110 protein-coding genes and 3 tRNA genes (2 of these 113 running past the window's edge) are annotated in these 112,974 nt (G+C 65.0%); 47 read left to right on the plus strand and 66 right to left on the minus strand.

Features of this window, described 5'->3' with window-relative positions; translation table 11 throughout:
* The 5 genes in view from ACWIKC_RS06105 to ACWIKC_RS06125 are tightly spaced (at most 56 nt apart) and all read left to right on the plus strand, a layout consistent with a single transcriptional unit that may run on beyond the window.
* Positions 1–294, plus strand: partial view of a TIGR03013 family XrtA/PEP-CTERM system glycosyltransferase gene (locus ACWIKC_RS06105; protein WP_454599225.1) — the end only. The gene continues 1,092 nt to the left of window position 1, outside the view; only the last 294 of its 1,386 coding nucleotides appear in the window; its start codon lies beyond the left edge, outside the window; it ends in the stop codon at positions 292–294.
* Between the two features lie 4 nt (positions 295–298).
* Positions 299–2,440 (plus strand): XrtA/PEP-CTERM system histidine kinase PrsK, encoded by a 2,142-nt coding sequence (gene prsK, locus ACWIKC_RS06110; protein ID WP_454599226.1) that lies wholly within the window; start codon positions 299–301, stop codon positions 2,438–2,440.
* Entirely contained in the window at positions 2,440–3,807 is a 1,368-nt protein-coding gene (gene prsR, locus ACWIKC_RS06115) for a PEP-CTERM-box response regulator transcription factor (RefSeq protein ID WP_454599451.1), read from the plus strand. Before prsK ends, prsR begins: the two co-directional genes overlap by 1 nt.
* Entirely contained in the window at positions 3,791–5,557 is a 1,767-nt protein-coding gene (locus ACWIKC_RS06120) for a tetratricopeptide repeat protein (protein WP_454599227.1), read from the plus strand. Before prsR ends, ACWIKC_RS06120 begins: the two co-directional genes overlap by 17 nt.
* A gap of 56 nt (positions 5,558–5,613) precedes the next feature.
* On the plus strand, positions 5,614–6,576 hold the full coding sequence (locus ACWIKC_RS06125; RefSeq protein ID WP_454599228.1) for a bile acid:sodium symporter family protein: 963 nt from the start codon (positions 5,614–5,616) through the stop codon (positions 6,574–6,576).
* Here the strand turns inward: ACWIKC_RS06125 and ACWIKC_RS06130 are convergent.
* Together ACWIKC_RS06130 and panB are read right to left on the minus strand one after the other, a co-directional pair.
* Positions 6,573–7,634 (minus strand): DUF475 domain-containing protein, encoded by a 1,062-nt coding sequence (locus tag ACWIKC_RS06130; RefSeq protein WP_454599229.1) that lies wholly within the window; start codon positions 7,632–7,634, stop codon positions 6,573–6,575. The genes ACWIKC_RS06125 and ACWIKC_RS06130 overlap by 4 nt on opposite strands.
* Positions 7,635–7,648: 14 nt before the next feature.
* On the minus strand, positions 7,649–8,521 hold the full coding sequence (gene panB / locus ACWIKC_RS06135) for a 3-methyl-2-oxobutanoate hydroxymethyltransferase (protein ID WP_454599230.1): 873 nt from the start codon (positions 8,519–8,521) through the stop codon (positions 7,649–7,651).
* 169 nt (positions 8,522–8,690) lie between these two features.
* On the opposite strand from panB, the gene ACWIKC_RS06140 reads away from it, so the two are divergent.
* Together ACWIKC_RS06140 and ACWIKC_RS06145 are read left to right on the plus strand one after the other, a co-directional pair.
* Complete coding sequence (locus tag ACWIKC_RS06140; RefSeq protein ID WP_454599231.1) at positions 8,691–10,121, plus strand: sodium-dependent transporter; 1,431 nt, start codon at positions 8,691–8,693, stop codon at positions 10,119–10,121.
* A 97-nt stretch (positions 10,122–10,218) separates the two neighbouring features.
* A complete protein-coding gene (locus tag ACWIKC_RS06145) occupies positions 10,219–11,805 on the plus strand; it encodes an amino acid permease (RefSeq protein ID WP_454599232.1) in 1,587 nt (528 codons plus the stop codon).
* Between the two features lie 60 nt (positions 11,806–11,865).
* Here ACWIKC_RS06145 and ACWIKC_RS06150 read toward each other — a convergent pair whose 3' ends face one another.
* Complete coding sequence (locus tag ACWIKC_RS06150) at positions 11,866–12,351, minus strand: pyridoxamine 5'-phosphate oxidase family protein (protein WP_454599233.1); 486 nt, start codon at positions 12,349–12,351, stop codon at positions 11,866–11,868.
* Positions 12,352–12,495: 144 nt separating this feature from the next.
* Here ACWIKC_RS06150 and ACWIKC_RS06155 point away from each other — a divergent pair, with 144 nt between their 5' ends.
* The 6 genes from ACWIKC_RS06155 (at position 12,496) to ACWIKC_RS06180 (ending at position 21,983) form a co-directional block, all read left to right on the plus strand.
* Entirely contained in the window at positions 12,496–13,287 is a 792-nt protein-coding gene (locus tag ACWIKC_RS06155; protein ID WP_454599234.1) for a hypothetical protein, read from the plus strand.
* 68 nt (positions 13,288–13,355) lie between these two features.
* A complete protein-coding gene (locus ACWIKC_RS06160) occupies positions 13,356–14,861 on the plus strand; it encodes a Y-family DNA polymerase (RefSeq protein ID WP_454599452.1) in 1,506 nt (501 codons plus the stop codon).
* A 49-nt stretch (positions 14,862–14,910) separates the two neighbouring features.
* Positions 14,911–16,155: a putative DNA modification/repair radical SAM protein gene (locus ACWIKC_RS06165; RefSeq protein ID WP_454599235.1), complete on the plus strand. Its 1,245-nt coding sequence runs from the start codon at positions 14,911–14,913 to the stop codon at positions 16,153–16,155.
* A complete protein-coding gene (locus ACWIKC_RS06170; protein ID WP_454599236.1) occupies positions 16,152–17,603 on the plus strand; it encodes a UdgX family uracil-DNA binding protein in 1,452 nt (483 codons plus the stop codon). Before ACWIKC_RS06165 ends, ACWIKC_RS06170 begins: the two co-directional genes overlap by 4 nt.
* A 10-nt stretch (positions 17,604–17,613) precedes the next feature.
* Entirely contained in the window at positions 17,614–21,246 is a 3,633-nt protein-coding gene (locus ACWIKC_RS06175) for an error-prone DNA polymerase (RefSeq protein ID WP_454599237.1), read from the plus strand.
* Positions 21,247–21,248: 2 nt separating this feature from the next.
* Positions 21,249–21,983, plus strand: a complete 735-nt coding sequence (locus ACWIKC_RS06180) for an extensin-like domain-containing protein (protein WP_454599238.1) — start codon at positions 21,249–21,251, stop codon at positions 21,981–21,983.
* 15 nt (positions 21,984–21,998) lie between these two features.
* Here the strand turns inward: ACWIKC_RS06180 and phoB are convergent, their stop codons facing one another.
* The 10 genes from phoB to recJ all read right to left on the minus strand — a co-directional run bounded on the left by phoB (position 21,999) and on the right by recJ (position 31,466).
* Positions 21,999–22,688 carry a phosphate regulon transcriptional regulator PhoB gene (phoB, locus tag ACWIKC_RS06185; RefSeq protein WP_454599239.1) on the minus strand — a complete coding sequence of 230 codons (690 nt, stop codon included), beginning with the start codon at positions 22,686–22,688 and terminating at the stop codon, positions 21,999–22,001.
* A 67-nt stretch (positions 22,689–22,755) separates the two neighbouring features.
* The gene (gene phoU / locus ACWIKC_RS06190) at positions 22,756–23,430 is read right to left on the minus strand and encodes a phosphate signaling complex protein PhoU (protein WP_454599240.1); all 675 of its coding nucleotides are present in this window, start codon (positions 23,428–23,430) and stop codon (positions 22,756–22,758) included.
* Positions 23,431–23,438: 8 nt separating this feature from the next.
* On the minus strand, positions 23,439–24,185 hold the full coding sequence (pstB, locus tag ACWIKC_RS06195) for a phosphate ABC transporter ATP-binding protein PstB (RefSeq protein ID WP_454599453.1): 747 nt from the start codon (positions 24,183–24,185) through the stop codon (positions 23,439–23,441).
* A 38-nt stretch (positions 24,186–24,223) separates the two neighbouring features.
* Positions 24,224–25,474: a phosphate ABC transporter permease PstA gene (gene pstA, locus ACWIKC_RS06200; protein ID WP_454599241.1), complete on the minus strand. Its 1,251-nt coding sequence runs from the start codon at positions 25,472–25,474 to the stop codon at positions 24,224–24,226.
* Positions 25,467–26,852 (minus strand): phosphate ABC transporter permease subunit PstC, encoded by a 1,386-nt coding sequence (pstC, locus tag ACWIKC_RS06205; RefSeq protein ID WP_454599242.1) that lies wholly within the window; start codon positions 26,850–26,852, stop codon positions 25,467–25,469. The genes pstA and pstC overlap by 8 nt, the downstream gene beginning before the upstream one ends.
* Positions 26,853–26,869: 17 nt before the next feature.
* Positions 26,870–27,907, minus strand: coding sequence for a substrate-binding domain-containing protein (locus tag ACWIKC_RS06210; RefSeq protein ID WP_454599243.1), 1,038 nt, complete (start codon positions 27,905–27,907; stop codon positions 26,870–26,872).
* Positions 27,908–28,072: 165 nt separating this feature from the next.
* Positions 28,073–29,263 carry a sensor histidine kinase gene (locus ACWIKC_RS06215; RefSeq protein ID WP_454599244.1) on the minus strand — a complete coding sequence of 397 codons (1,191 nt, stop codon included), beginning with the start codon at positions 29,261–29,263 and terminating at the stop codon, positions 28,073–28,075.
* 79 nt (positions 29,264–29,342) lie between these two features.
* Positions 29,343–29,417, minus strand: a tRNA-Glu gene (locus tag ACWIKC_RS06220).
* 56 nt (positions 29,418–29,473) lie between these two features.
* Positions 29,474–29,548, minus strand: a tRNA-Glu gene (locus tag ACWIKC_RS06225).
* Positions 29,549–29,663: 115 nt separating this feature from the next.
* Positions 29,664–31,466, minus strand: coding sequence for a single-stranded-DNA-specific exonuclease RecJ (gene recJ, locus ACWIKC_RS06230; RefSeq protein ID WP_454599245.1), 1,803 nt, complete (start codon positions 31,464–31,466; stop codon positions 29,664–29,666).
* Positions 31,467–31,546: 80 nt separating this feature from the next.
* On the opposite strand from recJ, the gene ACWIKC_RS06235 reads away from it, so the two are divergent.
* A complete protein-coding gene (locus ACWIKC_RS06235; RefSeq protein ID WP_454599246.1) occupies positions 31,547–32,032 on the plus strand; it encodes a flavodoxin family protein in 486 nt (161 codons plus the stop codon).
* On the opposite strand, the gene ACWIKC_RS06240 is transcribed toward ACWIKC_RS06235, so the two are convergent.
* The 3 genes from ACWIKC_RS06240 to leuA form a co-directional block, all read right to left on the minus strand.
* On the minus strand, positions 32,029–32,997 hold the full coding sequence (locus ACWIKC_RS06240; RefSeq protein WP_454599247.1) for an NAD(P)H-dependent flavin oxidoreductase: 969 nt from the start codon (positions 32,995–32,997) through the stop codon (positions 32,029–32,031). The two genes, ACWIKC_RS06235 and ACWIKC_RS06240, sit on opposite strands and share 4 nt — an antisense overlap.
* A gap of 86 nt (positions 32,998–33,083) precedes the next feature.
* Positions 33,084–34,133, minus strand: coding sequence for an amidohydrolase family protein (locus ACWIKC_RS06245; RefSeq protein ID WP_454599248.1), 1,050 nt, complete (start codon positions 34,131–34,133; stop codon positions 33,084–33,086).
* 72 nt (positions 34,134–34,205) lie between these two features.
* Positions 34,206–35,885: a 2-isopropylmalate synthase gene (gene leuA / locus ACWIKC_RS06250; RefSeq protein ID WP_454599249.1), complete on the minus strand. Its 1,680-nt coding sequence runs from the start codon at positions 35,883–35,885 to the stop codon at positions 34,206–34,208.
* Positions 35,886–36,138: 253 nt separating this feature from the next.
* On the opposite strand from leuA, the gene ACWIKC_RS06255 reads away from it, so the two are divergent.
* Entirely contained in the window at positions 36,139–36,561 is a 423-nt protein-coding gene (locus tag ACWIKC_RS06255; RefSeq protein ID WP_454599250.1) for a PaaI family thioesterase, read from the plus strand.
* A gap of 6 nt (positions 36,562–36,567) precedes the next feature.
* Here ACWIKC_RS06255 and ACWIKC_RS06260 read toward each other — a convergent pair whose 3' ends face one another.
* The 7 genes from ACWIKC_RS06260 to miaA all read right to left on the minus strand — a co-directional run bounded on the left by ACWIKC_RS06260 (position 36,568) and on the right by miaA (position 43,614).
* Positions 36,568–37,716 (minus strand): alpha-hydroxy acid oxidase, encoded by a 1,149-nt coding sequence (locus ACWIKC_RS06260; protein ID WP_454599251.1) that lies wholly within the window; start codon positions 37,714–37,716, stop codon positions 36,568–36,570.
* A 39-nt stretch (positions 37,717–37,755) separates the two neighbouring features.
* Positions 37,756–38,400 (minus strand): YceI family protein, encoded by a 645-nt coding sequence (locus tag ACWIKC_RS06265; RefSeq protein WP_454599252.1) that lies wholly within the window; start codon positions 38,398–38,400, stop codon positions 37,756–37,758.
* Positions 38,401–38,659: 259 nt separating this feature from the next.
* Positions 38,660–39,037 (minus strand): hypothetical protein, encoded by a 378-nt coding sequence (locus ACWIKC_RS06270; protein ID WP_454599253.1) that lies wholly within the window; start codon positions 39,035–39,037, stop codon positions 38,660–38,662.
* A gap of 147 nt (positions 39,038–39,184) precedes the next feature.
* Entirely contained in the window at positions 39,185–40,219 is a 1,035-nt protein-coding gene (gene ilvC, locus ACWIKC_RS06275) for a ketol-acid reductoisomerase (RefSeq protein ID WP_454599254.1), read from the minus strand.
* Positions 40,220–40,259: 40 nt separating this feature from the next.
* A complete protein-coding gene (gene ilvN / locus ACWIKC_RS06280) occupies positions 40,260–40,778 on the minus strand; it encodes an acetolactate synthase small subunit (protein ID WP_454599454.1) in 519 nt (172 codons plus the stop codon).
* Positions 40,778–42,538: a biosynthetic-type acetolactate synthase large subunit gene (gene ilvB, locus ACWIKC_RS06285; RefSeq protein ID WP_454599255.1), complete on the minus strand. Its 1,761-nt coding sequence runs from the start codon at positions 42,536–42,538 to the stop codon at positions 40,778–40,780. Before ilvB ends, ilvN begins: the two co-directional genes overlap by 1 nt.
* A gap of 110 nt (positions 42,539–42,648) precedes the next feature.
* On the minus strand, positions 42,649–43,614 hold the full coding sequence (gene miaA, locus ACWIKC_RS06290; RefSeq protein ID WP_454599256.1) for a tRNA (adenosine(37)-N6)-dimethylallyltransferase MiaA: 966 nt from the start codon (positions 43,612–43,614) through the stop codon (positions 42,649–42,651).
* A 7-nt stretch (positions 43,615–43,621) separates the two neighbouring features.
* On the opposite strand from miaA, the gene serB reads away from it, so the two are divergent.
* Together serB and ACWIKC_RS06300 are read left to right on the plus strand one after the other, a co-directional pair.
* Positions 43,622–44,491, plus strand: coding sequence for a phosphoserine phosphatase SerB (serB, locus tag ACWIKC_RS06295; protein WP_454599257.1), 870 nt, complete (start codon positions 43,622–43,624; stop codon positions 44,489–44,491).
* Positions 44,492–44,548: 57 nt separating this feature from the next.
* Positions 44,549–45,385: a Coq4 family protein gene (locus tag ACWIKC_RS06300; protein WP_454599258.1), complete on the plus strand. Its 837-nt coding sequence runs from the start codon at positions 44,549–44,551 to the stop codon at positions 45,383–45,385.
* A 31-nt stretch (positions 45,386–45,416) separates the two neighbouring features.
* On the opposite strand, the gene ACWIKC_RS06305 is transcribed toward ACWIKC_RS06300, so the two are convergent.
* From ACWIKC_RS06305 to ACWIKC_RS06315, 3 genes are all read right to left on the minus strand, one after another.
* Positions 45,417–45,824 carry a DUF3052 family protein gene (locus ACWIKC_RS06305; protein ID WP_454599259.1) on the minus strand — a complete coding sequence of 136 codons (408 nt, stop codon included), beginning with the start codon at positions 45,822–45,824 and terminating at the stop codon, positions 45,417–45,419.
* Between the two features lie 141 nt (positions 45,825–45,965).
* Positions 45,966–48,155, minus strand: a complete 2,190-nt coding sequence (purL, locus tag ACWIKC_RS06310; protein WP_454599260.1) for a phosphoribosylformylglycinamidine synthase subunit PurL — start codon at positions 48,153–48,155, stop codon at positions 45,966–45,968.
* Positions 48,156–48,165: 10 nt separating this feature from the next.
* Positions 48,166–48,846, minus strand: coding sequence for a hypothetical protein (locus ACWIKC_RS06315; RefSeq protein ID WP_454599261.1), 681 nt, complete (start codon positions 48,844–48,846; stop codon positions 48,166–48,168).
* 148 nt (positions 48,847–48,994) lie between these two features.
* Here ACWIKC_RS06315 and ACWIKC_RS06320 point away from each other — a divergent pair, with 148 nt between their 5' ends.
* From ACWIKC_RS06320 to ACWIKC_RS06365, 10 genes are all read left to right on the plus strand, one after another.
* Complete coding sequence (locus ACWIKC_RS06320) at positions 48,995–49,261, plus strand: exodeoxyribonuclease VII small subunit (RefSeq protein WP_454599262.1); 267 nt, start codon at positions 48,995–48,997, stop codon at positions 49,259–49,261.
* A complete protein-coding gene (locus ACWIKC_RS06325) occupies positions 49,258–50,172 on the plus strand; it encodes a polyprenyl synthetase family protein (RefSeq protein ID WP_454599263.1) in 915 nt (304 codons plus the stop codon). The genes ACWIKC_RS06320 and ACWIKC_RS06325 overlap by 4 nt, the downstream gene beginning before the upstream one ends.
* Positions 50,173–50,179: 7 nt before the next feature.
* The gene (gene coaD / locus ACWIKC_RS06330; protein ID WP_454599264.1) at positions 50,180–50,692 is read left to right on the plus strand and encodes a pantetheine-phosphate adenylyltransferase; all 513 of its coding nucleotides are present in this window, start codon (positions 50,180–50,182) and stop codon (positions 50,690–50,692) included.
* A gap of 91 nt (positions 50,693–50,783) precedes the next feature.
* Positions 50,784–51,485: a peptidylprolyl isomerase gene (locus tag ACWIKC_RS06335; protein ID WP_454599265.1), complete on the plus strand. Its 702-nt coding sequence runs from the start codon at positions 50,784–50,786 to the stop codon at positions 51,483–51,485.
* Positions 51,486–51,528: 43 nt separating this feature from the next.
* Entirely contained in the window at positions 51,529–52,557 is a 1,029-nt protein-coding gene (queA, locus tag ACWIKC_RS06340) for a tRNA preQ1(34) S-adenosylmethionine ribosyltransferase-isomerase QueA (protein ID WP_454599266.1), read from the plus strand.
* Between the two features lie 58 nt (positions 52,558–52,615).
* The gene (locus ACWIKC_RS06345) at positions 52,616–53,587 is read left to right on the plus strand and encodes an ABC transporter ATP-binding protein (protein WP_454599267.1); all 972 of its coding nucleotides are present in this window, start codon (positions 52,616–52,618) and stop codon (positions 53,585–53,587) included.
* The gene (locus ACWIKC_RS06350; RefSeq protein WP_454599268.1) at positions 53,587–54,354 is read left to right on the plus strand and encodes an ABC transporter permease; all 768 of its coding nucleotides are present in this window, start codon (positions 53,587–53,589) and stop codon (positions 54,352–54,354) included. The genes ACWIKC_RS06345 and ACWIKC_RS06350 overlap by 1 nt, the downstream gene beginning before the upstream one ends.
* Positions 54,355–54,373: 19 nt before the next feature.
* A complete protein-coding gene (locus ACWIKC_RS06355; protein ID WP_454599269.1) occupies positions 54,374–55,330 on the plus strand; it encodes a DUF481 domain-containing protein in 957 nt (318 codons plus the stop codon).
* A 2-nt stretch (positions 55,331–55,332) separates the two neighbouring features.
* On the plus strand, positions 55,333–56,460 hold the full coding sequence (tgt, locus tag ACWIKC_RS06360) for a tRNA guanosine(34) transglycosylase Tgt (protein ID WP_454599270.1): 1,128 nt from the start codon (positions 55,333–55,335) through the stop codon (positions 56,458–56,460).
* 66 nt (positions 56,461–56,526) lie between these two features.
* A complete protein-coding gene (locus ACWIKC_RS06365; RefSeq protein WP_454599271.1) occupies positions 56,527–58,524 on the plus strand; it encodes an alpha/beta hydrolase family protein in 1,998 nt (665 codons plus the stop codon).
* 114 nt (positions 58,525–58,638) lie between these two features.
* Here the strand turns inward: ACWIKC_RS06365 and rpsD are convergent, their stop codons facing one another.
* Entirely contained in the window at positions 58,639–59,253 is a 615-nt protein-coding gene (rpsD, locus tag ACWIKC_RS06370; RefSeq protein ID WP_454599272.1) for a 30S ribosomal protein S4, read from the minus strand.
* A gap of 207 nt (positions 59,254–59,460) precedes the next feature.
* On the opposite strand from rpsD, the gene ACWIKC_RS06375 reads away from it, so the two are divergent.
* On the plus strand, positions 59,461–59,778 hold the full coding sequence (locus tag ACWIKC_RS06375; protein ID WP_454599273.1) for a chorismate mutase: 318 nt from the start codon (positions 59,461–59,463) through the stop codon (positions 59,776–59,778).
* Between the two features lie 16 nt (positions 59,779–59,794).
* Here the strand turns inward: ACWIKC_RS06375 and ACWIKC_RS06380 are convergent, their stop codons facing one another.
* The 12 genes from ACWIKC_RS06380 to ACWIKC_RS06435 form a co-directional block, all read right to left on the minus strand.
* Positions 59,795–60,031, minus strand: coding sequence for a hypothetical protein (locus ACWIKC_RS06380; RefSeq protein WP_454599274.1), 237 nt, complete (start codon positions 60,029–60,031; stop codon positions 59,795–59,797).
* A 91-nt stretch (positions 60,032–60,122) separates the two neighbouring features.
* A complete protein-coding gene (locus tag ACWIKC_RS06385) occupies positions 60,123–60,839 on the minus strand; it encodes an RNA methyltransferase (protein WP_454599275.1) in 717 nt (238 codons plus the stop codon).
* The gene (gene nrdR / locus ACWIKC_RS06390) at positions 60,832–61,335 is read right to left on the minus strand and encodes a transcriptional regulator NrdR (RefSeq protein WP_454599276.1); all 504 of its coding nucleotides are present in this window, start codon (positions 61,333–61,335) and stop codon (positions 60,832–60,834) included. The genes ACWIKC_RS06385 and nrdR overlap by 8 nt, the downstream gene beginning before the upstream one ends.
* Positions 61,336–61,343: 8 nt before the next feature.
* On the minus strand, positions 61,344–61,562 hold the full coding sequence (locus tag ACWIKC_RS06395; protein WP_454599277.1) for a hypothetical protein: 219 nt from the start codon (positions 61,560–61,562) through the stop codon (positions 61,344–61,346).
* A 4-nt stretch (positions 61,563–61,566) separates the two neighbouring features.
* Complete coding sequence (gene glyA / locus ACWIKC_RS06400; RefSeq protein WP_454599278.1) at positions 61,567–62,877, minus strand: serine hydroxymethyltransferase; 1,311 nt, start codon at positions 62,875–62,877, stop codon at positions 61,567–61,569.
* Positions 62,874–63,323, minus strand: a complete 450-nt coding sequence (rpiB, locus tag ACWIKC_RS06405; protein WP_454599279.1) for a ribose 5-phosphate isomerase B — start codon at positions 63,321–63,323, stop codon at positions 62,874–62,876. Before rpiB ends, glyA begins: the two co-directional genes overlap by 4 nt.
* Before the next feature lie 66 nt (positions 63,324–63,389).
* A complete protein-coding gene (locus tag ACWIKC_RS06410; protein ID WP_454599280.1) occupies positions 63,390–63,767 on the minus strand; it encodes a response regulator in 378 nt (125 codons plus the stop codon).
* A complete protein-coding gene (locus tag ACWIKC_RS06415; RefSeq protein ID WP_454599281.1) occupies positions 63,764–65,182 on the minus strand; it encodes a sensor histidine kinase in 1,419 nt (472 codons plus the stop codon). The genes ACWIKC_RS06410 and ACWIKC_RS06415 overlap by 4 nt, the downstream gene beginning before the upstream one ends.
* 222 nt (positions 65,183–65,404) lie before the next feature.
* The gene (gene rpoD, locus ACWIKC_RS06420) at positions 65,405–67,432 is read right to left on the minus strand and encodes an RNA polymerase sigma factor RpoD (RefSeq protein WP_454599282.1); all 2,028 of its coding nucleotides are present in this window, start codon (positions 67,430–67,432) and stop codon (positions 65,405–65,407) included.
* Positions 67,433–67,442: 10 nt separating this feature from the next.
* A complete protein-coding gene (gene dnaG / locus ACWIKC_RS06425) occupies positions 67,443–69,332 on the minus strand; it encodes a DNA primase (RefSeq protein WP_454599283.1) in 1,890 nt (629 codons plus the stop codon).
* Between the two features lie 33 nt (positions 69,333–69,365).
* Positions 69,366–70,076: a hypothetical protein gene (locus ACWIKC_RS06430; RefSeq protein WP_454599284.1), complete on the minus strand. Its 711-nt coding sequence runs from the start codon at positions 70,074–70,076 to the stop codon at positions 69,366–69,368.
* The gene (locus ACWIKC_RS06435) at positions 70,073–70,525 is read right to left on the minus strand and encodes a GatB/YqeY domain-containing protein (protein ID WP_454599285.1); all 453 of its coding nucleotides are present in this window, start codon (positions 70,523–70,525) and stop codon (positions 70,073–70,075) included. Before ACWIKC_RS06435 ends, ACWIKC_RS06430 begins: the two co-directional genes overlap by 4 nt.
* A 151-nt stretch (positions 70,526–70,676) precedes the next feature.
* On the opposite strand from ACWIKC_RS06435, the gene carA reads away from it, so the two are divergent.
* The 4 genes from carA (at position 70,677) to greA (ending at position 76,257) form a co-directional block, all read left to right on the plus strand.
* Positions 70,677–71,855, plus strand: a complete 1,179-nt coding sequence (gene carA, locus ACWIKC_RS06440; protein WP_454599286.1) for a glutamine-hydrolyzing carbamoyl-phosphate synthase small subunit — start codon at positions 70,677–70,679, stop codon at positions 71,853–71,855.
* Entirely contained in the window at positions 71,852–72,349 is a 498-nt protein-coding gene (locus tag ACWIKC_RS06445) for a hypothetical protein (RefSeq protein WP_454599287.1), read from the plus strand. The genes carA and ACWIKC_RS06445 overlap by 4 nt, the downstream gene beginning before the upstream one ends.
* Entirely contained in the window at positions 72,350–75,685 is a 3,336-nt protein-coding gene (gene carB / locus ACWIKC_RS06450; protein ID WP_454599288.1) for a carbamoyl-phosphate synthase large subunit, read from the plus strand.
* Positions 75,686–75,789: 104 nt separating this feature from the next.
* Positions 75,790–76,257 carry a transcription elongation factor GreA gene (gene greA, locus ACWIKC_RS06455; RefSeq protein WP_454599289.1) on the plus strand — a complete coding sequence of 156 codons (468 nt, stop codon included), beginning with the start codon at positions 75,790–75,792 and terminating at the stop codon, positions 76,255–76,257.
* A 76-nt stretch (positions 76,258–76,333) separates the two neighbouring features.
* Here greA and ACWIKC_RS06460 read toward each other — a convergent pair whose 3' ends face one another.
* The 5 genes from ACWIKC_RS06460 to ACWIKC_RS06480 all read right to left on the minus strand — a co-directional run bounded on the left by ACWIKC_RS06460 (position 76,334) and on the right by ACWIKC_RS06480 (position 78,610).
* The gene (locus ACWIKC_RS06460) at positions 76,334–76,570 is read right to left on the minus strand and encodes a DUF4170 domain-containing protein (RefSeq protein WP_454599290.1); all 237 of its coding nucleotides are present in this window, start codon (positions 76,568–76,570) and stop codon (positions 76,334–76,336) included.
* A gap of 133 nt (positions 76,571–76,703) precedes the next feature.
* A complete protein-coding gene (locus tag ACWIKC_RS06465; RefSeq protein ID WP_454599291.1) occupies positions 76,704–77,222 on the minus strand; it encodes a hypothetical protein in 519 nt (172 codons plus the stop codon).
* Positions 77,223–77,251: 29 nt separating this feature from the next.
* The gene (locus ACWIKC_RS06470) at positions 77,252–77,608 is read right to left on the minus strand and encodes a hypothetical protein (protein WP_454599292.1); all 357 of its coding nucleotides are present in this window, start codon (positions 77,606–77,608) and stop codon (positions 77,252–77,254) included.
* The gene (locus ACWIKC_RS06475; RefSeq protein WP_454599293.1) at positions 77,605–78,039 is read right to left on the minus strand and encodes a phage holin family protein; all 435 of its coding nucleotides are present in this window, start codon (positions 78,037–78,039) and stop codon (positions 77,605–77,607) included. The genes ACWIKC_RS06470 and ACWIKC_RS06475 overlap by 4 nt, the downstream gene beginning before the upstream one ends.
* Before the next feature lie 19 nt (positions 78,040–78,058).
* Positions 78,059–78,610: a hypothetical protein gene (locus ACWIKC_RS06480; RefSeq protein ID WP_454599294.1), complete on the minus strand. Its 552-nt coding sequence runs from the start codon at positions 78,608–78,610 to the stop codon at positions 78,059–78,061.
* Here ACWIKC_RS06480 and ACWIKC_RS06485 point away from each other — a divergent pair.
* Both ACWIKC_RS06485 and eno read left to right on the plus strand, forming a co-directional pair.
* Complete coding sequence (locus ACWIKC_RS06485; protein WP_454599295.1) at positions 78,609–78,866, plus strand: hypothetical protein; 258 nt, start codon at positions 78,609–78,611, stop codon at positions 78,864–78,866. The genes ACWIKC_RS06480 and ACWIKC_RS06485 overlap by 2 nt on opposite strands.
* Before the next feature lie 32 nt (positions 78,867–78,898).
* Positions 78,899–80,185 carry a phosphopyruvate hydratase gene (eno, locus tag ACWIKC_RS06490; protein WP_454599296.1) on the plus strand — a complete coding sequence of 429 codons (1,287 nt, stop codon included), beginning with the start codon at positions 78,899–78,901 and terminating at the stop codon, positions 80,183–80,185.
* A 13-nt stretch (positions 80,186–80,198) separates the two neighbouring features.
* Here the strand turns inward: eno and ACWIKC_RS06495 are convergent, their stop codons facing one another.
* Entirely contained in the window at positions 80,199–80,450 is a 252-nt protein-coding gene (locus ACWIKC_RS06495; RefSeq protein WP_454599297.1) for a hypothetical protein, read from the minus strand.
* A 119-nt stretch (positions 80,451–80,569) separates the two neighbouring features.
* Between ACWIKC_RS06495 and ACWIKC_RS06500 the strand changes: the two genes are divergently transcribed.
* The gene (locus ACWIKC_RS06500; protein WP_454599298.1) at positions 80,570–81,625 is read left to right on the plus strand and encodes a phosphotransferase family protein; all 1,056 of its coding nucleotides are present in this window, start codon (positions 80,570–80,572) and stop codon (positions 81,623–81,625) included.
* Positions 81,625–82,713 carry a hypothetical protein gene (locus tag ACWIKC_RS06505; protein WP_454599299.1) on the plus strand — a complete coding sequence of 363 codons (1,089 nt, stop codon included), beginning with the start codon at positions 81,625–81,627 and terminating at the stop codon, positions 82,711–82,713. The genes ACWIKC_RS06500 and ACWIKC_RS06505 overlap by 1 nt, the downstream gene beginning before the upstream one ends.
* On the opposite strand, the gene ribH is transcribed toward ACWIKC_RS06505, so the two are convergent.
* Together ribH and ribB are read right to left on the minus strand one after the other, a co-directional pair.
* Positions 82,710–83,132 (minus strand): 6,7-dimethyl-8-ribityllumazine synthase, encoded by a 423-nt coding sequence (ribH, locus tag ACWIKC_RS06510; protein WP_454599300.1) that lies wholly within the window; start codon positions 83,130–83,132, stop codon positions 82,710–82,712. The two genes, ACWIKC_RS06505 and ribH, sit on opposite strands and share 4 nt — an antisense overlap.
* A gap of 14 nt (positions 83,133–83,146) precedes the next feature.
* The gene (ribB, locus tag ACWIKC_RS06515) at positions 83,147–84,412 is read right to left on the minus strand and encodes a 3,4-dihydroxy-2-butanone-4-phosphate synthase (protein WP_454599301.1); all 1,266 of its coding nucleotides are present in this window, start codon (positions 84,410–84,412) and stop codon (positions 83,147–83,149) included.
* A 210-nt stretch (positions 84,413–84,622) separates the two neighbouring features.
* On the opposite strand from ribB, the gene ACWIKC_RS06520 reads away from it, so the two are divergent.
* A complete protein-coding gene (locus ACWIKC_RS06520) occupies positions 84,623–84,961 on the plus strand; it encodes a hypothetical protein (RefSeq protein WP_454599455.1) in 339 nt (112 codons plus the stop codon).
* A 99-nt stretch (positions 84,962–85,060) separates the two neighbouring features.
* Here the strand turns inward: ACWIKC_RS06520 and ACWIKC_RS06525 are convergent.
* Positions 85,061–85,136, minus strand: a tRNA-Lys gene (locus ACWIKC_RS06525).
* A gap of 84 nt (positions 85,137–85,220) precedes the next feature.
* Positions 85,221–85,553, minus strand: a complete 333-nt coding sequence (locus ACWIKC_RS06530; protein WP_454599302.1) for a hypothetical protein — start codon at positions 85,551–85,553, stop codon at positions 85,221–85,223.
* A 205-nt stretch (positions 85,554–85,758) separates the two neighbouring features.
* Between ACWIKC_RS06530 and ACWIKC_RS06535 the strand changes: the two genes are divergently transcribed.
* On the plus strand, positions 85,759–86,472 hold the full coding sequence (locus ACWIKC_RS06535; RefSeq protein WP_454599303.1) for an autoinducer binding domain-containing protein: 714 nt from the start codon (positions 85,759–85,761) through the stop codon (positions 86,470–86,472).
* Positions 86,473–86,496: 24 nt separating this feature from the next.
* On the opposite strand, the gene rodA is transcribed toward ACWIKC_RS06535, so the two are convergent.
* The 5 genes from rodA to ACWIKC_RS06560 are packed head-to-tail and all read right to left on the minus strand — an operon-like array spanning position 86,497 to position 92,255.
* Positions 86,497–87,612 (minus strand): rod shape-determining protein RodA, encoded by a 1,116-nt coding sequence (gene rodA / locus ACWIKC_RS06540; protein ID WP_454599304.1) that lies wholly within the window; start codon positions 87,610–87,612, stop codon positions 86,497–86,499.
* A 10-nt stretch (positions 87,613–87,622) separates the two neighbouring features.
* Positions 87,623–89,746 carry a penicillin-binding protein 2 gene (gene mrdA / locus ACWIKC_RS06545; protein ID WP_454599305.1) on the minus strand — a complete coding sequence of 708 codons (2,124 nt, stop codon included), beginning with the start codon at positions 89,744–89,746 and terminating at the stop codon, positions 87,623–87,625.
* Complete coding sequence (gene mreD / locus ACWIKC_RS06550; protein WP_454599306.1) at positions 89,743–90,297, minus strand: rod shape-determining protein MreD; 555 nt, start codon at positions 90,295–90,297, stop codon at positions 89,743–89,745. Before mreD ends, mrdA begins: the two co-directional genes overlap by 4 nt.
* A gap of 2 nt (positions 90,298–90,299) precedes the next feature.
* Positions 90,300–91,190, minus strand: coding sequence for a rod shape-determining protein MreC (gene mreC / locus ACWIKC_RS06555; protein WP_454599307.1), 891 nt, complete (start codon positions 91,188–91,190; stop codon positions 90,300–90,302).
* A 21-nt stretch (positions 91,191–91,211) separates the two neighbouring features.
* Positions 91,212–92,255, minus strand: a complete 1,044-nt coding sequence (locus ACWIKC_RS06560) for a rod shape-determining protein (RefSeq protein WP_067607478.1) — start codon at positions 92,253–92,255, stop codon at positions 91,212–91,214.
* 196 nt (positions 92,256–92,451) lie between these two features.
* Between ACWIKC_RS06560 and mutL the strand changes: the two genes are divergently transcribed.
* A complete protein-coding gene (gene mutL / locus ACWIKC_RS06565; protein WP_454599308.1) occupies positions 92,452–94,284 on the plus strand; it encodes a DNA mismatch repair endonuclease MutL in 1,833 nt (610 codons plus the stop codon).
* Positions 94,285–94,731: 447 nt separating this feature from the next.
* Here mutL and ACWIKC_RS06570 read toward each other — a convergent pair whose 3' ends face one another.
* Positions 94,732–95,445, minus strand: coding sequence for a hypothetical protein (locus tag ACWIKC_RS06570; protein ID WP_454599309.1), 714 nt, complete (start codon positions 95,443–95,445; stop codon positions 94,732–94,734).
* 262 nt (positions 95,446–95,707) lie between these two features.
* Here ACWIKC_RS06570 and ACWIKC_RS06575 point away from each other — a divergent pair, with 262 nt between their 5' ends.
* Entirely contained in the window at positions 95,708–96,205 is a 498-nt protein-coding gene (locus ACWIKC_RS06575; protein ID WP_454599310.1) for a hypothetical protein, read from the plus strand.
* A 7-nt stretch (positions 96,206–96,212) separates the two neighbouring features.
* Here the strand turns inward: ACWIKC_RS06575 and ACWIKC_RS06580 are convergent, their stop codons facing one another.
* From ACWIKC_RS06580 to ACWIKC_RS06625, 10 genes are all read right to left on the minus strand, one after another.
* Positions 96,213–96,677 (minus strand): MaoC family dehydratase, encoded by a 465-nt coding sequence (locus ACWIKC_RS06580; protein ID WP_454599311.1) that lies wholly within the window; start codon positions 96,675–96,677, stop codon positions 96,213–96,215.
* A gap of 83 nt (positions 96,678–96,760) precedes the next feature.
* Positions 96,761–97,558 carry a DUF1206 domain-containing protein gene (locus ACWIKC_RS06585; protein ID WP_454599312.1) on the minus strand — a complete coding sequence of 266 codons (798 nt, stop codon included), beginning with the start codon at positions 97,556–97,558 and terminating at the stop codon, positions 96,761–96,763.
* A gap of 55 nt (positions 97,559–97,613) precedes the next feature.
* On the minus strand, positions 97,614–98,714 hold the full coding sequence (gene ychF, locus ACWIKC_RS06590) for a redox-regulated ATPase YchF (protein ID WP_454599313.1): 1,101 nt from the start codon (positions 98,712–98,714) through the stop codon (positions 97,614–97,616).
* A gap of 95 nt (positions 98,715–98,809) precedes the next feature.
* Positions 98,810–99,808 (minus strand): SDR family oxidoreductase, encoded by a 999-nt coding sequence (locus ACWIKC_RS06595; protein WP_454599314.1) that lies wholly within the window; start codon positions 99,806–99,808, stop codon positions 98,810–98,812.
* A 49-nt stretch (positions 99,809–99,857) separates the two neighbouring features.
* Positions 99,858–100,430, minus strand: coding sequence for an aminoacyl-tRNA hydrolase (gene pth, locus ACWIKC_RS06600; RefSeq protein WP_454599315.1), 573 nt, complete (start codon positions 100,428–100,430; stop codon positions 99,858–99,860).
* Positions 100,431–100,560: 130 nt separating this feature from the next.
* Positions 100,561–101,262, minus strand: coding sequence for a 50S ribosomal protein L25/general stress protein Ctc (locus ACWIKC_RS06605; protein ID WP_454599316.1), 702 nt, complete (start codon positions 101,260–101,262; stop codon positions 100,561–100,563).
* 158 nt (positions 101,263–101,420) lie between these two features.
* Entirely contained in the window at positions 101,421–102,320 is a 900-nt protein-coding gene (locus tag ACWIKC_RS06610; RefSeq protein WP_454599317.1) for a TraB/GumN family protein, read from the minus strand.
* Positions 102,317–103,252 carry a TraB/GumN family protein gene (locus ACWIKC_RS06615; RefSeq protein ID WP_454599318.1) on the minus strand — a complete coding sequence of 312 codons (936 nt, stop codon included), beginning with the start codon at positions 103,250–103,252 and terminating at the stop codon, positions 102,317–102,319. Before ACWIKC_RS06615 ends, ACWIKC_RS06610 begins: the two co-directional genes overlap by 4 nt.
* A gap of 61 nt (positions 103,253–103,313) precedes the next feature.
* A complete protein-coding gene (locus ACWIKC_RS06620; protein ID WP_454599319.1) occupies positions 103,314–103,535 on the minus strand; it encodes a helix-turn-helix transcriptional regulator in 222 nt (73 codons plus the stop codon).
* The gene (locus tag ACWIKC_RS06625; RefSeq protein WP_454599320.1) at positions 103,532–103,915 is read right to left on the minus strand and encodes a hypothetical protein; all 384 of its coding nucleotides are present in this window, start codon (positions 103,913–103,915) and stop codon (positions 103,532–103,534) included. Before ACWIKC_RS06625 ends, ACWIKC_RS06620 begins: the two co-directional genes overlap by 4 nt.
* Positions 103,916–104,072: 157 nt before the next feature.
* Here ACWIKC_RS06625 and ACWIKC_RS06630 point away from each other — a divergent pair, with 157 nt between their 5' ends.
* The 3 genes from ACWIKC_RS06630 (at position 104,073) to ppdK (ending at position 110,114) form a co-directional block, all read left to right on the plus strand.
* Entirely contained in the window at positions 104,073–104,972 is a 900-nt protein-coding gene (locus tag ACWIKC_RS06630; protein ID WP_454599321.1) for a glycine--tRNA ligase subunit alpha, read from the plus strand.
* Positions 104,969–107,290, plus strand: a complete 2,322-nt coding sequence (gene glyS, locus ACWIKC_RS06635) for a glycine--tRNA ligase subunit beta (protein WP_454599322.1) — start codon at positions 104,969–104,971, stop codon at positions 107,288–107,290. The genes ACWIKC_RS06630 and glyS overlap by 4 nt, the downstream gene beginning before the upstream one ends.
* Positions 107,291–107,450: 160 nt before the next feature.
* Complete coding sequence (gene ppdK, locus ACWIKC_RS06640; RefSeq protein ID WP_454599323.1) at positions 107,451–110,114, plus strand: pyruvate, phosphate dikinase; 2,664 nt, start codon at positions 107,451–107,453, stop codon at positions 110,112–110,114.
* Here ppdK and ACWIKC_RS06645 read toward each other — a convergent pair.
* Positions 110,111–110,854, minus strand: coding sequence for a methyltransferase domain-containing protein (locus ACWIKC_RS06645; protein ID WP_454599324.1), 744 nt, complete (start codon positions 110,852–110,854; stop codon positions 110,111–110,113). The genes ppdK and ACWIKC_RS06645 overlap by 4 nt on opposite strands.
* Before the next feature lie 55 nt (positions 110,855–110,909).
* Here ACWIKC_RS06645 and ACWIKC_RS06650 point away from each other — a divergent pair, with 55 nt between their 5' ends.
* The 4 genes from ACWIKC_RS06650 to ACWIKC_RS06665 all read left to right on the plus strand — a co-directional run.
* Entirely contained in the window at positions 110,910–111,740 is an 831-nt protein-coding gene (locus tag ACWIKC_RS06650) for a double zinc ribbon domain-containing protein (protein ID WP_454599325.1), read from the plus strand.
* A 294-nt stretch (positions 111,741–112,034) separates the two neighbouring features.
* Positions 112,035–112,409 (plus strand): phosphoribosyl-AMP cyclohydrolase, encoded by a 375-nt coding sequence (gene hisI / locus ACWIKC_RS06655; protein ID WP_454599326.1) that lies wholly within the window; start codon positions 112,035–112,037, stop codon positions 112,407–112,409.
* Between the two features lie 32 nt (positions 112,410–112,441).
* Positions 112,442–112,909, plus strand: coding sequence for a MerR family transcriptional regulator (locus tag ACWIKC_RS06660; RefSeq protein WP_454599327.1), 468 nt, complete (start codon positions 112,442–112,444; stop codon positions 112,907–112,909).
* A gap of 51 nt (positions 112,910–112,960) precedes the next feature.
* Positions 112,961–112,974 carry the 5' end (the start) of an acyl-CoA dehydrogenase C-terminal domain-containing protein gene (locus ACWIKC_RS06665; protein ID WP_454599328.1) on the plus strand. The gene runs 1,792 nt beyond the window's last position, so only the first 14 of its 1,806 coding nucleotides appear in the window; the start codon lies at positions 112,961–112,963; its stop codon lies off the right edge, out of view.

The raw sequence follows: 112,974 nt of genomic DNA on the forward strand, positions 1-112,974 counted from the left end.
CAGCTCTGGACCGTGCTGAAGGGCGAAATGAGCTTTGTCGGGCCTCGCCCCGAGGTGCCGCAATTCGTCGCCGATCTGGAAGAACACCTGCCCTATTATGCCGAGCGGCACATGGTAAAGCCGGGCATCACCGGCTGGGCGCAGATCAACTATCCCTATGGCGCCTCGATCGAGGATTCACGCCACAAGCTCGAATACGATCTCTATTACGCCAAGAATTACACCCCTTTCCTCGATATCCTGATCTTGCTGCAGACCTTCCGGGTTATCCTCTGGCCCGAGGGCGCGCGCTAGGACCATGGAGGGAATCCTGGCCTTCATCGCCTTCGGCATTGCCGCTCTGGCCTGCGTCTTCGCTGCGGCGTGGATCGCCCGCAACGGACGGCGCGATCGCTCGGATCGGGTAGCGACGCTCGCGGCGCTGTCCGTTACCGCGCTGTGGTGCCTGGCAATCGCGGCGATCGGAGCCGACCGCGCGATAGCGCATTTTGCGGAGACGGCGCGCGACCTCGCCTGGACCATTGTGCTGTTCCGCCTGTTCGCCAATGATGGCCGCGATGCGAGCTTGCGCGTGGTGCGGCCGGTCATCGGCTCGCTTGTCTTCGTCCAGCTGCTGCAGGTGTTCGTGATCTTCGTCGGCATGGGCGGCGTTCTGGATCGCGACGGCGCGCGGGTAGCGTTCGAGACCCTCGCACTGTTGCACATCCTCGTGGCAGTGGGCGCGCTGGTATTGCTGCACAATCTCTACGCAGGCGCCGCCGACATGTCGCGCAGACTGCTGGCCTGGAGCGCGGGTGCGCTGGCGCTGTTCTGGGGCTTCGAGCTCAATTTTCACACCGTTGCCTATCTCGGTGGCGGGACGCTCGCCGAACTCAACGGAATGCGCGGGCTGGTCACGGCCGGAGTGGCCTGTGGCATCGCGGTCGGTTTTTCCCGTTCGGGGGGCGGGCTGACCTTCCGGCCTTCGCGCGCGGTGACTTTCCAATTGCTCTCGCTGGTGCTGATCGGTGGCTATTTCGCCGCCATGGTGCTCTTGTCGGGCTGGGCGGCGCGTTTCTCCGGGGATCTCGGGCGGATCACCCAGGTTGGATTTCTGCTGGCCGCAGCCGCGTTCACCGTTCTGTGGCTGCCATCGCAGCGCGTTCGCGATTGGCTGCGGGTCATGGCGACCAAACATCTGTTCAAGCACCGTTACGACTACCGCTCGGAATGGATCCGCTTCACCCACACTATCGGTCGTCCCTCCGGAGAACAGGACAGCCTTTCCGAACGCGCGATCCAGTCCCTCGCGGACATCACCGACAGTCCCTGCGGATTGCTCCTGGTCCCCGACGAGGATGGGACCCTGGTTCTGGGTGCTCGCTGGCGCTGGTCGCAAATCGAAGTACCCGCTCCGGCCATGCCGCTGGAACTCGCGCGACTACTGGAGCGCGAAGGCCTGATCGTCGATCTCGACGAAAGCCGGAGAGGTATCTCCCATCATGGCGAGGCGGAGATGGTGCCTGCCTGGCTGCTCGACGAAACGCATGGTTGGGCGGCGGTCCCCCTGAACCACCATGATCGCCTGATCGGGGTCATCATACTCGGTCGCCCCCCGGTCCATCGCGGGCTAGACTGGGAGGATTTCGATCTGCTCGGCGTGGCCGGTCAGCAGGTAGCGAGCTATCTGGCCGAACAGGCCGGGCAGGAAGCGCTCGAGGAGGCGCGCCGTTTCGACGAATTCAACCGGCGGATGGCCTTCGTGCTGCACGACATCAAGAACCTGTCGAGCCAGATGTCACTGCTGCTGACCAATGCCGAAAAGCACGCCGACAATCCGGAATTCCGCAAGGACATGCTGATCACGCTGCGCAACAGTTCGGACAAGCTCAACGCCCTGCTCGCGCGGCTAGGGAGATATGGCGGCGCGGACACCGGGCGGCGCGAGCGGGTCGACCTGGCCGAACTGGGACGAACGCTCGCGAACCGTTTCTCTCGCAACCATCCGGTCCACTTTTCCGGTCGGGGTCGCTCCCCCGTGCTGGCTGATCGGGAATGTCTCGAACAGGCCGTGGTCCATCTCGTCCAGAACGCCATCGATGCCAGCGCAACGGATGCCCCCGTCCAGATCGAAGTCCGCAACGAGGGTCTGCGCGGCACTATGGCGGTTGTGGATGCGGGCCGCGGGATGAGCGCGCAATTCGTCCGCAACGAGCTGTTCAAGCCGTTCGTTTCGACCAAGGATGGCGGTTTCGGGATTGGCGCACATGAAGCGCGGGTGATGATCCGGGCGATGGGCGGTCGGCTCGATGTCGAATCGCGCGAAGGCTTCGGCAGTCGCTTTTCTATCAGTCTGCCGACCGATGCGGCGGAAAAGCTGCTCGCGGCGCGGAGCGACATACAGCCGACCGGCGAGACCGGGCCCGACGAGGCGCAAGCCAGAAAGAACGAGGTCGCATGATGGCGAAAGCCAAGCCGAAACTGCTGGTGGTGGAAGACGACGAGGGTCTGCAGGCGCAGCTCAAATGGGCCTATGACGGCTTCGACGTGATGATCGCCGGCGATCGCGAATCGGCACTGACCGCGCTGCGCTCCGAAGCGCCCGCTGTGGTCACGCTCGATCTCGGCCTGCCGCCCGACCCCGACGGGACCAGCGAGGGTTTCGCGGTGCTCGACGCGATCATGGCCTTGAAGCCCGACACCAAGGTGATCGTCGCTTCGGGCCATGGCGCGCGCGACAGCGCGCTCCAGGCGATCCAGCGCGGGGCCTATGACTTCTACCAGAAGCCGATCGATATCGAGGCGCTCGGGCTGATCGTCGATCGCGCGCTGCGGCTGCATGAGATCGAGCACGAGAACCGGCGCCTGGCCGACCGGGTCGGCGAGGATCGCACCGTTCTGGGGACCATGATCACCGCCGCGCCCGAGATGCTCAAGGTCTCGCGGACGATAGAACGCGTGGCGCAGACCAGCGTCTCGGTGATGCTGCTCGGCGCCAGCGGGACCGGTAAGGAATTGCTCGCGCGCGGGTTGCACGATGCCAGCGACCGCCGCGATGCGCCCTTCGTGGCGATCAATTGCGCGGCGATCCCCGAGAACCTGCTCGAAAGCGAGCTGTTCGGGCACGAGAAGGGCGCCTTCACCGGGGCGGTCAAGACCACCGAGGGCAAGATCGAGCTGGCGCATGGCGGGACGCTGTTCCTCGACGAGGTGGGCGATATCCCGCTGCAATTGCAGGTCAAGCTGCTGCGCTTCCTTCAGGAACGCACGATCGAGCGGATCGGAGGGCGCAAGCCGATTCCGGTCGACACGCGGATCGTCTGCGCGACGCATCAGGATCTGGAAACCATGATCGGCGAGGCGACCTTCCGCGAGGATCTGTTCTATCGCCTGGCCGAGATCGTGGTGAAAATTCCGACCCTTACCGAACGCGCCGGGGATTCGGTCCTGCTTGCAAAGGCCTTCCTGACCCGCCACGCAAAGGAGATGAATCCGCAGGTGCAGGGCTTCACCCCCGACGCTCTGGCGGCGATCGATGGCTGGGGTTGGCCGGGCAACGTCCGCGAGCTCGAAAACCGTGTCAAGCGCTCGGTCATCATGGCCGATGGCAAGCTGGTGACGCCCGAAGACCTCGACCTGTCGACTGCGCAAGACGGGGAGGGCGAGTTGCCGCTCAACCTCAAGAGCGCGCGCGAACAGTCGGATCGCAAGGTGATCCGGCAGGCATTGGCGCGCAGCGAGGGGAATATATCCAGCACCGCCAAGCTGCTCGGCATCAGCCGGCCCACGCTCTACGATCTGCTCAAGCAATATGATCTGCAGAGCTGACCTTCGGCGATTGGTGCTGCTGCTGGGGCTGTCCGCGCTGCTGGCTTCCTGCGGGGGGGGCGAGGAGCGGGCCTCGCCCTTCGAGACCGCGCAATCGGCGCTGGCGCGCGGTGACGGCCAGACCGCAGAAAGCCGCTTGCGCGCCATGCTCGAGCAGGACCATTCGGAGCCCGACCTTGCCGCCTATCTGGGCCAGGCTTCCCTGCAGCAGGACGACTTGGTCAAGGCGCGACGATGGCTTGGAAACGGTGCTTTTTCGCCCGAGACGGCCGGATTGGGCTTTCGCATGCTCGGTCAACTCGAAATGCGCGAGGGCCGTCTCGCCCAAGCCGGGGCTGCCTATGACCGGGCCCTGAAGTCCGATCCGGACAATGCCGAATTGTGGACCGATATCGGCCGCCTGCGCTATCGCGGCGGCGAGCAATTGCAGGCGATCGAAGCCGCCGACCGCGCGCTTGCGATCGATCCCGACAATCCGGTCGCCTTGCGCTTTCGTGCGCAACTGGTCCGAGATTCGCATGGACCGCGTCCTGCTTTGGAATGGTTCGAAACGGCGCTGGAGGCGACGCCCGACGATGCCGCACTGTTGACCGAATACGCCGCGACGCTGGGCGATGCGGGAGAAGCCGGAGAGGCATTGGCCGCCTTACGTCGGGCGAGCGAGCTGTCGTCGAGCGCGCCGCGGATCGTCTATCTCAATGCCGTCCTCGCTGCGCGCGGGGGCGAATTCGACCTCGCCCGATCACTGCTGCTGCGCGCGCCCAAGACGCAGAGGGAGTCCCCCTCGGGTTTACTGCTAAGCGGCATTCTCGACCTCGAACTGGGTCATTATGCCAGTGCCGCGCTGACCTTTGATCGGCTTTCGCAGATCCAACCCGACAATCAACGGGTGATCCACCTGCTGGCGCGTTCGTTGATACTGAGTGGGGGTGAGCGCGAACTGGTGGCACGCCTGTCCGAGCGAGCCTCGGCGCGGCGCGCGTCTCCCTACCTCAAGACCTTGGTAGGCCGAGCGCTCGAAACGCTCGACCGGCGCGAGGACGCGGCGGTGTTCCTCGACGCAGCCGCGCGCCCTGCTGTCCTCGCGATTACGCCCCTGCCAAGCCGTACCCTGCCCGAAGCGCTACGCTTCGATCAACTCGACAGCGGTCCCGATCTGCGAGATTTCGTGCGGGAATACCTCCGCACGGGTCAGACCGAAAGAGCGGTGACCGAAGCCGGAAAATTCGCGCGTGAGCATGCCGGATCGGGTGACGCCCAGAGCCTGTTCGGCGATGCCTTGCTCGCCCATGGCGAGATCGACCGGGCCATCCAGGCCTATTCGCGGGCGGCGCAGGTGCGGCGGGACTGGCCGCTGACCCAGCGGTTGACGGCCGCCTACACGATGATGGACGACTCCGCAGCAATTGGCGAGGTCCTCGAAAGCTACCTCTCGGGTGGCGGGAACGACGCGTCGGCTGCTGGCCTTTACGGCGGATGGCTGGCCTCGCGCGGGCAATTCGCATCGGCAGCGGCAATGCTCGACAGCGCCATCGCCCACGGCGCGCGCAACGATCCGGCGGTCTTGGCCCTGCGCAGCGAGGTGGCGGCGCAGCTTGGCGATCGCGCCGGGGCCCGGGAGTTCGCGTGGCGCGCCTACAAATTGCAACCGCTCTACCCCCCGGCGATTCGCGCCCTTGCGCAGGTGAGCGAGGACGAGGCGCTGGCGAACCAGCTGGAACGCAAGCTCGCCAAGGTCACGGCCCGCTAGGGCAGCGAGTCCCTCTACACTCGACAGCGGCGAGTTGGCGGGGCAGGGCGCGGATGATGGCGCTGCGCACCGTAATTTCCGATCCGATGCTGCGCATGCTTGCCGCCGCAGTGCTGCTGGCGGCGATCCTCCCGGTAAGCGGCGATGCCCGACCCGTTGCCGATCTTCTCGTCAGCGCAGGAGTCTTCGTGCTGTTCCTGCTCAACGGCATGCGCATCGCCCGCAGCGAAATCCGCGCCGGCCTGCGCAACTGGCGCTTCCTGCTCCCCCTGCTGCTGTGGGTCTTCGGCGCGATGGCGCTGGCCGGGTTGGCGCTGGCGAGCGTCGGGCAGGGGCTCGTTCCCCCGCTGATCGCGGTGGGCTTCCTCTATCTCGGTTCGCTGCCCTCTACGGTTCAGTCGGCGACCTCCTACAGCGCGTTGGCCGGCGGCAATCTCGGGCTCTCGGTGATCAGCGCGGCGCTGCTCAATATCGCCGGCATCTTCGTGACCGTACCGGTGTTCTTCCTCCTCGGCGGGACGGGGAGCGACGCGCAGATCGGGTGGGAGACCGCCCAGCGGATCATGCTGATCCTGCTGCTGCCCTTCGTTCTCGGCCAGATCGTCCAGGGGTGGACGCAAGGTTTCATCGCCCGGCATGGCAGACATGTCGTCTGGATCGACCGGAGCGTCATCGCGCTGGCGGTCTATGTTGCCTTCTCGGGCGCTGTCGAACAAGGCATCTGGCAAAAAGTCGATACCGGCGCCTGGGCCTGGTTAGGCGGGATGGTCGCGCTGTTCCTGCTGTTCGGCCATGCCGGTTCCTGGCTCGTCGGAGGAGCCCTTGGCCTGCCGCGCCGCGAGCGGATCTCGTTCCTGTTCGCGGGCACGCAGAAGAGCACGGCGGTGGGCGTGCCGCTCGCCGCGATCCTTTTTGCCCCCGAAGTCGCGGGATTCCTGGTGGTGCCGCTGATGCTCTACCACCTGTTCCAGCTAGTGGTGGCGGCGCCGGTCGCCGGAGCGCTCAGACGGTCGGGTTAGGCCGTCGCCTCAAGCGTTCCGTGGCGCTTGTTCCAGCGGACGGACCACCACAACGAGATTCCGATCAGCGTTGCCCCGATCAGCCCGGTAATGGCCTCGGGAATATGCACCACCACCGAAGCGAGCATGATGCCCCCCAGTGCGATGATCGCCCAGAAGGCGCCGTGCTCGAGGAAGCGATAGGCCGCCAGTGTCCCCTTCCTGACGAGATGGATCGTCATCGAGCGGACGAACATTGCGCCGATCGACAGCCCCAGCGCGATGACCACCATGTTGTTCGACAAGGCGAAGGCGCCGATCACCCCGTCGAAGCTGAAGGAGGCGTCGAGCACTTCGAGGTAGAGAAATCCCCCGAGCCCCGAGCGCATCACCACGCCGCTGGCGCGCTTGGCCTGCTCGCGCATGTCGAGAAAGGTACCGAGCGCATCGACCGCGATAAAGGTGACGACCCCGAGCAGGCCCGCGGTGAGGAAGGTCAGCGCTTCTTCAGCGGGCAGCAGCGTGGAAATCCCCCACATCACCAGCAGCAGCATTGCGATCTCGACCGCGGGCAGCGCGGAGACGCGGGTGAGCTTTTCTTCGACCACCGCGATCCAGTGCACTTCCTTGTCGGCGTCGAAAAAGAACTTCAGCCCAACCATCGTGAGAAAGGCGCCGCCGAAACCCGCGATGCCGACATGCGCACCCGAGACGATCCGCTCGTATTCCTGCGGGTTGTTCAACGACAGGTCGATCGCGGCGAGCGGCCCCAGCCCCGCGGCGATCGCCACGATGGCGAGCGGGAAGATGATCCGCGTGCCGAACACCGCGATGGCGATGCCCCAGACGAGGAAGCGCTGCTGCCAGACTTCGCTCATGTCCTTCAAGACCGTGGCGTTGACCACGGCATTGTCGAAACTGAGCGAAACCTCGAGAATCGAGAGGATTATTACGATCCACAGCAGCCCGAGCGTCCCCACCAGCGTGCCGGTGCTAGCGGCCCCGTACCACACGGCCAGCCCCAGACAGATCAGGGTGAAGACAAGCGAGAATTTGTAGAATTGCAGGAGCGTGGACACGCGGGGGTGATCCTTCAGGATTTGGGCTGGTAAGTCTGGTCTTCGCTCGGGAAGCTGCGGTTGCGCACTTCCTCGGCGTAGGTCGCGGCGGTCCGCTCGATCAGCGCGGCGATATCCTCGTATTTCTTCACGAAGCGCGGCACGCGCTCGAACATGCCGAGCATGTCTTCGGTAACCAGCACCTGCCCGTCGCATCGCGCCGAGGCGCCAATCCCGATGGTGGGAGCGGAGACCGCTTCGGTGGCGGCGATGGCGATGCTTTCGACGACGCCTTCGATGACGATGGCGAAGGCCCCGGCCGCGTCGAGCGCCCTGGCATCGCCGACGATCTTGTCGGCTTCGGCATCGCTGCGGCCGCGCGCGGCGTAGCCGCCCAGCACATTAACCGCCTGCGGGGTTAGTCCGACATGGCCCATCACCGGAATGCCGCGCTGCGACAGGAAGGCCACGGTCTCGGCCATCGCCTCGCCGCCTTCGAGCTTCACCGCCGCAGCGCCGCTTTGCTTGAGCAGCTGCGCGGCGCTGTCGAAGGCCTGTTCGGGCGAACGCTCATAGCTGCCGAAGGGCATATCGACCACGACCACCGCGTGATAGCTTCCGCGCACCACCGCAGCGGCATGGTTCGCCATCATCTCCATCGTCACCGGAATGGTGGAGGGCAGGCCGTAAATCACCTGGCCCAGCGAATCGCCCACCAGCAGCAGGTCGCAATGCGCATCGAGCAATTGCGCCTGGCGCGCGGTGTAGGCGGTGAGCATCACCAGCGGTTCGCCGGTCGCGCCATCGGTCTTGCGCGCACGAATCTTGGGAACGGTCAGCCGTTTCATCGGCGCCGGCGTGGGATTGGCCCTGCTGGTCGCAGTATCGATCTGAAAGGTCGTGGACATGGCCGCAACGCCTAGCGCCCTGTGAACGCAAAGGCAAAGCACCCTCGACGCAGGCGGCAAAACATTGCAGGTAGGGAGCCCCACACACGAAAGGGTGCCCCGCCTCGGATGGGTCGCCGGACAAAACACGCGTTGCATCGGTACGACGCGCGATGGAGAGCAAGACACAATGGTCGCGACAACGACAAGCACGAGCGAAGGTTGGTCCTCGCGTTGGGCATTTATTCTGGCTGCGATCGGTGCGGCGGTCGGGCTGGGCAATATCTGGCGCTTCCCGACGCTGGCGGGCGAGAGCGGCGGCGGTGCCTTCGTGATCTTCTACATCGGCTGCGTGTTCCTGATCGGCCTGCCGCTGATCCTCTCCGAAATCTTCATCGGCCGCGCCGGGCAGACCGACGCGGTCGGATCGATCAAGCGCGTCGCGGCGCAATCGAACGCCTCGACCAATTGGTCGATCTTCGGCGCGATCGGCGCGATTGCGGCCTTCCTGATCCTGTCCTTCTATTCGGTGGTTGCGGGCTGGGTGCTCTACTACGCCGGGGTGATGGGTGCCGACCTGCTGCAGGCGATCGGCGCGGGCGAGCCTTTCCGCGGCGCTCTGGCGGGCGAGAACGAGGCGCAGGTGCAGCAACGCCTCACCGACATGTTCGCCAATCCCGGGCTGCTGCTGGCGATGCACTTCCTCTTCATGGGTGCCACGCTCTTTATCGTCGCACGCGGTGTCCATTCGGGCATCGAGAAGGCGGCAATGTACCTCATGCCGATGTTCTTCGCGCTTCTGATCGGGCTGGTGCTCTACGGCGCGATCGAAGGCGACATGGGCGATGCCTTCACCTTCCTGTTCACCCCCGACTGGTCCAAGCTGACCCCGCAGGTGATGAACGCCGCGCTGGGCCAGGCGCTGTTCTCGCTCTCGCTGGGCGTGGCCGGGTTGATCACCTATGGCTCCTACATCAAGGAAGGCAGCGGCCTCGGCTCGACTTCGGCGCTGATCGCTTTCGCCGATATCGGCGTGGCGCTGCTGGCGGGCCTGATGATCTTTCCGATCGTCTTCGCCGTCGGGCTCGACCCCGCTGCGGGGCCGACGCTGGTGTTCCAGACGCTACCCTTCGCATTCCAGACCATGCCCGCGGGCGCGCTGTTCGGCTTCCTGTTCTTCGTGCTCATCCTCGTCGCGGCGGTGACCAGCTCGATCTCGCTGCTCGAGGTTCCGACCGCCTGGGGCATCGGCGAGCGGGGCTGGAGTCGTGCGAAATCGGCCTCGATCTTCGGGGGCGGTGCCTTGGTCATCGGCATATTCTGCCTGCTTGGCTACAATGTCTGGTCCGACGTCCGTCCGTTGGGGTTCTGGCCGCTGTTCGAGAACACCGACATCCTCGATACGATCGACGGTTTCACCGGCAAGGTGATGTTGCCGCTGGGCGCCTTGCTTACCTCGCTGTTCGTGGGCTGGAAGGCTGATCGCACGCTGGTTCGCAGCGTAACCGGCCTCTCGCCACTGGCGTTTGGCGTGTGGCGGTTCCTGATCGCATGGCTGTGCCCGATCGCGGTCGCCGTCATCCTGATAACAGGGCTTTTCCCCGGCCTGCTGGGCGCCTGATCTTTTCTGTTGCCGGTCCCGGAAAAGGGATTAGATCACGGCGTTGCAGGCTGGCAGGGCGGAAGCGTTCCGCTGCGGGCCTGGGGGTCTCCGGCCAATGCTTCTCGACAGGGTAAAGCCGCTCGACGCGATTCTCGCGACGGCGAAGAAGAAATCTCTCAAACGCACCCTTGGGCCCATACAATTGATGCTGTTCGGGATCGGCTGCATCATCGGCACGGGCATTTTCGTCCTGACCGCCGCCGGAGCCCAGAAGGCTGGTCCCGGCTTGATGCTCGCCTTCGTGATCGCCGGGCTCGTCTGCATCGTCGCGGCGCTCTGCTATTCCGAGATCGCGTCGATGATCCCGGTTGCAGGATCCGCCTATACCTATTCCTACGCCACCATGGGCGAGTTGCTCGCCTGGACGGTGGGCTGGGCGCTGATCCTCGAATACGCGATCGCCGCTTCGGCGGTCTCGGTCGGGTGGTCGGGCTATTTCTCCGGTACGATCCTCAACGAATTCCTCGGGGTCGAGCTGCCGCTGTGGCTGGCCGCCGGGCCGCTGGCGCTGGGCGGTGAACCGGGCGGCTTCATAAATCTGCCGGCTATGGTGATCGCGCTGCTGGTCACCTGGCTGTTGATGATCGGCACCAATGAAAGCGCGCGCGTCAATGCGGTGCTGGTTCTGATCAAGGTAGTCGCACTTACCGTCTTCATCGCGCTCACCTTCACCAGCGCCGATTTCGACGCCGACAAGTTCAATCCCTTCCTGCCCGCAGGCGTGTTCGGCGGCTTCGGTTCCGGGGTTGGTGCGGTGGGCGCCGCGGCGACGATCTTCTTTGCCTATGTCGGTTTCGATGCGGTCTCGACCGCGGCGGAAGAGACCAAGAACCCGCAGCGCAACGTCCCCATCGGCCTGGTGGGTTCGCTGCTGTTCTGCACCGTGTTTTATATTCTTGTGGCAGCGGGCGCGATCGGCACGATCGGCGGGCAGCCGATCATGGGTCCGGGCGGCATTCCCTTCCCGGCGGGATCCGAGCAACTCGCGTTGCAATGCGCCATGCCGCAATACGCCGCCTCGCTGGTCTGCTCGGACGAGGCGCTGGCGCATGTGCTGCGCCAGATCGGCTTCTCCGGTATCGGCAACATGCTCGGGATCGCGGCGTTTTTCGCGCTGCCTTCGGTTATCCTGGTGCTGCTGTTCGCGCAGACCCGCATCTTTTTCGTGATGAGCCGTGACGGACTGCTGCCCGAAGGGCTCTCCAAGGTCCATCCCAAGTGGAACACGCCCTATGTGGTGACCGCCATCACCGGCGTGATCGTGGCCTTCGGCGCGGCTTTCTTCCCGGTCGGTCAACTGGCCGACATCGCCAATGCCGGCACGCTCTACGCCTTCCTGATGGTGGCAGTGGCGGTGATGCTGCTGCGCCGAAACGATCCCGATCGCCCGCGCAGTTTTCGTACCCCGGCGCTGTGGCTGGTCGGTCCGGCGACGATCTTCGGTTGCGCCTTCCTGTTTCTCAACCTGCCGACCGAGGCGATGCTGGTGCTGCCGGTCTGGTCGACGATCGGGCTGGTGGTCTATTTCGCCTACAGCCGCCGGCACAGCCATCTCGGGCGCGGCGTGGTCGAGGTGCACGAGCCCGAATATGCCGATGTCGAACCCGGCATTCCCGGTATCGATCATCGCGAAGGAGCTTAGGCACCACGAAAAAGGGCCGTTCCTGCGAACGGCCCTTTCTTGTAGATTTGGTGCAGCGGATCAAAGCGGCGTGCGCTTGACGTGCTGCTCCTCGGCTTCGTCATGGACATCCATGCCCAACGCCATCTTGGCGGTGCTGATGAGCCCCATGTCGCCGTCCCAGATCTCGGCATTGCCCAGATCCATGCGCATGAAGAAGATGTCGGGATCGGTCTTGCCGCCTTCGTACCAGGCCTCGACGAAATTGTTCCAGAATTGATCGAAGCGTTCGCGGCTGGTTTCCTCGACCAGTGTGCCGGCGAAGCGCGCATATATGCCGTGATCACCGCCCTTGAAGGTCGCGGTGGCCGGGCCGAGCGCGCGGAAGGGGCTCTTGGTGTTGGTGAAGAACCAGATCGCGCTGTTGGCATCCTTGTCCAGTTGCGGGCTCATCGGAACCGCGGTGTCGGGCTGGCCGTCGAGCTGGAGGAAGAGGAAGGGCGAATCGGCCAGCGACTTCCAGAACTTGGTTTTCAGTTCGTCGGCATTGCCTGCTGCGTATTTCATGCGTGTCTCCTGTTGGATGGTTCATTGTTTCAATGATCGAATAAGGCGTTCGGTCCCGACAGTGGTGAGGAGGAGAGGCGAGTGCGGGGATGAAAGCTGCGCCGGGATTGCGAATCGGAGTTGAGCGGAACATAAGCGGAACATATGAGTCGTTCCATCATGCCCATCGAAACGCTTTCGCAGACCTGCGATGTCGCCGCGCTGGCCGCGCAGCGCAGCGCGCGCTGGCAACCCGGCCTTGCCGCGCGCGCAGGGCCGGTCTCGCATAGCGAAGTCTTCGCCTCCACCAACCATGCCGGCGGCGCGGCGCTGGCGCTGGCGCTGGCGCTCGACGATTGGCGCCATGCCCCGCGCGGCGAAACCCGCGAAGCGCAGGACCAGCGCGCGGTGCTGTGGGTGCAGACGCGCGAGGCGGCGCGGCTGACCGGGCGGCCCTACCGTGCCGGCCTGCCCGGGGATCTGAGCCACCGCGTGATTCATGTGCTTGCCGAAAAGCCCGAAGACGCGTTGTTCGCGCTGGAAGAAGGCGTGCGCTGCCGCGAAATTGCCTTCGTCATCGGCGAGCTCTCGGGCAATCCCCGGGCGCTCGATTTCACCGCCTCTCGCCGGCTGACGCTGGCGGCGGAACGGCACGGGGTGCCGCTTTATCTCGTAAGGCTGGAAGCGCAGCGCGATCTCAGCTCGGCGCGGATGCGCTGGGAGGTGGGTTGCGCGTCCTCCGCCGCGCCCGCCTGGAACGCGCAGGCGCCCGGTGCGCCCGCCTGGCAGGCCGAGCTGTTTCGCGCCCGCGCCCATCCGCCGGGTACCTGGCTGCTGGGCGAAGAGGGCGGACGATTGCGCGCCGGGCGGAAGCGCGAAGGTGAAGACGAGTCGCCGGGCCGCGCCTGGACCGGCGGATTGCAGCAGCGGCGGCGCCCCCGCGCCGCGGGGCGGTGAGCAGCGGGCAGGGGCCGACCTCGCCACCTCCCCGCCGCATCCTCTCGATCTGGCTGGGCGCGCTGGCGATGGATCGCTGGTATCTGGCGCAGGAGCAGGCCGAGGACGGGCCGCTCGTGCTGATCGCCGACACCGCGCATGGCCCCCGCATCGAAGCCGCCAATGCCGCGGGTCGTGGGGCCGGCGCGCGGCCAGGCATGATGCTAGCCGATGCGCGCACGCTGTGCCCCGAAATTCGCACCGCCCCTTCGGACCCCGCCGGCGATCGCGCGCTGCTCGAAAAGCTTGCCGAATGGGCGATGCGCTGGGGGCCGTGGTCGGCGCTCGATTCCCCAGACGGCCTGCTGGTCGATGTCACTGCGGTGGCGCATCTGTTCGGTGGCGAGCCGCAGCTGCTCGAGGATGTGCAAGCCGCCTTCGCGCGCCGTAACCTGACCAGCCGCACCGCGATCGCGCCGACCGCCGGTGCCGCTTGGGCGTTGGCGCATTTTGGCGCCGAGCGGAGCATTCTCGCACCCGCCGAACGGGATCATGAATATATGCCCGCTCAGCTTGCAGACCTCCCCGTCGCGGCGCTGCGGCTCGATGGCGATGTGCTGACCGTGCTGCGGCGGCTCGGGCTCAAGCGGCTGGGCGAACTTACCACCATCGGCCGCGATGCGCTCCAGCGGCGCTTCCGCAACCGCCGCTCGCCTGCCGCCAATCCGCTGGTCCGGCTCGACCAATTGCTCGGCCGTGTCCCCGAACCCCTGCTCCCGGTGGTGCCGCAGCAGATGCCGCTGGTGCAGCGTCGCCTGCTCGAACCGATCCGCCATCGCCCGCTGCTCGACCGGGTTCTGATCGATCTGGGCGATGACATGGCGCGCGCGCTGGAAGGCAGCGCGCAGGGTGCGCGGCGGCTCGAACTGGGGCTGTGGCGCGTCGATGGCGAGGTGGTGGTGCGCCGTCTCGAACTTGCCGCCGCCACCCGCGATCCCGCGCATATCTGCCGGCTGTTCGCCGCCAAGCTCGACGATGTCGATGCCGGATTCGGGATCGAGATGCTGCGGCTGCGCGCCAGCTGGGCCGAGCCGCTGGCGCTCGAGCAGCAGGATCTCGAAGCGGCGGCGGAGCAGCACGGCACCTCGCTCGCCGCCTGCATCGACCGGCTCTCGGTGCGGCTGGGCGAGGGCGCGGTGACCCGGCCGGTGCTCCATCCCAGCCATATTCCCGAGCGCGCGCAACGCTGGCAGCCACCGCTCGCAGCCCAGGCGCCCGTGCAGGCCGAACTCGCCTTCCACCAGCGCCCGCTCAAGCTGCTCGACCGGCCCGAGCGGATCGCGGTGCTCTACGCCACCCCCGACGGCTATCCCCAACGCTTCCGCTGGCGCGGCAGCGTCCACGATGTGGCCCGCGTCGAGGGACCCGAGCGCATCGCGCCGGAATGGTGGCGCGAGCGCGGCGCGGCGCGACTGCGCGACTATTACCGCATCGAGGACGGCGAGGGGCGGCGCTACTGGATCTACCGTCAGGGCCTGGTCGGCGACGGCCGCGGCGGCCTGCCCGACTGGTATCTGCAGGGGCTGTGCGCGTGAGGTGACGAAAAGGCTAGGCGAAGCCACAACTGGAACATATAAAGAACAGATGGCCGTACCCACCACCCTCGAGAAGCTCGAAATCCTCGCCGATGCGGCCAAATACGATGCGTCTTGCGCCTCCTCGGGGACGGCGAAGAAGGATTCGCTCGGCGGCAAGGGGCTCGGCTCGACCGAGGGGATGGGGATCTGCCATGCCTATGCCCCCGACGGGCGCTGCATCTCGCTGCTCAAGATCCTGCTGACCAACCACTGCATCTTCGACTGCCATTATTGCATCAACCGCAAGAGCAGCAATGTGCGCCGCGCGCGTTTCACCCCGCAGGAGGTGGTGGATCTGACGCTGGCCTTCTACCGGCGCAATTACATCGAGGGGCTGTTCCTCTCCTCGGGGATCGTCAAGAGCTCGAACCACACCATGGAACAGATCGTAGAAGTCGCGCGCATCCTGCGGGTGGAGCACGATTTTCGCGGCTATATCCACCTCAAGACCATCCCCGAGGCCGATGCCGAGCTGGCGCATCAGGCGGGGCTCTATGCCGATCGCGTCTCGATCAATGTCGAACTGCCGACCGATGCCGGGCTGACCCGGCTGGCGCCCGACAAGGATGCCCGCCAGATCGAGGGCGCGATGGGCAAGGTCAAGGCCGACCTCATCGAGGCCAAGGATGCGCGCAAACGCTTCCGCCACGCCCCGCGCTTCGCGCCGGCGGGCCAGTCGACCCAGATGATCGTCGGTGCGGACAAGGCCAGCGATGCCGATATCGTCGGCAAGGCGAGCCGGTTGTACGACAATTTCGGCCTGCGCCGGGTCTATTATTCGGCCTTCTCGCCGATCCCCGATGCCAGCGCGGTGCTTCCGCTCAGCCGTCCGCCGCTGATCCGCGAGCATAGGCTCTACCAGTCCGACTGGCTGATGCGCTTCTATGGCTACAAGCCCGCCGAGGTGATGCAGGCGACCGATGCCGACGGCAATCTGCCGCTCGACATCGATCCCAAGCTCGCCTGGGCGCTCAAGTTCCGCGAGAATTTCCCCCTCGACGTCAACCGTGCGAGTCGCGAGCAATTGCTGCGTGTGCCCGGGCTGGGCGTGAAAGCGGTCAACCGGATCGTCGCGAGCCGCCGTCACCGCACGCTCAGGCTCGACGATGTAGCGAAGCTCACCGTCTCGATCGCCAAGGTGCGGCCCTTCATCTGCACGGTCGACTGGCGCCCGGTCACGCTGACCGACCGCGCCGACCTGCGCGCGCTGTTGGCACCCAAGCGCGAGCAGCTCGAGCTGTTTGCGGCATGACCGCGCTCCAGCAACTTGCCGCCGGCAGCCGCTATCTGGTCCAGCTCGCCGAGCCCGACGATTTCGAGGCCTGGCGCGAGCGGGCGCGGGCGCTGGTGCAGGCCGATGTCCCGCCCGACCGAATCGTCTGGGTCGAGCCGGGCGGCAGCGGCGATCTCTTCGCGCATGGTGAACAACGCGTGCCCACGACGCCCGGGGATGCGGCGCCGGTGCGCGCCAACCGCCGCTTCGTCCAGCTGGCGTGCAATGCGCTGCTGCATCGCGACCCGGAACGCTTCGCGCTGCTCTATCGCCTGCTGTGGCGGCTGCAGGCGGCACCCAGGATCATGGAAGACAGCGCCGATCCCGATATCCGGCGGATCGAGGAGCTCGCCAAGGCGGTGCGCCGCGACAGCCACAAGATGCACGCCTTCGTCCGCTTCCGCCTGGTCGAGAGCGAGGAAGCAGGCGAGGCCGGGGAGGCGCGCGAGCATTACGTCGCCTGGTTCGAGCCCGAGCATCACATCCTGCGCGCCAATGCCGGTTTCTTCATGCGCCGTTTCGCCAACATGCGCTGGTCGATCCTCACCCCCGCGGGTTCGCTGCACTGGGATGGTGCGAGCATGCAGGAAGGCCCGCCCGCGCAGCGCGCCGACGCGCCGACGGGCGATCCGATGGAGGATCTGTGGCGCGGCTATTACGCCTCGATCTTCAACCCCGCACGGTTGAAGGTGGGCGCGATGCTCAAGGAGATGCCGCGCAAATACTGGAAGAACATGCCCGAAGCCGCGCTCATCCCCTCGCTGATCGCCGGCGCGCAAAGGCGCGAGGCGGCGATGGTCGATGCCGGGGCGCTGGAATTCGACGAGCGCCCCGAGACGCTGGCGGGAATCGACAAGGCCATCCACGCCTGCCGCCAATGCCCGATCGGCGCGCTCGACAGCCATGCGGTGATGGGCGAGGGGCCTCGCGATGCTGCCTTGATGATCGTCGGCGAGCAGCCGGGCGATCAGGAGGACTTGGCCGGACGCCCCTTCGTCGGGCCGGCGGGGCAATTGCTCGATCGCCATCTCGTGCAGGCGGGGATCGATCGGCGCAGCGCCTATGTCACCAATGCGGTCAAGCATTTCAAATATGTCCAGCGCGGGAAGAACCGGCTGCACCAGAATCCCGCTGCCAAGGAGATCGACACCTGCCGCTGGTGGCTCGAGAGCGAGCGCGCGATCGTCCGGCCGCGGCTGATCCTCGCCATGGGCGCAAGCGCGGCGCGCGCGCTGCTGGGCAAGACGGTGAGCATTTCCAAGGCCCGCGGTGCGCCGGTGGCGCTCGATGACGGCAGCGAATTGTGGATCACCGCGCACCCGTCCTACCTGCTGCGGCTCGACGGCGAGGCGCGGGCGAAGCAGGCGGCGCTGTTCGACGCCGATCTGGCGGCGGTGAAGGCGCGGCTCGCCGAGCTTTGCGCGTGAGGGTGGCTTCATGCCCGAACAGCCCCTCACCCCCGACAAGCGGCGGATCGAGCTCGATCCCGAGCTGATCGACGCGCCGCCGCGGGCACAGTTCGTCGAATTGGGGATCACCAGCTGTTTCAGCTTCCTGCGCGGGGCGAGCGATGCGGTCGATCTGGTCATGACCGCGCGCGCGCTGGGCTATGATGCGCTCGGGATCGCCGATGCCAATTCGATGGCAGGGGTGGTGCGGCTGCATACCGAAGCGAAAACGCTTAAATTGAAGCCGCTTATCGGCTGCCGTGTGGAAACTGTCGAGGGCCTGGCCTTTCTCGCCTACCCGATGGATCGCGCCGCCTATGGCCGGTTGTGCCGGCTGATCAGCGCGGGGCGGATGACTACGCTCGGGGGCGAATGGCAGGCCAAGGGCGCTTGCGACATCAGCCTCGCGATGCTGGCAGGACAATGCAAGGATGTGCAACTGATCCTGCTACCGCCTGAGGATCTGGACGCAGAACTCACGATCGCGATCGAGAGCAACGTCATCCCCCTCCCGCTTGCCGGAGCGGGAGGGGGTGGATCTGTCGATTTGCACGCTGCGTCCGGACCCAACCCCGACCCCTCCGGCAAGCGGGAGGGGAGTTTGAGCGCTCCTATCGCCGACCTGCTTCCGCATCTCGTCCGGCGGCTCCCTACGCTCGGCCATATCGCCGCCGCCTATCTTTACCGCGGCGACGATATCGCGCGGATCGAGCGGCTCGATGCGCTTGCGCGCGCCAACGGGTTGTCGATCCTCGCCACCAACGATGTCCATTACCACACGCCGGCGCGGCGGCCGCTGCAGGATGTGATGACCGCGATCCGGCACAAGACCACGGTGGCGGCGGCGGGCCACCTGCTGGCCGCCAATGCCGAGCGCTATCTCAAGCCGCCCGAAACCATGGTCCATCTGTTCGCGCGATGGCCTCATGCCATCATCGCGACGCGCGAAGTGGCGGATCGCTGCCAGTTCAGTCTCGACGAGCTTGCCTATGAATATCCAGAGGAAATCCACCCCGACGGCATGACGCCACAGGCCTTTCTGGAGGCCGAGACATGGAAGGGGGCCCAATGGCGTTACCCCGTCGACGAGACAGGCGCGGGCCTGCCCGATGCCGTCCGCGAGACGCTGGAGCGCGAACTCGCGCTGATCGGCAAGCTGGGCCTCGCGCGCTATTTCCTGACCATCAAGGACATCGTCGATTTCGCCCGCGCGCAGGAGCCGCCGATCCTGTGCCAGGGGCGCGGCAGCGCCGCTAATTCGGCGGTCTGCTATTGCCTCGGGATCACCAGCGTCGACCCGGCCAAGCACGCGCTGCTGTTCGACCGCTTTATCTCCGAGGAGCGCAAGGAGCCGCCCGATATCGATGTCGACTTCGAGCACGAGCGGCGCGAGGAGGTGATCCAGTACATCTACACCAAATACGGTCGCCATCGCGCCGGGCTTTGCGCAACGGTGATCCACTACCGCCCGCGGATGGCGATCCGCGAGGTGGGCAAGGCGATGGGGCTGACCGAGGATGTCACTGCGGCGCTGGCGAAGACCGTCTGGGGCGGGTGGGGCCGCGAGATCAGCGAGCGCCACGCGCAGGAAACCGGTATGGATGTCAGTGATCCGCACCTGCGGCGGGTTCTCAAGTTGACCGAGCAAATGATTGGCATGCCACGTCATTTGTCGCAGCATGTCGGCGGGTTCATCCTCACCGAAGGGCCGCTGACCGAGACCGTCCCGATCGGCAATGGCGCCATGCCCGAGCGCAGCTTCATCGAATGGGACAAGGACGATATCGAGGCGCTGGGCATCCTCAAGGTCGATGTGCTGGCGCTGGGTATGCTCACCTGTATCCGCAAATGCCTCGACCTGCTCGAGGATCACCACGGCCGCAGCCTGAGCCTCGCCACCGTCCCGCGCGAGGACCCCGAGACCTACGCCATGCTGCGCAAGGGGGATTCGCTGGGCGTTTTCCAGGTCGAGAGCCGCGCGCAGATGAACATGCTGCCCCGGTTGCGTCCCCGCGAATTCTACGACCTCGTCATCCAGGTGGCGATCGTCCGACCGGGTCCGATCCAGGGCGACATGGTCCACCCCTATCTCAAGCGCCGCCGCGGCGCCGAGCAGGTGGTGATCCCCGCGCCATCGCCGCAACATGGCCCCCCCGACGAGCTCTCGAGCATTCTCGAACGCACGCTGGGGGTGCCGATCTTTCAGGAACAGGCGATGAAGATCGCGCTCGATGCGGCGCGCTTCTCCGGCGCGGAGGCCAACCGCTTACGCAAGGCGATGGCGACCTTCCGCAGCCGCGGCATGGTCGACGAGTTGCAGGACATGATGGTCGAGCGGATGGTAGCGCGCGGCTACGATCGCGATTTCGCGCAACGCTGCTTCAACCAGATCCGCGGCTTCGGCGAATACGGCTTCCCCGAGAGCCACGCCGCCAGTTTCGCGCATCTGGTCTATGTCTCGAGCTGGCTCAAATGCCACTTCCCCGCGGCCTTCGGCTGCGCGCTTCTGAATTCCCAACCGATGGGCTTCTACGCCCCGGCGCAGATCGTCCGCGACGCGCGCGAGCACGGGGTGGAGGTGCTGCCGGCGGATGTGAATTTTTCGGAATGGGATTGCACGCTGGAGGAGGAGGAAGGGTCGAAACACGCAGGGGAGCGCGAACAAGGTCGCCCCCTGGCGCTGCGTCTCGGCCTGCGGCAGGTCGATGGCCTTCCCGAGGCCGTGGCGGCAAGGCTGATAGCGGAGCGTGACGTCAACGGGGCCTATGCCGATGTCCGCGCGCTGCGCGACCGCGCGCGGTTGTCGCCGGCGCATGTCGAGCGGCTTGCCAGCGCCGACTGCTTCGGCTCGATGGCGCTCTCGCGGCGGCAGGCGCTGTGGGATGCGCGCAGCCTGGTGGGGGGCGAGGACCTGCCACTGTTCGCCGCCGCGGCGGCGCGCGACGAGGGCGCCGAACGCGCCGCCACGCAATTGCCACGCATGCCGCTCTCCGAAGAGGTCGTCGCCGACTACCAGACCACCCGGCTGAGCCTCAAGGCGCATCCGCTGGCCTTCCTGCGCGCCTCGCTGGGCGACCGCGGCTTCGTGCGCGCCTGCGACCTGCGCGCGCGCAAGTTCCGCTCGATGGTCCAGGTCGCAGGCGTGGTGCTGATCCGCCAGCGGCCGGGCTCGGCCAAGGGGGTGTGCTTCATCACGCTCGAGGACGAGACCGGGGTGATCAACCTCGTCGTCTGGCCCGATCTCAAGGAGAAGCAGCGCCGGGTGGTGATGGGCGCGCGATTGATGGAGGTGCGCGGCCGGGTGGAATATGACGACGAGGTGATCCATGTCATCGCGCAGCACATGACCGATGCCAGCCACGAACTCTACCGCCTGTCGGACGATCTGCTCACCGCACCCGTCGCGCGCGCCGATCATGTGACTTCGCCCTTGCCGGGCAGATTGATCGAACCGGGCTCTGGCGTGGGGCAGGACCGCGAGGGGACAACGACACCCTACACGCCCGTCGAGCCGTGGCAGGAACCCCCGCCGGGCAATCGCGAATGCGGGTCGCACGATCCCCAATCGCCCGGCCATCCGCGCGATGTCAGGATCATTCCCAAATCCCGCGACTTTCATTGAGCATGAAGGACAACCCGTTTCGCATTTCAACGCGCGTGGGCAGGCTTGCGGGCGACCGGCGGGTTATCGGCCTGCTGTTGCTCGTCGCCATTCTGGTCGGCGGGCGCGATTGGCTCGCCGAACATCCCCAGCACAATCCCTGGGCGCCGCTCGACCTCAACGATCCGCCGGGCTGGGCCACGCAGGCCAAGCTCGCCGCGTTGCGCGACGATGTCCCAGAATGCCGCGCGGTGCTCGAACGTTCGGAGATCGCGCACAGCGTGCTCGACCCGCAGGGGGAGGGCGCCTGCGAGCGCCCCGACCGCACGCGGCTCGACGCCTTCCCGCTGACGCCCAGCCCGCCGCCGACCACCTGCGGGGTGGCGATCGCGCTCGAATTATGGAGTCGCAACGCCATCGAACCGCTGGCCGAAGAAATATTCGGCAGCGAAGTTCAGCAAATCGAGCATCTTGGCGCCTACTCCTGCCGCCGACTTTACGGACGCGGCGAAGGTGCCTGGAGCGAGCACGCCACCGGCAATGCGGTCGATATCGCGGGTTTCGTGCTGGCCGACGGGACCCGGATCAGCGTGCTGGGCGACTGGGACGATAAGGGCGACAAGGGCGCCTTCCTGCGCCGCGTCCGCGCTGGAGCCTGCGACAGCTTCGCCACCGTGCTCTCGCCGGATTACAACGCGGCTCATGCCGACCATTTCCATCTCGACATGTCGCCGAGATGGGGCGGGGTATGCCGCTAACGACCTCGTCTGCGGTCAGACGGCTTCGAAGGCGTAACCGGCCGAGCGCACGGTGCGCACCGGATCCTTGGCACCCCGGACCTCGAGCGCCTTGCGCAGGCGGCGGATATGCACATCCACGGTGCGCAGTTCGATATCGCTGCCGGTTCCCCAGACGCCGTCGAGCAGCTGGCTGCGGCTGAACACGCGACCGGGGCTCTCCATGAAGAATTTGAGCAGGCGGTATTCGGTGGGACCGAGCTGGAGCGTCTGACCGCGTCGCGACACCTTGTGCGCCACCGGGTCTAGCGTGATGTCGCCGACCTCGATCGTCTCGCCCGCGAGCGCGGGGCGGATGCGGCGCATCACCGCCGCGACCCGGGCGAGCAGTTCGCGCGGGCTGAAGGGCTTGGTGATGTAGTCGTCAGCGCCGGTGTCGAGCCCGCGGATGCGGTCGTCTTCTGCCTCGCGCGCGGTCAGCATGATGATCGGGACATGCGCGGTGGCCTTGTCGCGGCGCAGCCGGCGGCAGACCTCGATCCCGCTGGTACCCTCGATCATCCAGTCGAGGATCACCAGATCGGGAGTCTCCTCCGAGGCCAGAATCAGCGCCTCGTCGCCATCGGCGGTGGTGCGGACCCTGTAGCCCTCGTTGTTGAAACGGTATTCGAGAAGTTCCAGCAGCGCCGGATCGTCTTCGACCAGAAGGAGACTTGCCGCGTTCACACCATGACCCTGACGTCGGTTGAGAGGTACTGATCGGGCGATATGACGCTCAAGCTACAATTATGTGTCAGCTGTCGATATCCGGCGCGTAAACGCCGGTTGCGGCATAATGCACCATTTCGGCCACATTGGTCGCATGGTCGCCGATCCGCTCCAGATTGCGAGCGACGAACAGCAATTGCGCCGCGCTGCTGATCGAGGAGGGGTTCTCGACCATGTGGCTGACCAGATTGCGGAAGATCGAATTGTAAAAGGCATCGACCTTCTCGTCTGCGGCGATCACGTCCTTGGCGAGTTCGGGATCGCGCGCCGCATAGGCGGTCAGCACGTCGTGGACCATTTCGGAGGTCAGCTCGGCCATCGCAGGGAGCAGCGTCAGCGGCTCGTATTTCTTGCGGTCGGGGCCGATCTCGCGGCTCGCCTTGGCGATGTTCTTGGAATAATCGCCGATCCTCTCGATCACCCCGGCGATCTTGAGCGCGGCAATGACCTCGCGCAGATCGTCCGCCATCGGCGCGCGCAGCGCGATGATCCGCACTGCCAGCTTGTCGACTTCGCTCTCGAGTTCGTCGATCTTGCGGTCGCCCTTGACCACGCGCTTGGCCAGATCGTCGTCGCCGCGCACCAGCGCCTCGATCGCGTCCTGGACGGCGACTTCCGCAAGTCCGCCCATCTCCGCGATCAGGCCGCGCAGTCGGGTGATGTCCTCATCGAAGGCCTTGACGGTGTGTTGCATATTCAATGGCGGTCCTAGCCGTAGCGCCCGGTGATGTAATCCTTGGTGCGCTCTTCAAGGGGGTTGGTGAAAATATCGGATGTGCGGCCATACTCCACCACCTTGCCCAGATGGAAGAAAGCCGTCCGTTGCGAGACGCGAGCGGCCTGCTGCATCGAGTGGGTAACGATGACGATAGCATAACGACCCGCAAGGTCGTCGATCAGTTCCTCGATTTTTGCGGTCGCGATCGGATCGAGCGCCGAACAGGGCTCGTCCATCAGGATCACTTCGGGATCGACCGCGATCGCGCGGGCAATGCAGAGCCGTTGCTGCTGGCCGCCGGAAAGCGCGGTGCCGCTGTCGGCGAGGCGGTCCTTGACCTCGTTCCACAGCCCGGCGCGGACCAGCGAACGCTCGACCACGGCATCGAGATCGTCCTTGTCCTCGGCGAAGCCGTGGATCTTTGGGCCGTAGGCGATGTTGTCGTAGATCGACTTGGGGAAGGGGTTGGGCTTCTGGAACACCATCCCGACGCGGGCGCGCAGTTGCACCACGTCCATCCCCGATTTGTAGATGTCCTCGCCGTCGAGCTCGATCGTCCCCTCGACCCGCGCCGAGGCGATCGTGTCGTTCATCCGGTTGAGCGAGCGAAGGAAGGTCGACTTGCCGCAGCCCGAGGGGCCGATGAAGGCGGTCACGTATTTCTGCGGAATGTCGATCGAGACCGAATCGATGGCTTGCTTGTCGCCATAATAGACGTTCACGTCGCGCGCGCTCATCTTGGCCTCGGTGGCCTCGAGGTTGTCGTGGATTACAGTCACCAGCTTTTCTCGAATTTGTTGCGCAGGTAGATGGCGAGGCCGTTCATCAAGAGGAGGAACAGCAATAGCACGATAATCGCCGCGCTGGTGCGTTCGATGAAGCCGCGGTTGACCTCGTCGGACCACAGAAAGATCTGCACCGGCAGCACGGTGGCGGGCGAGGTGAAGCCTTCGGGCGGGGTAGCGATGAAGGCGCGCATGCCGATCATCAGCAGCGGCGCGGTTTCGCCCAGCGCGCGCGCCATGCCGATGATCGTGCCCGTGAGGATACCCGGCAACGCCAACGGCAGGACATGGTGGAACACCACCTGCACCGGCGAGGCACCGATCGCCAGCGCCCCGTCGCGAATGCTGGGCGGCACTGCCTTGATCGCGTTGCGACCGGCGATGACGATCACCGGCATGGTCATCAGCGCCAGAGTCATGCCGCCGATCAGCGGCGCGGAGCGCAGATTGGGGAATATCCACAGGAACACCGCCAGCCCGAGCAGGCCGAAGATGATCGAAGGCACCGCGGCCAGATTGTTGATCGAGACCTCGATCACATCGGTCCAGCGATTGCGCGGCGCGTATTCTTCAAGGTAGAGCGCTGCGAGGACGCCGATCGGGAAGGCCAGCGCGAGCGTCACCAGCATCGTCAGGATCGAGCCCTTGAGCGCCCCCCAGATCCCGACCTGCTGGGGATTGGTGGCATCGGCACGCGTCAGAAAGCCGGGATCGAAATTCTTGGCCAGCACCCCGCGCTCGCTGAGCTCTCCAGCCAGTTGGCGCATCTCGGGCGAACCTTCGCCGGCATAGCCTGCGGCGAGGTCGGAACTGGCGGGCAATTCGAAGGTCGTGGTGCCGCGCAGAATGCTTTCGTCCGCGATGATCTCGCGGGCCACTTCGCGCCAGGCGTTGGCGTCGAGCTGTGCGGCAGCCTCTTCCCCGAGCGCAGCGGCGGCGTAGAATTCGACCACTGTCTGCAGACCCTGCGCGCCCAGGCTCTGGATCGCGGCGCCCTGTTCCATCTGGATGGCATCGCCGGAAATGCCCACTTCGGTGAAGTCGATGGGCACCTCGAGCTCGGCACGCTGGAAGCCGCCGATCCCGTTGATCGTCATGGTGCCGAGCAGGAACAGCAGCACCAGCATGGAGAACACGATGGCGCCCAGGCCGAGAGCCTTGAAGCGCCGTTCCGAGGCATAGCGCTGCTTGAGCCGCTTCTCGAACACGGGCGTGCGGGTAGGGAGAGTGCGATCAGTCATAGGCTTCGCGGAACCTCTTGACCACGCGCAGGGCGATGAAATTGAGTGCCAGCGTGACCATGAACAGGACGAAGCCGAGCGCGAAGGCGCTGAGCGTCGCGGGATGGTCGAAACTGCCTTCGCCGGTCAGCATGGCGACGATCTGTACCGTCACCGTGGTCATCGCCTCGAGCGGGTTGGCGGAGAGATTGGCAGCGGTCGAGGCGGCCATCACCACGATCATGGTCTCGCCGATCGCCCGGCTGACCGCCAGCATCACGCCCGCAACGATGCCCGGGAGCGCGGCGGGGACCAGCACCTTGCGGATCGTTTCCGATTTGGTCGCGCCCATCGCCAGGCTGCCGTCGCGCATCGCGCTGGGCACCGCGGCAATGCTGTCGTCGGCCATCGAGCTGACAAAGGGAATGATCATCACGCCCATCACCAAGCCCGCCGCCAGCGCGCTTTCGCTGGACGGGTTGGAAGCGCCGAAAAACTGCGCGATGTCGCGGATCGAGGGCGCGATGGTGAGTGCGGCGAAATAGCCATAGACCACCGTCGGCACGCCCGCGAGGATCTCGAGGGCGGGCTTGACCCAGCGGCGCATCGAGGGCGCGGCATATTGGGTGAGGTAGATCGCGCTCATCAAGCCGAGCGGGATCGCGACGATCATGGCGATGATCGCACCGATGAAGATCGTGCCCCAGAACAGCGGCACCGCGCCGTAGCGGGTGGGATCGGGATTGTCGGGGCTGCTCATCGGGTCCGGGCCCCAGTGGAGGCCGAACAGGAAGTCGAGCGGGTTGACCATGCCGAAGAAGCGGATGGTCTCGAACACCAGGCTGACCACGATCCCGATGGTGGTGAGAATCGCGACCAGCGAGGCGAGCAACAGGATCGTCATCACGGTCCGCTCGACCCGGGTGCGGGCGCGGAAGTCGGGCTTGAGTCTCAAGAAGGACCAGGCCCCGCCAAGGAAAGCGAGCACCAGGCTGACCGCGATACCGATCCAGGCGTAGCGGGTCATCGCCTCGCGGAAAGGCTCGACCAGCGCCTGCGCTTCGGGATTGAAAACCGCGGAAGAGGCGCCGCTCGCGACGTTGCGCGCCTCGGACAAGATGGTGTCGCGCTGAAAGCCGAAGGCGGGCAGGTCCGCGGCCGCCGGATTGGCGAGCACTGCCTGGTTCACCAGATTGGGCGCCAGGATCGTCCAGACCACCCCGAACAGCAGCATCGGCAGCGCGATCCACAGCGCGACATACCAGGCGTGATAGGTTGGCCGCGCGGCCATCCGCACGCCGGGATCGGCGCGCCGAAAACTCCACGCGCGGGCCCGCGCCGCCAGCCAGCCGGCCAGCGCGAGTCCGAGCGCCAGAAGAAAGAGAATGGCAGGCGACATGCGCTAGGTCGGACCCGCTAGAGCTCGGAACCGTCAAGGGTGGTGTATTCGGTCGCGACGCGCAGGCTCTGGGCTTTAACGTCATCGGGCGAGGGCACGAGGCCGATGCGAGCCAGCGCGCCGTCCTCGTCCCAGTTCCTGGTCCATTCGAGGAGATATTCTTTGAGCCCCGGAATGGCCTCCAGATGCGCCTTCTTGATGTACATGAACATCGGGCGAGCGCCGGGATAGGCGAAGCTGGTGATGTTCTCGTAGGTCGGCTCGACCCCGTTTACCGGGAGGCCGTGTACCTTGTCGGCGTTCTCCTCGAGATAGGAATACCCAAACACGCCGATGGCGCGCGGATTGTTCTCGATCTTCTGGACGATGAGATTGTCCTGCTCCCCTTGATCGACATAGGCGCCGTCCGAACGGACTTCGGTGCAGGCGCGGTCATAGGCATCCCCGTCACTCTCTTCGAGCGCGACCATTGCGGGATCAGTCTTGCAACCGACCTCGAGGATCAGTTCCTTGAGCGCATCGCGCGTACCCGAAGTGGAGGGCGGCCCGTAGACGAGGATCGGAATATCGGGGAGCGAAGGATCGACGTCGGCCCAGGTCTCGTTTGTCTGCTCCTGGCCATAGGGACTGGCGGCAATGGCTTCGTAGACAATCTGCGGGGTCAGGTTCATCATGATGCCGCCATTGGCTGCACCGAAGGCGATGCCGTCGAGGCCGACCTGCATCTCCATGATCTCGGTCACGCCATTGCTCTGGCAGCCGGCGTATTCGCCAGGCTTCATCCGTCGCGAGGCATTGACGACGTCGGGCGTGTCGGGACCGACACCCTGACAGAACAACTGGATGCCGCCGCCGGTGCCGGTCGATTCGATGATCGGCGATTTGATGCCCGGGCTCGAACGCGCCAGCGATTCGGCGACCGTCTTGGCAAAGGGGAATACTGTCGAGGAGCCGACCGAGCGCACCCAGTCGCGCGAGCCGCCACCTGAGTCGCCGCATGAGGTCAGGGCCACGGCAAAAATCGTGGCGGCTAAGGCTGCTTTGGTCTTACGCATCCCGGTGATCCCTTCTGATCGTGGTATGCCCGCGCGAAAGCGAGGATTTGTTACATGTTCGCGACAAAAGCATGACTTGTCTTTTCTGCGCTCGTACGGCCATCGATCCCGTCCCGCGCTCTAGCGCCATCGGCGCTACAAAGCGAGGCGTGCGCGAGCCTTCGCTCAGTCCTCGTCCTTGTCCGATCGCACGATCGGGAAACGGACCGTCACGGTTGTGCCGACGCCCATTTCGCTGGCGATATCGAGCTTGGCCGTGTGGCGCTCGACGATGTGCTTGACGATGGCGAGGCCCAGCCCGGTCCCGCCCGAGGCGCGGCTGCGGCCGGGATCGGTGCGGTAGAATCGCCGGGTGAGGTGGGGGATGTGCTCCGCCGCGACCCCTTCACCGCGGTCGCGCACCACCAATCTGACACGGCGCTTGCCCGAGGGGTGGACGCGGACGGTCACTTGCCGAGCCGGATCGCCATATTTGAGCGCATTGTCCACCAGATTGCGGACCAGCTGCTCGAGCTGCAACACATCGCCGAGGACGCGAAATTCGCCCTCGATGGCGAGGTCGAGCCGGTCGGCCCGGTCGGGCCCGGCGCCTTCCTTCGCGGCGCGCGTGACCAGCGGGCCGAAGTCGACGATCTCGGTCGGGCGGTCGTGCTTTTCGGCTTCGATCCGCGACAGTGACATCAGATCGCTGACCAGATGCTGGAGCCGCTGGGCCTCGCGGCTGATGGTGTCGAGGAATTTGCGCGAGGTCTCGTGATCGAGCGCGGTCGCATCCTCCTGCAGAGTTTCGACATAGCCGATGATGGAGGCGAGCGGGGTGCGCAGTTCATGGCTGGCGTTGGCGACGAAATCGGTGTGCGCGCGGCTGATGTCGGCTTCGGCGGTCTTGTTGATGAACTCGTAGACCCCCATGCCGCCTTCGAGCTGCTTGGTGTTGATCCGCCAGATATCGCGCACGCTGGTGAGCCCGCGCACCGTCACCGAGCCGCTCTCGTCCGAATCGATCAGCTGGACCGCATCGGGGTTGCGCAGCGAGATGCGGATGTCCTGTTCGAGGATATGCGTGCCGAAGACGTTACGCGCCGCACGGTTGGCGATGACCACCCGGTTACGACGGGTAACCAGCAGCGGGGTGTCGGCGCTTTCGAACAATTCGCCCATGCGGTCGGTGGTGAGCGCGGAAGGCTCGACCTTTTCGGTCGGCGGGGGCGGCGAGCCGACCCGCAGCCACAGCGTCCCCGCCCAGATCAGGAACACCGACAGCGCCACCAGCGGGGCAACGCCGGTCACCAGCATGACCACGCAGCAGATGAAGGCCAGCGTCAGACCGGGAAGGGGAAGGGGGCGAGCGCTCATTATCGCTGCGGGCCATAGCCCCGGTGCGACCGGCTTGCCAAGCAGGGCAGGGGCTGTTTCCGGTTGCGCTGCAAAAGGTTGGTGACCCCTACGGGAATCGAACCCGTGTTTCAGCCGTGAGAGGGCCGCGTCCTAACCGCTAGACGAAGGGGCCCGTCCGACCGTCACCCTTTTCGATAGGGTTCCGGAACTAAACGAGTAACGCCACCGTGGTGACCCCTACGGGAATCGAACCCGTGTTTCAGCCGTGAAAGGGCCGCGTCCTAACCGCTAGACGAAGGGGCCATGCCGGGTGGCGTGGCGGGCCATCTAGGGTCGCAGGCAATCCGCGTCAAGCCATGGTATTGCCTTATCGTACCCGCCATCGCTTCGGGCCTTGGCTCGGCGAGGGCAGGGAAACTCAATCGGCCCAGGCGGCATCCTCGAGATGAAGCTCGGCCTGGCGACGCGATCCCCAGTCGTCGATCTTGGCGCGGCCCGCCAGCCACAGCCGCCGCCCGCTCGCGCCGTGGAGCAGCGTCTGCCCCAGATCGCTCTCGGCCATGCGGAAGCCGATCGCCTTGAAACTGCGCCCGTCGCCGCCGGAAGCGACGATGCGGACATGGCCGGTGCCGACGACATCGCATTTGATCAGCCGGACCGGGCCGACCGCGATGCGCGGGCCGGGCCAGCCAACGCCATAGGGCCCGGCGATCTCAAGCGATTCGACCAGTTCGGGAGTCAGCCCGCCCGCGGTTACCGAGAGGTCGAGCAGCGTCGTCTGGCTAGCGGTGGCGCGCGCGACCTGCGCCGATAGCCGCTCGTCCAGCCAGGCGGCAAGATCCTCGATCCGGTCTGCGGCGACAGTCAGCCCCGCCGCCATCGCATGACCGCCACCCGCAATCAGCAGGCCCTGCTGCCGCGCCTCGATGATCGCGGCGCCGAGATCGACCCCGCTGATCGAGCGGCCGGAGCCCTTCCCCAACCCGGTCTCCTCGTCGAGTGCGATCACCAGCGAGGGCTTGCCGCTCGCTTCCTTGATCCGCCCGGCGACGATGCCGATCACCCCTGGGTGCCAGCCCTTGCCCGCGATCACTACCACCGCGCGGTTGTGCTGGCCGGCGAGCTGTTCCTCCGCCGCCTCCTGCACCGCGGCCTCGATCGTGCGGCGATCCTCGTTGAGTTCCGAAAGTTGCGCGGCGATGGCCCGCGCCTCGGCGGGGTCCTGCGTGGTGAGCAGCCGCACCCCCAGCGTCGATTCGCCGACCCGCCCACCGGCGTTGATGCGCGGGCCGAGCGCGAAGCCGAGATCGCTGCAGGCGGGCGCGCGCTTCAACCGGCTCGCGTCGATCAACGCCGCCATGCCGATGTTCTGCCGCTTTGCCATGACCTTGAGCCCCTGCGCCACGAAGGCGCGGTTGAGCCCGTGCAGCGCGGCGACATCGGCCACCGTGCCCAGCGCCACCAGATCGAGCAGCGCGAACAGGTCGGGCTCCGCGCGGGTCGCGAAATAGTCGCGCTCGCGCAGCACCCGGACCAGCGCGATGGCGAGCAGGAAGGCGACTCCGACCGCGGCGAGATGGCCGTGCGCGGCAGCCTCGTCATCCTCGTCGAGGCGGTTGGGATTGACCAGCGCCACGGTGCGCGGGAGATCGGGAGAGCATTTGTGGTGATCGACCACGATGACATCGATCCCCGCGTCATGCGCCTGCTGCAGCGCGTCATGCGCCATGGCTCCGCAATCGACCGTGACGATCAGGCTGCTGCCCGCCTCCCCGAGCTTTACCAGCGCCTCTCCCGAGGGGCCGTACCCCTCGAGCAACCTGTCGGGGATGTAGTAATCGGCGTGATGCCCAAGATCGCGCAGCAGCAGGATCAGCAACGCCGAGCTGGTCGCGCCATCGACATCGTAATCGCCATAGACGGTAACCTGCTCCCCGCTGAGCACTGCCTGCGCGATGCGGTCGGCGGCGGCGTCCATGTCGTTGAAGCCGCTGGGGTCGGGGAGAAAGCCGCGCAGCGTCGGGTTGCGATGGCGTTCAAGATCGCTTTCCTCGACCCCGCGCGCCAGCAGCAGCTGGGTGACGATGTCGCGATCGAGCGGGATCGCGCCCTCGGCCATCTCCATATTGCCGCGCCGCCAGCGCCAGCCGCGACCCGAGAGCGAGTGCGAGACGCCGAAGACGTGATTTGCCCCATGGGTATTTGCAGCGTTGGTGACCATGACGCCACTCTATCCCGACGGAGCGCGCAGGCAAAGCCGCGCGTGTTGACAATTCCCCGGTGGAGGCGATGCTCGCAGGCATGTCCGCACCACCGCTCCTCATCGCCTGGCACAGCCGCACAGGCACCAGCGAGGCCCTGGCGCAAGCTGCCAAGGTCGGAGCCGGGGAACGCGCGGTGCTGATGGCAGCGAACGAAATCACGCCGGAGCACCTCCTAGAGGCACAGGGCTATCTTTTCGTCTGCCCCGAAAACCTCGCCAGCATGAGCGGCGAAATGAAGGAGATGTTCGACCGCTGCTATTACCCCGTGCTGGGTCGGATCGAAGGGCGACCCTTTGTCACGCTGATCGCCGCGGGTTCGGACGGGGAGGGGGCGCAGCGCCAGCTCGACCGGATCGCACAAGGCTGGCGGCTGAAGCGCGTCGCCGAGCGGGTGATCGTCAACACCTCGGCGCAGACGCCCGAGGAGATCCTCGCCTCCAAGACCGTCCCGAAAGCGCGGCTTGATGAGGCCCGCGAGCTCGGCGCCGCGCTCGCCGAAGGGCTGGCGCAGGGAATCTTCTAGGCGGTCGCTGCGGCCAGCGCGGCCTTCGCTGCCTCGTATTCGCGCTCGAAGCGATCGACCATATCGGCCACCGGGCCGACCGACTTGACGGTCCCGACCCCCTGGCCCGAACCCCAGATATCCTTCCAGGCCTTGACCTTGGTGTTGCCGCCGCTGCCGAAATTCATCTTGCTGGGATCGCTGGTCGGCAGTGCTTCGGGGTCAAGCCCGGCCGCCTCGATGCTCGAACGCAGGTAATTCCCGTGAACCCCCGTGAAGAGGTTGGTGTAGACGATGCCATCGGCGTCGGCCTCGACGATACCCTCCTTGTAACCGGTGTCGGCATTGGCTTCGTCGGTGGCGATCCAGGGCGAGCCGATATAGGCGAAATCCGCGCCCAGCGCCTGCGCTGCGAGGATCGAGCGCCCGTGTGCGATCGAGCCCGAGAGCGCGACCAGCCCGTCGAACCATTCGCGGATTTCCTGCATCAGCGCGAAGGGGCTGAGCGTGCCGGCATGACCGCCGGCGCCGGCCGCCACCGGGATCAGCCCGGTCGCGCCCTTGTCGATCGCTTTGTGCGCGAAGCGGTTATTGATGACATCGTGCATCGAGATCCCGCCCCAGCTCTTGACCGCGGAGAAGACCTCCTCGCGCGCGCCGAGCGAGGTGATCACCAGCGGCACCTGCCATTTGGCGCAGGTTGCCATATCGGCCTCGAGCCGGTCGTTGGATTTGTGGACGATCTGGTTGACCGCATAGGGCGCGGCGGGGCGTTCGGGATGATCGCGATTGTGCGCCGCCAGCTCTTCGGTGATGCGGTGCAGCCATTCGTCGAGCTCGGATTGCGGCCGCGCGTTCAATGCGGGGAAGCTGCCGACGATGCCCGCCTTGCATTGCGCGATCACCAGCTCCGGGCCGGAGACGATAAACAGCGGCGATCCAATCACCGGCAGGCGCAATCTGTCGAAGGGGGCGGGCAGGGGCATGGGCGTTCCTCTAGTCGTATGACTTGTTCGAAGGCTGGCTTACGAAGCGTGTCGCAAGCTGTCGAGATTGACGTAACGGAAGGGTGTCAGCCTGCGGGCAGGACGTGCTCGATATCGTAGATCCGCGCCGCGGTGCCCGCGAACAGCTTGCGCTTCTCGGCGTCCGAGGCGCCGTTGGCGAGCCGCTTGAAGGCGTTCCACAACACTGCATAGCTCGCGCCCCAGCGATCGACCGGGTAATTGCTCTCGAACATGGCGCGCTCGGGCCCGAAGGCTTCGATGCAGCTGGTGATGTAGGGGTCCCATTGCTGCGCCAGTTCTTCCGAACCGCAGCCGCGCTCGGGCCCTTCCTCGGGCATGCCGCAGAAGGCCATCGCCAGCCCGCCGAGCTTGACGGCGACATTGGGGCATTCGGCGAGGTCGTGAATACTTTCCTGCCAACGGGTAAAATTCTCGGGCAATTTCCCGCGATAGCTGGCGATGTTGAGCGGGGTGCCGCAATGATCGAGCACGATCTGCTGCTCGGGGAAAGCCCGCGCGAGATCGAGCAGATCGCCCAGCTGCGGTTCGAGAAGCCAGGCATCGAAGGTCAGCCCGTATTCGGAATAGGCCGCGAAACCCGCGCGGAAGGCTTCGGAGCCGTAGAGCCCCTGCGGCGCGTGGAAGGGTGGGCCGAGCACCTCGGGATCGGCATCCCAGGCCCCGGCGTGGCGGATGCCCTTGAAGCGACCGTTGCCCGCCGCGATCAGCGCCTCGACCACCGGCTTCACCGCATCGCCCAGCGTCAGATCCGCATGGCCGACGATCCCGGCGCAAGGGCGATAGTCGCCATAGAGTCCGCTCGCACCCTGCGCCGCGACGCCATTGACGAATTCGACCTCGCCGACCGGCTTCATCGCCTCGCCGCGCGCCGGATCGTAGAAGGCACCGCATTCCATGAACACCGTGGCAACGATATTGTGGCCGCTGTGGGTATCGGCCTGGAGCTGGTCGAAAGTGTAATAGGCCGCCCCCGCTATCGCCTCGATGAAGGCGTGGCGCGGCTCGGGGAAGGCGGGCACCAGTGCGCGCAGATCCCACAGGTGATGATGCGGGTCGACGATCGGCAGATCGGGTTCGATAATGGCTTCGGTCATGTGGCGTGCCCCTCCCAAGGCTTTTGATTCGTGATCGACCGTATCAGCGCCCATCGGTGGCGGACAGAAGCATCATCCCGCTCGCGCCGAATTCGCCGCGCTCAGCACCGCGCGGACGCTGGCGGTGGCAACATCCTCGTCGATCCCGACGCCCCAGATGATCGCGCCTTCAGGTGTCCGGCACTCGAGATAGGCGGCGGCGCGCGCATCGCGGCCGGTGCCCAGCGCGTGCTCGGTGTAGTCGACCACCTCGAGGCTGAGCCCGAAGGCCTCCTCGATTGTCGTCAGCACCGAGGAGATTAACCCGTTGCCACGCCCGCTGACGGTTTGCTCCTCGCCATCGACCGCGATCGTCCCGGTGAAGAGGCGTGTACCATCGGCGGCGCGGCGTTCCTCGTAGTCGACCAGCTGGAAGTGCTTGTCCGCGGTCTGGACATGGTAGGCGTCGCGAAACGCCTCCCAGATATCCGCCGCGGTGAGCTCGCGGCCCAAGCTATCGGCCATGCGCTGGACGTGCGGGCTGAAATGCGCCTGCATCCGCTTGGGCAGTTTGAGCCCCTGATCCTGTTCGAGCACCCAGGCAAAACCGCCCTTGCCGCTCTGCGAATTGACCCGGATCACCGCCTCGTAGCTGCGTCCCAGATCGGCGGGATCGATCGGCAGATAGGGCACGCGCCAGTGCTCGTCGTTCTGGCGCTCGGCGGCGGCGAAGCCCTTCTTGATCGCGTCCTGGTGGCTACCCGAGAACGCAGTGAACACCAGTTCGCCGCCATAGGGATGGCGCTCATGGACCGGGATCTGGTTGCAATATTCGACCGTCTCGATGACCCGGTCGATATCGGAGAAATCGAGCTGGGGGTCGATGCCTTGGGTGTAGAGATTGAGGGCCATCGTCACCAGGCAGCAATTGCCGGTGCGTTCGCCATTGCCGAACAGGCAGCCCTCGACCCGGTCCGCGCCCGCCATCAACGCCAGCTCCGCCGCCGCGACCCCGGTGCCTCGGTCGTTATGCGTGTGCAGGCTGATCACCGCCGCTGCCCGATTGGGCAGGTTGCGGATGAAATATTCGACCTGGTCGGCGTAGATATTGGGAGTCGCCGCCTCGACCGTGGCGGGCAGGTTGAGGATAATCGGATGCTCAGGTGTCGGCGCCAGCACGCCCATCACGGCCTCGCAGACCTCGAGACTGAAATCCAATTCGGCGGTGGAGAAGGTTTCGGGAGAATATTCGAAATGCCACTGCGTGCCCGGGTGTTTTGCCGCCTCGTCGCGCATCACCTTGGCGCCCGCCACCGCGATGTCGCGCACCTGCTCGCGGCTCATCCCGAAGACGATCTCGCGCCAGGCGGGGCTGACCGCATTGTAGAGATGGACGATCGCCGCATGCGCACCCTCGAGGCTGGCGAAGCTGGTGCGGATCAGATCCTCGCGGCTCTGGGTCAGCACCTGGACCATCACATCGTCGGGCACGCGGCCCGAGCGCACCAGCCCGGAGATGAAGTCGAATTCGGTCTGTCCCGCGCTGGGAAAGCCGACCTCGATCTCTTTTACTCCAATCTCGCACAGGAGGTCGAAAAAGCGGTTCTTCTTGTGCGCGTCCATCGGGTCGACGATCGCCTGATTGCCGTCGCGCAGATCGGTCGAGAGCCAGCGGGGCGGGGCGGTGATGGTGCGGGTCGGCCACTGCCTGTCGGGCAGTTGGACCTGCGGGAAGGGCGCGTATTTGCGGCCGGGATCGCTCAGCATGGGCATTGGACGGACTCTGGAATAACGAAGATGGAGAGGCGGCGGCGGCAGTCCCTTGGGCGTTCAGCGCGCCGCAGTGGGCGCGCGAACTGTCACGCCCAAGGGCGCGTAAGTCGTAGCAGCAGGCCAGCCTCGCTTCGCATGCTTCGGTCCATGCAATGGTGCGGCAGGCTTGTAAAGCCAAAGCCCGCGCGCCATGGGAAGAAATATTCTTTCGTCTGCTTCCATATCATCATCAAGCCAGCATCCAGGGGAAACCATGGCCGAACACCACACGCTCTACGAAACCATGGGGCTGATCCGCCTCGTCACGATGGACCCGGAGGGCCGCGCCACGCTCGAATATGAGGCCAAGGAGGAGCAGTGCCATTCGGGCGGGGTGGTGCAGGGCGGCTTCATCACCGGCTGGATCGACGCCGCGATGGCGCATGCGGCGATGGCGAAGAACGGTAAGGATATCGTCCCGATGTCGCTGGAGCTCAAGGTCAGCTTCTTCGCGCCCGCACGCCCGGGTAAGGTGATCGCCGAGGGCTGGGTCGAGCGCCACGGGAAGCGCACCAGCTTCTACGAGGGCCATCTGAAAGACGAACACGGCACGATACTGGCCAAGGGCACCAGCACGATCCTGCTGGCGGACAAGAGCCGGGTCGAAGCTTCGGCGCAGGCGGCGCGCGGGAGTTAAAGCCCGCTAACGCCACCGCAGCCGGTCGGGGGTGAGCTGATCGATGGCGGTCACCCCCATCAGTCGCATCCCGCGCTCGATCTCGTCCTGCAGGATCGCCAGCGCGCGCTCGACCCCGTCCTGTCCCGCGGCGGCGAGCGCATAGAGATACAGCCGTCCGCCCGAGGCAGCGGTCGCGCCCGCGCACAAGCTCTTCAACACATGCGTGCCCCGCCGCACCCCGCCGTCGCAGATGATCTCGATCTCGCCGCCCACCGCATCGACGATCTCGCGCAGCTGGTCGAAGGGCGCGCGGCTGCCGTCGAGCTGTCGCCCGCCGTGGTTGGAGACCATGATCGCATCCGCCCCGATCTCCACCGCGCGGCGCGCATCGCCCGCGCTCATGATGCCCTTGAGGCAGAAGGTCCCGCCCCAGTCCTGCCGGATCCGTGCGGCGGTGTCCCAGTCCATGCCGGTGTCGAGCATGGTGTTGAAATAGTCCTGGATGCTGACCGGCTTGCCCGTCCCCTCGACCACATGGCCGTCGAGATTGGGCAGGCGGAACTTGGGGCTGAAGACATAGCCCGCGGTCCAGCGTGGCCGAGTGGCGTAACTCCACAGCGAGGACGCCGAAAAGCGCGGCGGGGTGGTGAATCCCGAACGCAGGCAGCGCTCGCGCTTGCCGGAGACGATGGTGTCCACCGTCAACGCCAGCGCGTCGAAACCGCTAGCCTGACAGCGCTCGATCATCGCCGCGTTGAGCCCCTTGTCCTTGTGCACATAGAGCTGGAAAAGCTTGGGGCCCGCAGTCAGCGCGGCCACCTCCTCGATCGAATGCGTCGCCAGGCTGGAGATGCCGAACCACACCCCGAACCTGTCCGCCGCCTTCGCCACCGCGCGCTCGCCATCGCGGTGGAAGGCGCGCTGCAGCGCGGTCGGACTGAGCATCAGCGGCAGCGCGCTTTTGCGCCCCATGATTGTGCACGAGGTGTCGATGGTGCCGACGCCCGCAAGGACATCGGGAACCAGATCGACATCGTCGAATGCGGATGTGTTGCGCGCCTTGGTCAGCTCGTCATCGGCGGCGCCGTCGATATAGTCGAACACCGGCCAGGGCAGGCGCTTTTGCGCCAGCCGCCGGAAATCGTCGATATTGTGGCAGTCGGTCAGACGCATCGCGCGGTCAGTCCACCTGCGCCGACAGCTCCGCCAACCTCACTGCTTTTCAAAGGCGACGCTGATCTTCAGATCGACCGCATCCGAGACCATGGGAATGGCGTAACCGATTCCCCAGTTCGATCGGTCGATGGTGGTGGTGGCGGTGAAGCCGACCGTTTCGGCCTGGCTCATCGGGTTGGCGCCCGCGCCGCTGAACTCGGTCAGCAGCACGACTGGGCCGCTCTGCCCGTTCATGGTCAGCGTACCCGCGATCAACGCGCGCGTTGCTCCCAGCTGGGTAACTTCGGTGGAAACGAAACGCGCCATCCCCGGCTCGGCACCGAAGAAATCGGGGCTGCCGCCATCCTTGCCGGGGCGCAGCAGGTGATCGCGCAGACCCGCGCTCGGCACAGCGACCGAGGCGATCGGGATCTGCACATCGACCTTGGCATCCTCGATCGCCGCGGGATCGAGCGTCAGCGTGCCCGCGACATCGCCGAAGATGCCGAAATAGGGATTGAAGCCGAAGTGATCGACGCTCCACTGGACCAGCGAGTGGCCGGGATCGGTGGCATAGGTGCCGGCAGTGACACGCGAGACATCCATCGTACCCGGCGTGGTCGCATCCTGCGCGGTGAGACCCGTCAGGGCGAGCGTGGCAAGGCCGGTAGCGGCGGCGGCGGTGAGGATCGTCTTGCGCATGGTGGAATCTCCGGAAGGGATCGGCTGGCGAAAGGGATGGCAATAGGCGGTGTATCTCTTTGCGCGGCATAGTGGCTCGCAGGAGGGAGCTTGTCCACCCGGCCTTTGGGGAATGCGGCACCGCGGCGAAAGGGGGGGCCAAGTCTGTGTATGGGAAGTAAGTCAGGTTCCAGCGGATCCGGCCCGAAACCGGTCTGTCGGCTACCGACCCATTAGGAGACGTTCGCGATGAGAATGTCGGCGGTTGCCTATCCGTCGGTCAATGGGGCGACAGCTGTTTGAAAATGGAAAACTGTTCGGTTTTTGTCCATAGGCCTTCGTCTGGCCAAGCGCCTCTGCCCTGCCAAGCAGTTTCGAATAACTCTTCGTGTTCGACCACTTCTCCATCAAGCCGTAACTCGACGTCAACTCCCGTCAGTGTAGATCGCATTAGAATTTCAATTTCACCATCACCGCTAAGTGTCAACCACGGTTCGTTGAAATTGCGCATGAACGAAAACCAAGAACCTACTGATTGCGATACCTCACCGTTTATCAGCATCCGCTCTTGTGCCCATCCGAACCAACTGAATGCGTTATCTACAAAAACTTCAGTGTTTGCGAGTTGATAACGCCAGCGTTGTCCGTGGATTTTCATTGAGCTAGCATCGCAAACGTCGATCGCTATGGCAACATCTTGACTGCTCAATTTTGCTGAGGTGGTCTGTCCCATTCCCACTCAATATCGGAACTGACCCCTCGTCTGGTCCCGACCGGAAGCCGACGTTCCGCAAAACCCACCCCCTCAGTTCTTCTCCTTGTCCACCAGCCGGTTCGCGCCGATCCAGGGCATCATCGCGCGCAATTGCGCGCCGGTCTTCTCGATCGGATGCGCCTGCGCGGCCTTGCGACTGGCCTTGAGTTCGGGCTGGCCGGCCTGGTTGTCGAGCACGAAATCCCGGACGAAACGGCCCGACTGGATATCTGCAAGCACGCGCTTCATTTCGGCCTTGGTCTCGTCGGTGATGATCCGCGGGCCGGTTTTTATGTCGCCGTATTCGGCGGTGTTGCTGATCGAATAGCGCATGTTGGCGATGCCGCCTTCGTAGAGCAGATCGACGATCAGCTTGGTCTCGTGGAGGCATTCGAAATAGGCCATCTCGGGGGCGTAGCCCGCCTCGACCAGCGTCTCGAACCCGGCCTGGATGAGATGGGTGATCCCGCCGCACAGCACCGCCTGTTCGCCGAACAGATCGGTCTCGCATTCCTCCTTGAAATCGGTCTCGAGGATGCCGGCGCGACCACCGCCCACCGCGCTGGCGTAGGACAGGGCAAGCTGCTTGGCGTAGCCATTGTCGCCGCTGGCGCTGCTTTCCTGATGGACCGCGATCAGGCAGGGGACACCGCCACCCTTGAGATACTCGCTGCGCACCGTGTGGCCAGGGCCCTTCGGGGCGATCATAATGACATCGAGTTCGGCGGGCGGCTCGATCAGCCCGAAATGGACGTTGAGCCCGTGCGCGAAGGCGAGTGCGGCGCCTGGCTTCATCTGTCCCGCGATCTCGCCGGCGTAGATTTTCGCCTGATGCTCGTCTGGTGCGAGCACCATCACCAGATCTGCCCATTGGGCGGCCTCGGCGACCGATTTGACCTCGAAGCCCGCCTCGCGCGCCTTTGCGGCGCTGGCCGAGCCCTCGCGCAGTGCGACGACCACCTCGGCTACCCCGCTGTCGCGCAGGTTCTGGGCATGGGCATGGCCCTGGCTGCCATAGCCGATGATGGCGACCTTCTTGTCCTTGATCAGCTGCTGGTCGCAATCGGCATCGTAATAGACTTGCATAATTACCTCATTGGTCTTGCCCGATATGGTCGGGCTGGCACTAATCTTGGTCCGCTCCGCGCATCATTCCAACGATCCCCGAGCGGCCGACTTCGACCAGCCCGAGCTCGCGCATCAACGCTATGAAGCTGTCGAGCTTGGCGGGCGAGCCGGTCAGCTCGAAGACGAAGCTCGCTGTCGTGGTGTCGACCACATTGGCGCGGAACAGCTCGGCGATACGCAGCGCTTCGACCCGCGCCTCGCCCTTGCCTGCGACCTTGACCAGCGCCAGCTCGCGCTCGACATGCGCGCCGTGCTCGGTGAGGTCGATGACCTTGTGGACCGGGATCAGCCGTTCGAGCTGGGCGCGGATCTGGTCGATCACGGGTTCGGGACCGCGAGTGACGATGGTGATCCGGCTGACCGCATGGTCCTCCGAGATATCCGCCACCGTGAGGCTGTCGATATTGTAGCCGCGCGCAGTGAACAGCCCGGCGATCTTGGCAAGGATGCCCGCCTCATTGTCGACGATGACGTTGAGGACGTGGCGTTCGGCGAAAGGTTGGTCGTTCGCGCTCATCATACCAGCGCCTTTGCCGCGTCGTCCATGGTCCCGCCCACCGTGTCGCCATACATCAACATCTCGGTGTGCGCGGCGCCGCTGGGGATCATCGGGAAGCAATTGGCGTCGGGCGAGACCCGGCAATCGACCATCACAGGGCCATCGTGTGCGAGCATGGCTTGGATGCCCGCGTCGAGTTCGGATTCATCCGAGATACGGATGCCCTTCCAGCCATAGGCTTCAGCCAGCGCGACGAAATCGGGGAGGCTGTCGGAATAGGAATTGGAGTAGCGGCTCTCGTAGGTCAGCTCCTGCCACTGGCGGACCATCCCCATATATTCGTTGTTGAGAATGAAGACCTTTACCGGCAGGCGATACTGGCTCGCGGTGCCCAGCTCCTGGATGTTCATCTGGATCGAGGCCTCGCCAGCGATGTCGATGACCAGCGCATCCGGATTGCCCAATTGCGCGCCGATCGCCGCGGGCAGGCCATAGCCCATCGTGCCCAGGCCCCCGCTTGTGAGCCACTTGTTGGGCCCGAAGAAGCCGAAATACTGCGCCGCCCACATCTGGTGCTGGCCCACTTCGGTGGTGATGATCGGGTCGCGGTCGCGGGTCAGCGCGAACAGTCGTTCGATCGATTTTTGCGGCATGATGCAGTCGGAGCTGTCGGGATAGGCGAGGCACTGGCGCGCCTTCCAACCCGCGATCCGAGCCTTCCATTCGCCCATGTCCTGCGCGCTGCGCGAGCCCCAGGCCTCCAGCAGCTGGTCGAGTACCTGCGCGCAATCACCGACCACGCCGAGATCGACGGGAACGACCTTGTTGATGTTGGCCCGGTCGATATCGATGTGGATCTTCTTGGCCTGCGGAGCGAAAGCATCCAGTCTTCCGGTCACCCGATCGTCGAACCGTGCGCCGACTGCGACGATCAGATCGGCGCGGTTCATCGCCATGTTTGCCTCGTAGGTGCCGTGCATCCCCAGCATCCCGAGCCAGTCGGGATGTTCGGCGGGGAAGGCACCCAGACCCATCAGCGTGCTGGTGACGGGCGCGCCGGTGGCCTGCTGGAGCTGGCGTAACAATTCCGAAGCCTTTGGTCCGGCGTTGATGACCCCGCCGCCGGTGTAGAATACGGGTCGCTCCGCCGCCGCCAGCATTGCGACCGCCTCGGCGATCTCCTCGGGTTCGGCACGGGTGCGGGGCTGGTAGCGGGCTGAGGGCATTGGTGCCTCGCCGTCCTCTGCGGTGTCCACCAACGCGATCTGGACGTCCTTGGGGATGTCGACCAGCACCGGGCCAGGCCGCCCGGTGGTGGCGATGCGAAAGGCTTCCTCGATTGTCGCGGCAAGCCGCGCGGGGTCCTTCACGAGATAATTGTGCTTGGTGCAATGGCGTGTGATTCCGACCGTGTCGGCTTCCTGGAAGGCGTCGGTGCCGATCAGCCCGGTGGGAACCTGGCCGGTGATCACCACCATGGGGATCGAATCCATCCAGGCATCGGCAATCCCGGTGACCGCATTGGTGGCACCGGGGCCGCTGGTGACCAGCACCACGCCGGGCTTGCCGGTCGAGCGGGCGTAGCCCTCGGCAGCATGCGCCGCGCCCGCCTCATGGCGGACGAGGATATGGCGCAGGCGGGTGTCCGCGAACAGCTCGTCGTAGATCGGCAGGACCGCGCCGCCGGGATAGCCGAACACGAATTCGACATCCTGCGCCGCGAGGCAGTCGATCAATATCTGCGCACCGTTGCGCTGGGCAGCCACACTTCTCTCCATTGGTTTCGCGCCCCGTTGGCACCTTGCCAACCGGCAGGCGCAAATCGGCCCGACGCGGGGGTCACGCGCCGGGCCGACGAGGACCGCTATGGAATCCGAATAGTGCGCTGTCAACGCGCGTTTTGAAACAAAGAAACAAAAATACTGCGGGCGGCACAATCAGCGCTATCCCGGCGCGGCCACTCTGCCGGCGGCTGGTTGCGGAACCAGGTGTACTGGCGCTTGGCATATTGGCGTGTCGCGGTTTGACCTGCAGCGATGGTCTCTTCGCGGGTCAAGTCGCCTTCTATCAGCGCTGCGATCTCTGGAACGCCGATGGCGCGCATGACGGGAAGAGCGGAATCGAGGCCCCTTTTCAGAAGCGCTGCCACCTCAAGCTCCGCGCCATGGTCGAGCATCGCGGCGAAGCGCCGATCGCAGCGTTCGAACAGCCACTCGCGATCGGGCAGCAGGATCAACGGGTGGAGGTCGATCTCCTTGCCGATCCCGCCGGCCTTGCGCGCCTGCCAGTGGCGCTGAGTCTGCCCGGTGGCACGCACCACTTCGAGCGCGCGGGTGGTGCGCGAGCGATCGGCGGGGGCGAGGCGGGCGGCGGCCTCGGGATCCTCGCGCTCGAGCGCAGCGCGCGCATCATCCCGCGGAAGGGTGCGGACCGCCGATCTCGTAGCGGGGTCGATATCGGGAATCGGCGCGATCCCGTCGATCAGCGTACGCATATAGAGCCCCGTGCCGCCGCACAGGATCGGCACCGCCTGCGCTACGTGCAGTTCGGCGATCACGGATTTGGCGGCTGCGGCCCACTCGGCGGCTGAGCAGGGCACCGCGCCGTCCCATGTGCCGAACAGCCGGTGTTCGATCCCGCCCATCTCCGCAAGCGTGGGCCGCGCGGAGAGCACGCGCAGGTCGGCATAGACCTGCGCGCTGTCGCAATTGATCACCACCGCGCGCCTGCCGTCGGCCTCCAACTCCTGCGCCAGTCGCACCGCCAGATCGCTCTTGCCGCTGGCGGTCGGCCCTGCGATGAGCGCGACCGGCGGGTTTGGCGATTGTTTTTCAGGAGTTTCGCGCGTGCTCATTGTTCGGATGATAGCAGACCAGACCGGTCTCGAAACCCGCCTCGAGGCAGCCATGACGGCTCTGGACGCGGCTGGGATGCCGGTAGCCATGGCGGGGATGCTCGATTTCTGCGGCGATGTGCTGCAATTGTCCTTTCCCCATGCCGAACTGGCACCGGTGCGAACGATCCTCGATACGCATTTCGGGCCCTGCGACTTGCTTGCCGCCGATCACTTGATCGAACTGCCGCGGCTGCTCGTATCGGATATGGATTCCACCATCATCGGGCAGGAATGCATCGACGAACTGGCCGATTATGCCGGCATCAAGCCGCAAATTTCTGCCATCACCGAACGGGCGATGCGGGGTGAACTTGATTTCGGGCAGGCGCTGACGGAGCGGGTCGGGCTGCTCGCGGGGCTCGAAGAAGACGCGATAGCGCATTGCCTCGCCGATCGGATCGCGCCGGTGGAAGGCGCCCGCACGCTGGTGGCGACGCTCAAGTCGCGCGGCTGTCGCGCAGTTCTCGTGACCGGCGGGTTCCACCATTTCGCCGATGAGGTCGGCGAGCAGCTCGGCTTCGACCGCGTGGTCGGCAATCGGCTTGCGGTCGGCGATGGCAGACTGACCGGCGAGCTCGCCGGTCCGATCAGCGATGCCGGGACCAAACGCGCCACGCTGGAAGAAGAGCGCGGGCAATTGGGCGAGGGCGCGCGCGTGCTCGCCCTGGGCGACGGCGCGAATGACATCCCGATGCTGCAGGCGGCGGATTACGGCATTGCCTATCGCGCCAAGCCCAAAGCGCGCGAGGCTGCCAACGGGCGGATCGACAGCGGCGATATCTCCGCTGTGCTAAAACTGTTCGACATCCCCGAAAGCGAATGGGTCGCGCGATAGCTTCCATTCGTTGGCCGATAAGGCTATATTGACATTTCTGTCAGTAAAGGCCCGTGCATGACCGATCAGAACGCCATCCAGACCCCAGTCGAATGCGCCCGTGACGGGACGCTGTTGCGCGATCCACGCCGCGTCGAGCCCAAATATTCGCTGCCGAAGGCCTATGGCCATTTCCGCGACCTGCTCAGGGACAAGGAAGAGACCAGCCACGTGTTCAAGATCTTCGAAGCGCTCCCGTCGAAGAGCTTCATGCCGCGTGTACGTGCGCTGGCGCTGAGCGAACAGGGCGAGAAGCTGCGCGCCGAAGAGCCGTTCCTGCCGCCGATCCTCGACGATCACGAGGCCTTGCGCCACTTGCCCAAGGGCTCCGTCGCGCAGGCCTATTGCGATTTCATGGAGCGCGAGGGGCTCTCCGCTGCTGGTCTGGTCGCCGAAGCAGACAAGCTGGGGCGGGCCAAATACGGCGATCTGGTCGAATGGTTCGGCTATCGTTCGCGCGACACGCATGATCTGATGCATGTGCTGACCGGCTATGGCCGCGACGGGCTGGGCGAGCAATGCGTGCTGCTGTTCACCCATGGCCAGTCGCCCAGCCACGGCCACCTGCTGATCGGCTACGCCGGAGCTCTCAACATCAAGAAATCGGTTAAGAGCAAGGCGCCGGTGTTTCGCGCCTGTCGCCAGGCGCAGCGCACCGGCGTCGCCTGCCCGCCGCTGGTGGAGATGCCGATCCGCGAATTGCTGGCGAAGGATCTCGAGCAGGCACGAGCGGAACTCAACATTCCCGAGCCGCACTGGTATCGGGAATGCCATCGCATCTGGCGCGAGGAGGGGATCGACCCCTACGACCTGCTGGCGAAGAACGAAAAAGCGGAGCTGGCTGCGGCAGCTTAGCCCTGGCGGTGCGGCGCTGGAGCCGTGCGGATCAACGCAGGTCCTTGCGGATCACCAGTTTGATGCCGCACCAGTCGTCGCCAACCGACGCTTCCTTGGTGTCGACAAAGCCCTCCGGCTGACCCGCTCCGCGAACCTTGTCCGCATTGATGTCGGTGGAGACGCCGGAGGAGGGCTTGGGCCAGCTCACCCAGACCTGACCGTCGGGCGCAAGCTGCTGCCGCAGCGTCGCCAGCTTGGCGGCAAGATCGGTTGTCTCGGTGACGAAGACATGCGCCGCATCGACACCCTCGGAGGGATCGGCGACGAAGATGAGTTCGAGCGCGTATTCGTCGATCTCGTCGATCACGCTTTCGGGCATCGCGTCGAACCATACCCGTTGCCCGTCGCGCAGGTCGAGCGTCCGCACCAACGGGGTGCCGGAGTAGCCGCCGGTCATGTGCTCGATCCAGAAGGCGTGCCGCCGCCCGCCATCCCGTCACCCTGAACTTGTTTCAGGGTCCATGCTTCAACCCGCACCATCGGTGCAAGGAGAAGGGATGGATGCTGAAACGGGTTCAGCATGACGATGCTATCCGGGTCACGCTTCCATCCAGTCGCGGAAGAAGCTCGCGTGCGCCTCGCGCAGATCGGCCAGCGCAATTGCAGTGCGGTTAAGCACCAGCGCATCTCCGCCCGTGCGGCCGATCTCGGTGAAGGGGACTTCCTCCAGGTCGAATTCGACATCGTCGGAATAGGTCACGACATAGAGCGCCTGCGTCTCGCTGAAGGCGAATTCGCTGGTCATCTCCTTCAGTTCGGCGCCGATGCCGCTCGCCAGCGCCATTTCGGCCAGCGCCACCGCCAGCCCGCCATCGCTGACATCGTGGACTGAGGTGAGCTTGCCCTGTTCGATCAGCCGGCGGACGATCTCGCCGCAGAGCCGCTCGTCCTTGAGATCGACCATCGGGCTCTCGCCATCCTCGCGGCCGTGGATCTCGCGGAGCCATAGCGACTGGCCGATCGCCTCGTGATGGAAGCCGATGGTGGCGATCCGTTCGCCCGCAGCCTTGAAGGGCATGGTCATCATCTTGGCGTAATCCTCGAGGATCCCCACCCCGCCGATGGCCGGTGTGGGAAGGATCGCGCTGCCGCCACCCGTCGCCTTGCTTTCGTTGTAGAGGCTGACGTTGCCGCTCACGATGGGGAAGTCGAGCGCGCGGCAGGCTTCGCCCATGCCCTCGAGCGCGTGGACGAACTGGCTCATGATCTCGGGCCGCTGCGGGTTGCCGAAATTGAGGCAATTGGTCACCGCCAGCGGGCGCGCGCCCACCGCGCACAGATTGCGATAGGCCTCGGCGATCGCCTGTTTGCCACCCTCGTAGGGGTCGGCATAGACGTAGCGCGGAGTGCAGTCGGTGGTGATCGCCAGCGCTTTCTTCGTGCCGTGGACCCGGACCACACCGGCATCGCCGCCGGTCTGGAGCGTATCGGCACCGACCTGGCTGTCGTATTGCTCGGCGATCCAGCGGCGCGAGGCGAGCGCAGGGCTCGCCATCATCTTGAGCAGGTCCGCAGCGATATCGTCGCTTTGCGGAACCTCGCCAAGCGATTCGACCTTGGCCCAGGCCTTGTATTCCTCTTTCGAGAGATAAGGCCGGTCGTATTCGGGCGCGTCGGCAGCGAGCGGGCCGAGCGGGATGTCGCAGACCACCTCGCCGTCGAACACGAGCACCATATGCCTGGTGTCGGTGACCTCGCCGATGACCGCGAAATCGAGTTCCCACTTGGCGAAGATCGCCTCGGCCTCCGCCTCGCGCCCGGGCTTCAGGACCATGAGCATGCGCTCCTGGCTCTCGCTGAGCATCATTTCGTAGGGAGTCATCCCTTCTTCGCGGCAGGGGACCTGGTTCATGTCGAGGCGGATACCCGCCTTGCCATTGGTCGCCATTTCGACGCTGGAGGAGGTCAGCCCCGCCGCGCCCATGTCCTGGATCGCGACGATCGCATCGGTAGCCATCAGTTCGAGGCAGGCCTCGATCAGCAGCTTCTCGGTGAAGGGGTCGCCGACCTGGACAGTGGGACGCTTGGCGTCCGAATCCTCGCCGAAATCGGCGCTCGCCATGGTTGCGCCATGGATTCCGTCGCGCCCGGTCTTGGAGCCGACATAGACAATCGGATTGCCCACGCCGGTGGCAGCGGAGTAAAAGATCTTGTCGGCATCGGCGACGCCCACGGTCATCGCGTTGACGAGAATGTTGCCATCGTATGCGGGGTGGAAATTGGTCTCGCCCGCGACTGTCGGCACGCCGACGCAATTGCCGTAGCCGCCGATCCCGGCGACCACGCCCTGCACCAGATGCTTCATCTTGGGGTGCTCGGGCCGTCCGAAGCGCAGCGCATTGGCGTTGGCGACCGGCCTTGCGCCCATAGTGAAGACATCGCGCAATATGCCGCCCACACCCGTCGCCGCGCCCTGATAGGGTTCGATATAGCTGGGGTGGTTGTGGCTCTCCATCTTGAAGATCGCCGCCTGATTGTCGCCGATATCGATCACGCCTGCGTTCTCGCCGGGGCCGCAGATCACCCAGGGCGCCTCGGTCGGCAGCTTCTTCAAATGCAGCCGCGAGCTCTTGTAGGAGCAATGCTCCGACCACATCACCGAGAAGATGCCGAGCTCGACCATATTGGGCTCGCGCCCCAGCGCATGCAGCACGCGCTCGTATTCCTCGGGGCTGAGACCATGCTGCTCGACGGTCTCGGGGGTGATCGCGGAAGTCGGGTTTGCCATGCGCGCGCGCTTAGCGCCGCACGCTCGCCACCGCCAGCCCCACGTGGCGCTTGTGCCAGCGTGTCCGCCCGACCCAGAAGGCGAGCGCGGTGACGATCGCGAAGGCGGTGACCATGGTCAGCACCATCGCCACGGGCGACCCTTGCGGCTCGGGGCCGAACCAGCTGAAGGCCTGCAGCGCCAGCATCACCGCGATCAGGATCAGTGGCGGACCCAGCGGGCCCTTGGTCGCGCGGATGTACCACAGGAAGGCGCCCAGGGTGAGCGCCAGCTCGAGCGGGATTGCGATTTCGGGATAGTTCCACAGTCCCCAGCCCAGCTTGTCCTCTCCGCTGGCGAGCGTGAGATCGGGGCGGTGGACCAGAAGGTCGAGCAGCCAATGGCTGAGCACCACGACCGCAGCCCAGGACCCGGCAACCGCATTGCGCAACCCGACGCCGATCGCCACGCCGAACACCAGCGCGAACACCGCGGTTCCCAGCAGGCTGTGCGACAGCGGCATATGATAGAGGTCGAGCGGGTTCATCGCGGTGATGCCGGGGACCAGACGCAGATGTTCGAATCCACCGAGTACGAACAGCGCGAACGCCCAGTCGACCAGCTGCGCGGCGATGAACAGCGTACCCAGCCGCGGGCTTTCGCGCGTGATGGCCGCAGCCGCGAAGGCCGGGGCCCAATGTCCGATGAACATCGCTCTACTCCGTGGTGATCGGCATGGTCGGCTCGATTGCCGGCCCAAAGGCCGCAGCGGCGTGCTCGGCGACAATCCACTTCATTAAGCATTCCCCCTGGGCAGGTTACTTGACCCGGTGGAGCCGCGCGGTCAATGCTCCTGACCCATGGATACGGGACAGGCAGAAGGGGGCGCTGCGGATATCGCCCCGATGAATTTCGAGGATGCGCTGAAAGCGCTCGAAGAGGTAGTGCGTCGGCTCGAAAGCGGCGATGTGCCGCTCGACGAGAGCATCTCGCTCTACGAACGCGGCGCGGAATTGCGCAAGCATTGCCAGGCGCGGCTCGACGCCGCTCAGGCGCGGATCGAGAAGATCGTCACCGATGGCGCCGGCAAGCCGTCGGGCACGGAACCCTTCGACGCCGAGGGATGAGTGTGACCGAAGTCCAGAATTCGCACGCCGAACTCAAGGAGGCCCTGGAGCAAATCCAGGTCGATATCGACCACGCCTTCGATTCCTATCTCCCGGTGCCAGACGACACCAGCGCGCGGCTGGTCGAGGCGATGCGCTATGCCACTATCGGCGGCGGCAAACGGGTCCGCCCGCTGCTGCTCGCTGCAGTGGCCGAGCTTTATGGCGTCGACCGGACGGCGGCGGTCCATGCAGGCTGCGCGGTGGAAGCGATCCATGCCTATTCGCTGATCCACGACGATCTGCCGTGCATGGACGATGATGCACTGCGCCATGGCAAGCCCACCGTTCACCGCGCGTTCGACGAAGCGACCGCAGTGCTGGCGGGCGATGCGCTCCACGCGCTCGCCTTCGACATTCTCGTGCGCCCCGAAATCACCGGCGATCCTTTCGTCCGGGCCGAGCTGGTCGGTGCGCTGGCGCGTGCCAGCGGGCACGAGGGCATGGCGGGTGGCCAGATGATGGACATGGCCTCGGAGGGGCAGGATTACGATTTGCGCCAGGTCACCCGGCTGCAGCAGCTCAAGACCGGGGCGCTGCTCGCCGCGAGTGTCGAGATGGGCGCAATCCTTGGCCGGGTAGCGCCCGAGGGCCGGGTCCATTGGCGCGCCTATGCCCGCGATATCGGGCTGGCATTCCAGATTGCCGACGACCTCCTCGATGTCGAGGGCGACCCGGACAAGGCGGGCAAGGCGCTGCGCAAGGACGAGGGACAGGGCAAGGCGACTTTCGTCACGCTGATGGGGGTCGAACCGGCCCGCGAGCAGGCCAGGATGCTGACCGAACAGGCGATCGCGCGCCTCGCATCGCATGGTGAGGACGCCAGCCTGCTGAAGGCGCTGGCACGCTACATCGTCGAAAGAGACAGGTAACATTTCCATGACCAAACGTATCGGCATCTACCCCGGGACCTTCGATCCCATCACGCTCGGCCATGCGGACATCTTGCGGCGCGGCTGCAAGCTCGTGGACTGGCTCATCGTCGGGGTAACCACCAACCCTTCGAAGAACCCGATGTTCGACACGGCGGAACGCCTCGCCATGGTCGAGCGCGAGGTCGCCACCATGGGGCTGGGCAATGTCGAGGTGGTCAGCTTCAACGCACTGCTGATGAAATTCGCCAAGGCGCAAGGCGCGAACGTGATCGTGCGCGGGCTGCGCGCGGTCGCGGATTTCGAATATGAGTATCAGATGGCGGGGATGAACCAGCAGATCGACGACGACATCGAGACCGTTTTCCTGATGGCGGATGTCTCGCTCCAGCCGATCGCATCGCGACTGGTGAAGGAAATCGCGCTCTATGGCGGCGATATCTCGCCTTTCGTCAGCGAAGAGGTGCGCGACGATGTTGTGGCGCGGGTCGAAAAGCTCGGCCGCAAGGGCGACTATTGAACCATTCATTGAACCGACAGCGCGTGGAGGCTAGACCGCGCCGCGTTCACATATTCCAATAGATGCCCATTTCCCAATAGACGGACGATCCATGTTGAAGCTTTCGCCTGCCCTTGCCGCGCTCGCAGCGCTGGTCGCCACGCCGATGGCGGGAATTTCCACGATCGTCCATGCTCAGGAGGCACCGGTCGAGGCCGCGGCCGAAGCTGCGCCGACCTACGCGCCGATCAACTACAATCTCACGGAAGATCGCGAGAACATCCTCGTGCTCGACCTCTCGAATGGCGAGCGAGTCGCGATCCGGCTGATGCCGAGCTGGGCACCCGGCCATATCGAGCGGATCAAGACGCTGACCCGCCAGGGGTTCTACGACGGGGTGATCTTCCACCGCGTGATCGACGGCTTCATGGCGCAAACCGGCGATCCCACGGGGACCGGGCAGGGCGGCTCGTCGCTTCCCGACCTGGCAGCCGAATTCAACCCGATGCCGCATGTCCGCGGCACGCTGTCGATGGCGCGCGCGCAGGGCGAGGACAGCGCGAACAGCCAGTTCTTCATCGTCTTCTACCCGCGCTTCAGCCTCGACAAGCGGTACACCAACCTTGGCCGGGTGATCTCGAACATGGCCGCGGTCGATGCGATCAATCGCGGCGAGCCGCCCGCCGATCCGACGCGGATCGTCCAGGCTTCGATCGCCAGCGACAATCGGCCGGTTCCGCCGCCGCAAGCGCCGCGACCGGCTCCGGTGGCCGACATTACCGCCGACGATCTGAACGCGCCGATCGGGGAATAGCCCTGCGAGCGGCTTGGCCCGCATTGCCGGGGCGGGTTCTGCCATGGATATCGACCTTTTCGATTTTGCGCTTCCGTCCGAACGGATCGCGCTGCGCCCCTTGCGCCCGCGCGATGCGGCGCGAATGCTGGTCGTGCGCGGCGATGGTGCGTTCGCTGATCGCGGGGTGCGCGACCTGCCGCAATTGCTGCGCGCGGGCGATGTGCTGGTGTTCAACGACACCCGCGTCATCCCCGCCCAGCTCGAGGGCCGCCGGGGCGAAGCGAAAATCGGCGCGACCTTGCACAAACGGATCGACCTGCGCCGTTGGCAGGCCTTCATCCGTAACGCCAAGCGGCTGAAGGAAGGCGATCTCGTCACCTTTGGCGGCGGAGTGACCGCCGTGGCCGAGATCCGCCATGCGGATGGCAGCTTCACGCTGTGCTTTGGCGGCGACGAGCCGGTCGAACTGCTGCTCGAACGCGCCGGGACGATGCCGCTGCCGCCCTACATCGCGGGCAAGCGCGGCACCGATGCGCAGGACCGCGAAGACTACCAGACGATGTTCGCGCGCGAGGATGGCGCGGTCGCGGCGCCCACCGCCTCGCTGCATTTCACCGAAGAATTGGTCGCGGCAATCGACGAGGCGGGTATCGGTCGCGAGATGCTCACACTGCATGTCGGTGCGGGGACCTTCCTGCCGGTCAAGGTGCAGGACACCGCCGACCATGTGATGCACAGCGAATGGGGCCGGATCGAACCCGAGGTCGCGGAGCGGCTCAACGCGACGAGGGCTGCCGGCGGACGGATCATCGCGGTCGGCACCACGTCGCTGCGGCTGCTCGAAAGCGCCACCGGCGAGGACGGTGTGATCGCCCCTTTCGCCGGCGACACCGACATCTTCATTACCCCTGGCTATCGCTTCCGCGCGGTCGATGGCTTGATGACCAATTTCCACCTCCCCAAATCCACGCTCTTCATGCTGGTCTCGGCGATGATGGGCCGCGAGCGGATGCAGGAGGCCTATGCCCATGCGATCGCGGCGGAATACCGCTTCTACAGCTATGGCGATTCGAGCCTGCTGCTCCCCTGATCAGCGACGCCGGCCATCCGCCCTTGCAATCCGGCCTCGCCGGGCACAATTGCAATCCATGTCCGAACCCATTCTCGAGCTCACCGGCCTGACCAAGGTCTATCCCGGCGGGCTCAGAGCGCTCGACAATGTCGATCTGACCATTCGCAAGGGCGAAATCTTCGCGCTGCTGGGCCCCAACGGGGCGGGCAAGACCACACTGATCGGCGCGGTCTGCGGACTGGTGACGCCTTCATCAGGGACCATCCGCGCTTTTGGCCACGATCTTTCCGGCGACTGGCGCCAGGCGCGCAAGCGCATCGGGCTGGTCCCGCAGGAACTCGCTACCGACATGTTCGAACCGGTACGCCGCGCGGTCGCCTTTTCGCGCGGGCTGTTCGGACTGCCGCCGAACCCGGCGCGGATCGAGGAAATCCTGCACTCGCTCAGCCTGTGGGACAAACGCGACGAGCGGATCATGGCGCTGTCGGGCGGGATGAAGCGCCGCGTGCTGATCGCCAAGGCGCTGGCGCATGAACCCGATCTGCTGTTCCTCGACGAACCCACCGCAGGCGTCGATGTCGAACTGCGCAAGGGCATGTGGCAGCTGATCGACCAGATGCGCGCGCGCGGCGTGACCGTGATCCTCACCACCCATTACATCGAGGAAGCCGAGGAAATGGCCGATCGCGTCGGGGTGATCCGCAACGGGCGCCTGCTGATGGTCGACGAGAAGACCGCGATGATGGCGCGGCTCGGCCGCACCGAGGCGCATATCACGCTGGCCGAGCCGATGGCGGCAATTCCGGCCGCGTTGGCCCATTTCCCGATCGAGATCGAGCAGGATGGGCTGGCGCTGCGCTATCGCGGCGGCGATGGCACCGGCAAGGGCAAGGAAGAAGTCGCCGCGCTGACCAAGGCGCTCACCGGTGCCGGGATCGACTACGTCGGGATCGATGTGCGCGAAAGCAGCCTCGAGGACATCTTCGTGTCGGTACTGGGAGAGGACGACGTACCCCAGGATACAACCGGCGCAAGGGAACCCGCCTAATGCATTTCAGTCCCCGTTCCGCCTGGTCGATCTTCATCCGCGAGATCATGCGCGCCTTCCGTACCGCCTTCCAGTCGATCATCGCCCCGGTGCTCACCACCTCGCTCTATTTCATCGTCTTCGGCGCGGCGATCGGTGGGCGGATGCCCGATCTCGGCGGGGTCGATTACGGCGCCTTCATCATCCCCGGCCTGCTGATGCTGACGCTGCTGGGTGAGACGACCAGCAACGCGAGCTTCGGCATCTACATGCCGCGCTTCACGGGCACGATTTATGAACTGCTGTCGGCCCCCGTTGGAGTTGGCGAGACACTGGCCGGCTTCGTCGGCGCGGCGGCGGTCAAGAGCCTGATCCTGGCCGCGATCATCCTGCTTACCGCACGGCTGTTCGTCGATTACTCCATCGCCCACCCGGTGCTGGCCTTCGTCTATATCATCCTCGTCGCTGCCAGTTTCAGCCTGTTCGGGTTCGTCCTGGGCGTCTGGGCGGACAATTTCGAGAAGCTGGGCATCATTCCGCTGCTTTTCCTGACGCCGCTGACGTTCCTCGGCGGGACTTTCTACTCGATCGACATGCTGCCCGAGCCCTGGGACACGATCGCGCTGTTCAACCCGATCGTCTATCTGGTCAGCGGGCTGCGCTGGACCTTCTACGGCACCGCCGATGTCGATATCTGGATCAGCTTCGCGATCACGCTCGGGTTCCTTGCGACCTGCGTCGCTATCATCGCGACGATTTTCAAGACGGGCTGGCGACTGCGCGCCTGATTGGCTATCGGCGCCGACGATGACCCTGCACGCTCGTTCTTCGCTAGTCGCCGCCGCGCTCCTCGCAAGCTGGGCTGTGCCCGCGCATGCGGAACTGCCCGAGGGCGTGCGCGCTATGATCGAGGCCGCGCGCGCATCCGGCGATGCCGCAAAGGTCGCCACGGCACTCGAACTGGCGCGTACCGCCTATCCTGCCGAAGCCGAAGCGATCGCCGCGATTGAGGCGGAATGGACCGCGGCGAAGGCCGAGCGCGACGCGCTTGCGGCAGCGCAAAAGGAAGAGACGCTGCGCAGCGCCGGCGCGCTCGACCTGTGGAGCGGCGAAGGCGAACTGGGTGGCTTCATGTCGAGCGGCAACAGCGACACCGCCGGACTGGCAGCTTCGCTCTCGCTCCTGCGGCAGGGAATCGACTGGACCCACCGTGTGCGCGCCCGCGTCGATTACCAGCGCCAGAACGGGGTCACGAGCCGCGAGAACTTCGTCTTCGCCTACGAGCCGCGCTGGCAGTTCGACGAGGACATGTTCGTCTACGGTCTGGCGCAATACGAGCGCGATCGGGTGCAGGGCTTTACCGGGCGCTACGCCGTCTCGGGCGGGCTGGGCTACAATCTCCTCCAGTCCGCCGACGTGTCGCTCTCGCTCAAGGCCGGTCCGGCCTTCCGCATCACCGAATACGTCGACGGGCGCAGCGAGAGCCGGCTCGGCGGGCTGGTCGGCCTCGATTTCGACTGGCGGATCATCGACCGGCTAACCCTTACGCAGGACGCGAATGCCTTGGCGGAAACCGGCGGCCAGGCCGTGGTTGTGTTCGACAGCGCCAACACCACGCTTAATCTCGTCACCGGTCTCGATTTCGCGGTCACTCCCCGTCTGCGCACCCGGCTCTCCTATCAGGTCGACTACGACAGCAACCCGCCCGCCGGTTCGGTCACCACCGACACGCTGACCCGCGCCACCATCATCTACGGCTTCTGACAATGGCCGAGAGGTTTGCCTTCCGGATCGACGCCACCGACGACACCGCGCGCACCGGGCGCATCGCGATGCTGCGCGGCGACATCCGCACCCCGGCCTTCATGCCCGTGGGCACCGCGGCGACCGTCAAGGCGATGAAGCCCGAAGCGGTGCGCAAGACCGGCGCCGACATCATCTTGGGCAACACCTATCACCTGATGTTGCGCCCGGGTGCCGAGCGGATGGCGCGGCTGGGCGGGCTGCATTCTTTTATGAACTGGTCGCGCCCGATCCTGACCGACAGCGGCGGCTATCAGGTGATGAGCCTCTCGGAGCTCAACAAGCTCACCGAGGAAGGTGTCGAGTTCCGCAGCCATCTCGATGGCTCGAAGCACATGCTGACCCCCGAACGCTCGATGGAAATCCAGCGCCTGCTCGGCTCGGACATCGTCATGGCCTTCGACGAATGCCCGCGCGCCGACCGTCCCTTCGCCGAGATCGAGGGGAGCATGGAAATGTCGATGCGCTGGGCCAGGCGCAGCCGCGATGCCTTCGACGCCGGCGGCGAGCACGCGCAGCGCGCAGCGCTGTTCGGCATCCAGCAGGGCGCGCTCGACGAAGGCCTGCGCGCCCGCTCTGCCGCTGCGCTGCGCGAAATCGGATTCGATGGCTATGCGATCGGCGGGCTGGCGGTGGGCGAGGGGCAGGAGGCGATGTTCGCTACGCTCGATTTCGCACCCGGCCAATTGCCCGAGGACGCACCGCGCTACCTGATGGGGGTGGGCAAGCCCGACGATCTGGTCGGTGCGGTCGAGCGCGGAATCGACATGTTCGACTGCGTTCTGCCGAGCCGCTCGGGCCGTAACGGACAGGCCTTCACCTGGACTGGCCCGATCAATCTGCGCAACGCCCGCTTCGCCGAGGACCTCGAGCCGCTCGACCCGCGCTGCGCCTGCGACACCTGTGCCACCTACAGCCGCGCCTATCTCCACCACTTGATCAAGGCCGGCGAAATCCTCGGTGCAATGCTGATGACCGAGCACAATATCGCCTTTTACCAACAGCTGATGCAGGCGATGCGCGATGCGATCGGCGCAGGCGAATTCGCCAGCTTCGCCGCCGATTTCCGGCGAGATTACGGAAAGAACTGAAAGGCTTGCAGGTTTTTCCGGCTCCGGTAGACTGCCCCTAGGATTGAAACCGGGGGGTCGTTTTCCATGAGATTGCGTTTTGCGCTTGCTGCCGCTGTGTCTGTCTTCGCCATTGCCGGAGGTACGCCTGCCTTCGTTGCGGCTGAAACTCTGGAGGAAACCGCCGCGCGATTCGGTATTCGCCAGACGGTGCTCCAAATCAGCCTGTCGCCGTCGGGCCAGAAGATCGCCTTTATCGAACCGGGTCCGCAGGGGAGCGAGATTCTCAACGTGATCGATCTGGCTGATAAAGGCACGATCGAGCCGATCCTCACCAATAGCGAACAACGTGCGGACCTGTCGCGGTGCAACTGGGCGACCGAGGAACGACTTGTCTGCATAATCGATAGCGTCAGCGAGAGTTCGGGGCTGCTGATCGGGTACTCGCGTGTTTTTGCCGTCGGTGCGGATGGTTCCAAGGCGCTAATGCTGACGCCGCGCACCGATATGCGCGCGCTTGGCTACCGGCAGGACGGCGGCAGCATTCTTGCGCTCGACGTCCCCGGCGAGGACGATACCGTTCTGATGACAAAGGAATATGTCCCCGAACGGACGATCGGAACACGCCTGGCCAACGACGAGTCCGGGCTCGGCGTCGAGGAGGTCAATGTGACCAACGGCCGGCGCAGCAAAGTCGAAAGTCCCGACACCGATGCCGTGGGCTATATTGCCGACGAAGAAGGCGCCGTGCGAATGAAGGTCCGCCATCCCAAAGGCGTCGGAGCCAATCTGGGCGACGAAAGATATTTCTACTACCGCGAGCCGGGCCAGTCCAAGTGGAGCCTGCTTTCCAGGGTTTCGCTCGATGCCCAGACCGTGAACGGTTTCACTCCTGTCGCGATCGATTCGCAACGCAATGTCGCATTCGGATTTGATTCGGTCGACGGTTACGAGGCCGTGATCGAGGTACCACTCGACGGGGTCGGCGAACCGAAGGTCGTCATGGCCCGCAACGACGTCGATGTCGATCGCTTGATCCGTATCGGGCGCCAGCGCCGGGTCGTGGGTGCGAGCTATGCGACCGAAAAGCGCGCTGTGGAGTATTTCGACCCCGAGTTGAAAGCGTTCGCCGCGCAATTGCAGGAAGCGCTGCCGGGCAAGCCCCTGATCAACATCGTCGGCGCGAGTGCGGACGAAAACCGCCTATTGATCGCGGCATCGAGCGATACCGATCCGGGCATGGTCTATCTCTACGATCAGGCCACCCGCGAATTGAGCGAGATCATGCCGCTGCGCGAGCACCTCGTGGACCGGACGATGGGTGCGATGAGGCCGATCAGCTTCCCGGCTGGGGACGGAACGCAGATTCCCGGCTATCTGACGCTTCCGCCGGGCTCTGACGGGAAAGGCCTGCCCGCGATCGTCCTGCCCCATGGCGGACCGAGCGCGCGCGACGAATGGGGCTTCGACTGGCTGGTGCAGTTTTTCGTTGCGCGGGGCTATGCGGTCCTGCAGCCGAATTATCGCGGCTCCAGCGGATACGGAAGTGCCTGGTTCGGGCGCAATGGTTTCCAGGCCTGGGAGACCGCGATCGGCGACGTAAACGATGCAGGCCGCTGGCTGATCGCCGAAGGGATCGCCGATGCCGACCGGCTGGCGGTGGTGGGCTGGTCCTATGGCGGATACGCTGCCCTGCAATCGCAGGTGCTCGACCCGTCGCTCTATCAGGCTATTGTGGCCATCGCACCGGTGACCGATCTCGACCATCTGCGCAACGATGCCCGCCCCTATACGAACTTCGCGCTTGTCGATGCCTTCATCGGGCAGGGCCCGCATGTGCGCGCCGGCAGCCCAGCGAAACATGCCGGTTCATTCCAGGCACCCGTCATGCTGTTTCACGGCACGCTCGATCAGAATGTCGCCGTTGGTCATTCCCGGATGATGGCGGATCGCCTCAAGGATGCCAGGAAAACGGTGGAATACGTCGAATTCGACGATCTCGACCACGGGCTGAACGACAGCAAAGCGCGCTCCGACATGTTGCAAAAGATTGACACATTCCTGAACAGCCATCTGGACCGTTGACCGTTCGGGAAGGCGTTCTGCCGATCCGAACGCGCCCGGTGAACGCTTGGCCCGCAAACAAAAAAGGCGACCCTGCGGGGTCGCCTTTTCTTGTCGGTGCGTCGTGCTCGCGGATCAGCGCGAGTAGAATTCGACGACCAGATTGGGTTCCATCGTGACCGGGTAGGGCACTTCGTCGAGCTTCGGCACGCGGGTGAAGGTCACCTTTTCGGTGCCGTCGGGTGCGACGTAGTCGGGAATGTCGCGCTCGGGCAGGCTCTGTGCCTCGATAATCAGCGCCATGTCCTTGGCCTTGCTGCCCAGGCTGATGACATCGCCGACGTCGCAACGACGCGAGGGGATGTTGCACTTCACGCCGTTCACATAGATGTGACCGTGGTTGACGATCTGGCGCGCGGAGAACACCGTCGGTGCAAATTTGGCGCGATAGACGATCATGTCCAGACGACGCTCGAGCAGGCCGATCAGGTTCTGGCCGGCATCGCCCTTCATCCGCGTGGCGTCGGCATAGGTGCGCTTGAACTGCTTCTCGGTGACGTCGCCGTAATAGCCCTTGAGCTTCTGCTTGGCGCGCAGCTGGAGGCCGAAATCGCTGACCTTGCTCTTGCGACGCTGGCCGTGCTGGCCGGGGCCGTAGGAGCGCTTGTTGACCGGGGAATTCGGACGACCCCAGATGTTCTCGCCCATCCGGCGGTCGAGCTTGTACTTGGCGCTTTTGCGCTTCGACATAATAAGTCCTTCGATTTGCCATCGCCACCCCATTGGTGGCGCTTGAACCCGGTATCGCACCGCTGGAGCTATTCTCCAGCGCGGCCGCCGCTTCACCGGGGTGCGGAGCCAATTCGCGAAGCGCGCGCCATAGCAGGGATGGGCAGCGGGTCAAGATGAGAGATCGGCGCTCGACAAACGGGGGCGGGGGCGGCAGTGCGCCTCGCCATGACCAGCGACATCAAACGACCCGAGGACTGCAGCGATATGCGCGAGGTGCGCCAAGGCGTCGATGCCACCGATCGTGCGCTGATGGACCTGCTCGACACCCGCTACGGCTACATGCGTGCCGCCGCCCGGATCAAACCGGATCGCGACGCCGTTCGCGACGAAGCGCGCAAATCCGCAGTCATCGCAAATGCGCGTGCCGATGCGGAAGCGCGGGGACTTCCGGCGACCGAGCTCTGCGAAATCTGGGATCGGCTCGTGGAAAGCTCGATCGCCTACGAGGCGGTCGAATGGGACCGAATCAGAAGCGCCGGTTGAGCAGCGCCCCGCGGCATCAATCGCCGCGGTTGAACTCGCGCCATTCCTCGCGGGTCATGCACACCCGCTCGCGCTGGCGGCTACCGGACTGAAGAGCGATCTGGCGGCAAATCTTCTTGGGCTCGGCGGCCTCATCCTGAGCAACGGACTGTTCCTTTTCGCTTTGCGCCTCTTTCTGATCGGGCTCCACCGCGAGCGCGGGAGCCCCGGCCAGGAGAAGAGTGAAAGCAAGCGAGGACAGGACTTTGCGCATAGAGAAGACCCTTGACTGAATCCGGCGTGTTTTGAAGCGGCTAGCTGGCATCATTGAAGTGCGCTAGCGAAATCTGACGGCCCGATTGCGACTAGTCGCTTCGTGTCCGCGCAAGCGTGGACAGCACTCCCCGCAGCGTTCGAATCTCCAAGTGATTCCAGCCCGGCTTGGTCAGCACGTTGCGCAGCGTCGTGCGTGTCACCTCGTTGCGAATCGCGGGGAGGTAATAGCCCTTGGGCTCGAGCATCGACTCCAGATGACCGATCAAGCCGTCGAGTTCTTCCTGCGGCGCAGGCGGCAGAATTTCCTCCTGCGTCGGCTGCGAAAGGTTGCGGGTCTTGGACCATTCATAGGCGCACAGGATCACCGCCTGCGCCAGATTGAGCGAGCCGAATTCCGGGTTGATCGGCACCGTGATAATGGCGCGCGCGAAACCGACGTCCTGAATATCGAGACCCGAGCGTTCGGGGCCGAACAGCAGCGCGCTTTTGCCCTGCGCCGCATCGATCTCCCGGGCAGCCTCCTCGGGCGTAACCACGGGCTTGGTGACCCCGCGCTTGCGCACCGTGGTGGCATAGATATGCGCGCAATCGGCGACCGCCTCGGCCACCGTGTCGAACACCTGCGCGTCGGCTAGCACCCGGTCCGCGCCTGCAGCGGCAGGGCCTGCGCTGGGATTGGGCCAGCCATCGCGCGGCGCCACGAGCCGCATCTCGGTGAGCCCGAAATTGAGCATCGCCCGCGCCGCCTTGCCGATGTTTTCGCCCAATTGCGGTCGAACCAGGACGATAGCCGGGGCTTCAGCCACTCGCGTTGCCGCCCGTGGTTTCGGCCTGCGCCGCCTCCTGGACGGTGCTGGCGAATTCCTCGAAATCGCGCGCTTCGCTGAAATCGCGATAGACGCTGGCGAAGCGGATATAGGCGACGCTGTCGATCTGGCGCAGCCCGTCCATTACCATCTCGCCGATACGGCTCGAAGGTATCTCGGCCTCACCGGCGGTTTCGACCTGTCGCTGGATACCCGAGACGAGCTGGTCGATCCGCTCGGCCGCGACATCGCGCTTGCGGCAGGCGAGGCTGATCGACTGCTCCAGCTTGCGCCGCTCGAAGGGTTCCCGCCGGCCGGCTTTGCCATCGCCGCCAGACTTGACCACCGTCACCTCGCGCAATTGCACGCGTTCGAAAGTGGTGAAACGGGCGCCACAATGCGCGCACTGCCGCCGTCGCCGGATCGCGGCATTGTCCTCGGTCGGACGCGAATCCTTTACCTGGCTGTCATCATGGGCACAAAAGGGGCAGCGCATTCAGGAGGTTACTTCTTGATCCTGTTGTAGAATGCGAAGCCCGCACCCGCGATCAGGCCAAGCGGCAGGCTCACCACCGGCAGCAGCGCGCCGGCCAGTGCGCCGATTGCGGCACCCGCCAGCACCGGCTTGGTCGAAGGATGGCCCATGCCGTCCTTGGCCATTCCGGAGATCTCGGCCTTCGCGTCTTCGACCCAGTCGGAATCGTTCGGATTGCGTTCGGTCATCGTGTTACATCCCTGGATAGACGGGGAAAGCCCGGCACAGCTCGCTTACCCGGCTGCGTACGCTTTCCTCGACACGTTCATCGCCCTCGGGACCGCTGCTGGCAAGCCCGTCGACAACCTCGGCGATCAATTTGCCGATGGTGCGGAACTCGCTCGTGCCGAAACCGCGCGTCGTCCCCGCGGGCGTGCCGAGGCGGACGCCGCTGGTGACGAAGGGACTGCGCGTGTCGAAGGGGATGCCGTTCTTGTTGCAGGTGAGCCAGGCGCGATCGAGTCCGGCTTCGGCGGCCTTGCCTGTGACGTCCTTGGCGCTGAGATCGACCAGCATCGAATGGTTGTCGGTCCCGCCCGAGACCACGCGCAAGCCGTGCTCCTCAAGGCTGGACGCCAGCGCCCGGGCGTTGTCGACCACGCGCTGGGCGTAGTCGGAGAATTCGGGGCGTAGTGCCTCGCGGAACGCGACCGCCTTGGCGGCGACGACATGCATCAGCGGACCGCCCTGCATTCCGGGGAAGACCGCCATGTTGATCGGCTTGCTCAGCGCCTCGTCGTTCCACAGAATCACGCCTGAACGCGGTCCGCGCAGGCTCTTGTGGGTGGTGGTGGTGACGACATGCGCATGGGGCACGGGGTTGGGGTGCGCGCCGCCCGCGACCAGCCCCGAAATGTGGCTCATGTCGACCAGCAAATAGGCGCCCACTTCATCGGCGATTTCACGAAAGCGCTGCCAGTCCCAGACGCGCGAATAGGCGGTGCCGCCGGCGATGATCAGCTTGGGGCGATTCGCGCGCGCGGTCGCGGCGACCGCATCCATGTCGATGAGCTCGTCGTCCTGGCGCACCCCGTAGGAGACCGGGTTGAACCATTTGCCGCTCATATTGACCGGCGACCCATGGGTGAGATGCCCGCCCGAATTGAGATCGAGCCCCATGAAGGTGTCGCCCGGCTCGAGCAACGCGAGGAACACCGCCTGGTTCATCTGGCTGCCACTGTTGGGCTGGACGTTGGCGAATTGGCAGCCGAACAATTCCTTGGCGCGGTCGATCGCCAGTGTTTCGACGACATCGGCATAGTCGCAGCCGCCGTAATAGCGTTTGCCGGGATAGCCTTCGGCGTATTTGTTGGTGAATACGCTTCCGGTAGCCTCAAGCACCGCGCGGCTGGCGATGTTCTCGCTTGCGATCAGCTCGATCTTGTCCTGCTGGCGCGCCAGTTCGTTGCGGATCGCCTCGTGGATCTGCGGGTCCGCTTGGGCGAGCGTATCGTGCCAGAAGCCGTCCATCGGCGAAGCGGCAGGGGCGGGCTGGGTGCTCATGAGCGGTCCTCGATCTGGGGGTCGGAAAGCTTGTCGACGCGGCGCTGGTGGCGCCCGCCGGCGAATTCGGTTTCGAGAAAGGCGGTAACGCTGGCCTTGGCCATGTCGATCCCCGTCAGACGCGCGCCGAGTGCGAGGCAATTGGCGTCATTGTGTTCGCGCGCGAGCCGCGCTGAAAGTGGCTCCGACACCAGAGCGCAACGCATTGCGGGGTGGCGATTGACCGACATCGAAATCCCGATCCCCGAGCCACACAGCGCGATGCCGCGCTGCGCCGTCCCCTCTGCGATCACATTCGCCAGGCGGTAACCGAAATCGGGATAATCGACGCTGTCGGCGGTGTCGGGACCGAGATCGGCAACCTCGTGCCCTTGTTCGATCAGCCAGTCGCGCAATTCGGCCTTGAGGTCGAGCGCGGCATGGTCGGAGGCAATGGCGATACGCATGGCGGCCTCATAGGTCAGCCGGACGATTCTCTCCAGCCCGCAATGCGGGTTTTCAGCCCGACGATCTCAGCCTGAAAAGGAGCCGGTCAGGGCCAGACGCGCTGCGGCCATTGCCGATTTGATTTGTTCGTGGGTGTAAGGCTTGGAAACGGTTGGCGTTTCGGCAAACTCGGGAGGATGCGACGTGTCGCCATACCCGGTCGCGAACACGAAGGGGATCGCGAGCGCGCGCAGCTTCTCGCCTATGCAATAGCTTTTCTCCCCATGGACGTTCACATCCAGCACGGCCGACGCGATGCCGCCTTCCTCGATCAGTGCCGCGGCGTGTTCCAGCGATCCGGCCAAAACCACCGTCTCGCCATCCGCGTTCAGCATGTCCTCGAGAGCGAAGGCGATGATTGCTTCGTCTTCGAGCAACAGGATTGCGTTGTCGGCCTCGATCATATTTCTCCCTCGATCCGACAATGCAATCCGCTGCGATGATAGTCGATTTGAACTGCTCCGTGGCGTCCGCCCAATCCGCTCTGGATCAGTCGACTGCCGAATCCGTTTCGTTCGGGCTGTTCAACCGGGGGGCCACCCGATTCCGTCCAGTCTAGCGCAATTGCCACGGTTCCGTCCTTGGTTTCGGCGCTCCAGACGATCGCCACCCGGCCATCAGGGACCGACAAAGCACCGTATTTCAGAGCATTGGTGGCCAATTCGTGAACGATCATCGCCAAGGCGACCGCCTGCTGGGGACGCAACACGAGATTGGGGCCATCGAGTTCGCAGCGCTCGGCGGCAGTCCCCAACGCCGCGTCGAGCGATCCGCCAAGAAGACTGCGCACTTCCGCCGACTCCCAATTGCACGAGGTCAGCAGATTGTGCGCCGCCGACAAGGCCCCGAGCCGGGCAGCGAAGGCGTCGCGTCCGGCACGGTTGCCTTCGTCGAGCCCGAACGACTGTTGCGCAAGCCCCTGGACGATGGCGAGGGTGTTCTTCACCCGGTGGTTGAGCTCGTGGATAAGCAGTGTCTGGCGCTGCGAGGCCTCGACTTCCTCAGTCACGTCGTGGCCCTGCACGAAAACCCCGGTCACGGCACGCTCGGCATCGAAGATCGGTTGATAGACGAATTCGAGATACACCTGCTCGGGTTCGGCCTCGGGCTGCATCTGGATGAACATTTGTTCCTGGCGGCCGAAATAGGGCTGGCCGGTCCGGAAGACTTCCTCGAAAATGTCGACGATACCCTGTCCGACCACTTCGGGCAGGGCCTCCTCGATGGTCAGGCCATAGAGCGGGCGGTTGCCGGTCAGCCGCCGATAGGCGGCATTGGCCATGGCGAAGCGCAGCTCCTTTCCCAACAGAACAGCGGTAAAGCCTGGTGTGTTCTCGAGCAGGTTGCGCAACTCGCGGGTCTCTTCCGCGAGATTCCGGTTGCGGGTTTCGGCCTGCTCGGCGCGTTCGAAGACCCGCATCTGTTCCTGCATTCCACGCAGCTTGTGCAATTCGCTGATATCCACCGTGTGCTGGAGAATATGCGTGACCTCGCCAGCTTCGTCCCTGAAAGGCGTATGCGTCGCGCTCCAGTAGCGTTCTTCCAACGCTCCGTTGGCAAGTTCGATATCGTAGCGAATATGCGCAATTTCATCGGGCTCGCCGGATTCCAGGACCCGGTCGAAGGACGCGCGGAGCTGACGGTAACTATCCGACTCGGGTGCACTCGGAAATGCCTCGAACATCTTCCTGCCGACGATGTCCGCGCGTTGGCGCATCACCGTCGTCAGGTATGACTCGTTCATCCAGACAATCACCAATTCGCGGTCGAGCAAGACGTAAGGGTTGGGCGACCGCTCGAGCAGGGCCTCGAAATTCACGCTCGACCGGTCGGATGCCTGGTGGGAGCGTTTCAGAAGTCGTCTCCAAGCGGGATGTCGGGCCGCGACCTCGCCTCGAGACAGCCCATGCGATCCAAAACCAGCGCGGAACCGGAAGTTCCCCCCGGACGACACGGATGCCGCCCGGCCCGTACGAACTGTCGCTCCAAAGCAATGTTTCGAATTTGCACAGAAAATCCGCCCTGGTCGTACCGCAAGGCCCTACTGGTCGAGGAAGCTGCGCATCTTGCGGCTTCGGCTGGGGTGCTTCAATTTGCGCAGTGCCTTGGCCTCGATCTGGCGGATACGCTCGCGGGTGACCGAGAACTGCTGGCCGACTTCCTCCAGCGTGTGATCGGTGTTCATGCCGATCCCGAAGCGCATGCGCAGTACGCGTTCCTCACGCGGGGTCAGCGAAGCCAGCACGCGGGTGACGGTTTCCTTGAGGTTCGCCTGGATCGCGGCATCGACCGGGATGATCGCATTCTTGTCCTCGATGAAATCGCCGAGATGCGAATCCTCCTCGTCGCCGATCGGGGTTTCGAGGCTGATTGGCTCCTTGGCGATTTTCATCACCTTGCGGACCTTCTCGAGCGGCATCGACAGACGCTGTGCCATCTCTTCCGGGGTCGGCTCGCGGCCTTCCTCGTGGAGGAACTGGCGGCTGGTGCGCACCAGCTTGTTGATCGTCTCGATCATGTGGACCGGAATGCGGATGGTGCGCGCCTGGTCGGCGATAGAGCGCGTGATCGCCTGACGAATCCACCAGGTCGCATAGGTGCTGAACTTGTAACCGCGGCGGTATTCGAACTTGTCGACCGCCTTCATGAGCCCGATGTTGCCTTCCTGGATAAGATCCAGGAACTGCAGCCCGCGGTTGGTGTATTTCTTGGCGATCGAGATCACGAGGCGCAGGTTCGCCTCGACCATTTCCTTCTTGGCGATACGCGCCTCGCGTTCGCCCTTCTGCACCATGTTGACGATGCGGCGGAACTCGGGGAGCGCCATGCCGGTCTGGCTGGCGATATCGCTGATTTCGGTGCGAATGCGGTCGATCGCATCGGCTTCCTTGTCGGCGAAGGCGGCCCACTTCTTGTCCTTCTTGACCCGTGAGGTCAGCCAGAGGTCGTCCATCTCATTGCCGATATAAGCTTCGAGAAAGTCGACCCGCTTGACCTTGTGACGCTCGGCGAGGCGCAGCATCTGGCCGCCCAGCGCGGTCAGGCGCCGGTTGAAGGCGTAGAGATTGTCGACCAGGAATTCGATCTTGTTCGCGTGAAACTGGACGCTCTCGACCTCGGCGGTGAGCTGTTCGCGCAGCGCCTCGTATTTCTTCTCCTTGGCGGCGGGGAAATCCTCGCCGCGGCCGAGCAGGTCGACGCGCTCGCCCTGGAGCTTCTCGAATTTCTTGAACAGGTCCTTGATCCGGGCGAAGCGTTCGATGGCGTCTGGCTTGAGTGCGGCCTCCATCTGAGCAAGGGACATGGTGTTGTCCTCTTCCTCTTCGTCGTCCTTCTTGGCCGACCCTTCTTCGCCGTCCTCGTCTTCGGACTCGCTGTCGTTGTCCTCGTCCTCGTCGTCTTCGCGGATGGTGGGGCCAGCAGTTTCCTCGGAGATTTCGCCGTCGTCATCGTCGTCGGCATCCTCGGCCATCTTGTCGGCCGGGGGTTCCTTGGAGAGCATGGCGTCGAGATCGAGGATCTCGCGCAGCTGCATTTCCTCGTCGTTGAGCGCTTCGGACCAGTGGATGATCGCGTGGAAGGTGATCGGGCTCTCGCACAGGCCCATGATCATCATGTCGCGCCCGGCCTCGATCCGCTTGGCGATGGCGATTTCGCCCTCGCGGCTGAGCAGTTCGACCGCGCCCATCTCGCGCAGATACATCCGCACCGGATCGTCGGTCCGCTCGCCCACGGCGAGCTTCTTGGTGACGTTGGTGGTCGGCGTCTTGGGTTCTTTCTTGTCGCCCGTGGTGGCGATTTCCTCGACCTCGTCGTCGCGCTCGGCTTCCGCCTCGGCTTCGGCTTCCTCGTCGTTCTCGACGATCTGGACGCCCATTTCGCTCAACGCGGTCTGGATGTCCTCGATCTGGTCGGGGCTCATTTCGGCCGAAGGAAGGCCATCGTTGAGCTCGTCATAGGTGACGTAACCCTTCTTCTTGGCCTTCGCGATGAGCTTCTTGATCGACGCTTCGTTGAGGTCGATCAGGGGAGCGTCTTCTTTTTCGGCGGTCTTCGACTTGCTGGCCATAAGTGTCGCGTCAGTCCGTTTTATGGGCCGCTTCCGCTGATTCCGCGGACCGGCTGTCTGATTCCTGCCGGGCCCTGCTGGCCCGCTTGCTTGCCATTTGCCCGAGTCGCGCCTCGAATTCCAGCTTGCGCCTGAGCAGGCGCTGCTGCTCGGCGAAAGCGCCTTCGGGATCGCTTTCGAAACGCGCCGTGGCATCGGCCAACGCGGCTTCGAGCGCGGGTCTTTCGACCAGCAACGACACGGCTTCGGCCAGCTCCTCGCGCGCATCAACCGGGTCTGTGCCTTCATCGAGGAAGGCGAAACGAGAAGTTTCCGGTGGGGCAGGCAGGCCTTGGATAGGCGATATGGGCGATCCGCTGGGCAAATCAAGCGCTTCGGCCGCTTCGAGCAGCAAATCGATCGCCGGACCGACATTTTGGTCACGCATCGCGAGGTCGCTCAGCCCCTCTTCGTGGCGCACGATCTGATCGGGAAAGCGCGCCAGTCCGGCGATCACAGCCACCGCCAGCGAATCGCGCCCGCCGCCGGAAATGACATGGCGCAGCTTCGCCGCCGCTTCGGGGGTAAGCCTGGGGGCGGGGCGGGGCGGTCCGCCCTTTTTCCACGATGCGCGCGGCGTCCATTCGCGCTTGGGGAAGGCGAAGGCGGAGAATCGCTCGGTCAGTTCGCGGCGGTACAGAGCGCGGATATCGGGATCCGCGATCGTCTCGGTGTGATCGAGCAAGCGCTGCTTGAGCCCGGCCTTGTCTTCGGGCGAGGCAAGCGGCGTGGCTTCGCGCTCGACCTGCCACAGCATGTCGAGCAGGCTGCTTGCGCTGGCCAGCAGGCTTTCCAGCGCCTGGCGACCCTCCTGGCGCAACAAATCATCGGGATCGAGCCCCGTGGGCAGTTGCACGATCGCAAGCGAGTGCGAGGGACGCAGCAGTGGCAGCGCGCGTTCGATCGCGCGCATTGCCGCGCGCCGGCCCGCGGCATCGCCATCGAAGCACAGGATCGGGCGTTCGACATGGCGCCACAGCAGCTCGAGCTGCTGCTCGGTCAGCGCGGTGCCCATCGGCGCCACCGCCTCGCCGATCCCCGCCTCGGCCAGCGCGATCACGTCCATATAGCCCTCGACCACGATCATCCGGCCAGACTGGCGCGCGGCGGGGGCGGCGCGGTGGAGGTTGTAGAGCGTGCGCCCCTTGTCGAACAAAGGGGTGTCGGGGCTGTTGAGATATTTGGGCGCCTTGGGATTGCTCTCGGCATCGAGAATCCGCCCGCCGAAGGCGATCACACGCCCGCGCGCATCCTGGATCGGGAGCATCAGCCGGTCGCGGAAGCGGTCGTAAGGATCGCGCTCCTCGACCGAAATTCGCATCCCCGCCTCGACCAGCAGCGGCTCCTCGAACCGCGCCAGCGCGCGGCCCAGCGCCTGGCGTCCTTCGGGCGCATAACCGAACCCGAACTCGCGCATCGTCGCTATCGAGAATCCGCGTCTGTCGAGATAGCCGCGCGCCGCTGTGCCTTCGCTCGACCCCAGATTGGCGACGAACCATTCCTGCGCCGCCGCGGTCACATCTTGCAGCCCGGCGCGCTCCTCAGCGCGGCGCGCGGATTGCGGGTCGGGGGCCGGGACCTCCATCCCTGCCTCCACCGCCAGTTCCTTGACCGCATCCATGAAGGCGAGCCCGCGCTGGTCGGTCATCCAGCGGATCGCATCGCCATGCGCCCCGCAACCGAAGCAATGGTAGAAGCCCTTCGCATCGTTGATGGTGAAGCTGGGGCTCTTCTCGTCGTGGAACGGGCAACACGCCTTGAACTCGCGCCCCGCCTTCTGCAGCCGCACGTTCCGCCCGATCACCGTGCTGAGCGTGATCCGCGCGCGCAATTCGTCCAGCCATTGGGGGGAAAGAGCCATCCGGCCGAGCTTACAGCCGTTCCAGACTTGCCGCTAGTTGGCTGGCTCGCCCTCCACAGGCAATTGCTCAGGCGGGAAGGGGCCGGTGCCGCTGGCGGTCAGGCCGCGGGCCTCGAGCTGCCAGGCTTCCGCCGGGCCTTCGGGGGGAAGGGTGGACTGCCACCAGAAGGTGATCGTCGCGCCCGGGGTCCAGCCTTCGCCCGAGGTGACGCGCCAGATCAGCTGGCCCTGATCGGACGTTACGCCGATCGCTTCTGCGTCGCCCAGCGCGGCTTCGGCCTGTTCGCGCGAATAGCCGACCGAGCCGTTGAAGCCGGTAGCGCGGCGGGTCGAGCGGAACAGCGTCGCGGGCGCTTCCGTCGGTGGGTCGGTCTCCTCGGGGGCCGCCACATCCTCCGCGAGGGTTACCCGATGCACATAGGTGTAGATCGTCCCTTCGGGCATCGTGGCGGGGTCGCAGGTGGCGGTCTCGCGCGGACAGGCGACGAAGCTCACCATGCTGCCGATCTCGCGCCCCTCCGCCATCAGCGGCGATTCGACTTCCGAGCCCTGCGGTCCCTCGATCTTCCCGCCGATCATAGCCGCGTCGTAGTCGGCCGCCACCAGCGTGCGCGGCGCGGCGACTGTGGCGGTCGGGGTAGGCTCGGCCACCGGATCGGTCTCCGAACCATCGCCGCAGGCGATCAGCGCCAACGGGGCCAGCATCACTGCACCGGTGCGCAGGATCGTTCGGGTCGCGCTCAAGAGAGGCTCTCCTTGACCATCGCGCTTGCCTTGGCGCCGTCGAGCACTGCGCCGTGGCGCGCCTTCAGCTCGGCCATGACCTTGCCCATGTCCTTCATCCCTTCGGCCCCGACCGCGGTCTTGGCTTGCTCGATCGCGACGCGCATCTCGTCCTCGCTCATCATCTGCGGCAGGAATTCGCCGATCACCGCGAGTTCGCCGCGTTCCTTGGCCGCCAGCTCCTCGCGCCCGCCATCCTCGTACATCTGGATCGATTCGCGCCGCTGCTTGGCCATCTTCTGCAGCACCTCGATCACCAGCGTGTCGTCCTCTGGCTGCTTGGCGGCGGTGCGAAGCTCGATGTCGCGATCCTTGATCTTGGCCGCGATCATCCGCAGCGTCGCAGTGCGATCCTTGGTTCCGGCCTTCATCGAAGTGGTGGTGGCGGTCTTGATGGTGTCGCGGATCATGGAAACTGGCCGTTCATAAGTGTGGATGGATTGGCGTCGACATAGAACAGCGCGCCGCAAAGCCAAGCGTTCCTGTTGACGAAATGCCCGCTGCGCTCTAGCCGCTGGGCCTTAGCACACATTGCCGACCACCCCTGACACCGGAGCGCCCATGGCCCGTCCCGCACCTTCGCACGCGCAACCGCAAGGGGCCACCGGAGTCGTTGTCTTCGCCGACGGGACCTGCATCTGGGGCAAGGGCTTCGGCGCGACCGGCAGCGCGGTGGGCGAAATCTGCTTCAACACCGCGATGACGGGCTATCAGGAGGTGATGACCGATCCCTCCTACGACAGTCAGATCGTCACCTTCACCTTCCCGCATATCGGCAATGTCGGCGCCAACGAGGAAGACCACGAGAGCCGCGGCTTGGGCGCGGTCGGCTGCATCGTCCGGCAGGAGGTCACCCCACATTCCAATTTCCGCGCGCAGCAGGAATTCGCCGACTGGTGCCGCTCGCATGGCAAGATCGGCCTGTCGGGCGTCGACACCCGCGCGCTGACCCGGCGCATCCGCATCGACGGCGCACCCAATGCGGTGATCGCGCATGATCCGAAGGGCAATTTCGACATCCCTGCGCTGCAGGCGCAGGCGGCGGAGTGGTCGGGGCTCGAAGGGCTCGATCTGGTCCCGCGCGTGACCCGCGAAGGCACCGAGGACTGGAGCGGCGGGCACTGGCAGCTGGGGCACGGCTTCGGCGCGAGTGAGGGCGAAAGACCCCACGTCGTCGCGCTGGATTACGGCGCCAAGGACAACACCTTCCGCTATCTGGTCAAAGCTGGCGCGAGGGTGACGGTGGTCCCCGCGCGCAGCACGCTCGGCGATATCCTCGCGCTCGAACCCGATGGCGTGTTCCTCTCCAACGGGCCGGGCGATCCGGCGGCGACGGGCGTTTATGCGGTGCCGGTGATCCAGGCGCTGCTCGAGCGCGACGTGCCGCTGTTCGGCATTTGCCTCGGCCACCAGCTGCTCGGCCTCGCCGCGGGGGCGAAAACCGCCAAGATGTTCCAGGGCCACCGCGGCGCCAACCATCCGGTCCAGCGGGTCGGCGAAGGCTGGGGCGACAGCACCGGTCTGGTCGAGATCACCAGCATGAACCACGGCTTCGCGGTCGATGGCGACAGCCTGCCCGCGGGCGTGGAACAGACCCACGTCTCGCTGTTCGACGGCACCAATTGCGGCATCGCGATCACCGGCAAGCGCGCCTTCGGGGTGCAATACCACCCCGAGGCGAGCCCGGGTCCGCAGGACAGCTTCTACCTGTTCGAGAAGTTCGTGGGGATGTTGGGGTGAAGCAATTCCTTGCTTTGATGGCTCTAGCCAGCACTACCTCGCTGTCGGTATCCGGCTGCGGTGAAGCGACAACTTCGCGGAGTGAACAGGTGTCCTTTAATGATCAGGGACCTACTTCTGTCGCCGAATGCATCGACAAGCTGGCCAAAGGAGGCGAGATTTGGGGCGAGGGGAGCGTTCGAGCGACTCTTGTCTACGATGTCACCGATCTTGGATTGAGCGGCGCGAAACAGTTCGGGAAGCGATCGCCAAACGGGAATGGCGAACTCTCGATCACCATTCACCAAGGCGAGGCGCTTGAGGGTGCGGTCAACGATTTTCTCCAACGCACGCCAAAAGGCGATACCGAGTTGTTCGCCGCGGATGATCTGATCCTTCTGCGCATCAACGATGATGCGGCCAGTCCGTTCGATGCGGCCCTGCGCACGGGCTGTGAAAGACTGCGCGATGGCGTAACCATTCGCCAGTACACCTTCTCGAGAGGCAATACCTGAATGCCCAAGCGCACCGACATCTCCTCGATCCTCGTTATCGGCGCCGGGCCGATCATCATCGGCCAGGCCTGCGAGTTCGACTATTCGGGCACGCAGGCGATCAAGGCGCTGCGCGAGGAGGGTTATCGGGTCATCCTGGTCAATTCCAACCCCGCCACGATCATGACCGATCCGGACATGGCCGATGCGACCTATATCGAGCCGATCACCCCCGAGATCGTCGCCAAGATCATCGCCAAGGAGCGCCCCGATGCGCTGCTCCCGACGATGGGCGGGCAAACCGCGCTCAACTGCGCGCTGGCACTGGATGCCGATGGCACGCTGGAGAAATACGGCGTCGAGATGATCGGCGCCAAGGCCGATGCCATCGACAAGGCCGAGAACCGCAACCGCTTTCGCGAGGCGATGGATGCGATCGGGCTCGAAAGCGCGCGCAGCGGGATCGCGCGATCGGTCGAGCAAGCGCACGAGGTGCTCGAAACCACCGGCCTGCCCGCGATCATCCGCCCCAGCTTCACGCTCGGCGGCACCGGCGGCGGGATCGCCTACAACAAGGCCGAGTTCGAGCGGATCGTGCGCGAGGGGCTCGAGGCCTCGCCCACCAAGGAAGTCCTGATCGAGGAATCGCTGCTCGGCTGGAAAGAGTTCGAGATGGAGGTGGTGCGCGACCGCAAGGACAATTGCATCATCATCTGCGCGATCGAGAACGTCGATCCGATGGGGGTCCACACCGGCGATTCGATTACCGTCGCGCCCGCGCTGACGCTGACCGACAAGGAATACCAGATCATGCGCAGCGCCAGCATCGCGGTGCTGCGCGAGATCGGGGTGGAGACGGGCGGCTCCAACGTTCAGTTCGCGGTCAATCCCGAGGATGGCCGGCTGATCGTGATCGAGATGAACCCGCGGGTGTCGCGCTCATCCGCGCTGGCGTCCAAGGCTACGGGCTTTCCGATCGCGCGGATCGCGGCCAAGCTGGCGGTGGGCTACACGCTCGACGAGCTGACCAACGAGATCACCGGCGCCACCCCGGCGAGTTTCGAACCGACCATCGACTATGTCGTCACCAAGATCCCGCGCTTCACGTTCGAGAAGTTCAAGGGCGCCAAACCCGAACTGTCGACCGCGATGAAATCGGTGGGCGAGGTGATGGCGATCGGGCGCAGCTTCGCCGAGAGCATGCAGAAGGCTCTGCGCGGCCTGGAGACCGGGCTCGACGGTTTCAACCGCGTGCCCGAGCTCGAGGGGGTATCGAAGGACAAGATCACCGCCGCGCTGTCGCAGCGCAATCCCGAACGGATCCTGCGGATCGCGCAGGCCTTCCGCGAAGGGTTCACGGTCGAGGAAGTGCAGGCGATCACCGGCTTCGACCCGTGGTTCCTGCGCCAGATCGAGGCGATCATCTACGAGGAGCAGATGATCGGCCACAACGGCCTGCCGCGCGACGCGGTGGAGATGCGGCGGCTGAAAGCGATGGGCTTTTCCGACAAGCGGCTGGCGACGCTCGCGGTGCGCTCGGTCGGGGTCGCGGGTGGCATGGCCGAGACCCAGGCGCGCCGTTCGGGCCTGCTCCACGACGCACTGCGCGCCATGGCGGGCGCGACCAGCGAACGCGAAGTCCGCGACCTGCGCCGCAAATTGGGCGTCGAGCCGGTGTTCAAGCGGATCGACAGCTGCGCCGCCGAGTTCGAGGCGGTAACGCCCTATATGTATTCGACCTACGAGGCGCCCAGCTTCGGTGAAGCGGAGAACGAGGCACGGCCCACCGATCGCCGCAAGATCGTGATTCTCGGCGGCGGGCCCAACCGCATCGGCCAGGGGATCGAGTTCGACTATTGCTGCGTCCACGCCTGCTTCGCGCTGGCCGAGGCGGGCTACGAGACCATCATGGTCAATTGCAATCCCGAGACCGTCTCGACCGACTACGACACTTCCGACCGGCTCTATTTCGAGCCGCTGACCGAGGAGGACGTGCTCGAGATCCTGCGTGTCGAGCAGCAGGCGGGCGAACTGGTCGGGGTGATCGTCCAGTTGGGCGGGCAGACCCCGCTCAAGCTCGCCGCCGCGCTCGAGCGCGAGGGCATTCCGATCCTCGGCACCAGCCCCGATGCCATCGATCTCGCCGAGGATCGCGAGCGGTTCGCCAAGCTCGTCAACAAGCTCGGTCTCAAGCAGCCCGACAACGGCATCGCCAAGAGCCGGGACGAGGCCGCGGCGGTGGCGCGGACCATCGGCTATCCGGTGCTGCTGCGCCCGAGCTACGTGCTCGGGGGCAGGGCGATGGAAATCGTCGATTCCGAAGCTCAGCTCGACGATTACATCGCCACCGCGGTCAATGTCTCGGGCGACAGCCCGGTGCTGGTCGACCAGTATCTGCGCGACGCGATCGAATGCGATGTCGATGTCGTGTCCGATGGCGTCGAGGTGCGCATCGCCGGGGTGATGCAGCATATCGAGGAAGCCGGCGTGCACTCGGGCGATAGCGCCTGCACCCTGCCGCCCTACAGCCTGTCGGACGAGATCGTTGCCGAGATGGAACGCCAGGCACGCCAGCTCGCGCTGGCGCTCGATGTGCGCGGGCTGATGAATGTGCAATTCGCGGTGCAGGACGGTCCCGATGGTCAGGAAGTATTCCTGATCGAGGTCAATCCGCGCGCGAGCCGCACCGTACCCTTCGTCGCCAAGGCGATCGGTCGCCCTGTGGCCAAGATCGCCGCGCGGGTGATGGCGGGCGAGCCGCTCTCGAATTTCGAGCCCTTCGACATCCGGCCCGCGCATATGAGCGTCAAGGAAGCCGTGTTCCCCTTCGCGCGCTTCCCCGGGTCCGACCCGGCGCTTTCGCCCGAGATGAAAAGCACCGGCGAGGTGATGGGGATCGATGCCGATTTCCCCGCCGCCTTCCTGAAATCCCAGCTCGGTGCGGGAATGATCCTGCCGCGCGCCGGGACGCTTTTCGTTTCGGTAAAGCACAGCGACAAACCGGTCATTCTCCCGGCGGTCAGGACGCTGATCGAAATGGGCTTCAAGGTCATCGCCACCGACGGGACGCAGGCCTATCTGGCGGAGCAGGGGCTGGCGGTCACGCGGGTCAACAAGGTAGCCGAAGGACGCCCGCATGTGGTCGACGCGATCATCGACGGCGAAGTCGATCTGATCTTCAACACCACCGAGGGCTGGCAGTCGCTGCTCGACTCGCAATCGATCCGCGCCTCGGCGCTGGATCGCAAGCTGCCATACTACACGACCGCCGCCGCATCGCTCGCCGCCGCGAGAGCGATCGCGGAAGTTCGGCCCGACGAGCTTGAAGTGCGCTCGTTGCAAGACTATTATAGCTAGCTGACAATTATCCTTCCGGACATTCCACGCTGATCGAACCGCTCACATGAGCGGCGCAGCCGCGAATTGCCGGAATCGACAGAACAGGAAGGACACTGGTCCGAATGGATAAGGTACCGATGCTCGCCGAGGGTTATGAGAAGCTCATGACCGATCTCAGGGCTCTGCGCGAAGAGCGCCCGCGCGTCGTCGATGCGATCGAGGAGGCGCGCGCGCATGGCGATCTGTCGGAAAACGCGGAATACCATGCTGCGAAGGAGCGCCAGGGCCAGATCGAGATGAACATCGCGGACATCGAGGACAAGGTAACCCGCTCGCAGATCATCGACCCGACGACGCTTTCGGGCGATCATATCCAGTTCGGTGCGACCGTGACGCTGCTCGACGAGAACGACAAGCCGGTCAAATACCAGATCGTCGGCGTGGTCGAGGCCGATGCCAACAAGGGTCGCATCTCCTACAATTCGCCCATCGGTCGCGCGCTTATCGGCAAGCGGCTCGAAGACGAAGTCGAGGTGACCGTTCCCTCGGGCGACAAGTTCTACCTGGTCGACAAGATCGAATATATTTGAGGGATTTGCCCGCCGGGGGACACCGGGGGGCTTGCCAATCCGGACGCCGGGTTCCGCTTGATCGCAGACCTCGGCGTTATCGTTTGATGCTCGGGTCCAGCAGCTTGTGCAAATGGACCACGACATATTTCATTTCGGCATCGTCGACGGTGCGCTGCGCATTGGCGCGCCACATATCCTCGGCCGCTTCGTAATCCGAATAGACCCCGACGACATGGATCGATTCCGGATCCTTGAATTCCATGGTGCGCGGGTCGGAGACGCGTCCGCCCATCACGAGATAGAGCGTCTGTTTGGCGGTGGTTTCTTCCATGGCGATGATCGGCTTTCGTCTGGGGAGGGGATGCCGCGCCCCATATAGCAAGCGGCGCGACAGACAAGCCCGTCGCGCCGCTCGAAATTTCGACCCGGAAGCATCCGGCCGGAAGCATCCGGGTTGCGCAGGCTTAGTGGTTCAGTCGCGAACGCAGGTCACGCATGGTGCGCGAGGCCTTGCGACCCGCGCGACGCTTGGTGCCGCGCAATGCATCACCGGCAACATCCGCACGATAGGCCGCGTCGCGGCGCAAACTGCGCGCTGCGGAGCTCAGCGTTTCGCCGAGATCGTGAAGGCCATCCGAACCGGAACGCGCTGCCGCCGAGGTGGCGGTGCCAGCGCGATCGAAGGCGTTGAGACCGTAATTCATGGCGGTGTCCGCAGCCATCGCTGCCAGTACACCGGTACGGCGCGTCAGGCGACGACCGGGGCGCGTCATCGCGCCGATCGCGAGGCCGAGGCCGATCGCACCGGCAACGGTTGCCAGCGGATGCCGCTTGGCGAAATCGGTGACTGTATCGGCGGCGTCCTTGGCCATATCGGCCACGCTGCGATCGGCGTTGCGCTGCTCGGCGGCTCCGATCTTCTCGCGCAGCTCGGCGCGCTTATCTTCATCGGTCAGGATTTTGGTACCCGTCTCGTTACTCATGGTTTTCTCCGAAATTTGTGTCTGGGCGCTCAACGGCGCCAGCGGTTGTCTTGTTCCAAATCGTCATCGTGATGCCCGTCGCGATCATCGTCGCTATCGTCATCGTCCGCCTCGCTGCCGAACAGCCCGTCGATAATCGGGTTGCGCGCGAACCAGAGCACCAGCGCCGCGACGATCGCGGCCAGCGCGCCCTTGTTGTCGGACGCGACCTCGACAGCTTCGTCGTAGACCTCGCTCGCGCCATCGGCGATACGATCGGCGGCGCGCGCTCCGATGCTGCGTTCGGCGAGGTCGGCCTTGAGATGCGCGATATCGGCTTCGACCAAAGCCTTGGCCGAATTGCGCAAATGGCGATCCTCGATCATGCGGATGCGACGGTCGCTCATTCGCCATCCTCCGCAAATGCCGAGCGGATATCGGCCAGCTTGTTCTTGAGCATGCTCAGCAGCACCACGCCCAGAACGATCAGCGAGATCGTCACAATCGCGGTCGCAATCCATGGTCCGACCAGCGGCATCAGCGCGATCACGACGCCGACCGTCAATGCAATCAGCGCGAGGTGGAAAACCCCGAACGCCGCAGCGCCATAGGCGACGACGAATTTGACGCGATTGGCAGCGAACCCCGCGCGGCTCTTCTGATAGGCGACCTCGGCTTGCGCATAGGTCTTGCCGTCATCGAACAGCGCGACCAGATCGTCGAACAGGGAAGGAGGGGGAGGGCCAGCCTCCCCCTCATCATCCTCGTATTGGTCGGGCAGATCGGTAGCGCCGATATGCTGTCGCCTGGTTTCGATGTCGCTGTCCAATACGGTCATGCCCCGATCCTGCGCGCGTTCAGCGACGCGAGCCGCCGAAGATGCGCGAGAGCATATAGCCGGCGACGGCTGCGATGCCGATCGCGAGGCCCGGGCTCTTGCGGACGAATTCGCGGCCGTCCTCGGTGAGTTCGTCGAGCGACTTCTGATCGAGCTTGGCGGCGGTGTCGTCGAGCGACCGCGATGCAGTGCGGGCGTAATCGCCATATTGTGCGCCGAGCTTCTCGTCGACAACATGGGCGTTGTCGGCGACCATCCGGCTCAACGAGGCGATGCCGCCGCTCAGCTTGGCCTTGCCGTCGTTTGCGAGCTCACGACCCTTGGTCTTGGCTTCTTCGCCATAGCCCTTGGCATCGGTGGCGAGCGCATCGCCCTTGCCGCGCGCCTGGCTGCGATAGGCACTGGCCCGCTCGCCGGCTTCGGCGCGCAGGGCGGCGGCACCGGCCTTGGCTTCCTGGACCGCGGCGTTGAAGCGCGTCTTGGCTTCGGCACGATGCTCGTTGCTCGCGCCGGTGTCGGTCGCGCCGGACGTGCCGGTGGTCGTTTTGGGTGAGGTTGCGGTGTTGGTCATGGGTGCGGTCTCCTTCGCTGCGCCGGTCTTTGCCACGGTCTTGCGTGGCTTTGCGGCGTTGGTTTGCTTTGCGGCGGATTTCTTCGACGCCTTCTTGTTATTGCTGTTGGGCGTTTCTGCCATCGGTCATACCCTCGATTTTCAGTTTTCGTCCGGACAGCTCGAAGCGACCCGGCCTTCGATATTGCAACGCAACTTGCGGAGCTTGGTTCCGCGACATACAGCGACCCGAACTCCCAATCTGGGGGTGTATTAGAGAATTGCAACACTTCGACGGAGCCCGCCGCAATGACCCTGATTATCGACCTGCACGCCCGCGAGATCCTCGACAGTCGGGGCAATCCCACGGTTGAGGTCGATGTGCTGTTGGACGATGGCAGTTTCGGGCGCGCCGCGGTTCCCTCGGGCGCCTCGACAGGGGCGCATGAAGCGGTCGAACTGCGCGACGGAGACATGAGCCGCTATCACGGCAAGGGGGTCCAAAAGGCGGTCGAGGCGGTCAACACCGAGATCGCCGATGCCATCCTCGGGCTCGATGCCGAGGATCAGCGCGACATCGACATGGTGATGATCGCGCTCGACGGGACCGACAACAAAAGCCGGATCGGCGCCAATGCCATTCTCGGCACCAGCCTCGCGGTTGCCAAGGCGGCAGCCGACGCTCGCGGCCTGCCGCTCTATTCCTACATCGGCGGGGTTTCGGCGCATGTCCTCCCGGTGCCGATGATGAACATCATCAATGGTGGTGAACATGCCGACAATCCGATCGACATCCAGGAATTCATGGTGATGCCGGTGGGCGCCGACAGCCTGGCCGAGGGCGTGCGTTGGGGCGCGGAAATCTTCCACACGCTCAAGAAGGGGCTGGCGCAGAAGGGCCTTTCGACCTCGGTCGGCGACGAGGGCGGCTTCGCCCCCGATCTCGCCAGCACCCGCGACGCGCTCGATTTCATCATGGACTCCATCCGCACCGCCGGTTTCGAGCCCGGCGAGGACGTCGTCCTCGCGCTCGACTGCGCCGCGACCGAATTCTATCGCAACGGCCGCTACGAAATTTCCGGCGAAAAGCTCTCGCTCGACGGTGCCGAGATGGCGGAATATCTCGACCGGCTGTGCCGCGACTATCCGATCCGCTCGATCGAGGACGGCATGGCCGAAGACGATTTCGAGGGCTGGAAGGCGCTGACCGAGCGGATCGGCGACACCATCCAGCTGGTCGGCGACGACCTGTTCGTAACCAATCCCGCGCGGCTTTCGGACGGGATCGGGCGCGGGCTGGCCAATTCGCTGCTGGTCAAGGTCAACCAGATCGGCACGCTGTCCGAAACGCTCCACGCGGTCGATATCGCCACGCGCGCAGGTTACACTTCGGTGATGAGCCACCGTTCGGGCGAGACCGAGGACGCGACCATCGCCGATCTCGCAGTCGCGACCAATTGCGGGCAGATCAAGACCGGTTCGCTGGCGCGCTCGGACCGGCTGGCGAAATACAACCAGCTGATCCGCATCGAGGAAGAGCTCGGCCAAAGCGCGCATTATGCGGGCCGGGCCTGTTTCGGGAAACGCGCGCGCTGAGGGCGCGCCCGGATTATTTTTCCGCGCGGTTCTTGGGGTGCAGCCAATATTGCCACACGCCCCAGGCGTTGATCAGCAACAACACGCCGTTCATCGCCGCCAGCGGGATCGCGCCGTCGTTGAGACCGATATAGATCCACAACATCGACACGCCGCAGAACAATACGAAGCCCCAGCCGGTGGCGCGGCGCCCCAGATCGAAGGCGATCATCGAGGCGGCGATCACCGCGCCGATCGAGGCGATCCAGTCGATCGGTCCATTCATTGTCTCGTCCCCTGCTGCATGCCGGTTTGCCTGATTGTCAGGACGTATCGGCCCGACTAGCGTTCCCCTTCTAACAAAGGACAAGTCCAAAAGGGCTGCCCGACAGGGAGGAGAGCGGTTTGGCAGAATTTCCCACGCATCCCGATGCTGTGACACCCGATTGGCTGGGCTCGGTGCTCGGCAGACCGGTTGCGGCGATCGAGTGGACCGCAATCGGTACCGGGCAGGTCGGCGACAGCGTGCGCTTCAGCATAGCCTTTCAGGGTGCGAGCGAACCCGAAACACTCGCCGCAAAATTCCCGGCTGAGGATGCCACGAGCCGCGGTACGGCGGCGATGTTCGGGCTTTATCGCAAGGAGGTGGAGTTCTACCGGCAGGCGGCGCCGCATCTGCAGGTTCGCGTGCCGGTCGTCCACTTCGTCGACGTCTCGGAGGACGGAGCCGATTTCCTGCTTTTGTTCGAGGACCTGGGTCCGGCGCGGCAGGGCGATCAAATCGCCAGCTGCAGTATCGAGGACGCGAGAGCCGCTATCCGCCAAGCCGCGGCGATCCACGCGCCGAGCTGGGGCAGGGCGGACCTGCTCGAGGCTACGTGGTTGCAACCGCCGCCCGGGCAGGCCGAACGGATCGCGCAGATGTATCCGCAGGCGCAGGCGATCTTTCGCGAGCGCTATGGCGACACGCTCGATCCGGCACTGATGGCGCTGTGCGAGAATCTGGCGGCGGAGAGCGAGCGCTATTTCACCCGCCGCGATGCGCCGCAATGTCTCGTCCATGGCGATTTCCGGCTCGACAACATGCTGTTCGACATCGGCGGTGGGCAGGAATCCATCGCCGTGCTCGACTGGCAGACAACCGCGACCGGCCACGGCATGACCGACGTCGGCTATTTCATCGGCTGCGGGCTGGGCGAAGCCATGTGGCGCCAGCACGAGGATGAATTGCTCGACCTCTATCTGGCGGAAATGGCTGCGCGCGGGGTCGATATGTCGCGCAACGATATCGGGCGCGACTATCGGCTGGGCGCACTCCACGGCGTCTCGACCGCGGTGTTCAGCGCCGCATTCGTCGAGCGGACCGAACGCGGCGATGCCAATTTTCTCTCCATGGCACGCGGGGCCTGTTCGCTGGCGCTGGAGCATGGCAGTATCGCCGCGTTGAAGGGAGACAATTGATGGCCTTGTCCAAGGGCGACGATTTTCCGATCCACCAGACCCCGGAACCGGTCGCCTTCGCGGGCACCGACCGCAATTTCTACGATCGCTATTTCTTCAACGGCTATGCCCCCGACGGCAGCGGTTTCTTCGCCGCCGCTCTCGGCGTCTATCCGCATCTCGATGTGATCGACGCGCATTTCAACGTCGTGCGCGACGGGGTCCAATATTGCATCCACGCAAGCCGCGAGCTGGGCATGGAGCGGATGGATCTGTCGGTCGGCCCCTTCCATGTCGAGGTGCTCGAGCCGCTCAAGCGTCTCAAGGTTAGGCTCGAACCCTTCGAGGGTCTCTCCGCCGAAGTGGAATTTACCGGGCGGTCCTTCCCGATCGAGGAGCCGCGCTTTATCCACCGCATCGGCCCGCGCGCTTTCATGGATTACACGCGGATGACGCAGAACGGCCACTATCAGGGCTGGATCGAGGTCGACGGCGATCGCCGCGAGCTGGCGCCGGGCACCTGCGGCACGCGCGACCGCAGCTGGGGTGTCCGCCCGGTGGGCGCGCGCGATGCGCAGCCGATCCCGGGCCATCCGCAGCTTGGCTTCTTCTGGCAATGGACGCCGATCAATTTCCCCGACGGCAGCCTGTTCTTCCACGTCAATGCCGACAGGCAGGGCCAGGCCTGGAACACCCGCGCCGTCTGGGCGCCCGACGGAGCCGAGGCGGCGGAGTTGTGCGAAGGCGCGGGCGGGATGCGCGCGCGGCTGGAGAGCGGCACCCGCTGGCCGAGCGGCGGCACGCTGTCACTTGCGGTCAAGGGCGCACCGGAGCAATTGCAGCTCGAACCGCTGGGACGCTTCCAAATGCGCGGACTGGGCTACACCCACCCAGAATGGGGCCACGGTATCCACCATGGCGCATTGAGGGTCGAGCGCGAGGATATCGACCTCGCCAGCCTCGATCCGCTCGCGCCCGAGAACCTGCATGTGCAGATGCCCGTGGCGGTCACCGGCGCGGATGTCGATGGGATCGGCGTGTTCGAACAGCTGGCGATCGGGCCGTTCGCGCCGCTCGGGCTCGAGCAGGTGCTCGACGGGGCGCCCTAGCCGCCGAAGCGGTCCGCCAGTTTCAGCAGCGCCATCGCCGCCCTGGCCGCTTCGCCGCCCTTGTCCTTCTGCGCCGGGTCGGCGCGGACGCGGGCCTGATCGTCGTTCTCGACGGTGAGGATCCCGTTGCCGATCGCGATCCCGTCCATGGTCAAGGCCATGATCCCGCGCGCGCTTTCGCCCGCAACGATCTCGAAATGATAGGTCTCGCCGCGGATCACCACGCCGAGCGCCACGTAGCCGTCGTATTCACCGGCCTCCGCCGCCAGCGAGATCGCGCCGGGGATTTCCAGCGCGCCGGGGACGGTGAGCACTTCCGTCGAGTGACCGCCTGCTTCCAGCGCAGCCTTTGCGCCGGCGATCAGCAGATCGTTGAATACGTCGTAGAAGCGCGCTTCGACGATGAGGAATTTGGCCATGGTTTTCGTTCCTGTCAGGCGGGGATGGGTTGCTGGCCGGTGACGCTGAGGCCGTAGCCTTCCAGCCCGACCACGGTCTTTTCGTGATCGCTCAAAAGAATCATGTCGCTCACCCCGCGATCGACCAAAATCTGCGCACCGATGCCGTAGTCGCGCAATTCGCCGCTTGCATGCGGTGCACGCCCGATCTCGGCCTGCAATTGCTCGGGTCGGTCGGGCATGATGCAGACGATCACCCCGCTGCCATGTTCGCCGATCGCCGCCATCGAGCGCTGCAAAGTCCGCTTGCGCGGGCCCGACTGGCCGAGGATGTCGTCGAAGATCGAGATCGAATGCATTCGCACCAAGGTGGCCTGCTCGGGATCGACATGGCCCTTCTGCAGCACGACATGCGTGGCCCCGCCGACCTTGCTGCGATAGCTCATCGCGCGCCAGTCGCCGCCGTAGTCCGAAGTCAGCGCGCTCTCGCTGACCTGCTCGACCAGATGGTCGTTGCGCATCCGGTATTCGATGAGATCACGAATGGTCCCGATCTTGAGCCCGTGCTTGCGTGCGAAGGTCACCAGATCGTCGAGCCGGGCCATGGTCCCGTCCTCGTTCATGATCTCGCAAATCACCCCCGAGGGGTTGAGCCCGGCAAGCCGCGAGATATCGACCGCCGCCTCGGTATGCCCGGCGCGGACCAGCACGCCGCCGTCGCGCGCGGCCAGCGGGAAGACATGGCCGGGTGTGACGATATCCTCGGGGCCCTTGGTCGAATCGATCGCCACCGAAACGGTGCGCGCACGGTCCGCCGCGGAAATTCCCGTGGTGACCCCTTCGCGCGCTTCGATCGAAATGGTGAAGGCGGTCTGCATGCTTTCGCGGTTGTTGCGCGTCATCGGCTCGAGCCCGAGCGTCTCGACCCGGCGGCGGTCGAGCGAAAGGCAGATCAGCCCGCGCCCGTGGGTAGCCATGAAATTGATCGCTTCGGGAGTTGCCATCTGCGCGGGCACGATCAGGTCGCCCTCGTTCTCGCGGTCCTCGTCGTCGACCAGCACATACATCCGCCCGTTGCGCGCCTCGTCGATGATCTCCTCGATCCCGACCAGCACCGGGGTCTCGTCATTGGCATCGAGAAAAGCGTCGAGCTTGCGCAGGGTGTCGCTGGTGGGGTTCCAGCTCTCCAGCGCGCAATCGCGAAGCGTGTTGGCATGCATTCCCGCTGCGCGGGCAAGCCCGGCGCGAGTCATGGTTCCGTCCGCGATCAAGGCGCGGACCCTCTCGACAGTGGTGTTCATACAATCGCGCTATCACATCGCAATGTGAGAGGGCAAGTGTTGGATCACATTACAGGGTGGCTCGATGTTCTCCGTGTTCAGATGGGGCCTTTATGGTCCGAACCCGCCAGGCCAAACAATGCGCTGACTCGCGAGGACACGGTTCTGGTCATGCGAACCGGCACCCCTTAAATGCGCAATCCCGAATTCAGGCAAAACAGGCTGATGCACATGGCTCGCAAACATCCCAAACGCGGCGGATACGCCGAACCTCACCCGGAAGACGATATTCCAACAGCTGTCGAACCATGTTGGCTCTGTGCGCGACCCATTGGAAAAACGATCGTCTGGCATCATCCGGTGCCGAAAAGCCGGGGCGGGCGCGATGTGGTGCCGATGCACCCCATTTGCCAACAGACTTTGATTGCCAACTTCACCAATTCCGAACTGCAGCGTCACGCGACCGATGTGGATGGACTGCTGGCGAACCCCAACGTGCGCAAATTTGTCGACTGGGTGGCCAAGAAAGACCCCGATTTCACCGCGACCACGACAAAAAAGCAGCGCTGAACGGCGCGAGTTGGCCTTCAGCCGGCATGAACCCCGAGGGCCTGGGGGCCCGCCTGGCCGCATGCAGGGCAGTGAACGCAATCGATTATGTATGAAAAGTGGTGGACGCACTTGGGTTCGAACCAAGGACCCGCTGATTAAGAGTCAGCTGCTCTACCAACTGAGCTATGCGTCCACATGCCGGATTTTCATCGGCGCCCCGACTCGGGGAGGCGCTCATATAGCGGGCATTTCCCCAATGAAAAGGGTCAATGTCTTCTTAGCCCTCTGCCAGCGCCCGGGTTACCATCGAGGCGCACTCCTCGGTCAGCGCGAGTTCGGCGGCGAAGGCGTCGTGGAGGCAGGCGCCGACGGTGATCAGGCGGCCCAGTTCGAGGCCGCGCACCAGGCGGAAGGCGACATGCTGCGGCAGGTCGAGCAGCGTGTGGATGTCGCGCAGAGCGGTCTTGCGGCCTTGGCCTTCACGCCCGAACAGGACCACCAGCAGGCGCCATTTGTCCTCGACGCTGCCGAATGTTTCCGGTTTTCCCGAACGCGACAGGCGGTCGAGCGCATAGGGCGGGAGCGCGAAGCACTCTTGCTGCTGCAGCATAACAGTTCCTTGATCATAAAACGAAACCGGCGCCGTCGGAACTGCGCGAGGGTATTGCGATGGTCTGGGGCGATCCGAAGGCATCGGAGAATTGGGTATGTCTTGATCGTTGCGCCGCTCATCTATACGATCTAGCGCAAGTTTGCTGTCGGACCGTTGGGGGACAAGACCCCCTCGGGCCGGGGGAAGTCATAGGAAGGAGCTAATGCTTGTCGATCCCCTGACCAAGGTCGAAAACCTGTTCTGCATCGGGGAAACCATCCGCTACGTCTGCGACGTGGCCGGCAACCTTGGTGCGATCCGCTGCAGCTATCACTTCTCGCCGAGCTACGCGGAGCCCACTTCCGCGAGCACTCAGATCCATACCCAGGGGTTCGACCCGGAATGGGTCGAGCTTTACCAACGCAAGGAGTTTCGGCGGCACGATCCGGTCCCGGAACGTACCTTGCGTCATGGTGCGATGCTGACGTGGACCGAAGCACGAAGGATGGGCACCAACAGCCCCGAAAACGAGGCTTATTTCGAAGCCTCGAAGCGATTCGGGCTGGTCCACGGTGTCGGCCTGCCTTTGTTCGGCCCGAACAATCGCGACGCGTATGCCAGCTTCGACTGGGGTCGTCCGATCGGTGAAGTTCCGGCCGAGCATATTTCGATGGTCAAGGCGGTGTCGCGGGCCGCCCAGATGCGGGTCTGCAATCTGCTCGACCAGGACGATGGCGAACCCACATTGTCGGACCGCGAGGCCGAGGTGCTGCAATGGCTCGCCCATGGCAAGTCGCGCACCGACATCGCCACGATCCTCGATCTCTCGCCCGACACGGTGAAGACCTATATCACGCGGATCTACGACAAGCTCGAGGCGCGCGACCGGATCGCGGCGGTGGTCAAGGGCCTGCGACTGCGGCTGATCTACCTGTAGCGTCAGGTTCCAGCGCGTCGGGCCTCAACGCGTCAGGCCGGAACTGCCCTGGCGGCTGTTCCAGCGATTGACCATCATCAGCGAGCCGATGCAGATCATATTGGTCAGCATCGATGAGCCACCATGGCTCATGAAGGGCAGGGGAATACCCACCACCGGCGCAAAGCCCATGACCATCAGCAGATTGACCGCGACGTAGAAGAAGATCGTAGCCACCATTCCGCCCGCGACCAGCTTGCCGAAGCGGTCGTTCGAGCGCCTCGCGACGAGCAGGCCCCAGCGCAGGATCAGCGCGAAGCAGCCGATCACCACCAGCCCGCCGATAAAGCCCCATTCCTCCGCCATGGTGGCGAAGACGAAATCGGTGTGCGGTTCGGGCAAATATTGCAGATGGCTTTGCGAGCCCTCGTTGAACCCCTTGCCGGTCAAGCCGCCCGAACCGATCGCGATCTTCGACTGGATGATGTGGTAGCCCGCACCCAGCGGATCGCTGGCCGGGTCGAGCAGCGTCGTCACGCGGCGCTGCTGATAGGGTTGCAACCCGAAGAAGAAGGCGAGCGGCGCGATCACCGCAGCGGCGGTACCGAGGATGGCGAACCAGCGCATCGGCAGTCCGGCCAGGAACATCACCACACCGCCACCGAACAGGATGGCGAGCGAAGTGCCCAGATCTGGCTGGACCAGGACCAGCGCGACCGGAATGCCGATCAGCACCCCTGCGGGCACCAGCGCGCGCCAGCTGGAGATCATACCCACGGGCAGATCGCCGTAGAACCGCGCGAGCACCAGCACGATCGCCGGCTTCATCAATTCGGAGGGCTGCAATTGCATGAAACCTAGATTGAGCCAGCGCTGGCTGCCCCCGTTGATCTGCCCCATCGCCTCGACCAGCACCAGCAGCAACAAGATCAGGACATAGACCGGATAGGCAGCGAACTTGACCAGATTGGCCGAAAACAGCGTCATGACGGTCGCCATCACGAAGAAAACGCCGAAGCGGACAAGGTGCGATGCCGCGTAGGGCTCCCAACTGCCGGCGGCCGCCGAATAGAGCACCAGCGCGCCGAAGCCGATCAGGATGAACAGCGGGAACAGCATGCCCCAAGGCTGGCGTGCGACCGGGGTGGGGACGATACTCATCGCGTGGGGCTCACGGTGACGGCGTCCGGGTTGGCGCGGCGACAGGTGTAGGGGCGGGAGTGGGAACGGAAGCCGCAGAGCCGGTCCGCGGCTCGGGGGCTGGGGAGCGCGGAACGGCCTCGGGTCTGGGGACGATCACTTGGTCGGCAATCTGTTCGGATTGCCGGCTGGCAATGCGCGCCTCGGCCTCGACCTGGTCGAAGATCTCTTCGCTGCGGGTGGGCGCAGGGGCCACCGTCTCGCCGGCCGCGGCAGCGTAGGCGGTGTATTTGCTGATCAAGCGCTGCTGGGCCGTGCCGCCCCATTGCGCTTCCAGCGCGGACAGCGCTTCCATGCCCTTCACGGGGTCGAACATGAAGGTCATGATGTCGCGCGCGATCGGATAGGCGGAGCCCGAGCCGCCGCCGTGTTCGATCACCACCGCCCCGGCGTAGCGCGGATTGTCGAAGGGCGCGAAGAAGATGAACAATCCATGGTCGCGATATTTCCAGGGACCTGTCCGACCATCGGAATTGTTCAGACCGACGACCTGCGCGGTGCCGGTCTTGCCGGCCATCAGCACATCTTCGATCGGCAGGCGCGCGCGCCCCGCCGTGCCGGGACCGTTGACCACGTCGCTCATGGACTGGCGTACGTAGCGCACGTGCTCATCCGAGAAATCGACCATGTCGAACCCCTTGACCGGGGTCTTGCGGTTGAGCCGCGGTTCGACATGGCGGCCCGTGGCCAGACGCGCCGACATGACCGCCAGCTGGAGCGGGTTGGCGAGCATGTAGCCCTGTCCGATGGTCGCGTTGACCGTGTCGTAGGGCTGCCACTCGCGCTCGTATTTCTCCAGCTTCCAAGCGGGATCGGGGACGGTGCCATAGAACTGGCTGATGACCGGGAGGTCGAATTCCTGCCCCATGCCGCAGCGCCGGGCCATCAAGGCGATCGGATCCATCCCGATGCGCTGGGCCATGGAGTAGAAATAGACATCGCAGGACTGATAGACGCCCATCGCCATGTCGACTGCGCCGTGTCCGCCGCGTTTCCAGCAGCGGAACACGCGGTTGCCCACGCGCAGGCCGCCGGAGCACTGAACCCGCTCATCCGGATCGACACCCGCCCGCAGCAGCGCCATCGACACCATCGGCTTGACCGTCGAGGCAGGCGGGTAAAGCCCCTTGAGAACCTTGTTGCGCAAGGGAACGCGCTCGTCCTCGCGCAGCATCGCGTATTCCACGCTGCCGATGCCGGCGGAAAAACTGTTGGGGTCGAAGCTGGGCATCGACGACATGCAGAGGATATCGCCGCTACGGCAGTCCATCACCACTGCAGAACCCGACTCGAGCCCGATCCGGCGCGCGGCGTAATCCTGCAGCGGCCCGTCGATGGTCAAATGGACCGGATCGCCCTGGACATCCTCGCGCGTCTCGAGTTCCTTGACGATGCGGCCCGAGGCGGTCACCTCGACACGCCGGGCACCGGGTACGCCGCGCAATTCCTGCTCGAACTGGCGCTCGAGCGCGTCCTTGCCGATCTTGAACCCGGGGGTGATCAGCAGCGGATCGCCCTCTTCCTCATATTCCTCGGCATTGGCCGGGCCGACATAGCCAAGCAGATGCCCGACGCTCGGCCCGGTCGGGTAGAAGCGCGAAAATCCGCGCTGCGGAATGACCCCGGGAAGATCGGGCAGGCGAACGCTGACTGCCGCGAAATCCTCGTAATCGAGGCCCGTCGCAATCTCGACCGGCTGGAACGAGGCCGCCTCGTCCACACGTTTGGTGATATCGGCCATGGCGGTCGCATCGAGATCGAGGATCTTGCCCAGTGCCGCCAGCGTGGCTTTGGTATCGACCAGCTGGTCGGGGATGACATCGACGCGGAAATCGGCCTTGTTCGATGCCAGCGGCGCGCCGTTGCGATCGAGGATCCAACCGCGCCGGGGCGGGATCAGCGACAGATTGACCCGGTTGCTCTCCGATTCCAGCTCGTATTTCTCGTTTTCGGCGATGGCGATAAAGGCCATCCGACCGGCAAGCAGCAGTCCGATGCCGCCCATGCCTGCGCCGATGACGAAGCTGCGCCGCGAAAAGGCCTGGTCCAGCGTCGTGCTGCTGACGTGATCCCGCGTTTTTTTACCCAGCTTCATCCGACCGTCCGCCAGCGGGTCAACCGCATCTGGTCGAGCCGCGCCACCAGGCGGGCAAAAAGCGGGAAGACGAGGATCGATAACACGAGCTGGGGCCCCAGGGCGACAAGAGCGGCAAGCGTAGGCTCACCGCCCGAAACGAGCATTGCCGCAGGGATATACACCAGCAGGATTAAACCCGCCGTGAACCAGTCCTGCGCAAAGCTGCGCCAGGGAAACCGCGTTTCGACCAGTTCGACGGCAATCATCGCCACCGACCACAACAGGATCGCGCTCCCCAGCGGCTGGCCGCTGAACAGGTCGTCGAACAGCCCCAGCGGGAAGCCCGCCCAGACCGGCAGCAGACCGGGGCGAACGAGCCGCCATGCCAGCAGCATCAGGAAGCCGAGCGGTGGCACCAGCGGCAGCGCGGAGGCGATGAAGAACACCGGCACCAGCGAAGCGATCAGGATCGACAGATAGGGAACGATGGTAGCGACCACGGTCGAATGCGACCGATTGATCCGCCGACCGTAGGCGTCGCTGCGCGATTTAGGGGCGAAGCGATCCACGCCTATTCACCCAGTTCGCGCTCGACCGGCGTACCGGAGCCGACCACTGCATCGGGCTCGAAGATCGGGAGCACGGCGACATAGCCCGTCGCTGCCGGATCGCTGACGATGCGGGCGAGGGCGCCGTCATCGGTGATCTCGGTCGCAATCGCGACCGCGACGCCGGGCTGGTAATAGCCGCCCGCGCCGCTGGTCACAAACAGATCGCCCGGTTCGAGCGGATTGATCCCGAGGTTGATCAGCCGGATGCGGATAAGGCCATCGCCGCGGCCCTCGGCGAAAGCGACCACCTCGTCCTGCGCGCGGCGCACCGGCAGCACGCTTTCGGGGTCGGTCAGCAGCAGCACCCGCGCGCTGTGATTGCCGACCTCGAGAATCCTGCCGACCACGCCGCGCTGGCTGCGAACCGGCATGCCGACCGCGACGCCATCGGCGCGTCCGGCACCGAGATAGGCGAAACGCCGCGAACTCGCGGCGCTCGCACCGACCAGGCGCGCGACGGTGACCGGTTTGACCTGCGCATCGTGAAGCCCGAGCAAGGCCTTGAGCCGCCGGTTTTCCTGCTCGACCGCAGCCGCCTCGGCGAGCCGGATACGCGCCAGCTCCACCTCGCGCTTGAGCGCGGCGTTCTGCGACCCGGCGCGGTAATAGCCGCGCACGATATCGATCAAGCCCTTGCTCTCGGTCCGCGCGACGGCGACCGGCTGCGTGACCGGGGTGGCCGCGTCATTGGCCGTTCCGCGCAGGCTCGAGAGGAAACCGGGCTGCCAGAGCGAGAGGCCGAGCAGCACCGCGCCGACGAGCGCGCCCAGCCCGGCGGCGATGTAGCCGGTGAATAGGCTGTATTGCGCCTTGCGCGAATAGCTCGAGCGCCGTTGTCCTGTCGGCGCCATGGCGGCCGTCTTCCCCTGGTTTTACGCGGTCATCAAGACGCCGCGGTATCTCTCGTCTTCCATCGCGCGACCGGTGCCGATCGCGACGCAGGTGAGCGGATCCTCCGCGATGGTCACGGGGAGGCCGGTTTCCTCGCGCAGATACTGGTCGAGACCCTGGATCAGCGCGCCGCCGCCGGTCAGGACGATACCCTGGTCGACGATATCGGCGGCCAGCTCGGGAGCGGTGTTTTCCAGCGCGATCCGCACACCCTCGACGATCGCGCCGATCGGTTCGCTCAGCGCTTCGGCGATATGGCCCTGGTTGATGGTGATTTCCTTGGGCACGCCATTGACCAGATCGCGGCCCTTGAGCGTGATCGATTCGCCAATGCCATCGGCGGGGGCTACGGCGATCCCGTAGTCCTTCTTGATCCGCTCGGCGGTGGCCTCGCCGATCAGCAGATTGTGGTGGCGGCGGACATAGGAGACGATCGCCTCGTCCATCTTGTCGCCGCCGGTGCGTACCGAGGTGGTGTAGGCGAGACCGCGCAAGGACAGCACCGCGACCTCGGTCGTCCCGCCGCCGATATCGACCACCATCGAGCCGACCGGTTCGGTGACCGGCATGTCGGCGCCGATCGCGGCGGCCATGGGTTCGAGGATCAGATAGACCTGGCTGGCGCCGGCATTGCTCGCCGCATCGCGGATCGCGCGGCGCTCGACGCTGGTCGAACCCGAAGGAACGCAGATGGTGATCTCGGGATAGCGCATCAGGCTCTTGCGGCCGTGCACCTTGCGGATGAAATGCTTGATCATCTCTTCGGCGATTTCGATGTCGGCAATGACACCGTCGCGCAGCGGGCGGATCGCCTCGATGGAATCGGGGGTCTTGCCCATCATCATCTTGGCGTCCTCGCCCACGGCCTTGACGCGCTTTGTGCCATTGATCGTTTCGATCGCGACCACCGACGGCTCGTTGAGGACGATGCCCTGACCTTCGACGTAGACCAGCGTGTTGGCCGTGCCGAGATCGATCGCCATGTTCTGCGAGCCGAACTTGAAGAGGTTATTCCAGAAACCCATTGCTACCCGATTCCGATTTTCGATAAGGATGTTAGGCGCGGTGCTTGCGACCGTTCCGACCCGATTGTGACAGCGGAGCACCCCCCTTAGCGAAGCCCCTGTGCAATTGCCAAAACATTCGCGCTGGTTTGGCGGGGAAATATCTGCGTTCTGGCTCGAAATCCGGGCGGTTCGCGGCTAGGCCCCTGGGTTCGCCATGCCCATCATCCGCCGCCTCCCCGAACACCTCGTCAATCGCATCGCCGCGGGCGAGGTAGTCGAGCGTCCCGCCGCCGCTCTGAAAGAGCTGCTCGAGAACGCCATCGACGCGGGCGCAACGCGGATCGCGATCAGGCTGGTCGAGGGCGGTCTGGGCGCGCTCGAGGTCACCGACGACGGCTGCGCGATGACCCCCGACGAGATGAACCTGGCGCTCGAACGCCACGCCACCTCGAAGCTCCCCGAAAGCCTGGTCGGCACCGAGGGAGCGATAGAGCGGGTCGCCACACTCGGCTTTCGCGGCGAGGCGCTGCCCTCGATCGCCAGCGTGTCGCGCTTCACGCTCGAAAGCCGCCCGCATGGCGCGCCGCAAGGCTGGAAGATCGTGGTAGATCACGGCGCGCTGGTCTCCGAAGGCCCCGCCGCGCTGCCCCCGGGCACAAGGGTGCGGGTCGAACAGGTGTTCGCGCGCATCCCCGCGCGGCGCAAGTTCCTGCGCACGCCGCGCAGCGAATACGCCGCCAGCCTCGACGTGGTCCGCCGGCTTGCGATGGCGCGGCCCGATATCGCGGTCACGCTCGACCACGGCGAACGCCGGGTGCTTGGGCTTCAGCAGGACGAGGCGCTGGCCGACCGCGTCGCGCAGATCGTCGGGCGCGAATTGAAGGACAATGGCGTCGCCATCGATCTGGAGCGCCACGGGATGCGGCTGACCGGGATCGCCGGACTGCCAACCTACAACCGCGGGATCGCGGATCACCAGTATCTGTTCGTCAACGGCCGCCCGGTGAAGGATCGCCTGCTCGCGGGCGCGGTGCGCGGCGCCTATTCCGACATGCTCGCGCGCGACCGGCACGCGGTGCTGGCGCTGTTCCTCGAAATCCCGCCCGAGGATGTCGATGTCAACGTCCACCCCGCCAAGACCGAGGTGCGCTTCCGCGATGCGCAAGGGGTGCGCGGTTTCATCGTCTCGGGGCTGCGGCAGGCGCTGGCGACCGGCGACCGCCGCAGCGCGCAATCGCCCGACGCCTCGGCGATGGAGCGCTGGCAGCGCGAGCGCGACGAGCCCGCGCCTGCGCTGCGCTCGATCTTCGAGGGCCGCGACTGGTCGCAGCCTTCCGCCGGTGTCGCCGAGAGCGCTGCGAGCCCCTGGCGCAATGCGGATGCGCAAAGCATGGCCGAGCCGCAGGGCAGGGCGGAACAGGCCGAACCGCTGGCCGCAGAGGAGCGCGCCTATCCGCTCGGGATCGCGCGCGGGCAGGTCGCCAACACCTATATCGTTGCCGAGGCGGCGGACGGGCTGGTGCTGGTCGACCAGCACGCCGCGCACGAGCGGCTGGTGCTCGAAAGGTTGCGCGCCGCCGGTGCGGGCGAGGCCGCCGCGCGCAGCCAGGCGTTGCTGATGCCCGATGTCGTCGAACTGGAAGAACCCGCCTGCGACCGGCTTGAAGAAGCCGCCGAACGGCTCGCGGCACTGGGCCTCGCGATCGAACGCTTCGGCCCGACCGCGATGCTGGTGCGCGCGTTGCCGCATTCGCTCAGGAACGGCGACCCCGAAAAGCTGCTGCGCGATATCGACGACGATCTGGTCAAACACGGCCAAGACGAGGACAAGGGCGCGCTGCTGCTGAGCGAGAAGCTCGAACTGGTGCTCGCCACCATGGCCTGCCACGGCTCGGTCCGCGCCGGCCGCACGCTCAGCGTCGCCGAGATGAACGCGCTGTTGCGCGAGATGGAAAACACCCCGCGTTCGGGCCAGTGCAACCACGGCCGCCCGACCTGGGTGAAGCTGTCGATGGACGACGTCGAGAAACTGTTCGGGCGCAAGTGAGGGGCGGGGCGACTCCGCTCGAACTCGCGACCTACTTCTCCCCTCCCCATGGGGAGGGGCCGGGGGTGGGGGTGCGGCACCAGCGGCCAGCAGCGCCGAACACCCCCACTGGACCTCCCCCTCGAGGGGGAGAGGAAGTATGGCTACAAGGACAAACTCCCGCACTCGTCATTGCGAGCCGCCGCAGGCGGCGCGGCAATCCATGACCGGCGCTTGCAGCCCGCCACGACGGCACGACAACCCGCGACGTTGCGCCATGGATAGCCGCGTCGCTACGCTCCTCGCAATGACGAGAGCGGGTTCTGGGGCGACGAGCGCAAGGTTCTTGCCTCGATTTCGGAAAGTCGCATCGATACGGATGTTTATCGGCTGCAGGCTGCTCCCAGCGATTTTTGACAAGAGCTGCCTTGCGACCTACGCCCCTTGGGGACACCAACCATTCCGACGTTAATTGGTCACCTTGACGGTTCCGTTGCGGACGGTCCGGAGCGCTCCATGCAGAATGCGGTGACGAAAGTACCAGATCATGGCGGAAGCCAAGATGATGGGGCCAACCGCGAAGGCAAACTGAGGGATTGGTAGGCCCGCTGCTGCCAGTTCGACGAGCGGTGCGCGCAGGACCACCACGAAACCCCATATCATCCGGCTGAGGTGTCTTGATAATCTTAGCTTTGACCATTGCGTTTGCCTGAAAAACCAATTGAAGTCACCGATGAGAAGTATGACCGGGATAGCTGCAATCACGTAAGGAGCGAACGGTGGTATCAAGCCGTCAGCGACTGCACCCAGAGCAATGTGAAGAAAAATCACAAGGCCGATAATCTCAAATATTGTAAGACCAGCTTCGGCAGCAATCACCATTGAAGACCGGCGCCGCAAAGCGAGCCAAGCACCTCCTATGCAATATACCGCCGTGAATACTGCCATGAAGAGCGGAGGGATAAAAACATTCCGCAACATGGTTATGGAAGTGAAACACACCACCCCTACCGCTACGATGTAAATATAACCGTATATTCTGTGCGCTTGGCCTCCCTTTATCGCAAGGAAAGCTAACATTGCAGCGCTCAGCGCGATGACGCCAATGAGCATGTGACCGTAATAGGCAAGTGGGCCATAAGGAGATGGGTCGAAAAAATCTATTGGGTCTGGACCGAACATAGAACCCTCCACCACCAAAAATTCTAGTCTACCTACACTGGATCGCCGCGGATTTCACTCCCTTGAGCCATGTGGTGTTCGCTTCCCAGCCATTTTCAACATACCGCCCAGCAGCCGCCCGCGCCATAACTTGCCACCACGCGCCCCGGCATGTGGCCGTTGACCCCGCTCCCCAAAAATCCGAACACCGCCTACCCTTTCGTCGTTCAGACTTCAGCCAAACCTATAGGCTATGGCAGGCGCGAAGCTGTTGGAGTAAACGATGCGGTATCTTTGGTGTGTGGCGACACTGGCGCTGGCCGGTTGCGGGGGGGATATTTCACCCGAGGAACAGGCGCGGCGCGATGCGCAGGATGTCGCCGAGGTTCGCGCGGCTCAGATCGCGCCGCCGGTTCCCGTGACGCTCGAACCGATCGGCTTTGCCGATATCGAGAAGCAAGGGATGGTCGGGCTTGGCTGCAGCTTCCTCGCCGATAACGGCGGCGAAGACGCGCTGGCGATCACCATGGGCGACGCGGCCTTCGCCAAGCGCAGCGGCAAGGTCATGCGGCTCGCGCCCGATCGCGGCAGCGCAGAGAACCCGGTCGGCACGCAGGCCAAATACGATGGCCGCGAATTCAGCATGCAGCTCGACCTGCTCGACCGCGAGGGCGAGCAGGTGGGGATGGAAACCATGGGCTATGATGCGCGGCTGACGCTGACCGACGGCCGCGACCGGGTGCTCTATCGCGCGGACGGCACTGCGCAATGCGGAGCCTGAGCTAGCCTCAATCCTCGATCGGTGCGTCCGGGTCGCGGACCTGCATCAGCCCGTTCGAGACCATCTCGAGCACCACTTCATCGTTCTGGTTGTAGGTCCGCGAGGCGGTCTTGAAGAGCCCCATCTCGGGGCGCGAGCGGCTGCGGCGCTTCTCCAGCACTTCGGTCTCGCAGCGCAAGGTATCGCCCGGATAGACGGGCTTGCGCCACATCAGCTGGTCGACCCCCGGCGAACCCAGCCCGGCGCGCTGGATCACCGACATGTTTTCGACCAGCATCCGCATGGTCATCGCACACGTGTGCCACCCGCTGGCGGAAATCTTGCCGAAATGGGTCTGCGCCGCGGCCTCGTCGCTCAGATGGAAGGGCTGGGGATCGTATTTGGTCGCGAACTCCAGAACTTCCTCGCGGGTGACCTGGTAGCTGCCGAAGGAATCCTTCGTGCCGATCTCGATATCTTCGAAGTAGAGCATGGCCACCGCATCGCGCAAAGCGGCGGGCGAAGCAATATCCTATCGCTTCGCCCGCCGTTTGTACGCTCGCGTTCGCTAGTCGATCAGACGCGGAACTTGGGAATCCCCGCGCTGCTGTCGAGCTCGGGGATAATCCGGTAGCGCGCCAGCACCAAGCTGAAGAGCCCGAACAGCAGCAGGCCGATCGCGGTGAGGGTGAAGACGAAACCTTCGCCCGCGAGGCTCGCCACCGCATCACCGAGCGATTTGACCTGCTCGGCGCCGCCCGAGAGGAAGCCGGCGCTGACCAGCGACCAGCCGATCACCGCGTAGACCACGCCACGCGCAAGATAGCCCGCGCCGCCCAGCCAGCGGGTCGCATCGGGCGCCTGCGCGCTGATGCGGTTCATGAATTCGCCCGAGATGCCCTTCTTCGCCTGGAAGATCGCCACGACGAAGAAGATCACGCCCAGCAGGCCGAGAACGGTCCCGCCGAAATCCATCGACAGGACGCCCGAGGCCGCGTCCTGCGCGCCATCGCCGCTGCCACCGGTGCTGGTGGCGAACTGATAGGCCGAGAAGGCGAGGGCAAGGTGTCCGATCCCGCTGCCCGCATGGCCGATCCGCTTGCCCCAGCCTTTCGCATCCGAACCGTTGTTCTCGATATCGAACAGCGGCGAGCAGAAGCGGAACAATGCATAGGCGGTCAGCCCGATCACCATGATCCACAGGATCGCGATTCCGGCGGGATATTCCTCGACCGCGCGAAAAACGCCGTTGGTGCCTTCGCTGATCCTGCCCGCGCTGGTCAGCGCAATCAGGCCCAGCACCGCATAGAGAATGGCGCGGCTGAAATAGCCCACGCGCACCAGCCAGTTGAATTTCTCGGATTTGTCGACCACGCAATTGCTCCCCGTTGAGTTGTGCCCGCCCAACGGTCCGGGCCGCAATTGGTGCCTAGACGTTGAATTTGAACATCAGCACATCGCCATCCTGGACGAGATATTCCTTGCCCTCCTGGCGCAGCTTGCCGGCCTCGCGCGCACCGCTTTCGCCATTCAAGGCGATGTAGTCGTCGAACGCGATGGTCTCGGCGCGGATGAAACCCTTCTCGAAATCGGTGTGGATCTCGCCCGCCGCCTGCGGAGCCTTGGCGCCGCGCGGAAAAGTCCAGGCGCGGGTTTCCTTGGGGCCGGCGGTGAAGAAGGTGTTGAGCGCGAGCAATTCGTAGCCGGCGCGGATCACCTTGCTGAGCCCGCTTTCCTCGAGGCCCAGCTCGGCGAGATATTCGCTCCGCTCGTCCGGCGCCATCCCGACCAGTTCGGATTCGATCGCGGCGGAGACCACGACCGATTGCGCACCCTCGCGCGCGGCCTTGGCGGCGACCAGCTCGGACAGCGCATTGCCCGTCGCCGCGTCTTCCTCGGCGACGTTGCAGACGTAGAGCACCGGCTTGGCGCTGAGCAATTGCGCCTGCGCGAACACCCGCGCCTCTTCCTCGTCCTTGGGCTCGGTCAGCCGCGCGGGCTTGCCCTCGCGCAGCAGCTCGAGCGCCTGGCCCAGCACGCTGGCCATGATCTTGGCCTCCTTGTCGCCCCCGGTGGCGCGCTTCTGCGCATTGGGGACGCGCTTCTCGAGGCTTTCGAGATCGGAGAGCAATAGCTCGGTCTCGACCACTTCGGCGTCGGAGATCGGATCGACCTTGTTGGCGACATGCTGGATGTCGTCATCCTCGAAGCAGCGCAGCACATGGACCACGGCATCCACCTCGCGGATATTGCCGAGGAACTGGTTGCCCAACCCCTCGCCCTTGCTCGCGCCCTTCACCAGACCCGCGATATCGACGAAGCCCAATTGGGTCGGGATGACCTTGGCCGAGCCGGCGATCGCGGCGATCTTGTCGAGACGCGCATCGGGCACCGCGACCTGGCCGACATTGGGCTCGATCGTGCAGAAGGGATAATTCGCAGCCTGCGCGGCCTGCGTCTCGGTCAGTGCATTGAAAAGGGTGGACTTGCCGACATTGGGCAGCCCGACGATCCCGCAACGGAAACCCATCGAAAACTCCGGTAATAGCGATATGGCGGGCGCCTTAGCCGCTTGGCGCCCCGCTGGGAAGCACGCGCGTCGCTGCTATTCGCCGCGGGCATCGTTCATTGATTGTGGACCGCGCGCATCACCGGGCCGAGCTGCGGCGAGCGGCCGAGCCATTCGAGCTGCGTCCGCGCCGTCACCTCGTTGATCGCGGTCTGCGGGATCGCACCGCCGCTTACGGGCACGCGCAGCGGGCGGGTTCCGGCGGGCAGGGCGATGGTCCGGGCGATCGCGCGCGGCACGTCCATCGAATCGGCGGAGCGGCCCGAGCCATCCTCGGTGCCCATCCGCGCGACGACCTCGGGATAGCCCTCGGCGTGCCGCTCGGCGATCCGCTCTTTCAGAGCGCCGGTGTAGATGTTGCGATTGACCCAGACCTCGGTCGGATAGCCGCCGGGCTCGATGATGGTGACCTCGATATTGTGCGGCACGAGCTCGTAGGCGAGCTGCTCGCCCATCGCTTCCAATGCGAATTTGGTGGCCGAGTAATGCCCGCCGTAGGGAATGATGACGCGCCCCAGCTGGCTCGAGATCTGGAAGATCTGGCCGCCGCCCTTGGCGCGCATGCCGGGCAACACCGCGCGCGCCATGCGGTGGCAGCCGAAGACATTGGTGTCGAAGGCCAGCATGGTGGCCGCCATGTCCTGCACCTCGACCGGGCCGGAAATGCCGATCCCGGCGTTGTTGACCAGCACGTCGATCGGGCCGCCGTTGATCCGCACGGCCTCGGCGACGCCGCGCTCGACCTGCTCGTCCGAAAGCACATCGATCTCGATCACGTGGATGTCGAGATTTTCACGCTGCGCAAGACTGCGCAATTCCTCGGCCTCGGGGCGGGGGAGGCCCCGCATAGTGGCGAAGACCCGCGCGCCGGCGCGTGCGTAATGCTCGGCGCCAAGCCGGCCGAAACCCGAGGAGCAGCCGGTGATGAGGATCGCCTGGCCCGCGAGGTCGGGCGTCGCCGCGACCATATCGCCCTGCGCGCGCGAAGCGGTGGCGGCGAGGACAGTGGTGGCGGCGGCACCGGCGAGCAGCGAGCGGCGGGTCAGATCGGGCATGCGAATCTCCTCTGTGTCGGGAGGAGCCTAGCACAGGATTTTGCGAGTCTCAGATTTCCTGCATCCGAAGCGCGACGTTGTTCATGAAGCGGACCTCGTCGCCCTGTGAGAGCCATTCGGCCTCCGCCCCCATCGCGCCAAGCATGGCAACGAGGTCGTCGTGCTCCGCCTTGGCGTAATCGCCCAGCACGTAGCCGGTGACGCGGTCCTTGTGGCCCGGATGGCCGATCCCGATCCGCACCCGGCGAAATTCGGGCCCGCAGTGCTGGTCGATGCTCCGCAACCCATTGTGCCCGGCGTGGCCGCCGCCCTGCTTCACCTTGATTTTGAAGGGCGCGAGATCGAGCTCGTCATGAAACACGGTCAGCGCCTCGGTGCCCAGCTTGTAGAAGCGCAACGCCTCGCCCACCGCGCGGCCGCTTTCGTTCATGAAGGTGGCGGGCTTGAGCAGCATGACCTTCTCGCCGCCGATGCGGCCTTCCTGGACCCAGCCGCTGAATTTCTTCTGCACCGGGCCGAAATCATGCATGTCGGCGATGACATCGCAGGCCATGAAGCCGACATTGTGCCGCTGCATGGTGTATTTGGGTCCGGGATTTCCGAGGCCTGTCCAGATTTGCATGCCGAGCGCTTAATCGACGCCTGCTGCTTCGTCACCCCCGCACGGGCGTTGCGCCAGGCGAAGCGCACACAGCAAAACACCGGACTTCTCGCGAAGCCCGGTGCCTTGGTGTCGGTTCGGAAAAGAGGGCTTATTCGCCGCTCTTGTCTTCCTGCTCCTGAGCGGCGTCGGCGTCGGGACCCTGTTCGGTCGCGGCGGTTTCGCCCGGCTCCATGCCTTCGCCGGTCTGCTCGTCGTCGCTGCCTTCACCCTCGGCGCGCTTGAGCGCGGACGGGGCAACCAGGGTCGCGATGGTGAAATCGCGATCGGTGATGGCGCTTGCGCTGCCTTCGGGAAGCGTGACTTCGCTGATGTGGATCGCATCGCCGACTTCCTTGCCGGTGACGTCGATCACGATCTCGCTCGGGATGCGATCATTGTCGCAGACCAGCTCGAGCTCGTGACGGACCACGTTGAGCACGCCGCCCTTCTTGAGACCCGGCGATGCTTCCTCGTTGATGAAGACCACGGGGACTTCGACTTCGATCTTGCCACCCTTGACCATGCGCAGGAAATCGGCGTGGATCGGACGGTCCTTGACGGGGTCGAGCGCGACATCCTTGGGGAGGGTGCGCATCTTCTTGCCATCGAGTTCGATCTCGACGATCGAGTTCATGAAGTGACCGGTCATCAGCTGACGGACCAGTTCCTTCTCCTCGATGTGGACCATCACGGGTTCTTCCTTGCCGCCATAGATCACGGCGGGGACACGGCCATCGCGACGCAGTGCACGGGAGGCTCCCTTGCCAGCCCGTTCGCGCGTCTCGGCCGGTAGGGTCAGAGCATCGCTCATGAGTACTTACCTTTCGAATTGCTTTGTGGTTGTCGTCCGGTCCGCCACGCCTCCAGGGATGACCATGACGCCGGACTGCGCGCCATTAGCAGGTGGCGGCGAAAAGGCAAGGCCGGTGCGGGTGGCGGTGGGGGTGAGCCTGCCCGTGCGTGACCGGGCTACTGGATGCGACGGACGGTGTAGCCGCGCGCTACCATCAGCGCGGGCAGGCCGTCCTCGCCGAACATGTGGGCCGCGCCTACCGCCACGAAGGGCTTCGCGCTGGCCGACAGCAGGTTTTCCAGCTGCGCCGCCCAGGCGCGGTTGCGCCCCGCGAGCAGCGCTTCGTAGAGCTCGGGATCGGCGAGGATGCCTTCGCCGGTGAGCTCGCTCAGCTGCTCCTCATCGCCGGCCTGCCACATCCGCGCGAGCCGGCCGATGTCCTGCTCGTAATCCTCGGTCTCGCCGATCACCGCGTTGAGCAGGTCGCGCTGCTCCTTCTCGGGCAGCTCGTCGAATATCCGCAATTGCGTCTCGGCGCCCTCGAACTCGATGATCTCGCGGCCCTTGAAGTCGCGGATCAATGCGCGGTCGACGCCGTTCTCGGACTTGGCCTGCTGCGCCACCTGCGCCAGCGTCAGCGCGGCGGCCCAGGTCTCCATCGCGTCGAAATGGCTGCGCCGGACCTTGGCCCGGGTCAGCAGCGCCTGGTACTGGTCGGCCAGCGCCGGATCGACCCGCGACGCCAGCGGGCCGGGCGGATCATCGAAGGCGAGGCGGGTGAACAGTTCGCCCAGCGCCACCCCGTCGTCGAGCGAGGCGACCTCGACCGCCAGCACATCGGCCGCGGCCACCGCCTCGTCGAGCACCGGCGAGCGCCACTCGACCCCGTCGGGGAGGGCGTGGATGGTGCCGAACAACCAGCCCTCGACCTCCCCTTCGGCATTGGCGAGTTCCCACAGCAGCGGATAGCCCTCGGGCTCCGGCGCCTGCTCGGCGGGCTGGTCGGTGCAGCCCGCCAGCATGAGAACGCCGAGCAGCGCCGAGAGGAGCGCTAAAATGTTTGGGCGCAGGTTCACTGGACCCGCGTCACGGTAAAGCCGCGCTCTTCGAGATAATCCTGAACGGTGTTGGTGCCGGCAAGATGGCCCGCGCCAACCGCCATGAACACCGTACCGGGCGTGTCGAGCCGCTCGTCGATCCACGCCGCCCAATTGCGGTTGCGGCTGTAGAGCAGCGCTTCGGCCAGCACCGGATCGGCGAGATTGGCGTTCATCAGTTCGCCCAGCTGCTCGGTGTCGCCCTCGACCCACTCGCTCAGCAGCTGGTTCATCGTCGGCACGATCTCGTCGATCGAATCGGTGGTGGCGACGAGGAATTCGATCTGCGACTGCAGCGGCAGCCCGTCGAGCATGCCGAGCTGGAACTCGACCGTCTCGACCGCGTCTCGGGTCGCCCCGGCAGGCGCGCGCTCCTCGATCACCTTCTCGACCCCGCTTTCGGCGGCATAACCCGCCTTGAGCAGTGGCAGCACCGCAAGATTGATCCCGGCGAACCACGGCTCGAAGCGATCGAACGCACCCACTGGCAGCTCCAGCGAGTTCATCGCCGCCTCGTAGCTGGCGCGCTGTTCGGCATCGAGCTGGTCGCGCATGCTCTCGCCCTCGGGCAGCAGGGCCATCCCGATGATCGTCTGCTGGGTCGCCGGATCCTGTTCGAAGCCGGTCGGGATCTCGGTGACCAGCGTGCCCGACGAACCCAACGCGGTGGCGATCGGGCCGCGGAACCAGTCGATATCCTCGGGCAGCGCATGGACGGTGCCGAACAAATAGATGGTGGTATCGTCGTCGGAGACCTTCCACAGCGCGGGGCCCGAGGGGGCAGCCGCCGCGGCGGGCGCGGTTGCGGCCAAGGTGGCGGTATCTTCGCCGACGGTGGTGCAGGCCTGCAGGGTCACAAGCAGGGTGCCGGCGGTGAGCGCGGCGGCGAAACGGGTTCTGGTCTGGGTCATGATCTGGCTCTCTCTATAGTGCAGGGTGGTTAAGGTCAGGTGCGAAATCGGTGAGGAGTGCTCACTCGCCGCCGTGTTCGGGGCCATATTCGGGGCCATCTTCAAAAATCTGCTCGACCGGCATTTCGAACAGCCGGGCGATCTTGAAAGCGAGACCGAGCGAGGGATCGTGCTTGCCGGTCTCGATGGCGTTGACCGCCTGGCGCGAGACATCGAGCCGCCCGGCCAGCTCGGCCTGGCTCCACTCGCGCATCGCGCGCAAGACGCGGAGGCGGTTTTTCACGATCGGCCTCGCAACCAGCGGATATGAAACCCAATGAAAAACGCGGCTATCGTACAGACCAGGCCCGCCTCATAGGGGTTCAATGCCGGGGCGAGACCGGTCGGATCGGTGAATGATCCCAACACGAAAAGGCTGAACAGGAACCACGCAACGGTCACGACGAAAGCGAACGAGGTGCCCGCGTTCCAGAGACCCTCCATGTATTCGTCGCGCAACTTACGATGAAGTAGCATCAACAGACTGACCAGCAACATTCCAATCGATACCCCGCGGACGAAATCGGGCAGGGCTAGGCTCAGGCTTACGGCTAGCAGGACGGTGGCGATCCCGCCGATGTGAGCGGCGACCAAATACAGTCGCGTCCGGAGCTCGTGTGTCATGTCTACATATCTCTCTGTCAGGTTGTCCTTACTATATGTCGCGATTCGCTGACCATGTCAATAGAACCTGACATCGTGTCGCCACAACCTGTCATCGCCGGCCCTGCGCACCACACGGCATTGACGCTCCGGAGGGCATGAGCCAAAGCCCGCCGCCATGGACCGCAATCCTCGCCGATCTTTCCAGGACATGATCCTCAGCCTGCACGATTTCTGGGCGGCGCAGGGGTGCCTGATCCTCCAGCCCTACGACATGCGGATGGGCGCGGGCACCTTCCACACCGCCACCACGCTGCGCGCGCTCGGCCCCGAGCCGTGGAACGCCGCCTTCGTCCAGCCCTGCCGCCGCCCCACCGACGGCCGCTATGGCGAGAACCCCAACCGGCTGCAGCATTACTACCAGTATCAGGTGATCCTCAAACCCAGCCCGCCCGACATCCAGGACCTCTATCTGGAGAGCCTGCGCGTGATCGGGATCGATCCGCTCAAGCACGATATCCGCTTCGTGGAAGACGATTGGGAATCACCCACGCTGGGCGCCTGGGGGCTGGGCTGGGAGGTCTGGTGCGACGGGATGGAGGTGACGCAGTTCACCTATTTCCAGCAGATGGGCGGGTTCGACTGCAAGCCGGTGGCGGGCGAACTGACCTACGGGCTCGAACGCCTCGCGATGTACATTCAGGGCGTCGACAGCGTCTACGACCTCGATTTCAACGGTCGCGGCACGAGTTACGGCGATGTCTTCCTCGAGAACGAGAAGCAGATGTCGAAATGGAATTTCGAGGTCGCCGACACCGATGCGCTGTTCGACCTGTTCAACAAGGCCGAGGCGGAATGCCGCAACGCGCTCGCCGCCGATGTCCCCATCGCTGCCTATGAACAGGCGGTCGAGGCCAGCCACATCTTCAACCTGCTCCAGGCGCGCGGCGTGATCAGCGTGCAGGAACGCGCCAGCTACATGGGCCGGGTCCGCGATCTGGCGCGCGGCGCCTGCGAGAACTACGCCGAGGCGATGGCCCCGCAATGGGCGCAAGATTACCCGGAGTGGAGCCTGTGAGCGACTTCCTGCTCGAACTGCGCTCCGAGGAAATCCCCGCGCGGATGCAGAAGGGCGCGCGAGCCGAACTGGAGAAGCTGTTCCGCCGCGAGATGGACGCTGCCGGTATCGGGGCGGGCGAACTGACCGTCTGGTCGACGCCGCGCCGTCTCGCGCTGATCGCGCGCGGCCTGCCCGACTCTACGCAGGCGGTGAGCGAGGAAGCGAAGGGGCCGCCCGAGGGCGCACCCGATCAGGCGGTGGAAGGCTTCTGCCGCAAGAACGGCGTCACCCGCAACCAGCTCGAAGTGCGCGACGTGAAGGGCCGCGCGACCTATTTCGCGGTGATCGAGAAGCCGGGCCGCGCCACCGCCGACCTGCTCGCCCAGGCGATCCCCGCGATCATCCGCGATTTCAGCTGGCCCAAGTCGATGCGCTGGGGCGATGCCTCGATCGGCACCGAATCCCTGCGCTGGGTGCGCCCGCTCTCGGGCGTGGTCGCGCTGCTGGGCGACGATGTGGTCGAATGCGAGGTTCACGGCGTCACCAGCGGCGCGGTTACGCTGGGCCACCGCTTCCATCACTCGGGCGACATCACGATCGGCAATGCCGCCGACTACGCGATGAAACTGCGCGTGGGCCATGTGATCGTCGATCACGAGCAACGCGCCGGGCTGATCCGCAAGGGCGCCGCACAGGTCGCCGCCGAGGCCGGGCTCAAACTGGTCGAGGACGAAGGGCTGGTGATCGAGAACGCCGGCCTCACCGAATGGCCGGTCCCGCTGCTCGGCCGCTTCGAGGAGGATTTCCTGAGCGTCCCGCCCGAGGTGATTCAGCTCACCGCGCGGGTGAACCAGAAGTATTTCGTCTGCGAAGACAGCGAGGGCAAGCTCGCCAACGCCTTCATCTGCACCGCCAACATCGAGGGCAGCGACGGCGGCGCGGCGATCGTCGATGGCAACCGCAAGGTCCTCGCCGCGCGGCTGTCCGATGCGCGGTTCTTCTGGGATGTCGATCGCAAGAAGACGCTGGCGCAGCACGCCACGGGGCTGGAGCGGATCACCTTCCACGAGAAGCTGGGCAGCGTTGCCGACAAGGTCGAGCGCGTGGCGAAGCTGGCGCGCTGGCTGGTCGAAGAAGGCATCGTCGAGGATGCCGATCCCGACATGGCCGAACAGGCCGCGCGCCTCGCCAAGGCCGATCTGGTCACCGAGATGGTCGGCGAATTCCCCGAATTGCAGGGCCTGATGGGCGGCTATTACGCCCGCGCCGAGGGCCTGCCCGATGCGATCGCCGACGCGATCCGCGACCATTACAAGCCGGTCGGGCAGGGCGACGATGTGCCAACGGTACCGGTAACGGTGGCGGTGAGCTTGGCGGACAAGCTGGATACTCTTGCGGCCTTTTTCTTCATCAATGAGATGCCCACTGGGTCCAAAGATCCCTTCGCTCTTCGCCGTGCGGCAATTGCCGTCCTCGCCTTGATTGTGCGCCACAACATTCGCTTCAGCATTTTAGAACTAATTTTCGCACAGGCTTGCAGAGGGCTTCTTTTCCCCGTTCAATCGCTCAGTCGTCCGCCGATGTTTGAGTTTCTGCAAAAGTGGGAAAAGACGCTTAGCTCATCATCAGTTCGCGGATTTTTGAATGATTTTATGGGCAAGTCGAAAAATCGCGAATTTGTGGACCATTCGCAGGTCTATATGTTTGAAGGGTTACTTCGCGTTGTCGACGAGTTGCCAATCTTCTTCGCCGACCGGCTCAAGGTCCAGCAGCGCGAAGCCGGCGTCCGTCACGACCTGATCGACGCGGTGTTCGCGCTGGGCGGCGAGGACGATCTGGTCCGTCTGCTCGCCCGCGTAAAGGCGCTGCAGTCCTTCATGGAAACCGACGACGGCGCCAATCTGCTCGCCGCCTACAAACGCGCCTCCAACATCCTCAAGAAGGAAGACTGGCACGGCGTCGAGGGCGAGATCGCGCGCACCGGCGAGGAGGACCCGCTGGCGCTGGTGGACGATCCCGACATGAAAGCGGTGATCGACGCCAAGATGGCCGAGCGGCACGCGAAAACACTTTCCTACACTCCCGAACCGGCGGAAGATGCGCTGATCCAGGCGCTCGCCGCTGCCGAGCCCGCTGCGGCTTTGGCGGTTGCGGCGGAGGAATTCGCATCCGCCATGGCCGCGCTCGCGAGCCTGCGCGCGCCGATCGACCGGTTTTTCGAGGAGGTGACCGTCAATGACGAGGACAAGAGCAAGCGCGCCGCGCGGCTCGACCTGCTCGCGCGCTTCCGCGCCGCCGTCCACACCGTCGCCGATTTCTCACGGATCGAGGGGTGATCCCTTGCACCCCGCCTTGCCCCCCTTACCCCCAATCTGTCACCCTGGGGACGTAAAATCGCTCTAAAGCCCTGAAATAAAAGGGTTTGCTAAATTGGCTCAGGGTGACACCACCGTCACCCAGTGTCACCCACCAAGCGTTACCCCGACAGGAGTTCACATGTCGCAATCGGTCTTCCCCTTCGGCGGCGACGCCACCCATTCCGATCCGCGCCAGCAGGACAAGACTGTCGTCGGCGGCAAGGGCGCGAACCTCGCGGTAATGGCCAGCATCGGCCTGCCTGTCCCGCCGGGCTTCACCATCGCCACCGAGGAATGCCTGACCTATCTCGCCGGCGGCGCCGACTTCCCGCAAGCCTTGCGCGATCAGGTCGCCGAGGCGCTGCGCCATGTCGAGCGGACCGTGGGCAAGACGCTCGGCGACACCGAGGACCCGCTGCTGGTCTCGGTCCGCTCGGGTGCCGCGGTCTCGATGCCGGGCATGATGGATACCGTGCTCAATCTCGGGCTCAACGACCAGACCGTCGAGGGTCTAGCGCGCACCAGCGGCGACGCGCGCTTCGCCTGGGACAGCTACCGGCGCTTCGTCCAGATGTATTCCGATGTCGTGCTCGGGGTCGATCACGGGTTGTTCGAGGAAGCGCTCGAGATCGCCAAGGAAAACGCGGGCTTCTATTCGGATACCGAGCTCGAGGCCGAGCACTGGCGCGCGCTGGTGGGCGAATACATGGCGATCGTCGAGAGCGAGCTGGGCGAACCCTTCCCGCAGGACGCGCACGCGCAACTCTGGGGCGCGATCGCCGCGGTGTTCGACAGCTGGGACACCGACCGCGCGAAAATCTACCGCCGCCTCAACGACATCCCCCACGACATGGGCACCGCGGTCAACGTCCAGGCGATGGTGTTCGGCAATATGGGTGACACCAGCGCCACCGGCGTCGCCTTCACCCGCGATCCCTCGACCGGCGAGAAGGCCTATTACGGGGAATGGCTGGTCAACGCGCAGGGCGAGGACGTGGTCGCGGGCATCCGCACTCCGCAGTATCTCACAAAGGCGCGGCGCGTGTCAGCGGGGGCCGACAAGCCGAGCATGGAAGAGGCGATGCCCGACGCCTTCGCCGAGCTCGCCCGCCTCTTCGACCTGCTCGAACGGCACTACGCCGACATGCAGGATATCGAGTTCACCGTGCAGCAGGGCAAGCTGTGGCTGCTCCAGACCCGCAGCGGCAAGCGCACCGCCAAGGCCGCGCTCAAGATTGCGGTCGACATGGTCGGCGAGGGGCTGATCGACCAGCGGCAGGCGATCCTGCGCGTCGATCCCATGGCGCTCGACCAGCTGCTCCACCCCACGCTCGACCCCAAGGCGCATCGCGATGTGATGACCACCGGCCTGCCCGCCTCGCCGGGCGCCGCCTCGGGCAAGATCGTGCTCGACGCCGAGACCGCCGAGAGCTGGTCGCAGCGCGGCGAGAAGGTGATCCTCGTTCGGGTCGAGACCAGCCCCGAGGATATCCACGGCATGCACGCCGCCACCGGCATCCTCACCGCGCGTGGCGGGATGACCAGCCACGCCGCGGTGGTGGCGCGCGGGATGGGACGCCCCTGCGTCTCGGGCGCCTCGCAAGTCTCGATCGCCCGCGAAGGCCGCACTTTGCGGATCGGCGACCGCGAATTGAAAGAGGGCGATGTCATCACCCTCGACGGCAGCAACGGCCAGGTCATGGCGGGCGAGGTCGCGACCATCGAACCCGAGCTCGCGGGCGATTTCGGCGTGATGATGGAATGGGCCGACGAGCACCGCCGGATGCGCGTGCGCACCAATGCCGAGACCGAGCAGGACTGCAAGATGGCGCGCCAGTTCGGCGCCGAGGGCATCGGTCTGTGCCGCACCGAGCACATGTTCTTCGACGCCGGCCGGATCAGCGCGGTGCGCCAGATGATACTCGCCGAAGACGAGAATGGCCGACGCGCCGCGCTGGCAAAGCTGCTGCCCGAGCAGCGCGCCGATTTCCGCGCGATCTTCACGGTGATGGTCGGGCTGCCGTGCACCATCCGCCTGCTCGACCCGCCGCTGCACGAATTCCTTCCCAACGAGGAATCCGAATTCGTCGAACTGGCCGACGCCACCGGGCTCGGGGTCGATCACCTGCGCCGCCGCGCCGCCGAGCTGCACGAATTCAACCCCATGCTGGGCCATCGCGGCTGCCGGCTGGGGATCACCTATCCCGAGATCTACGAGATGCAGGCGCGCGCCATCTTCGAGGCAGCCTGCGAGGTCGCGAAGGAGAGCGGCGAGGCGCCGTTGCCCGAGATCATGATCCCGCTGGTCGCCACCAAGCGCGAGCTCGAAATCCTCCGGACGCTGGTCGACCGGGTGGCGGAGGAAGTGTTCGCGCAGGTCGGCCACCGGGTCGACTATCTGGTGGGCACGATGATCGAACTGCCGCGCGCCGCGCTGATGGCGGGGCAGATCGCCGAGCACGCCGATTTCTTCAGCTTCGGGACCAACGATCTCACCCAGACCACGCTCGGGGTCAGCCGCGACGACAGCGCGCGTTTCCTCGGCCCCTATGTCGATCAGGGCATCTTCCCGCGCGACCCCTTCGTCAGCCTCGATATCGAGGGCGTGGGCGAGCTGGTGTCGATGGCGGTCGAGCGCGGCCGCGCGACCCGCACCGACATCAAGCTCGGGATCTGCGGCGAGCACGGCGGCGACCCCGCCTCGATCGGCTTCTGCGAGGAAGTGGGCCTGGATTACGTCTCGGCCTCGCCCTACCGCGTGCCGATCGCGCGGCTGGCAGCGGCGCAGGCGAGTTTACGCTAGTCGCGCCAACCGGTTAGGGTGAGTATCTCGAAACGTTCGACCACGCGACCCTGTTCGTCGGCGTGGTCGAGAAACGCCGCGCGGGCGCGCTCAAGAGCCGTCCGGCCGAGTGGCGAGGCAGGGCGCGCCAACTGGTTGCCCAGCGCCTGATCGCGCAGGTCCGCGACGAGCCGGTCGAGCGAGCGATAGGCCACCGAGAGGCTGCGCGAATCGACCACGAAGCGCCGGAACCCCGCACGCTCGAGCAACGCGGTCGCCGCGCGGTTGTCGATCAGCGGATGCATCCGCGGCGCGGGCCGGTCGGGTTCGGCGGCGATCATGGCGCGGCGCAAATTGGCAAGGCTCCCCGCGCCGACCAGGCTCGCCATGGCAATCCCGCCCTCGGCCAGCGCACACCGCATATGCAGCAGCGCGGCGGGGAGATCGTTGACCGTCGCCAGCGTCTCGAAACCGGCGATGAAATTATAGGGACCGCCGGGGAAGGGCAGCTCCTCGTCGAAAGCGCCGGGCGGAGCATGGGTCACCTCGCTCAGGCCAGGCAGATCGCTGACCAGCGAGCCCATCAACAGCGCACGCTCGGGCGCACGCTGCATGAAGCCGAGCCGTTCGGAAAAGTCCTCCGCCATGTCTTCGAGAACGAAACGCGCCGCGCCCTCGCGCCGCTGACGAAGCCGCGCCCGCTCCCACGTAGCCTTGCGGCGAGCCGGAGAGAATATGCGCGGCGGAGCGGATTTCGACATGGCCAGTCCCCTGCCTCGCTTGTCACCCGCGCGCAAGCGGTGCAGCTTCGCCGCCATGTCCGCCCAATCCCCCGCGCGCCGCTTCCTCGCCGAGACGCTCGCCCCGCTAGTGGATTTGATCTACCCGCCGCGCTGCCCGGTTTGCGGCGAGGCGATCGCGCAGCAGGTGGGCCTCTGCGCCGCCTGCTGGGAACAGCTGGAAATTCCCTCGGAGCCGAGCTGCGCGCTTTGCCAGCGCCCCTTCGGCTCTTCCGGTCTGGACGAGGGCGCCATCTGCCTGCCCTGCATGAAAGAAGCGCCCAGGCACGACGGGATCGCCGCCGCCACACTCTACAACGATGTCTCGCGCCGACTTGTCCTTGCCTTCAAGCACGGGCGGCGGATCGCACTCACCCCGATGCTGGCGCGGCTGATGGCAGCGCGGCTTCCGACTCCTGCGGATCGCCTGATCGTACCTGTCCCGCTGCACCGCGGGCGGCTGTGGTATCGCGGCTTCAACCAGGCGGCCCTGCTGGGCCGCAGCCTCGCCGGGATGGGACACGGAACACTGATGGTCGATGCGCTGGTCCGCACAAAGCGAACCCCGGTGCTGGGTGGCCTCGGCGCCAAGGCCCGCCGTCGCGCGCTGGCGGGCGCGATCCGGATCAGCAAGCACCGAGCGAAGGCCGTGCGCGGTCGGTCGGTGATCCTGGTCGACGACGTGCTGACCAGCGGCGCCACCTCGCAGGCCTGCGTCGCGGCGCTCAAGCGGGCGGGCGCGGCGAGCGTGGTAATCTGCTGCTTCGCCCGGGTTCTCGACGGCGACCGCAGCCCGGCGATGTCGGTGCCTGCACCCCGGCCGGAAAGCGAAACGCCCGAGACCGCGAAGGTCCCGGGCGCCACGTGACGAATGTAACGGACCTTTCCCCTAAGGGCTGGCGCACCCCCCATGAATACGCCGGGTCCTATCCCTCATCGCTTGGTGCGCGCCATGCCACGAAGGCCGGCAGCGCTCCTTGTACCCCCTGAACCCGGTGCTCTATTCGGCACCCTCGCCAAGCGGACGGCCCTTTCGAGCCACATTGCGAATATTCCACCAAACCGCCGTTCCTCAAACCGGCAAATTTGCTATCGCCGGTTTTCAGAGGCTGTTGTTGCGAGCTTGCAACAAATGAAAGCGGCGCAGCAACAAGGATTGCCGATGACCATCGACACCGCCGAACGCGAACAGGGCACGCGCTTCCTCCCCAAATTCGACGATCGCGGGTTGCTCTGCACAGTTGTGATGGATGTATCGGACGAGAAGGTTCTGATGGTCGCCTTCATGGACAAGGAGGCGCTCGATGCGACGCTGGCGAGCGGCGAGGCGCATTTCCATTCGCGCTCGCGCGGGCGGCTGTGGAAGAAGGGCGAGTCCTCGGGCAACGTCCTGACGGTTGAGGAAATCCTCGTCGATTGCGATCAGGACGCGCTGGTCCTGCGCTGCCGACCGGCCGGCCCGACCTGCCACACCGGCGCGCGAAGCTGCTTCTACAGACTGCTGGAAAATGGCTCGCTGGTGCGCGTGACGAGTTGACGTTTACGTAAACGGATGGTATCCGATCCGGCATGACGTCAGCCAGTCCCCAAAGCCGGGCGCAATCCCACGACAAGCCGGTCCGCGGCGGGTCGGGCGCCTTGCTCGATCGCCCCGACAAGCTCGCTCGCGAGCAGTTCACGATATCCGATCTGACTTCGGAATTCGGCTGTACCGCTCGCGCCCTGCGCTTTTACGAGGACGAGGGGTTGATCGCACCGTCGCGTGTCGGGCTCTCGCGGATCTATTCGCCGCGCGACCGGGCGCGTCTTGCCTGGATCATGCGCGCCAAGAATGTCGGCTTTTCGCTCACCGAAATCCGCGAGATGATCGATCTCTACGATCTCGACGATGGCAGGGTCGAACAGCGCCGCGTGACAGTCGAAAAATGCCGCAAGCATGTCGCCAAACTGAAAAAACAGCGCGCCGACATCGACAGTTCGATCAAGGAACTGACCGACTTCATCGGCCATATCGATTCGCTCGATCCGCCAAGGTAGGCTTCCGCTTCCAAATTTCCCGCAATCCCACATCCAGCAAGGACACCCCCCATGCCCAGCTATAC

The organism is Qipengyuania sp. SM2507 (genome assembly GCF_053714505.1).

Coding starts and splice junctions, on each gene's coding strand:
- ppdK (WP_454599323.1), top strand. CDS start 107,451: ATGTCGCAATCGGTCTTCCCCTTCGGCGGCGACGCCACCCATTCCGAT.
- ACWIKC_RS06380 (WP_454599274.1), bottom strand. CDS start 60,031: ATGCGCAAAGTCCTGTCCTCGCTTGCTTTCACTCTTCTCCTGGCCGGG.
- ACWIKC_RS06480 (WP_454599294.1), bottom strand. CDS start 78,610: ATGACCAACACCGCAACCTCACCCAAAACGACCACCGGCACGTCCGGC.
- ACWIKC_RS06260 (WP_454599251.1), bottom strand. CDS start 37,716: ATGCGTCTGACCGACTGCCACAATATCGACGATTTCCGGCGGCTGGCG.
- pstA (WP_454599241.1), bottom strand. CDS start 25,474: ATGACTGATCGCACTCTCCCTACCCGCACGCCCGTGTTCGAGAAGCGG.
- carB (WP_454599288.1), top strand. CDS start 72,350: ATGCCCAAGCGCACCGACATCTCCTCGATCCTCGTTATCGGCGCCGGG.
- ACWIKC_RS06575 (WP_454599310.1), top strand. CDS start 95,708: ATGCGGTATCTTTGGTGTGTGGCGACACTGGCGCTGGCCGGTTGCGGG.
- ilvC (WP_454599254.1), bottom strand. CDS start 40,219: ATGCAAGTCTATTACGATGCCGATTGCGACCAGCAGCTGATCAAGGAC.
- ACWIKC_RS06320 (WP_454599262.1), top strand. CDS start 48,995: ATGGATACGGGACAGGCAGAAGGGGGCGCTGCGGATATCGCCCCGATG.
- ACWIKC_RS06300 (WP_454599258.1), top strand. CDS start 44,549: ATGACCGATCAGAACGCCATCCAGACCCCAGTCGAATGCGCCCGTGAC.
- serB (WP_454599257.1), top strand. CDS start 43,622: ATGATAGCAGACCAGACCGGTCTCGAAACCCGCCTCGAGGCAGCCATG.
- ACWIKC_RS06530 (WP_454599302.1), bottom strand. CDS start 85,553: ATGCTGCAGCAGCAAGAGTGCTTCGCGCTCCCGCCCTATGCGCTCGAC.
- ilvB (WP_454599255.1), bottom strand. CDS start 42,538: ATGGAGAGAAGTGTGGCTGCCCAGCGCAACGGTGCGCAGATATTGATC.
- ACWIKC_RS06125 (WP_454599228.1), top strand. CDS start 5,614: ATGGCGCTGCGCACCGTAATTTCCGATCCGATGCTGCGCATGCTTGCC.
- ACWIKC_RS06255 (WP_454599250.1), top strand. CDS start 36,139: ATGGCCGAACACCACACGCTCTACGAAACCATGGGGCTGATCCGCCTC.
- ACWIKC_RS06240 (WP_454599247.1), bottom strand. CDS start 32,997: ATGCCCCTGCCCGCCCCCTTCGACAGATTGCGCCTGCCGGTGATTGGA.
- ACWIKC_RS06520 (WP_454599455.1), top strand. CDS start 84,623: ATGGCTCGCAAACATCCCAAACGCGGCGGATACGCCGAACCTCACCCG.
- ychF (WP_454599313.1), bottom strand. CDS start 98,714: ATGGGTTTCCGTTGCGGGATCGTCGGGCTGCCCAATGTCGGCAAGTCC.
- rpoD (WP_454599282.1), bottom strand. CDS start 67,432: ATGGCCAGCAAGTCGAAGACCGCCGAAAAAGAAGACGCTCCCCTGATC.
- dnaG (WP_454599283.1), bottom strand. CDS start 69,332: ATGGCTCTTTCCCCCCAATGGCTGGACGAATTGCGCGCGCGGATCACG.
- ACWIKC_RS06560 (WP_067607478.1), bottom strand. CDS start 92,255: ATGGGTTTCTGGAATAACCTCTTCAAGTTCGGCTCGCAGAACATGGCG.
- ACWIKC_RS06265 (WP_454599252.1), bottom strand. CDS start 38,400: ATGCGCAAGACGATCCTCACCGCCGCCGCCGCTACCGGCCTTGCCACG.
- leuA (WP_454599249.1), bottom strand. CDS start 35,885: ATGCCCATGCTGAGCGATCCCGGCCGCAAATACGCGCCCTTCCCGCAG.
- ACWIKC_RS06470 (WP_454599292.1), bottom strand. CDS start 77,608: ATGAGCGACCGTCGCATCCGCATGATCGAGGATCGCCATTTGCGCAAT.
- ACWIKC_RS06645 (WP_454599324.1), bottom strand. CDS start 110,854: ATGTCGAAATCCGCTCCGCCGCGCATATTCTCTCCGGCTCGCCGCAAG.
- miaA (WP_454599256.1), bottom strand. CDS start 43,614: ATGAGCACGCGCGAAACTCCTGAAAAACAATCGCCAAACCCGCCGGTC.
- ACWIKC_RS06215 (WP_454599244.1), bottom strand. CDS start 29,263: ATGAGCGCTCGCCCCCTTCCCCTTCCCGGTCTGACGCTGGCCTTCATC.
- ACWIKC_RS06410 (WP_454599280.1), bottom strand. CDS start 63,767: ATGATCGAGGCCGACAACGCAATCCTGTTGCTCGAAGACGAAGCAATC.
- rodA (WP_454599304.1), bottom strand. CDS start 87,612: ATGAGTATCGTCCCCACCCCGGTCGCACGCCAGCCTTGGGGCATGCTG.
- mrdA (WP_454599305.1), bottom strand. CDS start 89,746: ATGAAGCTGGGTAAAAAAACGCGGGATCACGTCAGCAGCACGACGCTG.
- ACWIKC_RS06155 (WP_454599234.1), top strand. CDS start 12,496: ATGAGTCGTTCCATCATGCCCATCGAAACGCTTTCGCAGACCTGCGAT.
- ACWIKC_RS06375 (WP_454599273.1), top strand. CDS start 59,461: ATGACCAGCGACATCAAACGACCCGAGGACTGCAGCGATATGCGCGAG.
- ACWIKC_RS06140 (WP_454599231.1), top strand. CDS start 8,691: ATGGTCGCGACAACGACAAGCACGAGCGAAGGTTGGTCCTCGCGTTGG.
- ACWIKC_RS06605 (WP_454599316.1), bottom strand. CDS start 101,262: ATGAGCGATGCTCTGACCCTACCGGCCGAGACGCGCGAACGGGCTGGC.
- ACWIKC_RS06160 (WP_454599452.1), top strand. CDS start 13,356: ATGGATCGCTGGTATCTGGCGCAGGAGCAGGCCGAGGACGGGCCGCTC.
- rpiB (WP_454599279.1), bottom strand. CDS start 63,323: ATGCGTATCGCCATTGCCTCCGACCATGCCGCGCTCGACCTCAAGGCC.
- ACWIKC_RS06495 (WP_454599297.1), bottom strand. CDS start 80,450: ATGAATGGACCGATCGACTGGATCGCCTCGATCGGCGCGGTGATCGCC.
- prsR (WP_454599451.1), top strand. CDS start 2,440: ATGGCGAAAGCCAAGCCGAAACTGCTGGTGGTGGAAGACGACGAGGGT.
- ACWIKC_RS06150 (WP_454599233.1), bottom strand. CDS start 12,351: ATGAAATACGCAGCAGGCAATGCCGACGAACTGAAAACCAAGTTCTGG.
- ilvN (WP_454599454.1), bottom strand. CDS start 40,778: ATGAGCGCGAACGACCAACCTTTCGCCGAACGCCACGTCCTCAACGTC.
- pstB (WP_454599453.1), bottom strand. CDS start 24,185: ATGAGCGCGCGCGACGTGAACGTCTATTATGGCGACAAGCAAGCCATC.
- ACWIKC_RS06395 (WP_454599277.1), bottom strand. CDS start 61,562: ATGACCGAACGCAATCCGAACGATTCCGACTGGGTCGAAGACGCGAAG.
- tgt (WP_454599270.1), top strand. CDS start 55,333: ATGGCCGAGAGGTTTGCCTTCCGGATCGACGCCACCGACGACACCGCG.
- ACWIKC_RS06580 (WP_454599311.1), bottom strand. CDS start 96,677: ATGCTCTACTTCGAAGATATCGAGATCGGCACGAAGGATTCCTTCGGC.
- ACWIKC_RS06630 (WP_454599321.1), top strand. CDS start 104,073: ATGGACCGCAATCCTCGCCGATCTTTCCAGGACATGATCCTCAGCCTG.
- mutL (WP_454599308.1), top strand. CDS start 92,452: ATGCCCATCATCCGCCGCCTCCCCGAACACCTCGTCAATCGCATCGCC.
- ACWIKC_RS06335 (WP_454599265.1), top strand. CDS start 50,784: ATGTTGAAGCTTTCGCCTGCCCTTGCCGCGCTCGCAGCGCTGGTCGCC.
- mreC (WP_454599307.1), bottom strand. CDS start 91,190: ATGGCGCCGACAGGACAACGGCGCTCGAGCTATTCGCGCAAGGCGCAA.
- ACWIKC_RS06505 (WP_454599299.1), top strand. CDS start 81,625: ATGGCCTTGTCCAAGGGCGACGATTTTCCGATCCACCAGACCCCGGAA.
- rpsD (WP_454599272.1), bottom strand. CDS start 59,253: ATGTCGAAGCGCAAAAGCGCCAAGTACAAGCTCGACCGCCGGATGGGC.
- ACWIKC_RS06615 (WP_454599318.1), bottom strand. CDS start 103,252: ATGACCCAGACCAGAACCCGTTTCGCCGCCGCGCTCACCGCCGGCACC.
- ACWIKC_RS06165 (WP_454599235.1), top strand. CDS start 14,911: ATGGCCGTACCCACCACCCTCGAGAAGCTCGAAATCCTCGCCGATGCG.
- ACWIKC_RS06435 (WP_454599285.1), bottom strand. CDS start 70,525: ATGATCCGCGACACCATCAAGACCGCCACCACCACTTCGATGAAGGCC.
- ACWIKC_RS06270 (WP_454599253.1), bottom strand. CDS start 39,037: ATGAAAATCCACGGACAACGCTGGCGTTATCAACTCGCAAACACTGAA.
- coaD (WP_454599264.1), top strand. CDS start 50,180: ATGACCAAACGTATCGGCATCTACCCCGGGACCTTCGATCCCATCACG.
- ACWIKC_RS06625 (WP_454599320.1), bottom strand. CDS start 103,915: ATGACACACGAGCTCCGGACGCGACTGTATTTGGTCGCCGCTCACATC.
- ACWIKC_RS06305 (WP_454599259.1), bottom strand. CDS start 45,824: ATGACCGGCGGCTACTCCGGCACCCCGTTGGTGCGGACGCTCGACCTG.
- ACWIKC_RS06345 (WP_454599267.1), top strand. CDS start 52,616: ATGTCCGAACCCATTCTCGAGCTCACCGGCCTGACCAAGGTCTATCCC.
- ACWIKC_RS06570 (WP_454599309.1), bottom strand. CDS start 95,445: ATGTTCGGTCCAGACCCAATAGATTTTTTCGACCCATCTCCTTATGGC.
- ACWIKC_RS06660 (WP_454599327.1), top strand. CDS start 112,442: ATGACGTCAGCCAGTCCCCAAAGCCGGGCGCAATCCCACGACAAGCCG.
- recJ (WP_454599245.1), bottom strand. CDS start 31,466: ATGGTCACCAACGCTGCAAATACCCATGGGGCAAATCACGTCTTCGGC.
- eno (WP_454599296.1), top strand. CDS start 78,899: ATGACCCTGATTATCGACCTGCACGCCCGCGAGATCCTCGACAGTCGG.
- ACWIKC_RS06175 (WP_454599237.1), top strand. CDS start 17,614: ATGCCCGAACAGCCCCTCACCCCCGACAAGCGGCGGATCGAGCTCGAT.
- ACWIKC_RS06650 (WP_454599325.1), top strand. CDS start 110,910: ATGTCCGCCCAATCCCCCGCGCGCCGCTTCCTCGCCGAGACGCTCGCC.
- ACWIKC_RS06325 (WP_454599263.1), top strand. CDS start 49,258: ATGAGTGTGACCGAAGTCCAGAATTCGCACGCCGAACTCAAGGAGGCC.
- ACWIKC_RS06535 (WP_454599303.1), top strand. CDS start 85,759: ATGCTTGTCGATCCCCTGACCAAGGTCGAAAACCTGTTCTGCATCGGG.
- ACWIKC_RS06365 (WP_454599271.1), top strand. CDS start 56,527: ATGAGATTGCGTTTTGCGCTTGCTGCCGCTGTGTCTGTCTTCGCCATT.
- ACWIKC_RS06355 (WP_454599269.1), top strand. CDS start 54,374: ATGACCCTGCACGCTCGTTCTTCGCTAGTCGCCGCCGCGCTCCTCGCA.
- ribB (WP_454599301.1), bottom strand. CDS start 84,412: ATGAACACCACTGTCGAGAGGGTCCGCGCCTTGATCGCGGACGGAACC.
- ACWIKC_RS06485 (WP_454599295.1), top strand. CDS start 78,609: ATGGGTGCGGTCTCCTTCGCTGCGCCGGTCTTTGCCACGGTCTTGCGT.
- ACWIKC_RS06170 (WP_454599236.1), top strand. CDS start 16,152: ATGACCGCGCTCCAGCAACTTGCCGCCGGCAGCCGCTATCTGGTCCAG.
- greA (WP_454599289.1), top strand. CDS start 75,790: ATGGATAAGGTACCGATGCTCGCCGAGGGTTATGAGAAGCTCATGACC.
- ACWIKC_RS06120 (WP_454599227.1), top strand. CDS start 3,791: ATGATCTGCAGAGCTGACCTTCGGCGATTGGTGCTGCTGCTGGGGCTG.
- queA (WP_454599266.1), top strand. CDS start 51,529: ATGGATATCGACCTTTTCGATTTTGCGCTTCCGTCCGAACGGATCGCG.
- nrdR (WP_454599276.1), bottom strand. CDS start 61,335: ATGCGCTGCCCCTTTTGTGCCCATGATGACAGCCAGGTAAAGGATTCG.
- ACWIKC_RS06315 (WP_454599261.1), bottom strand. CDS start 48,846: ATGTTCATCGGACATTGGGCCCCGGCCTTCGCGGCTGCGGCCATCACG.
- ACWIKC_RS06465 (WP_454599291.1), bottom strand. CDS start 77,222: ATGAGTAACGAGACGGGTACCAAAATCCTGACCGATGAAGATAAGCGC.
- ACWIKC_RS06235 (WP_454599246.1), top strand. CDS start 31,547: ATGTCCGCACCACCGCTCCTCATCGCCTGGCACAGCCGCACAGGCACC.
- glyA (WP_454599278.1), bottom strand. CDS start 62,877: ATGAGCACCCAGCCCGCCCCTGCCGCTTCGCCGATGGACGGCTTCTGG.
- purL (WP_454599260.1), bottom strand. CDS start 48,155: ATGGCAAACCCGACTTCCGCGATCACCCCCGAGACCGTCGAGCAGCAT.
- hisI (WP_454599326.1), top strand. CDS start 112,035: ATGACCATCGACACCGCCGAACGCGAACAGGGCACGCGCTTCCTCCCC.
- carA (WP_454599286.1), top strand. CDS start 70,677: ATGGCCCGTCCCGCACCTTCGCACGCGCAACCGCAAGGGGCCACCGGA.
- ACWIKC_RS06180 (WP_454599238.1), top strand. CDS start 21,249: ATGAAGGACAACCCGTTTCGCATTTCAACGCGCGTGGGCAGGCTTGCG.
- ACWIKC_RS06145 (WP_454599232.1), top strand. CDS start 10,219: ATGCTTCTCGACAGGGTAAAGCCGCTCGACGCGATTCTCGCGACGGCG.
- ACWIKC_RS06595 (WP_454599314.1), bottom strand. CDS start 99,808: ATGCCCGATCTGACCCGCCGCTCGCTGCTCGCCGGTGCCGCCGCCACC.
- pth (WP_454599315.1), bottom strand. CDS start 100,430: ATGCAAATCTGGACAGGCCTCGGAAATCCCGGACCCAAATACACCATG.
- ACWIKC_RS06245 (WP_454599248.1), bottom strand. CDS start 34,133: ATGACCGAAGCCATTATCGAACCCGATCTGCCGATCGTCGACCCGCAT.
- panB (WP_454599230.1), bottom strand. CDS start 8,521: ATGTCCACGACCTTTCAGATCGATACTGCGACCAGCAGGGCCAATCCC.
- ACWIKC_RS06460 (WP_454599290.1), bottom strand. CDS start 76,570: ATGGAAGAAACCACCGCCAAACAGACGCTCTATCTCGTGATGGGCGGA.
- ACWIKC_RS06350 (WP_454599268.1), top strand. CDS start 53,587: ATGCATTTCAGTCCCCGTTCCGCCTGGTCGATCTTCATCCGCGAGATC.
- prsK (WP_454599226.1), top strand. CDS start 299: ATGGAGGGAATCCTGGCCTTCATCGCCTTCGGCATTGCCGCTCTGGCC.
- ribH (WP_454599300.1), bottom strand. CDS start 83,132: ATGGCCAAATTCCTCATCGTCGAAGCGCGCTTCTACGACGTATTCAAC.
- ACWIKC_RS06475 (WP_454599293.1), bottom strand. CDS start 78,039: ATGACCGTATTGGACAGCGACATCGAAACCAGGCGACAGCATATCGGC.
- pstC (WP_454599242.1), bottom strand. CDS start 26,852: ATGTCGCCTGCCATTCTCTTTCTTCTGGCGCTCGGACTCGCGCTGGCC.
- ACWIKC_RS06210 (WP_454599243.1), bottom strand. CDS start 27,907: ATGCGTAAGACCAAAGCAGCCTTAGCCGCCACGATTTTTGCCGTGGCC.